This window comes from Nocardioides sp. Z43_10, assembly GCF_059766615.1.
Genome location: NZ_JCBAJY010000003.1, coordinates 330,849 through 431,503, shown reverse-complemented (window position 1 = coordinate 431,503; position 100,655 = coordinate 330,849). Strand labels below are relative to the sequence as shown.

The following is a 100,655-nucleotide window of genomic DNA, read 5'->3' as shown; positions in this document are numbered from 1 at the left end:
AAGGCGACTTGATCCTCGGCACCGCGAACGGCTCCGCGGTCGGGACCCTGGTCGAACGCTCCACCCGGTTCGTGATCTTGCTGCACCTGCCCGGACGTCACGACGCCGAGTCGGTGGCTGAGGCGATGATTCGCGAGATGACCAAGCTCCCCGAGCATCTGCGTCGCTCATTGACCTGGGACCGCGGCACCGAGCTGGCCGGCTACCGAGAGATCCAGATCGCCCTCGACATGCCGGTCTACTTCTGCGACCCGCACTCGCCCTGGCAACGCGGCACGAACGAGAACACCAACCGCCTCCTACGGTTCTGGCTCGCGAAGGGCACCGACCTCTCAACCCACACCGCCGACGACCTCGCCCGGATCGCCGCGACCCTCAACAAGCGACCACGACCTACCCTCGAGCTACGGACCCCAGCCCAAGCGCTGGCCGCGCTGCTGACAACAACGCCAGCAGCCTGACCCGTTGCTTCCACCGATAGACCCAGCCAGCGTTATTTCGCTGGGGTAGTGGTGATAACCCCGCGTTACAAGCGGGCGTGGGCTGCGGGGCGGGGCGGCGCGGGGCGGGCGTGGGGCGGTCAGAGGGCGGTCATCGCCCCGACCTGCTCGGGCTGGAAGCCGGGGAAGACCTGGGCGGTGGAGGCGCCGAAGCGGGAGACGACGACCTCGCTGAGCACGCTGCGGTAGTCGGTGGTGACCAGCAGGTCGGCGTCGGCGGTATTGGCCAGCCCCGGCCAGGTGCCGTAGTAGCGCCCGCCCTTCACCCCGGCGCCGATCAGGAACATCACGTTGCCGTGCCCGTGGTCCAGGCCCTGGTTCGCGTTCTCCACGACGCGCCGGCCGAACTCGCTGACCGTCACCAGCGTGACCCGGTCGGCCAGCGGCCCGAGGTCGGTGAAGAACGCCGCCACGGAGCCGGCGAGCTGGTCGGCCATGTTCTTCAGGTTGCCGCTGGTCGGGGTGCCGATCCAGGTGTGGTGGTCCCACGAGCCGTGGTCGACGGTGATGATCTCCGCCCCCACGTCGGCGCGGATGGTGCGGGCGGTGGCGCGCAGCGCGTCGGTCAGGTCGCCGCCCGGGTACGCCGCGCCGTGGGCGGGCACGTCGGCGGTGGCCCGCACCCGCGCGAAGTCGGCGACCACGTCGAGGGCCGCGCGGGCCCCGTCGGCGAGAGCGCCGGGGGTGTCGGCCCACGCCGTGGCCAACGCCTTGCGGCGCGCCGCCTGGTCGGCGGCGCCGTTGGAGCCGGCGAGGCGCACCTTGTCCACCCCGGAGGTGACCAGGACCGGCTGAGGACCTGAGATCGCCATCGACGGCACCCCGCCGCCCATCTGGATCGCCTCGATCGGCGAGCCCGTCCCATCGCGCCCGACCAGCCGGTTGAGCCAGCCGACCCGGGCCTCGGAGCCGGGGTCGGCGTCCTCGAGCTCCTCCATCGCCGAGAAGTGCGAGCGGTTCGGAGCGGGCAGGCCGGTGGCGTGCACGGCGGCCATCTTGCCGGCCTTCCACAGCGGGAGCAGCGGAGCGAGGCTGGGGTGCAGCCCGAACATGGCGTCCTTGGCCAGCAGCCGGTCGGAGGCGACGCTGATCGCGGGCCGCGCGGCGTAGTAGACCGGGTCGGCGTGCGGGACGACCAGGCTCAGCCCGTCCGCGGCGCCCCGCAGGGAGAGCACCACGATCACCCGGTCGGCGCTGCCGGCCGCGGCGTACGACGTGTGGGTGGCGACGCTGCCGTGGAGCGCCGCCGCGCCACCCAACGTCAGGGCGCCGCGCAGGAACCCGCGCCGGGAGGCGCCGCGGTAGTCCTCGCAGCAGTCGTGGGTCGGGTTCTCGCTCATCGCTGGCCTCATCGGTGCATGTGCTCGGGGCTGTCGAGCACGGTCGTCAGCAGGATCGGCATCCGCCACCGCACGAGCGGATGGCTGGCGGTGATGGTCTCGCCGCGGGGAAGCGACAGCGCCTCGCAGCACGAGCGCACCATCCGGGCCGAGGCGGGGCGCCCGAGCAGCGTGCGCGAGAGGTGCTCGATCAGCGCGTCGAAGCGCAGGCTCTTCGCCGGCAGGCGCGAGAGGTGCGTCGGGTAGGCGATCTCCTTGCTGGGCCACCACTGCCCCGACATCGAGTAGTGCACGTCGAAGGAGGCCAGCAGCCGCGAGGCCGAGGACCAGGACCGGTTGGTCTGCGGCTGGCCGTCGGCTCGCGGCCAGTCGAAGGGCATCTGCCCGATCGAGGAGGTCTGCCACAGGATCTGGTTGGCCGCGGAGCTGCTGGAGACGGGCCGCTTCACGCTCGTGCCCAGCGCCCGGTACGTCGCGACCACGTCGTCGGTGGGCGTGCGCACCTTCATCCCGGCCGAGGCGCGGAACTCCTTGCTGGCCACCAGGGCGCGCAGCACCGGCTTGATCGCGGTGCCGGCGTCGAGGTAGACGCGCGCCAGCTCGGTGACCAGCGCCGCGGACGGCTCGTCGGCCACGAAGCGCACCGCGAGCTTGCGGGCCAGCCGCTCGGCGGTGCGCGGATGACGCGCCAGGTAGGTCAGGTAGGCCGCGGCGACGGGGCGGCCGTCGGCGGCGGTGTTGGCGTGGCTGAAGCCGAGGACCTTCACCGCGCCGGTCCAGTGGCTGGGTGCGTCGTACCAGGAGCGCCAGGTGCGCCAGGTGTCGACGCGGTAGCCGGTGAGGATGCGCGCGGAGGCCTTCACGTCGTTCTCGGTGTGGTGGCCCCGACCGACGGTGTGCAGCTCGAGCAGCTCGCGGCCCAGGTTCTCGTTGGGCGCCCGCTTGGTCGACGAGGAGTTGTCCAGCGACACCCCCATCGCCGGGTGGGTGATCGCGGCGACCAGCATCTCGTCGAAGCGGCCCAGCGCGTGGGCGCGGATGGTCTTGCCGTAGTCGGCGCGGAACGGGAAGACCGCGTCGTCGTGGATCGGGACGTGCAGGTGGTGCTCGAAGAACTCCGTCATCACCTCGAGCACCTGCCGCTCGGAGCGGATGCGGCGCAGCAGACACCAGCGGGCGTAGTTCGCCGTCGCCTCCCAGGCCGCCTCGACCTCGTCGACGTTGCGCTGCGCGATCGTGGTGGCGTCCAGGTCGATCGAGGTCCACCAGCGCTGCATCTCCTGGGCCGGGTCGCTGATCCGGGCCGGGTCGAGCTGAGCCTCGAACCACGCCGCGGGGCCGCCGGCGGCTCGGACCCGGGCGTGCAGTGCCGGGGTGAAGCCGTAGGAGAACCGGTTGATCAGGTGCAGCGCCTCGGCGGTGGGGAGCGTGGACCCGGCACCCGGTGCCGGCGCGGGCGCGGGCGCTGGGGTGGCGGGCGCCGCCGGTGCCGCGCGGTGGTGCTGGTGCTTGCAGCGGTGCCGGTGCCGGCAGGTGTGCCGGGGGTGGCGGGGGCAGCGGTGGAAGTGCCGGCAGCGTTTGCGGTGGCCGCTCGCACGCCGGGCGTCCTCGGCCGCACCGGCCGCCGGCGCGGGCAGCAGCGGCGTCGTGGCCGCCGCGGCCAGCCCGGCCAGCGCGCCGCGCTGCAGCAGGCGCCGGGCCAGCGGCGCGTCCGGGGCGGCGAGCGCGCCGGTGGGGCTGGAGGCGGGGCTTGAGGCGGGGGTGGCAGGTGGCACGGCGATGCTCCCGGGTGCGTTCGTCGGCTGGCCCTGAGGCCATCGGTACCGCGGTGCCGGATCTTGAGGCCCACCCGAACCGGAGGCCTGGTCCGGTGGGGGCCCGTTTTGCCTGATCAGATCGCGAAGCAGCACACTTTGTACTGGTCGAATAGATTTCTCCTTGCCTGCCGGGGGGTATCGATTCGATCCTGGACCCGTTGACAGGGAGACACAGTTGTCCGACACGCCGCCTTCGAGCCCCGACCCGTCGCCTTCGGACGAGCCGGGCGGCGCGAGGCGGCGCCTGGAACCGGGCCGGCGCGCTGAGCGCCGCAAGCGGCACACGGTCCTGCGCGTGCTGGGCTCCACCGTCGTGGTGCTGTCGCTGATCACCGGCCTCGCCGTGGTCTACGCCTGGCGTCACCTGGAGGGCAACCTCGAGACCCTCAGTGACGACGTGTTGACCAACCGGCCCGAGAAGGTCGAGGTCGAGGGTCCCAAGGACCCGCTCAACATCTTGGTGATGGGCTCGGACTCCCGCGAGGGCGCCAACAACATCGACGGGCTGGCCGGTGGCGGCGAGCGCTCGGACACCACGATCCTGATGCACGTCTCGGCCGACCGGGAGACGGCGTACGGCGTGAGCCTGCCGCGCGACGCGATCGTCGACCGCCCGGAGTGCCAGGTCAAGGGCAAGGGCAAGGACCCGGTGCCGGCCGAGGACGACGTCATGTTCAACACCGCCTTCCAGCTGGGCGGTGCGCTGTGCACCGTGCAGATGGTGGAGCAGCTGACCGACATCCGCATCGACCACTTCGTCGTCGTCGACTTCAACGGCTTCAAGGACATGGTCGACGCCGTCGACGGGGTCGAGGTGTGCATCCCCAAGACCGTGGACGACCCGGCGCACGGCATCTACCTCAAGGAGGGCACCCGGGAGATCTCGGGTCAGGAGGCGCTCAACTACGTGCGTGAGCGCACCGTGCTCTCCAAGAACTCCGACATCGGCCGGATGAAGCGCCAGCAGGCCTTCATCGCCTCGATGATCAACAAGGTCGTCTCCGCCGACACGCTGGCGCGGCCCGACCGGCTGTTCAAGTTCCTGGACGCGGCGACGAAGTCGATCGTCCTCGACGAGGACCTGGCCAGCCTGACCAACCTCGCGGACCTCGGCATGCAGTTCAAGAACACCGGGCTCGACAAGATCAAGTTCATCACCGTGCCGTGGGAGTTCTGGGAGGTCGACCCCAACCGCCTGGTGTGGACCGAGGACGCAGAGCTGCTCTGGCAGAAGATCCGCAAGGACCAGCCGTTGGGCCGCCAGCTCAGCGACGGGGTGATCTCGGCCGCCAAGCCGCCGGGCAAGAGCGAGTCCCCGGGCTCGGGCCCGTCCGGTTCGCCCAGCAAGCCGCCCACCGAGGGCGGCGAGGGTAACGGCGGCGAGGGCAGCACCACCGCCGACGAGCTGGCCGAGGCCGAGGCCCTCGAGAACGGGCTGTGCGCCTAGTGGTGGCTCCGGCTGGGGACGGGTCGCGCGGCGAGCAGCCGCGCGAGGAGACCGCCTGGCAGCGTCGTCGACGCCTCGCCGAGGTGTTCGGCGAGGTCCTCCCGCAGACCACGAGCGACGAGCGCGAGCCATCCTCGGAGGTCACCCGCGAGGGCGGCAACGACGCCTGGCTGCGCTCCCAGGTCCCGCCCCACCACGGCACCTGACCCCCGAGTCGGCGTGAACTCACGTCGTACGGCGCCCGAGTCGGCGTGAACTCACGTCGTACGGCGCCCGAGTCGGCGTGAATTCCCGAATTCGCGCCGACTCGGCGGGTCTGGGGTGCGAGTTCGCGCCGACTCGCGCTATCGGGGGGTCAGAGGTGCTTGGCGTCGGGGTGGGGAGCGGTGGGGCCGCCGGCGAGGATGTCGCGGATCTCCTGCAGGAGCATGACGTCCTCGGGGGTGCCGGGCTCCTCGGAGGGGAAGAACCGCTCCTTGGCGACCGTGTAGGGCTTGACGATGAAGAAGTAGACGACCGCGGCGAGGATCAGGAACGACACGACGGCGGTGATCCAGGCGCCGACGTGCACGCCCCCGGGCTCGTAGTTGGAGAAGTCGGGCGTGCCCCCGATCTTCCCGACCACGTCCATGATGATGGCGACGGTGGCGGTGACCACCGTGGCGAAGGCGCCGCCCATGATGAAGGCGACGGCGAGCTCGACGAGATTGCCGCGCAGGATGAAGTTCTTGAAGCCGGTCATGTGGTGCTCCTCTGTCGGAGATCCGGGCCGCGCCCCGATGACGTCGCGGACCCCAGCACGCTAGCGACTGAACGCCAGGGTCAGAAAGTGTCGCACCGCGGCATCGGAGACCGTCGTCGCCTCCAGTGAGGACACGCCGATCACCACCAGCCGCCCCGGCAGGGCGTCACCCTCCTCGCCCGGCGCCGGCACCGCCAGCACCGGCACGTCGTGGGCCACCACCCGCGCCCCCTCGCCACCCGGGTCGGCGGCGAGCACGTCGATGCGGTCGCCGACCTGCACGAGCCCGACCATGCCGGCGTCCGGCAGACGCACCGGCAGCGCGCTCAGGCCCGGGTAGCCCGCGAGCAGCGACGGCGCCACCAGACGTACGTCGGTCAACGGCTCGCCGCGCGTCAGCGGGGAGGCCAGCGTGCGGCCCTCCGGGTTCTCGGAGCGGCCCGCCGGCACGCTCTCGGGGGTGAACGGCTCCTCGACCAGGTCAGCCGGGCCGAGCACCTCCCCGGCGGGCAGGTCGCGCGCGGCCACCAGCACGCCGACCCGGGCCGGCTCCGGCGCGGCCGCGGCCTGCACCCCGGCGGCCACGGCGACCGCGGCGAAGAGCGCAGCGAGCAGCCGGCGTCGGATCAGCACCGCGCGCCGCATCCGCAGCCGCAGCCTCCTCAGCCGGCCGCGGGCGGCTGAGGGGGCGGGTGGAACGGGGGAGTGCGTCATCCCCCGACGCTAGGCGAGAGCGGCCGATGCCCGCGGCGTCCCTCCACAGCCCCCCGAAGACCCGGGGCGTGCCCGCGCGCGCGTGGGTCAGGAAGCGGCGGCAGGGGTGGCGGAGCTCGAGGAGCTGGAGCCCTCCGACTTCGCCGCCGTGCCAGACGTGCCGGACGTGCCGGAGGTGGACGAGCCAGTCGAGCTCGACGAGGCGGGCTCGGAGCTCGAGGACGCCGAGCGGCTGTCGGTGCGGTAGAAGCCGGAACCCTTGAACACCACGCCGACGGCGTTGAAGAGCTTGCGCAGGCGACCCTGGCACTCGGGGCACTCGGTCAGCGCGTCGTCGCTGAAGCTCTGGAACTGCTCGAAGCCGTGGCCGCACTCGGTGCAGGCGTACTGGTAGGTCGGCACGCTGGGTCCTCCGGATGTCACTTTGTCAGGGATCGGGCCGGACGACTGGCACTCGCCGCGGCCGACTGCCAATGGTACGGCACAATGGGCGGGCGATGACTGATCAGTCCGCTGCCCTCGGCAGCACCTCACCGGACACCGCCAGGCCCGCTCCGGCGCCCGTGCGGTGGTGGCGCGCGGTGCGGCGCTGGCCGGTCGCGGCCCGATGGGCGCTGTGGGTGGCGCTGCTCCTGGTGCTCGTGCTGCTGGCCACCGCCGCGACCGGCGTGGTGCTGGTGCGCCGTCCGTTCCCGCAGACCACCGGCGAGGCCGACCTGCCCGGGCTGGACGCCCCGGTCGAGGTCGTGCGCGACGAGCACGGGGTCCCGCAGATCTACGGCGACACGGTCGCCGACCTGCTGCGCGCCCAGGGCTACGTGCACGCCCAGGAGCGCTTCTTCGAGATGGACGTGCGCCGCCACCTCACCGCCGGGCGGCTCAGCGAGCTGTTCGGCGAGGCCGGGCTCGCCTCGGACAAGTTCACCCGCACCATGGGCTGGCGCCGGGTCGCCGAGCAGGAGGTCGCCCTGGTCGAGCCGGAGACCCGGGCCGCGCTCACGGCGTACGCCGGGGGTGTGAACGCCTACCTCGAGAGTCGCGGCACCAGCCAGATCGCCGTCGAGTACACGCTGTTGCGCGCCGACGGGCTGGACTACGACCCCGAGCCCTGGACCCCGGTCGACTCGCTGGCCTGGCTCAAGGCGATGGCCTGGGACCTGCGCGGCAACATGGGCGACGAGATCGCGCGGACCCTGCTCGCCGTGGACCACGGACCCGAGCAGGTCGCCGAGCTCTACCCCGAGTACCCCTACGACCAGCACGCGCCGATCGTGGAGTCCGGCCGGGTGGTGGACGGTGTCTTCGAGCAGCACGCCGAGGAGGGCGGCACCCGCAAGCCGCAGCGTCCCTCCTTCCTCGAGCGCAGTCCGCGCGGCGCCGCCCAACGCGACGCACTGGCCCGCCTGGGCGGTCTCCTCGACGGGCTGCCGGCCCTGCTCGGTCGCGGCGACGGGCTGGGCAGCAACAGCTGGGTCGTCGATGGCGACCACTCCGCCACCGGCGAGCCGCTGCTCGCCAACGACCCGCACCTCGGCGTCGGCCTGCCGGGGGTGTGGATGCAGACGGGGCTGCACTGCCGTGAGGTCTCCGAGGCCTGCCCCCTCGACGTCTCCGGCTTCACGTTCTCCGGGCTGCCCGGCGTCGTGATCGGGCACAACGCCGACATCGCCTGGGGCTTCACCAACCTCGGCCCCGACGTCACCGACCTCTTCCTCGAGCGCCTCAGCGGCGACCGCTGGCGCTACGACGGCGGCTGGCGGCAACTGAAGGTGCGCACCGAGACGATCCGGGTCCGCGACGGCGAGGACTTCGAGCTCACCGTCCGCGAGACCGCGCACGGCCCGCTGCTCTCCGACGTCTCCGCCGAGCTCAGCACGGTGGGGGCCAACGCGCAGGCGCGGGGGGACAACGGCGAGGCGGGCGAGGCGGACAGCGGCTACGCGGTCGCGCTGGCCTGGACGGCGCTGGAGCCGACGACCACCGCCGACGCGATCCTCGCGCTGAACACCGCCGAGGACTGGGGCGACTTCCGTGCCGCTGCCGAGGACTTCGCGGTGCCCGCGCAGAACCTCGTCTACGCCGACCGCCAGGGCCACATCGGCTACCAGGCGCCGGGCCGGATCCCGATCCGCAAGTCCGGCAACGACGGCTCGCTGCCCGCCGAGGGCTGGGAGCCCGAGAACGACTGGACCGGCGACCACGTCCCCTTCGACGCGCTGCCGAGCGTGCTCGACCCCGAGGAGGGGTTCGTGGTGAGCGCGAACCAGGCGGTGGCGGGGGAGGACTACCCCTACTTCCTCACCGACGACTGGGACCGCGGCTACCGCTCCCAGCGGATCCGGGACCTGCTCGAGGCCGAGGACCGGCTCTCGGTGGACGACATGCTCGACCTGCAGCGCGACGACCACAACCCGATGGCGCCGGTGCTGGTCCCGCGGCTGCTCGACGTCGACCTGCCGGGCGGCTACTACCGCGCCGGGCGCCGGCTGCTGTCCTCCTGGGACTTCTCCCAGCCGGCAGACAGCGCCGCGGCGGCCTACTACAACGTCGTCTGGGACAACCTGCTCGAGCTGACCTTCCACGACGAGATGCGCCCCTCGCTGTGGCCCGACGGCGGCCAGCGCTGGTTCGCGGTCGTCCAGCGGCTGCTCGAGGACCCGCACAACGACTGGTGGGACGACCGCGAGACCGAGGGCATCGTCGAGTCGCGCGACGACATCCTGGCGGCGGCGATGATCGCGGCGCGCGACGAGCTCACCCGCCGCCAGTCCCTGCACCCCGAGGAGTGGGAGTGGGGCCGGCTGCACTCCCTCGACCTGCGCAGCCAGACGCTCGGGGCCTCGGGCAATCCCCTCGCCGAGCGGGTGGTCAACCGGGACGGCTTCCGGGTCGGCGGTGGGTCCAGCGTGGTGGACGCGACCGCCTGGAACGCCGCGGAGGGCTATGCGGTGACCAGTGCGCCCTCGATGCGGATGGTCGTCTCGCTGGCCGATCTCGACGCGTCGCGCTGGATCAACCTGAGCGGCGTCTCCGGGCATCCCTTCCACGCCCACCACACCGACCAGACCGAGCTATGGGTGGACGGCGAGACGCTGGCCTGGCCGTTCAGCCGCGAGGCGGTCGACGCCGCGGCCGCCGACCGACTGACGCTGCGCCCGGTCACCGAAGACGAGTGAGGCCCGACGGCGTCACCACCGCGCCCACCGCGCGGTCGTGCGCCTCGACGGGCACGGCGAGGCCGACCTCCTCGTCGTAGAGCAGGACGCAGCTGAACGTGCCCGCCGGCACCCGCCCCAGCGCCCGGTCGTAGGAGCCCCCGCCGCGCCCCAGCCGCACCCCGCTGCGCGACACCGCGAGGCCGGGGACCAGCACCGCGTCGGCGCCGGCGACGGCCTCCACCCCCAGGCGCGGCCCGGCCGGCTCGAGCAGCCCGCGGCGGGCCGGCACCAGCGTGCCCGGTCCCCGGTACGGCGCCCAGTCCAGGTCGCCGTCGGGCAGCAGCACGGGCAGCAGCACCCGGCGCCCCTCGCCGTGCAGCCGGTCCAGGAGCAGTCCGGTGCCCGGCTCGGTGCCGAGCGCGACGTACGCCGAGACGGTGGCGGCGCGGCGTACCTCCTCGGCGGCCAGCAGGTGCTTCGCGATCGCCGCGGCCGCCGCACCCACCGCGGTCAACGACCGGCGGCGACGCGCGGTCAGCAGCCTGTCTCGCAGAGCGGTCTTCGCCGCGGACAGGTCCGCCGGGGCGCCGTCCGAGGGGCGGGATTCGAAGGGGGATTGCGGTGCGGCCACGCGGCCAGCCTACGATCGGCAGCATGGGTAGTGCAGCGTTGAAGCGAGCCGTGGAGAAGATGCGCGGCGCAGGGGTGGACGAGGTCGCCGTCGAGGTGTTCGCCCATTATTTCCGGCTGCTCGAGCACGGGGAGACCGGGATGGTTCCCGAGTCGACGATCGACCCGCTCGACATGGAGTCGCTGGCGGACGTCGAGGTGTCGGACGCGGTCGCCGCGAAGGCGATCGGTGAGACCGCGGTGATCAAGCTCAACGGCGGGCTCGGCACGTCGATGGGGATGGACCGCGCCAAGTCGCTGCTGTGCGTGCGCCGCGGGCTGTCGTTCCTGGACATCATCGCCCGCCAGGTGCTCCACCTGCGCAAGGAGTACGGCGCGACGCTGCCGCTGATCTTCATGAACAGCTTCCGCACCTCCGCCGACACGATGGCGGCCCTCGAGCGCTACGAGGACCTCCCCGTCGAGGGCCTGCCGCTGGAGTTCTGGCAGAACAAGGAGCCGAAGCTGCTGGCCAGCGACCTGTCGCCGGTGAGCTACCCCAAGGACCCCGACCTCGAGTGGTGCCCGCCCGGCCACGGCGACCTGTACACCGCCCTGCGCGGCAGCGGGCTGCTCGACCAGCTCATCGACGCCGGCTACCGCTACGCCTTCGTCTCCAACTCCGACAACCTCGGCGCGGTCCCCGACGCCCGGGTCGCCGGCTGGTTCGCGGCCTCCGGCTCGCCGTTCGCGATCGAGGCGACGCGCCGTACCCCCAGCGACCGCAAGGGCGGCCACTTCGCCCGCCGCAAGAGCGACGGCCGGATCGTGCTGCGCGAGACCGCGCAGACGCTCGAGGCAGACAAGCCGGCGCTGGCCGACCTCGAGCGGCACAAGTTCACCTCCACCAACAACCTGTGGTTCGACCTCGTCGCGATGCGCGAGGCGCTGGTCGAGCGGGAGGGGATCCTCGGGCTGCCGCTGATCCGCAACGTCAAGACCGTCGACCCCTCCGACAAGTCGACGCCCGAGGTGATCCAGATCGAGACCGCGATGGGCGCGGCGATCGAGGTCTTCGACGACGCCCGCACCATCGCGGTGGGGCGCGAGCGGTTCATCCCGGTGAAGACCACCAACGACCTGCTGGTGCTCCGCTCGGACATCTACGACCTCGGTCAGGACTTCACCCTGGACCCGGTCGCGCCGGTGCCCTATGTCGACCTCGACAGCGACCACTACAAGCTGGTCAGCAACTTCGACCAGCGCTTCCCCGAGGGGGCGCCGTCGATGCGCGAGGCGACCGCGCTGCGCGTCGCGGGCGACTGGACCTTCGGCAAGGGCGTCAAGGTGGTCGGCGACGTCGAGCTCGCCAAGCCGCCGTCCGCGCAGCGGGTGGAGGCCGGCGCCGTGCTGGCCGGGGAAGGGGCCGACGGGGCGCAGCATGGCTGAGCGCCACGACGCCGGCCCGCTCACGCCCGTCGACGAGCACGTCGCGCGGATCCTGGACGCGGTCTCCCCGCTGCCGGACTACCCGCAGCCGCTGATGGAGGCCCTCGGCCTCGCCGTGGCCGAGGACGTCGTCTCCCCGATCGCGCTGCCCAGCTTCGACAACTCCGCGATGGACGGCTACGCGGTCGTGGCCGCCGACGTCGCCAGCGCCTCGCCGGAGTCGCCGGTGCACCTGCCGGTGGTCGGCGAGATCGGCGCCGGCCAGGCGCGGATCCTGGCGCTCTCCCCGGGCACGGCGGTCAAGATCATGACCGGCGCGCCGGTCCCCGCCGGCTGCGACGCGGTCGTGCCCTACGAGTGGACCGACCGTGGTGTCGCCCAGGTCCGCGTCACCGCGGCACCCGCGCCCGGCCAGCACATCCGCCGGGCGGGGGAGGACGTCGCGAAGGGCGACCTGCTCGTCACCCACGGGACCGTGCTGGGCCCGCGCCACCTGGGCCTGCTCGCCTCGGTCGGACGGGACCGGGTCCGCTCGCGCCCGCGTCCGCGCGTGGTCATCCTCTCCACCGGCTCCGAGCTGCGCGAGCCCGGCACCGCGCTCGGCCACGACACCATCTACGACGGCAACTCGTGGCTGCTGGCCGCCTCGGCGCGGGCCGCCGGCGCCATCGCCTACCGGGTCGGGATCGTGCCCGACGACCCGCGCCGGTTCCTGGAGTCGCTCAACGACCAGCTGGTCCGCGCCGACCTGGTGGTGACCAGCGGCGGCGTCAGCCAGGGCGACTTCGACGTGGTCAAGGAGGCGCTCTCCGAGCTCGGGACCGTCTGGTTCGGCGGCGTGGGGATGCAGCCCGGCAAGCCGCAGGGCTTCGGCACCGTGGGCGAGGACGAGACCCCGATCTTCACGCTGCCCGGCAACCCGGTCTCGGCGTACATCTCCTTCCAGACCTTCGTGCTGCCCGCGCTGCGCAAGATGATGGGCAAGCTGCCCTACGAGCGGCCCACCCGCCGCGCGCTGCTCACCCAGGCGGTGAGCTCGCCGGCGGGCAAGCGGCAGTTCGTGCGCGGCGCGTACGCCGTGGACGGCGGTGGCGGGCACGTCGCGCCGGTCGGTGGGCACGGCTCGCACCTGATCGGCGACCTCGCCACCTCGAACGCACTGATCGTGGTGCCCGAGGACGTGACGTCCCTCGCGGCCGGCGAGCAGGTGCAGGTGCTGCTGCTCGATGAGGACTTCTAGCCCGATGACTTCTTGCCCGATGACTTCTGCACCGTTGGGGGACCCATGGACCGGCTGACCCATGTCGACGAGACGGGCGCGGCCCGGATGGTCGATGTCTCCGCCAAGGACGTCACCGCACGTACCGCCTCGGCGTCGGGACGGGTCCTGGTCTCGCCGGTCGTCGTCGCGCTGCTGCGGGGGGAGGGCGTGCCCAAGGGCGACGCGCTCGGGGTGGCCCGGGTCGCCGGGATCATGGGCGCCAAGCAGACGCCTTCGCTGATCCCGCTGTGCCACCCGCTGGCCGTCTCCGGGGTCACCGTCGACCTCACCGTCGCCGACGACGCGGTGGAGATCCTGGCCACCGTGCGCACCACCGACCGGACCGGCGTCGAGATGGAGGCGCTGACCGCGGTCTCCGTGGCCGCGCTGACCGTGGTCGACATGGTCAAGGCCGTCGACAAGGGCGCGGTGATCACCGACGTCCGGGTGGAGACCAAGACCGGGGGCAAGAGCGGGGACTGGGCCCGATGAGCGCGCAGGGCGGCACCGGGCCGGCCGCCGGGCCGGCTGCCGGTCTGTCGGCGGCGGTGGTGGTGGCGTCCAACCGTGCCGCGGCCGGGGTCTACGAGGACACCACCGGTCCGCTGATCGTGGCGGCGCTCGCCCGTCTCGGCTTCGCCGTGGACGCCCCCCGGGTGGTGCCGGACGGCGCGCCGGTCGGGGAGGCGATCCGGGCCGCCGTCGACGCCGGGGCACGCGTCGTACTGACCACGGGTGGGACGGGCCTGACGCCCACCGACCGCACCCCGGAGGCGACCGCCGGGCTGCTGGACCGGCAGGTGCCCGGCATCGCCGAGGCGATCCGAGCCGCCGGGGTGGCCAAGGGGGTGCCTACCGCGATGCTCTCGCGCGGCCTGGCGGGGATCGCCGGGAACTGCCTGGTCGTCAACCTGCCCGGGTCGCGCGGCGGGGTGAAGGACGCGCTGACCGTGCTCGAGGGAGTGCTCGTGCACGCCGCCGAGCAGGTCGTCGGGAGCGACCATTGAGCCAGGGCCCGGGGGGCGGGCAGCACTCCTGGCCGGTGCGCCTGGCGCACGGCTCGGTGGTCCTGCGCCCACTGGTCCAGGGCGACGCCGACGCCTGGCGTGAGGCGCGCCGGCGCAACGCCGACTGGCTGCGCCCCTGGGACGCCACCGTCCCGCCGGGCACCAGCACCCGGCCGACCACGTTCCGCCAGCTCGTCCGCCGGTTGCGGCGGATGGCCAGGTCGGGCACGACGCTGCCGTTCGCGATCGAGGTCGAGGGCCGCTTCGCCGGCCAGGTCACCGTCAACAACATCGTCCGCGGCTCCGCGCAGTTCGCCTCGATCGGCTACTGGATCGACCGGCAGTACGCCGGGCGCGGGGTGGTGCCGCTCGCGGTCGCGCTGGTCATCGACCACTGCTTCACCACCGCCGGCCTGCACCGCATCGAGATCGCGATCCGCCCCGAGAACACCAACTCCCTACGCGTCGTGGAGAAGCTCGGGGTGCGCGAGGTCGGCTACGCCCCGAGGTACCTGCACATCGACGGCGCCTGGCGCGACCACCGGCTCTACGCCGTCACCGTGGAGGAGTGCCCCGAGGGGATGCTGGCTCGGCTGGGCTGAGGCCGGGTGCGGCGCCCTGTCGGTTTCCCCGGTCGGCCGGGGATCGCTGAACTTGTCGGCCGAATTTTCGCCCGACAACATCAGCGATTGACGGTTCAACGACCCTTGGCGACCGGATTCGGCGACCCCGATCACGCCTCAGTCACACCAGTCACATCAGTTGTTTTGCGACACACCTATGGACATGGGCCTCAAAAATCGCTAGGCCTCCTAATCTCTGAGCGTGGACCTGAGCGCTGTCATCTTCGTAGCCCTAGCCGTGGCGTGGGCTGTGTACCTCGTGCCCAAGGCCCTCAAGCACCATGACGAGGCGGTGCGTGGCGGGTCGGTCGACCGGTTCTCGCACACGATGCGGGTGCTGGCGCGCCGAGAGCCTGCCGCCACGACGCCCGGGCGGGTCCCCTCCGCCCCGGTCGTCGAGACGCCGGCGGCCCGCCCCACGCCCGCCCAGCTCAGGGCACGCCGCGAGGCCTCGCGCCGCGCCACCCAGCGCCGTCGCCGCGTGCTGAGCGTCATCCTCGCCCTCAACCTGGTCGTGGTCGCGCTCGCCGCCACCGTGTCGATCAGCTGGTGGTACGTCGCGATCCCGGCCACGCTGCTGGTGGCCTGGCTGGTCGCCTGCCGGGTGATGGTCAAGAGCGAGCGCCGTCCGTTCGAGGTGCGGGTCACCGCGCCGGTCGCGGAGATGAACGAGGAGACCGGCGAGATGGAGCTGGTCCCGGCGAGCTTCCAGGTCGCCCGCAACGAGCAGGGCTTCGACGAGGTCGCCGCCGAGGCCGAGACCTCGATCTCGATGGCGGCCGCGACCGTGGACCCGACCCTGTGGGACCCGCTGCCGGTGACCCTGCCGACGTACGTCACCAAGGCGCCGGCCGCGCGTCGCAGCGTGCGCACCATCGACCTGGACTCGACCGGGGTGTGGTCCTCGGGCCACGCCGAGGGCGACTCCCGCATCGCCCGCGAGGCCGACGAGGCCGCGCAGGCGGCTCGCGCCACGCGTGGCGACGAGGACGGACGGCGCGCCGTCGGGTCCTGACCGGACCTGATTCGGTCGCCGCCGCAACGGGTGCTAACGTTTCCTCTCGCGTCGGCCTGGCCGGCGCACTGGGGCTGTGGCGCAGTTGGTAGCGCGTCTCGTTCGCAATGAGAAGGTCAGGGGTTCGAATCCCCTCAGCTCCACCAGTGCACACGAAGCGGTAGGTCTGCGGACCTGCCGCTTCGTGCATTTCACGGGTCGGGGCCAGCCGGCATCGGCTGGCGGCGCCGACCCGTCATCGACGCCGGGACACGCCGACGAACACGTCGAGGCAGTGACGGGTCGCGAGGTCCGGGGGTCAGATCCAGCCTCGTGCCAGGGCGGTGCGGGCGGCTTCGGCCCGGGTGGCCGCTCCGGTCTTGCCGATCGCGGCGGAGAGGTGGTTGCGCACCGTGCCCTGGCTGAGGTGGGCGGAGCGCGCGATGGCCGCGACCGGGGAGCCGTCCACGCTCAGCCGCAGGATCTCCGCCTCCCGGTCGGTGAGCGGCGAGGGGCCGGTGATCAGCGACTCCGCGGCCAGCGCGGGGTCGACGACGCGCAGCCCCGCGTGCACCCGGCGTACGGCGTCGGCGAGCTCGCGGGCCGGGGTGTCCTTGACGACGAACCCGGCCGCGCCGGCGTCCAGCGCCCGGCGCACGTAGCCGGGCCGTCCGAACGTCGTCACGATCAGCGAGCGCACCTCGGGCAGGTCCTGGCGCAGTCGCTCGAGCACCTCGAGCCCGGTCAGCCCGGGCATCTCGATGTCGACCAGGCAGACCTGCGCCGCCGAGGCCCGCGCCGCCTCGACGACCTCGTCGCCGCGGCCGACCTGGGCGACGACCTGCAGGTCCGACTCCAGGTCGAGCAGGGCGGCGAGGGCGCCGCGGACCAGGGCCTGGTCGTCGGCCAGCAGCAGCCGGATCATCCGAGCACCACCTCGACGCGGGTGCCGGGAGCCGCGTCGGCCACCGACAGCGCTCCGCCGGCGTCCCGGACCCGCTCGCGCATCCCGCGCAGCCCGTTGCCCTCGGGGCCGCGCAGCCCGTCGCCGTCGTCGGTGACCGTGACGCCACGCGCCGTGAGCTCGACGACCACGTGCCGGGCGCCGGCATGGCGCACCACGTTGGTGACCGCCTCGCGCAGCACCCAGGCCAGCAGGGTGCGGTGGCGCGGGTCGGTGTCGGCCACCGAGCCGACCACCCGGGTCTCGATGCCGGCATCGGCCAGCACCAGCGGCGCGGCCGCCAGCTCGGCCTCGAGGTTCCCGGCGCGCAGCCCGCCGACGGTGGCGCGGATCTCGGCGAGCGCCTGACGAGCCGTCACCTGGATCGAGTCCAGCTCGGCCCGGGCGCGCTCGGCATCGACGTCGATCAGCCGCCCGGCCAGCTCGGCCTTGATGCTGAGCGCGGTGAGCGAGTGGCCGAGCACGTCGTGGACGTCGCGCGCGACCCGCTCGCGCTCCGCGGCCAACGCCAGCATCGAGCGCGTCTGGTCGAAGCGCCGCTCGCCCTGGATGAAGAGCCGCAGCAGCACCATCGCGACGATGATCGGCCACACCATCAGGAAGAAGAACGTCGGGAACCCGCTGTCGGTGAGCGCCGGGATCAGCGGCAGCAGCGCGACGGCGAAGGTCACCCGCGGCCACCAGGGAGCCGGCAGCAGCAGCGCCGCGGCGGCGCCCAGGTACGGCGTCAGGTCGATCGCCCGCATCCCGATGATCGGGGTCGTCGCGGCGGCGAGGGCCACCAGCGTCGCGAACACCGGCCACGGCCGGTCGTCGAGCGCTCCGAAGCCGACCATGTACACGGCCCCGAACGCCGCGAGGAGCCCGAGACCGATGCCGATGACGAGCGGCGAGTGCCCGCTCTCGAGCGTCGCGAAGACCGGGTAGACCAGGAAGACCAGCCAGATCCCGGCGAAGACCCAGGTGAAGCGCTCCCAGGGCGAGACCGGCGAGACCGGCGAGGCGGGCGAGGCCGGAGCACCTGACGAGACCGAGGCGGGGGAGCGCGGCGGGAGGCTGGCGGTGCTCACGCCCGCTCCCGGCTGCGTCGTACGCCCCACAGCGCCAGGCCCACCAAGATCACCGTCCACACGAGCACGTTAGCGACCGGGAGCCACACCGTCTCGTGCGAGCCGTCGCTGAGCCGTCCCTCGGTGATCGGATAGCGCGCCAGGGCCGCGTAGCCGTAGAGCGGGGAGAAGCGGCCCACCTCGAGGATCAGCCCGGACATCGGGGTGAACACGTTGCCCAGGAAGGCCATGATCACGATCAGCCCCGAGGCGATCGAGACGGCGTTCTCGCTGCGGAAGAACAGGCACACCGCCAGGCCGTAGACCGCGAACAGCGCCGATCCCGCCCACACCACGAGCGCGGACAGCACCCAGTCGGAGGCCGAGCCCTCCGCACCGGTGAGCGCGCCGAGCGCGTAGATCGCCGCGATCGGGACCGCGGCGACGACCATCGCCAGCGCGGCCTTGAGGGAGACGAACGAGAGGGGCCGCAGCGGGGTGAGCGCGAGCTGGCGGCCCCAGCCCATGGTCCGCTCGGTGGCGGCGCCGCCGGCGACGTGGGTCGTCGCGGTCACCGCGCCGTACGCCGCCATCGACACCATCACGTACATCGAGACGTTGCCGCTGCCCACGGAGTCCTCCGAGCCGAGCCCGAACACCACGTACATGAACGTCGGCAGGCCGACGACGAAGAACATCGAGACCCGGTCGCGTAGCTGGCGGCGCAGGTCGAGCAGCGCGTAGCCGGTGAGCGCGCCGGACGTCCGGGGGGAGGGGAGGGCGACGGTACTGGTCATCGGACGGCTCCGGTCAGGTCGTGGGCGGGGCTGGGGGTGCCGGTGGTGGGCGGGTCACCGGCGGTCAGGCTGAGGAACGCCGCCTCCAGGCTGGCGCTCGACACGGTCACCTCGTCGACGCCCAACGGGCCCAGGGCCTCCCGGACCCGGGCCAGCCAGGCAGGAGCCACGCCGTCCCGGTCGAGGGCGGCGGGCGGCGGAGTGAAGGTGATCGTTCTGCTGCCGAACGCCGCCCGGACGTCGGCGGTCGGCCCGTCCTCGACGATCCGGCCGGCCCGCATCAGCACCGTCCGCTCGGCGAACTCGTCGGCCTCGGCGAGGTAGTGGGTGGCGAAGACGATCGTGCGCCCGCCGGCGGCGTCGGCGCGCATCGCCTCCCAGAACGACTGGCGGGCGTGGACGTCCATGCCGGTGGTGGGCTCGTCGAGCAGGATCAGGTCGGGGTCGGGCAGCAGGGCGAGGGCGAACCGCAGCCGCTGCTGCTCGCCACCGGAGCAGGCGCCCACCCGGCGGCCCGTGAGCGCGCCGAGCCCGGCCCGCTCGACGGCGTCGTCGACCCGGTCGCGGCGTCGGTGCAGCGCGGCGATGGCGCGCACGGTCTCCAGCACGGTGAAGTCGGGCAGCAGGCCGCCGCTCTGCATCACCGCGCTGACCCGCCCCTCGGCCACCGCACGCCGCGGCGCCACGCCGTACATCTCGACGCTGCCGGAGGTGGGCGAGGTGAGCCCGAGCAGCATGTCGACGGTGGTGGTCTTGCCGGCGCCGTTCGGGCCGAGGAAGGCCACGATCTCACCGGGCTGGACGGTCAGGTCGACGGAGTGGACGGCGGTCACGGTGGAGCCGTCGGCGAGGGAGAAGGCCTTGCTCAGGCCACAGGTGCGGATCGCTGGGATCGTCATGCATCCAGCATCGGCCGACGAGCGCGGCCGGCCCTGGCTCACCTGTCACGACCTGGCCATGACGGGTGTCATGCCTGGCTCACCCGTTGCTGGTCGACCCGTCAGTGGCGCCGCGACACCCCGTCTAGACGGTCGAGGCATTGACGGGTCGCGAGGTTTGTGGGGGGAGGGGGCGTGGAAGGTTCAGCCGGGAGATCGGCGAGTTCTCGACGCCGTCGGGGCGGCGATCTCAGCTTTCTCAGAGGGGGAATGCACTTCATGCGCTCGACTCGTTCCGTCCGGATGGCCGTCGCGGCCGTCGCCACCGTCAGCCTGCTGGGGCTCAGCGCCTGCTCGGACGACTCCGAGGAGCCGAAGGCGGAGAACAGCTCCGCCGCCGAGGAGTCGCCGTCCGCAGACGAGGCAGCCGAGTCCGAGGCGCCCGAGGAGCCCGAGGAGTCCGAGGAGTCCGAGGAGTCCGAGTCGATGTCCGGGGGAGGACAGCCGGACTGGGCGTACCCGGTCGTCACCGACGGCGAGCTGATCTCCACCATCGAGGCCGGCGACGTCACCGTCGAGGTCTACCAGGTCGGCACCGCGAAGGCGACGAGGGACGGCCAGTTCGCGGACCCGAAGACCAACAAGCCGCTGCTGGCCAAGGGCGACGAGATCGTCTTCGTCAACTACGTCGTCACCAACAACGGCGACCCCATCGACCTCAGCATCAGCCTGGTCAGCATCTCCGCCCGCTACGACGACTGGGAGTGGATGCAGGGCATGGACGCCGTCGTCGACGAAGCGCTCTTCGAGGAGAAGGGGCTGAACGACGACGCCACGGTGCCGGGCTCCTTCCGGGAGCCCGGGGTGTACACGCTCGGCTCCGGCCAGCAGTACTCCTACGCCGAGAACTTCAAGCACCAGCCGAACTCGCCGATCACCTTCGACGTGTCGATCACCCCGGTCGACGCCGAGGGCGAGCTGCTCCATGACGACCGGGTCGAGGCCGAGGGCACCGGCACCATCGCCTGACCCGATCACCTGTCCCGCTCCATCCCGAGAGCCCCGAGCGCCCCGTGCCTCGGGGCTCTCGCCGTTGAGGCCGTTCGGCCCTACTTCGCCGGCGCCCTCGCCCGGGACCCTGGGCTGGTGGAGTCCGACGAGCTACGCACCCGCGCCCGCGCCCTGATCGACGACGAGACGCTGACCTACCACCAGCGTGTGCAGCGGCTGGCCGCCCTGGCCGAGAGCGCGCTGGCGCCGCCGCCGGTCTCCGCGGCGTGTGCGCGGGCGCTGGACAAGCGCGTCATCTGCGACATGTACGAGGGCAACGCGCCCTTCCGTCCGCGCTACGTGCTGCCCGACTACGCCAAGCTGCTGCGCGACGGCTCGGCGTTCCTCGAGCTCGGCCCGGCCACCGACCTGGACGAGGCGCTCAGCACGCTGCTCATCGCCTACTCCCAGGTGCCCTCCATCACCGGCTACCCGGTCTGGCTCGGGGACCTCGATGCGCTCCTGGAGCCCTTCGCCGCAGGTGTCGAGGACGAGCGGCTGTACCGGAGCCTGCGGCTGTTCTGGATCTCGCTGGACCGGATGTTCCCCGACGCCTTCACCCACGCCAACCTCGGCCCGGCCGAGACCCGGGTCGGCCGGACGGCCCTGCGCCTGGAGCGCGAGCTGCTGCAGGTGGTCCCCAACCTCACCCTGAAGGTCGACCCCGAGCAGACCCCGGACGACTACGTGCGCGATGCCGTGGAGACCGTGTTCGCGTGCGCGAAGCCGCACTTCGTCAACCATCCGATGATGGTCGCCGACCTGGGCCCGGCGTACGGCGTGGCGTCGTGCTACAACTCGCTGCGCGCCGGCGGGGGCGCCCACACGCTCGTGCGGCTGAACCTGCGCGAGGCGGCGCTGCGCCACCGGGGCTCGCGCGAGTCGTTCCTCGCCGAGGTGCTGCCCCGCTACGTCGAGCTGACCGCGGAGCTGATCGAGGCCCGCACCCGCCACCTGGTCGAGCAGGCGCGCTTCTTCGAGCACTCCTGGCTGGTCGCCGAGGGGCTGGTCCACCTGGACCGGTTCTCGGCGATGTTCGGCATCTACGGCCTGGCCGAGGCGGTCGGGTTGGTGCTCGAGCACGAGGGGTCCGCGGGACGCTACGGCCACGACGCCGCCGCCGACGAGCTGGCGCTGCAGATCCTGCAGACCGTGCACCGCCTCGTCGCCGAGCGCCCGCTGCCCTACTGCGAGGGGTTCGGTGCCCGGGCGATGCTGCACAGCCAGTCGGGCATCGACAGCGACGTCGACGTCACCGCGGGGGCTCGGATCCCGATCGGGGAGGAGCCCGGGCTGCTGCGCCACCTGCGGACCGTGACCCCCGGCCACCGGCTCTTCGCCGCGGGCGTCAGCGACATCCTCGCCTTCGACGAGACCGCCCGGCGCAACCCCGCGGCCGTCGTCGACGTGATCCGCGGCGCCTTCCGCACCGGCATGCGCGACATCACCTTCAACCTCGACAGCAACGACTTCATCCGGATCACCGGCTACCTGGTGCGCAAGTCCGACCTGGCGCGCATCGAGGAAGGCGCCCGGCACGCGAGCACGTTCCTCGGCGCGGGCTCGGTGGAGCAGTCCCATGTCGAGCGGCGCGCGCCCAAGCGGGTGCTCGCCCGGGAGCTCGGCGAGGGGTGAGCCGATGCTGACCACGACCGGGCGGCTCGCGGACGTGATCGACTTCTCCTGGGTCGACGGCCCGGGCAACCGCTACGTGGTCTTCGTGCAGGGTTGCTCCTTCGACTGCATCGCCTGCCACAACCCCGAGACGATCCCGCGCCGGTGCCCCACCGCCCGCCGGGCGAGCGTGGCGGAGCTGCTCGCCGAGATCCGGGTGGCGGCGCCCTACCTGAGCGGGGTGACGGTCTCCGGTGGCGAGGTGACCACGCAGTACCCGTTCGTCCGCGCGCTGTTCGCCGCCGTGCGTGCCGACCCCGCGTGCGCGCGGCTGACCACGTTCGTCGACTCCAACGGCTTCGCGGTGCGCAACGTGTGGGACCGGCTGCTGCCGGTGCTGGACGGGGCGATGATCGACCTCAAGGCACTGGACCCCGAGGTCCACCAGCGGCTCACCGGGCGCCGCAACGACCTGGTCCTGGACTCCATCCGGCACCTGCATGCCCACGGGCGGCTGCACGAGGTGCGGCTGCTGCTGGTGCCCGGGCTCAACGACAGCGCCGAGCAGCTGGAGCGCACCGCGCAGTGGCTCGCGGCGCTGGACCCGGCGCTGCGGGTGGTCGTCCTCGGCTTCCGTCGCCACGGGGTGCGCCCCGAGCACCAGCACCTTCCCGAGGCGACCCCCGAGCTGCTGGCCGGTGCCCGCGAGCTGCTCGAGCGGGGCGGGCTGCGGGAGGTGAGCACCGTCTGAGGTAACCCTTACTGGAATGGTTCCAGAAAAGGTGGCATGGTTGCCCGAAGCGCCTACAGGAGGAGAAGAACCATGACCGAGACGACCCAGAGCACCACCCAGCACGTCGCCCGCCCGCCGTTCCAGGCCTCCGAGCAGCTGGCGTCCCACCTCCAGCAGCTCCACGTGGACCTGGTCGACCTGCACGTGCAGGGCAAGCAGGCCCACTGGAACGTGGTCGGCCTCAACTTCCGCGACCTCCACCTGCAGCTCGACGAGGTCGTCGACGCCGCGCGCGAGTTCTCCGACCAGGTCGCCGAGCGGATGCGCGCCATCTACATCACCCCCGACGGGCGCGCCCAGGCCGTCGCGGAGCAGAGCAGCCTGCCGCAGTTCCCGGCCGGCGAGGTCAACACCGCCGAGTGCGTCGACCTGATCACCGCCGCGCTGTACGCCGTGTGCGGCACCGCGCGCCGCATCCACGACGAGGTGGACGCCGAGGACCCGACCACGGCCGACATCCTGCACACCATCCTCGAGCGCCTCGAGCAGCTCGCCTGGATGATCGACTCCGAGAACCGGGTCGCCAACAAGAGCCTGCCGCGCCCGATCCACCGCTGAGCCGACCGGCCGGCCCGGCCTCGCCCGGCCCTCAGCCGAGCAGGCTCGGCGAGGCCAGGAACCTGTCCACGTCGACCCGCAGCGCCACGCGCTGCGGGTTGACGCGCGGGGCCCGGTAGCGCGCGGCGTACATCTGCTCGGCGCGACGCACCGACGCCGGGTCGTCGAGCAGCACCGCGCGTCCCTCCAGCGTCGACCACCGTCGCCCGTCCACCTGGCAGGCGGCGACCACCGCCCCGCCGGCTCCGGCGGCGCGCACCTGGCGGGCCTTGTGCGAGGTCGCCGAGGTGATCACCCACCCGCAGCGCCGCTCGGGGTCGAGCGCCACCCCGACCGGCACCACGTGCGGGGTGCCGTCGGCGCGCAGCGTGGTCAGCGTGCACAGGTGCCGCTCGGCCCAGAAGTCCAGCAGCGCCGCCGGGAAGGCCTCCCAGCCGGGCCGGAAGCCGCTCATGCCCGGACCGGCCAGGGGGCCACGCACACCCAGCCCAGGGAGACCAGCGACCAGATCGAGAACGCCCGCCCGGCCGGGGCCAGGAGCGTGGAGTCGGAGTCGAGCGGCACGGTGATCTGGCGGGCGCGGTCCGCGGCGGGGGCAGTCACCCGACCGAGCGTAGCCAGCGCGGCAGCGCCGGGCTCAGATCCAGCGGGAGAACCAGATCCGGTCGATCCACTCGGAGTGGGTGAGCAGCTCGTCGGTCCAGATCGGCCAGAACCACGCGAAGTTCACCAGCACCAGCATGAAGAACGACCCGGCCGCGACCACTCCCGCCGTACGCCGCGGGGTCGCGGCCGCCGCGCCGCCGGCGGGGCGTGAGCCGATCAGCCTGCCCATCGTCAGGGTGAGCGCGAGCACCAGGAAGGGCAGCGTCGCGATCGCGTAGAAGAAGAAGATCGGCCGGTCCGCGTTGGGCACCCACGGCAGCCAGGTGGACAGCGTGCCGACCACGCACAGGCCGAAGCGCCAGTCGCGCTGGCCGACCCACACCACCGCCGAGAAGATCAGCGCGAGCACCCCGCCCCACCACAGCACCGGCGTGCCGAGCAGCAGCACCTGGCGCAGGCAGTCGCTGCCCTCGGGGGCGTCGCAGCCCTGGTCACCGGGCTGGATGTCGAGCTGGGCGTCGACGCCGACGGGCCGGTTGAGCAGCAGCCAGCCCCACGGCGAGGAGGCGTAGGTGTGCTCGCTGTCGTCGAGGAACTGGGTGTGGAAGATGAAGACGTCGCGGTGGTAGTAGGCCAGCGAGCGCAGCGACTGGACGACCTCGCCGAGGCCCTCGGCGTCGGGCTCGGTGGCGGTCGGCCACTGCTCGCCGCCGTCGTGGGTCGTGTACTGGGTCTGCGAGAGCGCCTGCTCGTACTCCTCGGCGTGCACCAGCCAGCCGGTCCAGGTGGCCACGTAGACCACGAAGGCCACGCCGACCAGCTGCAGGAAGGCCGGCACGCCGTCGACCAGCGCCGAGCGCAGGATCGGCAGCCGGACCCCGAAGGAGCGGCGCGCCCCGGCGCTCCACAGCCAGACCAGCAGCCCGAAGGCGGCCATCGGGAACAGCGCGGTCCACTTGGTGCCGACGGCGAGCCCGAAGCACACCCCGCCGGCGACCAGCCAGGGCCGCCAGAGCATCGCCCGCACCGGCCCCCAGCCGCCGCTCACCTGGCCCGGCACCAGCCGCGCCAGCCGGGCCCGTGAGGACTGCCGGTCGGCCACCAGGCAGTGCACGGCGCAGAGCAGGAAGAAGGCCAGGAAGATGTCGAGCAGGGCGAGCCGGGAGAGCACCAGCTGCAGCCCGTCGAAGCACAGCAGCAACCCGGCCAGCAGGCCGAGCGCCGTGGAGCCGGTGAGGCGCCGTGCGAGGCGCACCATCACCACGACCATCAGCGCGCCGACCACCGCCGAGGCGATGCGCCAGCCGAACGGGTCCATCCCGAACGCCTTCTCGCCCAGCGCGATCAGCCACTTGCCCACGTCGGGGTGGACGATCATCGACGGGTCCTGGAGCCAGTGGCCCCCGGTGTCGCCGGCGAGGATCGCCTCGTCGGCGCCGTCGTCGTACTCGCGGACGTAGCCGTGCTTGAGCAGCGACCAGGCGTCCTTGGCGTAGTAGGTCTCGTCAAAGGAGAACTGGTGCGGCGTGTCGAGGCGCCAGACCCGCAGGAACAGCGCGAGCACCCCCGCGCCGAGTGCGGCCACCCAGCCCATCAGCCGCTCGCGGGGGCCGCCGCGCAGCGCCCGCAGCGGCGCTTGCGCCCGCTCCTGGGCGGTCGGGACGACGTCGCCGGTGGCGGTGCGGGAGAGGCCGGTCGTCGTCACGGTCGGAACTGTACTGAGTGCGCCTGCGATGATCGGGCCATGACAGAAGACGCGACCGCTCCCGGTGTCCTGGTCCTGGCGGGCACTCCGATCGGCCGGGTCGAGGACGCTCCGCCGCGCCTGGCCAGCGAGCTGGCCGGCGCCGACGTGGTCGCCGCCGAGGACACTCGCCGGCTCAGGCGGCTGACCTCCGAGCTGGGCGTGAGCGTGTCCGGGCGGGTGGTGTCCTACTTCGAGGGCAACGAGGCGGCGCGGACCCCGGTGCTGCTCGAGGCGCTGCTCGAGGGCAAGCGGGTGCTGCTGGTCACCGACGCCGGGATGCCGAGCGTCTCGGACCCCGGCTACCGGCTGGTCGCCGCCGCCGTCGAGCACGACGTCACCGTCACCTCGGTCCCCGGGCCCTCGGCGGTGCTCACCGCGCTGGCCGTCTCCGGGCTGCCGGTGGACCGCTTCTGCTTCGAGGGGTTCCTGCCCCGCAAGGCCGGCGAGCGCGGCCGGCGGCTCGCCGCGCTGGCCGGGGAGGAGCGGACGATGGTGTTCTTCGAGGCGCCGCACCGCACCGAGGCGGCCCTGGCCGCGATGCGCGACGCGTTCGGCGCGGACCGCGCGGGCGCGGTCTGCCGCGAGCTGACCAAGACCCACGAGGAAGTACGCCGCGGCGCGCTCGCCGAGCTGGTCGAGTGGGCCGGGGAGGGGGTGCGCGGGGAGGTGACGATCGTGGTCCGCGGCGCCGAGGTCGGGCACGACGTCGCCTCGGACCCTGACAGCCTGCGCGCCGCGGTGCTGGAGCTGGAGCAGGTGGGTACCTCCCGCAAGGACGCGATCGTCGAGGTGGCCCGGCGCGCCGGTGTCCCCAAGCGCGAGGTCTACAACGAGGTGCACAGATCCTGACCCGTCAGCCCGGAACGACCCCCCACGGAGGACACATGCCCATCAGCGACCGACTCACGACGTACACCCGCGACGGGCTGACCTTCGACGTCACCGACTCCGGACCGCTGCCCGCGGACAGGACCGCCGCCGGCTCCGGCGAGATCGCGGTGCTCCTGCACGGCTTCCCCGAGCGCGCCAGCTCCTGGGCGCAGGTCTCCGCGGCCCTCAACGCGGCCGGGGTGCGCACCTTCGCCCCCGACCAGCGCGGCTACTCCCCGGGCGCCCGCCCGCGTGGGCGCGCGGCGTACCGGCTGAGCAACCTGGTCGCCGACGTCGAGGCGCTGATCGAGGAGATCCGGCTGCTGACCGGCACCGAGCGGGTCCACCTCGTCGGCCACGACTGGGGGGCGATGGTCGCCTGGGGCCTGGCCGCCACCCGGCCCGAGCTGTGCCGCTCGCTGGTGACGGTCTCGGTGCCGCACCCGGCGGCGTTCCTCGGCTCGATGGTGCGCTCCACCCAGGCGCTGCGCTCGTTGTACATGGGCCTGTTCCAGACTCCGATCCTGCCCGAGGTGCTGGCCCGGACCAGTCCGGGTCGCGTCGAGGACGCGCTGCGCGCGGCGGGCATGGACGCCGACGGCGTGGCCCGGTTCCGCCGCGAGATCCTCGAGTACGGCGCGCTGCCGGGCGGGCTGGCCTGGTACCGGGCGCTGCCCTTCGGCCTGGCCGGTGGATCGGTCCTGCGCCGCCCGGTCACGGTGCCGACCACGCACGTGTGGAGCGACGGCGACGTGGCGCTGGCCCGCAAGGGCGCGGAGCTGACCGAGGCGTGCGTGAAGGCGCCCTACGAGCTGCGGGTGCTCGAGGGCGTCTCGCACTGGATCCCGGCGCAGGCACCCGAGCTGTTGGCCCCGATCGTCCTGGAGCGCATCGCCTCCGTCGGTACGCGGGCCGCCAGCTAGCCTCGCGGGCCGCGGGTTAGCCTCGGTGGCGTGACCGAGCAGCCCACCCGAGCCCGCGCCGAGACAGACGAGCAGGGCAGCCGACGCGACCGGACCCGCCCGCCCGCGCCCGAGCCGCTGCCGCACCCGGTGGTGGACAACCACTGCCACCTCGACATCGCGGACGGACCCGAGGGCGAGCACTGGCTCGGCACCGACCGGGCGCTGGCCGCGGCGGCCGAGGTGAACGTGACCCGGATCGTGCAGATCGGCTGCGACCTGCCCGGAGCCCGCTGGGCGGTGGAGGCGGCCGAGCGCTACGACGCGCTGGTGGCGGGCGTCGCGCTGCACCCCAACGAGGCTCCCCGGCTGGCGGCCGAGGGGCGGTTGGAGGAGGCGCTCGCCGAGATCGAGCGGCTCGCCGGCGCCCACGACAAGGTGCGCGCGGTGGGGGAGACCGGCCTCGACCACTTCCGCACCGGCGAGGAGGGCCGCGCGGCGCAGGTCGAGAGCTTCCGGCGCCACATCGACCTGGCCAAGCGGCTGGACAAGACCCTGGTCATCCACGACCGCGACTCCCACGCGCAGGTGCTGGAGGTGATCGACAGCGAGGGCGCCCCACAGCGGTGGGTGATGCACTGCTTCTCCGGCGACGCCGACTTCGCCCGGGCCTGCCTGGACCGCGGCGCGCACCTGAGCTTCTCCGGGACGGTCACCTTCAAGAACGCCCAACCGCTGCGCGACGCCCTGGTGGTGGCGCCGCAGGACAGGGTGCTGGTGGAGACCGACGCGCCGTACCTCACGCCCCACCCGTACCGGGGCCGACCCAACGCGTCGTACCTGATCCCGCTCACGATGCGGGTGATGGCCGAGACCCGGGGCGAGGACCTGGAGGCGCTGTGCGCAGCCGTGGACGCCACCACGACGGCCGTCTTCGGGGGCGCCTGGTAGCCGTCGGCGGGGCTCGGGAGCCGGGTGAATCGCGTCACCACCCCGATGTGCGGGTCCCGGCGGAGTTTGATATGGCGGGATCCGCCGTTACTGTCGTGTGACTGACAGCCGGAATCGGGACTCCCGACCGGAGCAACAGGTGGCCCCCAACGGGCAGCCGTCCGCAGCTGAGCGGGCGAAGCGGACGTCTTCCCCTGGCGTCCAGGCCGCCGAGACCCACGCACGCAGCTCGACGTCACCAGCGCCATCGGTGTCACGTGCGGGGATGCCCCGGCACCCGAGAACCGGACAGGACGACGTTCGGAGAATCGTGCAGAGCACGCTGACTAGCAAGCTGGCCCGCCTGGGTCGGAACAGAGCCATTCTGGTGACCGTGGCGACCCTGGTGGTGCTGGCTGTGGCCGGCAGCACGGTCGGATACTCCATGCTGACCAAGAAGGTCACCCTCTCCCTGGACGGCGAGGCTCGCAGCGTCTCCGCCATGGCCGGGACCGTCGGCGAGGTCCTCGAGGACGAGGGCATCGAGGTGGGCGAGCACGACATCGTCGCCCCCGACCCCGACCAGAAGGTGAGCGACGGGGACCGGATCACCGTCCGCTTCGGCCGGCCGCTCGAGCTGAGCGTCGACGGCGAGACGAAGACCCACTGGGTCAACTCCACCGACGTGCAGGGCGCGCTCGACGAGATCGGGCGCCGCTTCGGCGGCGCCGACCTCTCGGTGAGCCGTAGCGCCGACATCAGCCGCGAGGGCCTGGCCCTCGAGGTGGTCACGGCGAAGAAGCTCACGGTCCTGGTCGCCGGCAAGAAGGTCAAGGCCGACAAGGTCCACGCGCTCACCGTGCAGGAGGCTCTCGAGGAGCTCGGCGTCAAGCACGACGACGACGACGAGGTGAAGCCGCGGCTCAAGGCCCAGGTGGAGAGCGGCGACAAGATCGTCGTCACCAAGGTCAGGGTCGTCACCAAGCAGGCGCGCGGCGAGAGCATCGACTTCGACACCGTGAAGAAGAAGGACCCCTCGATGTACGAGGACGAGGACGAGGTCCAGCGCGAGGGCGTCCCCGGCAAGCGCGACGTCACCTACCGGCTGACCTACCGCGACGGTGAGCTGGTGCGCACCGAGGTGGTGCGCTCCAAGGTCGTCAAGCGTCCGGTCGACGAGATCGTGCGGGTCGGTACCAAGGAGCGTCCCGCCGAGCCGGCGGCGCCGAGCACCAACTACGCCTCCGGCAACAGCGTGTGGGACCGGCTCGCGCAGTGCGAGTCCGGCGGCAACTGGGCCATCAACACCGGCAACGGCTACTACGGCGGACTGCAGTTCTCGCTGTCCACCTGGCAGGCCTACGGCGGCACCGGGCTGCCCAGCTCGCACAGCCGCGAGACCCAGATCGCCGTCGCCACGAAGCTGCGCGACGCCTCCGGTGGCTACGGCGCCTGGCCGCACTGCTCCGCGCAGCTGGGTCTGCCCCGCTGACCACGCAGCGCGCCGACTACGCTGGTGGAATGCCTGACCAGGGCCCACCGGCCGCCTCCACCTCCGCCGGGCCGAGACTTCTCGGCCCGGCGGAGGTGCGTTCGCTCGCCGCGCGACTCGACGTGCGCCCCACCAAGCAGCGCGGGCAGAACTTCGTCATCGACCCCAACACGGTGCGCCGCATCGTGCGCGACTCCGGGATCGGCCCCGACGACGTGGTCATCGAGATCGGCCCCGGGCTCGGCTCGCTGACGCTGGCCCTGCTCGCGGTCGCGCGGCGGGTGGTGGCCGTCGAGCTCGACGAACGGCTCGCCGACGAGCTGCCCGCGACGATCGCGACCTACGCCCCCGACCACGTGGACGCCTTCGAGGTGGTCCACGCGGACGCGCTGCGGGTGCGCGAGATCCCGGGCCCGGCGCCCACCGCGCTGGTGGCCAACCTGCCCTACAACGTGTCGGTCCCGGTGCTGCTGCACATGCTGGAGCTGCTGCCCTCGCTCGAGCGCGGGCTGGTGATGGTGCAGGCCGAGGTGGCCGACCGGCTCGCCGCCGGTCCCGGCTCCAAGGTGTACGGCGTGCCGTCGGTGAAGGCCGCCTGGTACGCCGAGGTGCGCCGCGCCGGGGCCGTGGGACGCAACGTGTTCTGGCCCGCGCCCAACGTCGACTCCGGCCTGGTCGCCTGGACCCGGCGCGAGCCGCCGGCGACCACCGCCACCCGCGAGCAGGTCTTCGCGGTGGTGGACGCGGCGTTCGCGCAGCGGCGCAAGACCCTGCGCGCGGCGCTGCGTGGCCTGGCGGGCTCGGCCGAGATCGCCGGGGCCGCGCTGGCCGCGGCGGGCGTCGAGCCGAACACCCGCGGCGAGCAGATCGGGGTCGTCGAGTTCGCGCGGATCGCCGAGGGCCTGGCGCTGGCCCAGGCCGCCTGTGCCGAGGACGCCGGTGCCGAGGACGGCGTGACGCCGGCCGGGGAGGGCGCCCGGTGACCGCAGCGGTCCACGTCCCCGCCCCTGTCACCGTCCGAGCCCCCGCCAAGATCAACCTCCACCTGGGCGTCGGTGCGCCACGGCCCGACGGCTTCCACCCGCTGGTCACCGTCTACCAGGCGGTCGGGCTGCACGACGACCTGAGCGCCGCGCCGGGCCAGGGGCTGAGCATCGCCGTCGAGCCCGCGCCGTACGTCGACGCGGGCGCGGTCCCGCTGGACGGGTCGAACATCGCGTGGAAGGCGGCCCGGCTGCTGGCCGCGCACCACGGCATCGAGCCGCACGCCGCACTCAGCGTCACCAAGGCCATCCCGGTGGCCGGCGGGATGGCCGGCGGCTCGGCCGACGCGGCCGCGGCGCTGGTCGCCCTGGACCGGCTGTGGGACCTCGGCACCTCCGACGCCGACCTGCTGCGGATCGCGGCCGAGCTGGGCAGCGACGTCCCGTTCGCGCTGGTGGGCGGCACCGCGCTGGGCACCGGGCGCGGCGAGGTGGTGGAGCCGCTCGCCGACGAGGGGCCCTGGTGGTGGGTGGTCGTGCCCTCGGACCGGGGCCTGTCCACCCCCGAGGTCTACCGGCACTACGACCGGCTCTTCCCCGACGCCGGCCCCACCCCGGCTCCGGCGCGGGCGCTGCTCGGGGCGCTCGCGGCCCGGGACCCGGCCCTGCTGGCGGCCACGCTGCACAACGACCTGCAGGCCCCCGCGATCGACCTGCGCCCCGACCTGGGCGAGGTGATCGCCCGCGGCGAGGAGGCCGGGGCCCTGCGCGGCATGGTCTCCGGGTCCGGGCCCACCGTCGTCTTCCTCTGCTCCTCCGGTCCCCACGCCCGCGCGGTCGCGGGCGAGCTGGAGACCGTCTCCCCTGTCGTCCTCGTCGCCAACGGCCCTGTCGCCGGCGCACACCTCGTGAGGTACTCCTGATGTCCAACCTGATCAACCTCGAGAAGGTCTCGAAGTCCTACGGCATCCGGCCGTTGCTGACCGACGTCTCGCTCGGCATCGCCGCCGGCGAGCGGATCGGCATCGTCGGGCGCAACGGCGACGGCAAGACCACGCTGCTGGAGGTGATGGCCGGCCTGGAGGAGCCCGACAGCGGCCGGGTCTCCCGCTCGCGCGGGCTGCACATCGGCTACCTGCACCAGGGCGACGAGCTGGTCGACACCCACACCGTGCGCGAGGCCGTCCTCGGCGGTCGCGAGGACCACGAGTGGGCGGCCGACTACGCGATGCGCGAGGTCGTCGAGGTGCTGCTCGCGGGCGTCTCGCTGGACCGCCCGGTGCTCGGGCTCTCCGGTGGCGAGCGCCGACGCTGCTCGCTCGCGGCGCTGCTGCTGGGCGACCACGACCTGATCATCCTCGACGAGCCGACCAACCACCTGGACGTGGAGGCGGTCGCGTGGCTGGCCCAGCACCTGGTGAACCGCCCCTCGGCGATGGTCGTGGTCACCCACGACCGGTGGTTCCTCGACGAGGTCTGCCAGTGGACCTGGGAGGTGCACGACGGGGTCGTGGACGCCTACGAGGGCGGCTACGCGGCGTACGTGCTGGCCAAGGCGGAGCGCACCCGGCAGGCCTCGGCCAGCGAGACGCGCCGCCAGAACCTCGCCCGCAAGGAGCTCGCCTGGCTGCGCCGCGGCGCCCCGGCGCGGACCGCGAAGCCGAAGTTCCGCATCGACGCCGCCAACGCGCTGATCGCCGACGTGCCCCCGCCGCGCGACCGCCTGGAGCTGCAGAAGTTCGCCACCCAGCGCCTCGGCAAGGACGTCATCGACCTCGAGGACGTCGACCTGGTGCGCGGCGAGCGCACGCTGCTGCACCACGCCACCTGGCGGCTGGGTCCCGGCGACCGGGTGGGCATCGTCGGGGTGAACGGGGCCGGCAAGACCTCGGTGCTGTCGCTGATCGGCGGCCTGCTCGAGCCGGCCTCGGGGCGGGTGAAGACCGGCAAGACCGTCTCCCTGCAGCACCTCACCCAGCAGCTCGACGACCTCGACCCCACCGAGCGGGTGCTGCCGTCGGTGGAGCGGATCCGCCGGGTCACCAAGACCGCCGACGGCGAGATCACCGCGATGTCGCTGCTGGAGCGGTTCGGGTTCACCGGCGACCGGCTCACGGCGCGCATCGGCGACCTCTCCGGTGGCGAGCGGCGCCGCTTCCAGCTGCTGCGCCTGCTGCTGCTCGAGCCGAACGTGCTGCTGCTCGACGAGCCCACCAACGACCTGGACATCGACACCCTCAACGTCCTCGAGGACTTCCTCGACGGCTGGCCGGGCACCCTGATCGTGGTCTCCCACGACCGGTACTTCCTGGAGCGGGTCACCGACTCGGTCTGGGCGCTGCTGGGCGATGGCCAGATCGCGATGCTGCCGCGCGGCGTCGACGAGTACCTGGAGCGCCGCGCGGCCGACCTGGCCGCCGAGGACGCCGCGCTGGCGGCAGCGGCCGCCGTACCGGCGTCGGGCACGGTCGGGGCGTCTTCGACCGCGGGCGCTGCGGGCGGGAACGCTCCAGGGTCGAAGAAGGCCAAGGCCGGCAGCGCCGAGGAGCGGGCCGCGCGCAAGACCGTCGCCCGCCTCGACAAGCAGCTGGCCAAGCTCACCGCCCGCGAGGCCGAGATCAACGCCGAGCTCGCCACGCACTCCGAGGACTACGAGCGGATGGCGAAGCTCACCAAGGAGCTGGGCGAGCTGGCCGGCACCCGCGCGGACATCGAGCTGGAGTGGCTGCAGGCGGCAGAGCTGCTGGAGTGACGGGTGGGGCGGCCGGCAGCCTCAGCTGAACGACGACAGCAGCGCCCGCAGGCTGTCGGCCAGCTCCTGGCGCTGCGCCTCGGGGAGTACGGCGAGCAGGTCGCGCTCGGCGGCGACCAGGGCCTCGAAGGCGGCGTCGACGCGGGTCTTGCCCTCGGCGGTGAGGCGGACCAGGACCCCGCGGCGATCGCGCGGGTCGGGCAGCCGCTCGACGAGCCCGCGGGCGGCGAGCCGGTCGACCCGGTTGGTCATCGTGCCGCTGGTCACCAGGGTCTCGCGCAGCAGTCGGCCGGGGGAGAGCTCGTAGGGGGTCCCGGCGCGGCGCAGCGCGGCCAGCACGTCGAACTCCCACAGCTCGATCGCCTGGGCGGTGAACGCCGCGCGGCGGGCCAGCTCCAGCTGGCGCGCGAGACGGCTGATCCGGCTGAAGACCTCCACCGGACCCAGGTCGAGGTCGCCGCGCTCACGCGCCCACGCCTCGACGAGCTCGTCCACCTCGTCGCGCATGCGCCCATGCTAGCGCCCCGGTCGAGAATCTTGACATCGAGATAAGTCCGCCTGCAAACTGTCTTGACGTCGAGACAATTGGAGGCGACATGCAGAGCTGGGACCCCGGGCAGTACCTGACCTACGCCGATGAGCGCGGTCGGCCCTTCGTCGAGCTGCTCCAGCGGGTGGGCGCGCAGGCCCCGGACCGGGTCCTCGACCTGGGCTGCGGCCCCGGGAACCTGACCCGGCTGCTGGCCGAGCGCTGGCCGGGCGCGCAGGTGCGCGGCCTCGACAGCTCCACCGAGATGATCACCCGAGCCCGACGCGACGCGCCCGGCATCGAGTTCGTCGTCGCGGACCTGCGCGACTGGCTCGCGCAGGAGGAGGAGCCGGCGCTGGACGTGCTGGTCTCGAACGCCACGCTGCAGTGGGTGCCCGGTCACCTCGAGCTGCTGCCCGCGCTGGTGAGCCGGGTGGCGCCCGGCGGCTGGCTGGCGCTCCAGGTGCCCGGCAACTTCGAGGAGCCCAGCCACACCATCCGCCGTGACCTGGCCGCCGACCCGCGGTTCGCGCCGTACACCGCGGACGTGGCGACGCCGCAGGCGCACGACGCCGCGACCTACCTGGAGGCGCTGAGCGGGCTGGGCTGCCGCGTCGACGCCTGGGAGACCACCTACCTGCACGTGCTGGCGGGGGAGGACCCGGTCTTCGCGTGGGTCGCGGCCACCGGGGCCCGGCCCACGCTGCAGGCGCTGCCCGAGCGGCTGCGCGGGGAGTTCGAGGGCGAGTTCAAGGAGCGTCTGCGGGCGGCGTACCCGGCGCGAGCAGGGCGCGTCGTGCTGCCGTTCCGTCGGGTCTTCGCGGTGGCGCAGGTGGCCGGCGGCGCGGAGGCGGGCCGATGAGGCTGCACCACGTCCAGGTGGCGTGCCCCCAGGGCGGGGAGCCGCTGGCGCGCCGCTTCTACGCAGAGGGGCTGGGCCTGAGCGAGGTGGCCAAGCCCGAGGAGCTGGCCGCGCGCGGCGGCGCCTGGTTCCGGGCCTACGACGCGCGCGGCGCGGTCGCCGCGGAGATCCACGTCGGCGTGGAGGCGCCGTTCGCCCCCGCCCGCAAGGCGCACCCGGCGCTCGTCGTGGACGGGGTCGCCGAGCTGGAGGAGGTGGGGGAGCGGCTGCGCCGGCTGGGCTTCGAGGTCGACTGGACGCAGCGGCACAGCTTCACCGGCTACCAGCGCCTCCACAGCTTCGACGGACACGGCAACCGGGTCGAGGTGCTGGCCGCGCAGCCGGCCGGGTGAATCAGGTGACGCGCAGGGCGCGCGGTGCCGCCTCCAGCGTGGACAGGCCGTTCCAGGCCAGGTTGACCAGGTGCGCGGCCACCTCACGCTTCTCGGGGGCGCCGAAGTCGAGCCACCACTGGCCGGTCGAGGCGACCATGCCGACCAGCATCCGCGCGTACATCGGCGCCAGCGCCGCATCCAGCCCCAGCCGGGCGAACTCGTTGACGAGGATGCCCTCGACCCGCCCCACGACGTCGCCGATGATCGTCTGGAACGTCGAGGACCCGATCGGGCTGTCGCGGGTGATGATCCGGAAGCCGTCGGGCGAGGACTCGATGTAGTCGAGCAGCGCCATCGTCGCGCCCTCCAGGATCTGGCGCGGGCCCCCCACCAGCGAGGCCTGCATCACCGTCAGCAGTTGGGTGACCTCGCGGTCCACGACGACCGCGTAGACGCCCTCCTTGCCACCGAAGTGCTCGTAGACCACCGGCTTGGACACCCCGGCCCGGGCCGCGATCTCCTCGATCGACGTGCCGTCGAAGCCGCGCTCGGCGAACAGCGCCCGGGCCACCCCGAGCAGCTGCGCGCGGCGCTCCCCGCTGGTCATCCGGCTGCGGGTCCTGGGCGTGCTCACGCCAGCATCCTCGCAGACGCCCCGAGCAGGTGATGCCGGCGTTCGCTCCGCTCCGGCCGCCGTTTGGTCCCCACCGGAGAGAAATCCGGGCATCGCGCTGCCGTCTCTGCCCAATCGGCGACCCCGCACGCACGGCGGACGACGTCAACGGCGCGGTGCCCCGGCAGACGGGCGGCCGCGGACGCCGATTGGTCAGAGACGGAGGGCCACGGGCGGAAATCCTCGCCGTTGGGGACCAAACGGCGCGTCAGGGAGACCGCCGAGGCGGCCCCACAGCGTTCAGACCGCCCGGCCGTCGGTGTTCCCGGCGCCCGGCACGACCAGCTTCTTCTCGCCCACGTACTTCTTCTGGACCCAGGTCGCGGCGCCGGTCAGGATCAGGTTGACCGTGACGTAGATCGCGGTGACGACCAGCGCGGCCTGGACCTGGTTGGCGAACTCGCCGTAGATCTGCTTGCCGACGAAGGTGAGGCCGGGCGCGCTGATGGCGTAGCCGAGGCTGGTGTCCTTGAGGGCCACGACGCACTGGCTGATGATCGAGGGCAGCATGATCTTCACGGCCTGCGGCATCAGCACGATCCGCATCACCTGCGACTTGCGCATCCCGATCGCATAGGCGGCCTCGGCCTGTCCGGCGGGAACGGCGAGCACCCCGGCGCGGAAGATCTCGGCGAGCACCGAGCCGTTGTAGAGCGTCAGCGCGATCACGACGCTCCAGTAGGCGCCGATGCCGCCCTCGCCGACGCCGTAGGCGAAGAACAGGAAGATCATCAGCAGCAGCACCGGGACGGCCCGGAAGAACTCGACGACCAGCCAGCACGGCCAGCGCACCCACGCGTGGTCGGAGAGCTTGCCGATCCCGAAGAAGGCGCCGAAGACCACGGCGAAGAGGATCGACAGACCTGCCATCTGCAGGGTCTTGAGCAGCCCGTCCACGAGGAGCGCTTGAACGTACTGCGGAGTCACGAAGGGCTCCCACAGGGAGTACTCGAGCTGCCCGTAGTCGTAGAAGCGCTTGATCACCAACGCCGCCGCGGCCAGCACCAGCAGGGTGCCCGCGATCGTGTAGATCCGGTGCCGGGCCTTGGTGCGGGGTCCCGGCGCATCGAAGAGGACGCTGTGGCTCATCGCGCGGCCACCGCCCATCGCTTCTCGAGTCGGTTGGCCGCCAAGGAGACGACCTCCACGATGACGATGTAGCCGATCGCGAACATGATGAAGACAAGCTCCCGTTCGTCGGCGTTGCGGTTGGAGAAGTACTTCATCCGGGCGGTGGCCTCCAGGATCCCGAAGACCCCGGCGATGGAGGTGTTCTTGATCAGGGCGATCTGGACACTGGCCAGCGGCGGCAGCGTCGCGCGCAGCGCCTGCGGCAGCACGACGTGGCGCATGGAGCCCAGGAAGGTGAGGCCGATGGCCCGCGACGCCTCGGCCTGGCCGAGGGGGACCGAGTTGATGCCCGAGCGGAAGGCCTCGCACACGAACGCCGCGGTGTAGAGACTCAGGGCCAGGCATGAGCGGAAGAAGAAGCCGGAGACGTACCAGTCGCCGGGGGTCAGCCGGTCGGTGATCTCCTCCACGGAGTTGAACGTCAGGCCCAGCTTGGGTGCCGCGATCGCCATGAAGATGAAGATCATCAGCAGCGGGGTGTTGCGCACCACGGTCACGTAGACCCCGGCCGCGCGGGCGAGCACCTTGACCGGTCCCACCCGCATCGCCGCGAGCGCGACGCCGAGGATCAGCGAGGCGATCCCGGAGATGACGAACAGGGCGATGACCATGCCGAACGCGCGCAGGTAAAGATCGAAGTTGGAGAGGATGTCGTCCACTCAGCTCACCGCCTTCCGTTCGTAGGGGACATGAGCGTGGGCCGGGCGCTCGCCCGGCCCACGCTCATGCAGGGGTCGTGATCAGGCCTGGCACTCGTCCAGGGTGGGCGGCTCGGGGGCCTCGGCGCCGGACTTGCCCAGCGTCGCGTCCCACGCGGCCTCCCAGTCGCCGTTCTCGAAGGACTCCTCGAGCACGCCGTTGATCCACTCGCACATCTCGGGGGTGGTCTTGGAGTAGCCGACGCCGATGCGCTCCTCGGAGAACTCCTCGCCGACGACCTCGAGCTCCTCGGGGTTGATGGCGGCGTATCCGAGCAGGATCGAGCCGTCCGTGGTCATCGCGTCGACGGTGCCGTTGAGGACCTGGTCGCGGCACTCGGAGTAGGTGTCGAAGCCGCGCGGCTTGGCGCCCTCGGCCTCGACGTTCTCCAGCGAGGTGGAGCCGGTCACCGAGCAGACTTCGGTGCCCTTGATGTCCTCGACGCCCTGGATGTCGCCGCCCTTCTTCACCAGCAGCTGCTGGCCGGTGATCATGTACGGCCCGGTCTGGCCGACCACCTGGCGGCGCTCGTCGGTCATCGAGTACGACGCGAGCACGAGGTCGACCTCGCCGGCCTCGAGGAAGGGCTCGCGGTTGTCGGAGATGGTCTCCTTCCAGGTCACCTTGCTGGTGTCGCTGGGGTCGATCCCGAGGTCGGCGACCAGGAGCTTGGCGATCTCGATGTCGAAGCCCGACGGCATGTCGTCGGTGGCGCCCTTGAAGCCGAGGCCGGGCTGGTCGTACTTGACGCCGACGGTGATCTTGCCGGCCTCGGCCAGCTCCTTCATCCGGGTGCCGGCGTCGAAGTTCTCCGCGGCGTTCTCCTTGGCATCGACCTTCGGCGCGTCGCTCTCCTCGTCGCCGGCGTTGCCGCACGCGGCGAGGGAGAGGGCGAGTCCGGCTGCCGCCAGCACCGCCTTCGTCTTGATGAGTCGCATGAACTGTCTCCTTCTGTCGCGAGCCGGTCGGCCCCGTGGTGCTGGTGGTCGGTGCGGGTCAGTGCAGGGGGGTGGTGCGCGCGGCTCAGTGCTTGAGGATCTTGCCGAGGAAGTCCTTGGCCCGCTCCGAGCGCGGGTTCGTGAAGAACTCCTCGGGGGTGTTCTCCTCCACGATCGCCCCGTCGGACATGAAGATCACCCGGTCCGCGGCGGTGCGGGCGAAGCCCATCTCGTGGGTGACCACGACCATGGTCATCCCGCGCTTGGCGAGATCGACCATCACGTCGAGGACCTCCTTGATCATCTCCGGGTCCAGCGCGGAGGTGGGCTCGTCGAAGAGCATCACCTTGGGGTCCATCGCCAGCGCACGGGCGATCGCCACGCGCTGCTGCTGGCCGCCGGAGAGCTGGGCGGGGTACTTCTCGGCCTGGTGGGCGATGCCGACGCGCTCGAGCAGCTCGCGGCCCCGCTTCTCGGCGTCGGCCTTCTTCTGGCCGCGCACCTTGATCGGGCCGAGCGTGACGTTCTCGAGGATCGTCTTGTGCGCGAAGAGGTTGAAGCTCTGGAAGACCATGCCGACCTCGGCACGGAGCTTGGCCAGGGCCTTGCCCTCCTGCGGCAGCGGCTTGCCGTCGAGGGTGATCGTGCCCTTCTCGATCGTCTCGAGGCGGTTGATGGCCCGGCACAGGGTGGACTTGCCCGACCCGGAGGGGCCGATGACCACGACGACCTCGCCGCGGTGGACGGTCAGGTCGATGTCCTGCAGGACGTGCAGGTCGCCGAACCACTTGTTCACACCGTCGAGCACGACGAGCGGCTCTCCCTGGCCCGTCGGGGCAGGGTTCTTCTCCAGCGCTGTCATGGCGAGAAAGGTAGCGGCATGCGGGCTCTCCGGCCATCTCTGATGCTGGACAGAGGTCAACCGGAACCGTCTCGTGACCTTCTCGGGTCGCCGAACCGCCCGGCTCAGGTGGGTCCGGGCAGGTCGCTTCCCTGCTGGGAGCCGCCGGCGGAGATGCTCTCCAGGTAGCCCGCCATCTTCTCCTGCGCCGACGCGTTCTCGCGGCCGTGCGTCTTGGCCCAGTCCTCCGCTGCGGCCGTCATCGTGTCGCCGCGCTGTTCGTCGGCCATGCTTCCGTGCAGCTGGGTGGTCTCGTCGCCGGTGAGTGCCTCGTCGCTCATGGTGGAGCCCGTACCCGTTATCGCCGCGCGGCGAACGGGTACTCCCGCGCCATGGACACCTCGCCGCGACCTCCCTCGAAGGCCGCGGGCCTGCTCTACGGCCTCGGTCTGGGCGGCTTCGTCGACGGCATCGTGCTGCACCAGATCTTCCAGTGGCACCACATGATCAGCCACACCGAGGAAGCGCCGATGAACACCCTGGCCGGGCTGGAGCTGAACACCGTGGCCGACGGCTTCTTCCACCTGGCCACCTGGTTCCTGGTCCTGGCGGCGTCGATCACGACGCTGGCGATGTGGCGCCAGGGGCGCCTGGCGCCGTCCTGGGGCTTCCACTTCAGCCTGGTCCTCGCCGGCTGGGGGATCTTCAACCTGGTCGAGGGCCTGATCGACCACCAGATCCTGGGCATCCACCACGTCCGCGACGACCTGGGCGGCCCGCTGTCGTGGGACCTCGGCTTCCTGGCCCTGGGGGCGCTACAGCTGGGCGTCGGCTGGTGGTGGCACAAGCGGGCGGCGCGTGCGCTCGAGGAGCGACACCCGGCGCGCGCGCTCGCTTAGGAGCCGCGCCGCCGCGCCGTCAGCGCGCGACCACCCGGTAGTCGTCGCCGAGGACCTGCTGCAGCTCCCGGGCGATGGCGAAGCCCTCGTCCTCCCACGCGAAGATCGCTGCGTTGTTCTCTGCGGTTGCCAGCTGGTACCTCCCGGCATCCGCAACCCAGGCAAGGACCCTGTTTTTCAACGCGTCGGGCGTCGTGGGGAGCGCCTTCGGTTGGCCGGCATCGCCCGCATGCTCGTCGGACAAGACCAGGTCGCCGCTCGTGGCATCGGCGTTCAGCCTGCTCAGCTGGACCAGCGTGCGCGGTTCGCGACGCGGTGCCTCGACCTCGATGCCGGGGTGGACCTCACTCGAGAGGCGCCGCAGGAGGTCCTGCTGTCGCTCGAAGTGTCGGCGCTTCCAGTCGTCACTGGGCTCGGCTCTCAGCGAGGCTGATTCCTCGCACCAGGCGGTCGCGTCATCGAAGAGCTCTCGCGAGATGCCGATCCACTCATGGAGCTCGTCGAAGTCGTCGCTGATGAAGACGCCGCCCTCCCAGAAGGGGCCGATCTCCGGGGCGCCGTCCCAAAGCCTCACCGAGCGCACCGGGTCGTCGGTGTCGTCACCCTCGGCAAACCCCGCAGGCGGGTGCGCATACCAGCCGAACCGCTCGCCCTCGTCACTCATGACCTCACTCTTCCAGACCGAGCCGGCGCGCATGGGCCACTTTGCTGCGCCACGGCGGGAACCTCCGAGTTCTCCGATGAGCCTCCACGCTCGTACTCTTGACCGGTCATGACTGCCACGCCACGCACCTACGAGGTCCGCACCTACGGGTGCCAGATGAACGTCCACGACTCCGAGCGCCTGACCGGGCTGCTGGAGGACGCCGGCTACGCCCCGGCCGACGACGGCGAGCAGGCCGACGTGGTCGTCTTCAACACCTGCGCGGTGCGGGAGAACGCCGACAACAAGCTCTACGGCAACCTCAGCCACCTGGCGCCGGTCAAGGCGGCCCGGCCCGGCATGCAGATCGCGGTCGGCGGCTGCCTGGCGCAGAAGGACCGCGCCACGATCACCAGCAAGGCGCCCTACGTCGACGTCGTCTTCGGCACCCACAACATCGGCTCGCTGCCGGTGCTGCTGGAGCGGGCCCGGGTCCAGGAGGAGGCGCAGGTCGAGATCCTCGAGTCGCTCGAGGTCTTCCCCTCCACGCTGCCCACCAAGCGCGACTCGGCGTACGCCGCGTGGGTGTCGATCTCGGTCGGGTGCAACAACACCTGCACGTTCTGCATCGTCCCCGCGCTGCGCGGCAAGGAGAAGGACCGCCGCCCCGGCGACATCCTGGCCGAGGTCCGCGCGCTGGTCGACGAGGGCGTCACCGAGGTGACCCTGCTGGGCCAGAACGTGAACGCCTACGGCGTGGAGTTCGGCGACCGACAGGCGTTCAGCAAGCTGCTGCGCGCCTGCGGGGAGATCGAGGGCCTCGAGCGGGTCCGGTTCACCTCGCCGCACCCCGCGGAGTTCACCGACGACGTGATCGAGGCGATGGCGCAGACGCCCAACGTGATGCCCAGCCTGCACATGCCGCTGCAGTCGGGCTCGGACAAGGTGCTGCGCGACATGCGCCGCTCCTACCGCCAGTCGAAGTTCCTCGGCATCATCGAGCGGGTCCGCGCCGCGATGCCGGAGGCGGCGATCACCACCGACATCATCGTCGGCTTCCCCGGCGAGACCGAGGAGGACTTCCAGGCCACCCTCGACGTGGTCCGGGCCGCCCGGTTCTCCAGCGCCTTCACCTTCCAGTACTCCAAGCGCCCCGGTACCCCCGCGGCGATCCTGGAGGACCAGATCTCCCCGGAGGTCGTCAAGGACCGCTACCAGCGCCTGGTCGACGTGGTCACCGAGGTCGCCTGGAACGAGAACAAGCGCCAGGTCGGGCGCCGCGTCGAGCTGATGGTCGCCGAGGGGGAGGGGCGCAAGGACGCCGCCACCCACCGGCTCACCGGCCGGGCCCCGGACAACCGCCTGGTGCACTTCGAGGCCGACTTCTCCGCGCTCGGTGCCGACGCGCCCGCGGTCCGGCCCGGGGACATGGTCACCGTCCAGATCACCTACGCGGCCCCGCACCACCTGGTCGCCGACGGCCCCGTCCTCGCCGTACGCCGCACCCGCTCCGGCGACGCCTGGGAGTCGCGCCACGCCGCCCCGCCCGCCCCCAGCGGCGTCTCGCTGGGCATGCCGGGCCTGGGCGTCCCCGCCCCGCTGCCCCAGGCGCCCGCCTGCGGCTGAGGTTCGCCCCGGAGACGACAGTGCGGTCGATCCGGAGCACTGGGTGCGTGCGATCGACCGCATTCCGCGCCTCGCTCATCCACAGGACCCCGAAGTCCCCTGGATCGCGTCGGCCGTGGCCGCCAGGATCGGCCGATGACCGACTCCGTGACCGGCCTGCTGGCGGACCAGGACGGAGTCGTGGCGCGCCGCCAGGTGAGAGAGCTCGGTCTGACCCAGGCGGACGTGGATCGCTTGCTCAGACGCCGGCAGTGGGCACGGGTGCACCCCGGCGTGTACGTCGAGCACACCGGTCCGCTGACCTGGCAGCAGCGCGCATGGGCGGCCGTCCTCTTCTCGTGGCCCGCGGCCTTGTGTCACTCCTCGGCGTTGCGAGCCGCCGAGGGACCCTCCGGCGTCGGTGCCCGGGGTCTCGGATCGCCGGAGCGGATCGTCCACGTCGGAGTCGACCGTCAGCGTCACCTGGTCGCCCCTCCCGGGGTCCGCGTCCATCGGATCACCGGGCTGACTGAGCGGGCGCTGTGGAGCCTCGGCCCACCCCGGCTGCGCTATGAGGATGCGGTCCTGGACGTGGCATGTGGCGAGCCCGGCGAGCTGGACGCGCTCGGAGTACTCGCCGGGGCGTGCGGCTCGCGTCGCACGACCGCGCCCCGGCTTCTCGAATGCCTCGCCGGGCGGTCGCGGATTCCGCGCCGGGCCTGGTTGGAGGCCGTTCTCACCGACGTGGCCCAGGGGACCAGCTCGGTGCTCGAGCACGGCTACCTCACCCGGGTGGAGCGCCCGCACGGCCTGCCGCGGGCGAAGCGACAGTCGCGCGAGGTCACGGCGTTCGGCGTCGTCTACCGCGACGTGACGTACCACCAGGGCGTCGTCGTCGAGCTCGACGGACGGCTCTTCCACGACGGGGTGCATCAGCGAGACGCCGACCACCAGCGCGATCTCGTGGCCGCGCTGGACGGCCGGGTCACCGTGCGGCTGTCCTACGGGCAGGTCTTCGACCGTCCTTGCCACACGGCCCGCGCCGTGGCGCACCTGCTGCAGCAGCGGGGCTGGCGCGGCTCACCGAGGCGGTGTGCGCCCGCCTGCGGCTGAGCCCACCCGGAGACGACAGTGCGGTCGATCCGAAGCACCACGTGCTTCCGATCGACCGCACTAATCCGATTGATGCCTGCTGAGCCGAGGGCTCAGACCTCGTCGTCCTCGGAGACGACCTCGTCCTCGGGCGTCGCCTCAGGCTCGCCGTCGGGGGCGTAGCGGGTGCCGGTGTCGTCGGAAACCGTCGTCTCGTCGGCCTCGTAGTCACCGGCGGGGCCGGCGCCGCCCTCCTGCTCGATCGGGTCGTCGGTCCCCGGCTGTACGTCGAACTCGCTCACTCGCGTCCACCTCCCGCGCTGTCGTCCTCGCCCGTGCCCGGCATCGTGTTGAACTCCGGACCGCCGGTCGCCTGCTCGGGCGGCGCCTCGCCGGCAGCGGGGTCGTCCGGGGTCAGCGTGGGCCGGGTGCCGTCGGTGTGCGCGGGCTGCCCGGGGCCGGCATGGCCCTGGCGCTCGCTGCTCACCCCCATGTCCCCGGCGAGACCGTCGCGGCCTCCGGCGTTGGGCAGTGACTCGCGTGCTTCCTCGTCGGGCTCGAAGGGCTTCGGTTCACTCATGCCCTCCCGGGTTCCCCGGCGCCGCCGGGCCAAACCGGTCAGGCCGGCGGCTCGTCGGGCTGGTGCGCCTCGGCGGTGTCGTCGTCGGTCTCGGTGCCGGAGTCGACGTCGGGCTCCTGCTGCTTGTCGTCGGCCTCGGTGACGCCCGCCGGGGCCTTGTCCTCCAGAGCGGGGTTGCTCGCCGGCGACGGGTCGGGGATCACCGGGGCATCGGGGATCACGCCGTACTTCTCCTGGTCCTGCACCGAGTCGGCGCCGCCCGGGTACAGCTCCGGCTCCTCGGTGAAGCCGGCCGGCTTCGGGCCCAGCTTGGCCTCCACCGGGTCGGTGCTGGTCTGCTGGTCGGTGTCCTGCTCGGTCATCGCGTTCCCTCCGGGTGGATTCCTCTGCCGCCGAGTCGGTTCCCCACATCGGCGCCGGCCAATCAGCCGGGCCGACTCAGAACCCGTGCGTCAGGTACCGCTCGTGGCCGAAGAGCGCGCCCAGCGCCTTGCGCTCGTGCGGAACCACCGGCTCGGGCAGCGCGTCGAGGGCGTCCAGGCGCACCCAGCGCAGGGCGGCGCACTTCTCCGGCTCGATGATCCGCGGCTCGCCGTGCCAGGAGCGGGCGGTGAAGAAGAAGTCGACCCGCTCGTCGATGGGCTCGCCGCTGGCCGTGCGCTGCATGGTGAACTCGAAGTGCAGGTCCACGTCGGTGACGCCGAGCTCCTCCAGCGCCTCGCGATGCGCCGCGTCGTACGCCGTCTCGCCGCGCTCGACGTGCCCCGCGGCGGCCGCCGCCCAGTGGCCGTCCATGTAACCGGTGCCCTGCCGCAGCTGCAGCAGCACCTCGGGTCCGGCGACCCCGTCGCGCAGCAGGAACACGTAGGACGCGGGCACGACGACGAAGCGTCCGTGATCGGGGGAGTTCACGTTTGGGACACTATCGGCCATGCCCCCCACCCCCGACGCCCCGCCCACGACCCGGGTGCCGATCGTGGCGATCGTCGGGCCGACCGCCTCCGGCAAGACCGAGCTCTCCCTCGACCTCGCCGAGCGGCTGGGCGGCGAGATCGTCAACACCGACGCCATGCAGCTCTACCGCGGGATGGACGTCGGCACCGCCAAGCTCGCCCCGCAGGAGCGCCGGGGGATCGCCCACCACCTGCTCGACCGGCTCTCGGTGCGCGAGCCGGCGAGCGTCGCGGAGTTCCAGCAGTGGGCACGCGAGCTGATCGGCGTGCTGCGCGCGCGCGACACCACGCCGGTGCTGGTGGGCGGCTCGGCCCTCTACACCCGCGCCATCCTGGACCGCTTCGAGTTCCCCGGCACCGACCCCGAGGTACGACGCGCGCTCGAGGCCGACCTGGCCGAGCACGGGTCCGGCGTGATGCACCACCGGCTGCGCGAGGCCGACCCGGAGGCGGCCGAGCGGATCCTGGTGGAGAACGGGCGCCGGATCGTCCGCGCCCTGGAGGTGGTCACGATCACCGGGCGGCCCTACAGCGCCTCGCTGCCCGAGCTCGCCTACGCCGACCCGGCCACCGTGCAGATCGGGGTGGAGATCGACCGGCCCACCCTCGACGCGCGCATCGAGCGACGCGTCGAGGCGATGTTCGAGGCCGGCTTCGTGGCGGAGGTGGAGCGGCTGCTCGACGAGGGGCTGGCCGAGGGCCGTACCGCCGGGCGCGCGATCGGCTACCGCGAGGTGGCCGCGCACCTGGCCGGGGAGATCAGCCTCGACGAGGCGCGCGAGCGCACCGTGGTCGCGACCCGGCGCTTCGCGCGCCGCCAGGACTCCTGGTTCAAGAAGGACCCGAGGATCGTCTGGGTCCGCTTCGACGACCCCGAGCGGGTGCAGACTGCTCTGAGAGCAGTGAAGGAGCACACGTGACCCGCACCCTCTACTACACGGCCAGCTCGATCGACGGCTTCATCGCCGACCCCGACAACTCGCTGTCGTGGCTGCTGTCGCGCGACGTCGACGAGCACGGTCCGATGGGCTACGCCGACTTCATCTCCCGGATCGGGGCGCTGGTGATGGGCGCCACGACCTACCAGTGGCTGCTGGACCACCACGCCGAGGCCGGCACCACCACCTGGGACTACGAGGTGCCGTGCTGGGTGCTCACCCACCGCGACCTGGCGCCGTTCGGGGACGGCGACACCCGCTTCGCCCACGGTGAGGTGGCTCGGCTGCACCCCGACCTGGTGGCGTCCGCGCAGGGCCGCGACGTGTGGGTGGTCGGCGGCGGGGACCTGGCCGGGCAGTTCGCCGACGCCGGCCTGCTCGACGAGGTCTGGGTGCAGTACGCCCCGGTCACCCTCGGCGCGGGCGCGCCGCTGCTGCCGCGTCGCCTCGAGCTGAGCCTGGCCGAGGTCGGCCGGAACCGGGAGCTGGCCTGCGCGCGCTACGACGTGGTGAGCGGCGGCTGAGGGTCCTCTCGGACTGCCCCTCGACAACGGGCTCCCCGGCAGAGCAGGCTGTCCCTCACTTTCCCTCCGCCTGATCTCGGGAGCATCGACATGCGCGCTTCTCGTCCCCTCGCCGCACTGGTTCTGAGCACGTCGCTGGCCACCGCGGCGACCGCGACGCTGGCCCCCGGCGCGGCCACCGCAGCCACCGCGGCCACCACCACCTCCGCGAGCACCGCCGCCGCGGCGCCCACCCGGGAGGCCAGGCCGACGCTGCCCCCGCGCAGCGCCGTACGCCGCGGCTTCGGCGGCGCGGTCAGCACCGTCGACCCCGAGGCCTCCCGGGCCGCGTTGCGGGTGCTGCGCCGCGGCGGCAACGCCACCGACGCCGCGGTGGCCGCGGCCGCCGCCCTGGGCGTGACCGAGCCCTACAGCGCCGGGATCGGCGGGGGCGGCTACTTCGTCCACTACAACGCCAAGACCGGCAAGGTGCAGACCATCGACGGCCGCGAGACCGCGCCGGCGGGGATCCGCTCCGACGCCTTCGTGGACCCCAGCACCGGCGAGCCCTACCGGTTCACCCCCGAGCTGGTCACCAGCGGCGTCGCGGTCGGCGTGCCCGGCACCCCCGCCACCTGGCAGCGGGCGCTGAAGCGCTGGGGGAGCATGCCGCTGCGCGACGCGCTGGAGCCCGCCATCGGGCTGGCCGAGGACGGCTTCGTCGTGGACGGCACGTTCCGCGAGCAGACGCTGGACAACAAGGAGCGCTTCGCCGCGTTCCGCTCCACCCGGCGGCTGTTCCTGCCCAAGGGCGACGCGCCGCGGGTCGGCTCGGTGTTCCGCAACCCGGGACTGGCCCGCACCTACCGGCTGCTGGCCCGCAAGGGGGTGAGCGCCTTCTACCGCGGCGACCTCGCCGGCGACATCGTCCGCACCGTGCGAAAGCCCCCGAAGACGAAGGGCACCACGCTCCCGGTGCCCCCGGGGTCGATGACCCGGCGCGACCTGGCGCGCTTCCAGGTCCGCGACCAGGCGCCGACCAAGATGCGCTACCGCGGCTACGACGTGTACGGGATGGCGCCCTCCTCCTCCGGCGGGACGACCGTCGGCGAGGCGCTGAACATCCTCGAGGCGGCCGTGCCGGCGCCGCGCAGCACCGAGCTGCCGGACCTGCTGCACCGCTACCTCGAGGCCAGTGCGCTGGCCTTCGCCGACCGCGCCGCCCACCTGGGCGACCCCCGGTTCGTCGACGTGCCGGTCGGTGACCTGCTCAGCGACCGCTGGGGAGCCGAGCGCGCCTGCCTGATCGACCCGGACACGGCGATGACCAAGCCCACCGCCGCCGGCGACATCACCTCCTACGACGGGAAGTGCGCGGCCGGGCCGACCGCCGGGCAGCGGGCCGAGGACACCGAGAACGTCTCCACCACCCACCTGACCGTGGCCGACCGCTGGGGCAACGTGGTGGCCTACACGCTCACCATCGAGCAGACCGGCGGCTCGGGGATCGTGGTCCCCGGGCGCGGGTTCCTGCTCAACAACGAGCTGACCGACTTCTCCACCGTCTACGACCCGGCGGACCCCAACCGGATCCAGCCCGGCAAGCGCCCCCGCTCGTCGATGTCGCCGACGATCGTGCTGCGCAACGGCAAGCCGTACGTCGCGCTCGGCTCACCCGGCGGCTCCACGATCATCACCACCGTCCTGCAGATCCTGGTCAACCACCTCGACCGCCGGATGGGGCTGCCCGCGGCGCTCGCGGCGCCGCGCGCCTCGCAGCGCAACACCGCGGCGGTGACCGCGGAGCCGGAGTTCATCGAGGCCTACGGCGACCTGCTCGAGGCCTACGGCCACGTCCTCACTCCGGCCGGCGACGCGTTCACCAGCCAGGCGCAGATCGGCGCGGCGACCGGGATCTCCTTCGGCCCGCGCAGGCTGATGACGGCGGTGGCCGAGCCCACCCGGCGCGGCGGCGGGGCCGCGATGGTGGTGCGGCCCCAGGGCACGCGGGGCAGGTGACGGACGCGACGGGGGTCGGGACGGAGTAATCTCCGCGCATGAGCGAGACCGTCCTGACCTCCGTCGACGACCTCGTCGCGCTGCTCGGGGAGCCCCTCCCGCGGGTGCGCGACAAGGTGCGTGGGGCGCTGGTGGACCTCGACCGGGACTGGCTCGCGGCCTCGCCGCTCTGCGTGCTGGCGACCTCGTCGTCGGACGGCACGTGCGACGCCTCGCCCAAGGGGGACCCGGCCGGTGGCCTGGTCCATGTCATCGACGACCGCACGATCGCGCTCGCCGAGCGCCCCGGCAACCGGCGTGCCGACGGCTACCGCAACATCCTCGAGAACCCCCACGTCGGCCTGCTCTTCGTCATCCCCGGCCGCGGCGACACGCTGAGGATCAACGGCCGGGCCCGGCTGGTGACCGACGCGCCGTTCTTCGACGAGATGGTCGTGCGCGGGCACCGCCCGGTGCTGGCCGTGGTCGTCGACATCGACGAGGTGTACCACCACTGCGCCAAGGCGTTCCTGCGTGCGCAGCTGTGGGACCCTGAGACCTGGGACCCGAACGGCTCCGTGCCGCCCCGCGCCGTCCTCGCGCACCGCCTCGACGTGCCCGACCGGAGCATCGAGGAGCTCGAGGCCTACTACGGTCCCGCCTACGCCGAAGGGATCTACGGCTGATGAGCTACCCCTTCCTCAAGGGCCACGGCACCGAGAACGACTTCGTGCTGCTCCCGGACCACGACGGCACCGTGCACGGCGACCTGCCCGCCGAGCGGGTGGTCGCCCTGTGCGACCGGCGCGCCGGCCTCGGCGCGGACGGCGTGATCCGGGTGATCCGCACCGCCGCGATGCCCGCGCCGTACCGCGAGCGCGCCGACGAGGCCGAGTGGTTCATGGACTACCGCAACTCCGACGGCTCGCTCTCGGAGATGTGCGGCAACGGCGTGCGCGTGCTCGCCCGGCACCTGATCGACGAGGGGCTCGTCGACGCACGCGCCCCGTTCGCGATCGCGACCCGGGACGGGATCAAGGGGCTCTCGGTCGACGCGTCGGGCCTGCTCACCGTCGACATGGGCACGCCGCGGGTGCTGGGGGAGTCGAAGGTGGCCGTGGGGGAGCGCTCCTGGGCCGCCCGCAACGTCGACATGGGCAACCCGCACGCGGTCGCCTTCGTCGACGACCTCGCCGACGCCGGCCGACTGCTCGACGAGCCCGTCTACGACGCGAGCGTGTACCCGCGCGGGGTCAACGTCGAGTTCGTGGTCCGCCGCGGTGAGCGCCACGTCGCGATGCGGGTCCACGAGCGCGGCTCGGGGGAGACCCGCTCGTGTGGGACCGGAGCCTGCGCGGTGATGGTCGCCGCGGCCCTGGCCGACGGCGCGCAGGAGCCGCCGCGTCACGACACCCGCTACCGCGTCGACGTGCCCGGCGGCGAGCTCGCAGTGACCTGGACCTCGACGGACCGGGTGCTGCTCACCGGTCCCGCCGTGATCGTGGCCCGAGGCACCAGCGTGCTGTGAGTCCGCTGGTCCAGTCCGCAGGTTTGGAACTGGCCCGCACAGAGCAGAAGGCCCCCGCAACCACCTGAGCAAGGAGCAGCATGTCCGACGACCAGTCCCGTGGGGACGACAACCTGGGCGAGAACCCGAGCCCCCAGGCGCCCCCGCCCTGGATCCCCTCCGCAGACGAGGCACCGACGCGACGTCCCGGGATGGGAGGCGCGCCCGGCAACCCCGGCGCCGCCGACCCCGGGATCCCCGGGATCCCCGGGATCCCCGGGCAGCCGGCACAGCCGTCCTTCGGCAAGCCCGCCTACGGCCAGCCCTCCTACGACCAGCCGCAGGCGCCGTACGGCCAGCAGCAGCCCCCCGCCTACGGCCAGCAGGCGCCCTACGGCGCCCAGCCGCCGTACGGCCAGCCGGGCCAGCCGGGCCAGCCCGGTCAGCCCGGCTACCCCCAGCAGCCCTACGGCCAGCAGGGGCAGCCGCCGTACGGCCAGCCCGGATACGGCGGCGGCTACCCCGGTGCCCCGTCGGGCCCCGGCGGGTACGGCGGCGGACCCGGCGGTGGCGGCCCCAAGAAGAACCGGACCGTCCTCTACGTCGCGGTCGCGGTGCTCGTGGTCCTGCTCGGGGTGGGCGGCACGGCGCTCGCCGTCGCGATGAGCGGCGACGACAAGGACACCAAGGCCAAGGGCGGCGACACCAGCGAGAAGGCCGACCCCAGCGAGGACGCCTCGGCCGACGAGCCGAGCGAGGACGCCTCTGAGGACGCCGAGGGCGAGGGCGAGGGTGCCGGCGCGGAGGGCACCGACGGCGAGCCGGCGTTCACGGTGACGCCGAACGGCGACAAGTTCACCGCCGAGGAGAGCTACGAGGTCCCCGAGGTGTGCAACGGCGACGCGATGAACAACGCGGCCGCCTACGACGCCGCCAGCCCGAAGGTGTGGGTCTTCCAGTACAACGAGACGGCCGACTACTGGCGCGCCACCGGAGCCAACTCCAACTACCGCAACGACTGGGCGCCCGAGTACGACAAGTTCAAGGAACTGAGCGTCATCGGGTGCATGAAGGTCATCGAGGGCACCCAGGAGACGATCAAGCAGTGCACGGCCGAGGACTACGAGGGCGAGAAGTTCACCTACGACTACCAGTCGGCGAAGTTCCAGCTGGTGTTCGTGGAGGCCAAGACCGCCGAGCAGATCCACGACGGCGGGGTGGTCACCGCGACGGCCGGCAACTGCCCCAGCTACGTCGCCTCGGACACCAAGACCGAGATCGCGCTGCCTGACGACGGCGAGATCGAGGCACTGGTCGACGAGTTCGTCGAAGCGGGTTCCTGACCCAGCGGCGCACGCACAGCCATCGGGGCTGGGTGCAGGTGGCACTAGACCATCGGCACCCAGCCCCTATGCTTCGGCCCATGATGGACATCACAGGAGCCAGCGCAATCGTCACCGGCGGAGCCTCGGGGATCGGCGCAGCCGCCGCCCGTCAGCTCGCCGCCCGGGGAGCCAAGGTCGTCGTCGCCGACCTGCAGGCCGACAAGGGCGAGGCACTCGCCGCCGAGATCGGGGGCGAGTTCGCCAAGGTCGACGTCACCGACACCGCCCAGATCCAGGCCGCGGTGGAGAAGGCCGTCGAGCTCGGCCCGCTGCGCGCGGTGGTCAACTCGGCCGGGATCGGCTGGGCCCAGCGCACCATCGGCCGCGACGGCCAGTTCTCCTCCGCTCACGACCTCGCGGCGTTCAGCAAGGTCATCGCGATCAACCTGATCGGCACCTTCGACTGCGTGCGGCTGGCCGCCACCGCGATGGGCCGCAACGAGCCGACCGCCACCGGTGAGCGCGGCGCCATCGTCAACCTCGCCAGCGTCGCGGCCTTCGACGGCCAGATCGGGCAGGCCGCGTACTCCGCCTCCAAGGGCGGCGTCGTCGGGATGACCCTGCCCGTCGCCCGCGACCTGGCCGCGGCCGGGATCCGCCTCAACACCGTGGCGCCGGGCCTGATCGACACCCCCATCTACGGCGAGGGACCCGACTCCGAGGCGTTCAAGGCCAAGCTGGGGGAGAGCGTGCTGTTCCCCAAGCGGCTCGGTGACGCCGACGAGCTGGCCAGCATGGTCGTGGAGTGCCTGCTCAACACCTACATGAACGGCGAGACCGTCCGCGTGGACGGCGGGATCCGGATGCCTCCGAAGTGAGGCGTCACAGCCCCCGCAGGTGAGCCAGCGCCCCCCGCTCGAAGGTGCGCACCTCGGCGAGCTCCAGGTGGGGCAGCCGGGGGGCGAGCTCGGCCCAGAGCTCGTCCATCTGGGCCGAGCTGCCGAGCTGGAGCACGGCGTGCCCGCCGGGGGCCAGGTGGGTGTCGGCGACAGCCAGACAGGAGCGGGCGAGGTCGAGGCCGAGGTCGCCGCCGTCGATCGCGAGCACCGGGTCCCCGGGGAAGTCGGTGACCTCCGCGCGTCGTACCCACGGCGGGTCGGCCAGGATCAGCGCGAACCTCTCCTCGGGGGCGAGCGCCTCCTGCATCGGCGCGCAGCGCAGGTCGACGGCGATGCCGGCGTCCGCGGCGTTCTCGCGGGCGAAGGCGCAGGCCACCGGGTCCACGTCGACCTGGACGAGATCGCGGCCCGTCAGCCTGGCCAGCGCCAGCCCCATGTGCCCGGCGCCGCTGCAGATCTCCAGCGCCGGGCCGGCCGGGGCGCTCGCGGACAGCTCGGCGAGCCACTGCGGCTGGGCCAGGGTCCAGGGCCTCGGCTCGAGGATCCGCTGGTCCCACCGGATCCGCAGCCCACCGAACTCGAGCTCGCGGGTGTCCGGACGGGTGCTCTGCTGCATCGACGCTCCTAGCTGGAATGGCGTCCGGTACGTCGGGTACCGGACCCCGGTGACTGTCCCCGTGTCTGCCCTCGGCGAAACCGCGTCGCTTTCCGGCGCGCGCCGATCTACCCTGGTGAGCGTATGACTAACGCACACGACTTCAACCTTGACGCCGAGCTCGCCGCCACCCAAGCGTGGGAGCGCGAGGACCACGACGACGACACTGGCCCCGACGACTTCGAGTCCGGGTACGCCGACCCGGACGAGACCGACGAGAACACCGACGAGGACCGTGTCTCCCTCGACGGCCCCGACCCCGAGGAGCTCACCCTCGGCGCCCAGGAGCTGGCCGAGCGCCACGCCCTGCGCCGGGTGGCCACGCTGCGCACCGAGCTGGAGGACATCAGCGAGGTCGAGTACCGCCAGCTGCGCCTGGAGCGCGTGGTGCTGGTCGGCGTGTGGACCGACGGCAGCGTCGAGGACGCCGAGAACTCGATGGCCGAGCTCGCGCTGCTCGCCGAGACCGCCGGCTCGGAGGTCCTCGACGCGATCTATCAGCGCCGTCAGCGCCCCGACCCGGCCACCTACATCGGCCGCGGCAAGGTCGACGGACTGCGCGAGATCGTGCAGGCCAACGGCGCCGACACCGTCATCCTCGACGGCGACCTGGCGCCCAGCCAGCTGAGGAACCTCGAGGACAAGCTCAAGGTCAAGTGCGTCGACCGGACCGCGCTGATCCTCGACATCTTCGCCCAGCACGCGAAGTCGCGCGAGGGCCAGGCACAGGTCGAGCTCGCCCAGCTGCAGTACATGAAGCAGCGGCTGCGCGGCTGGGGTGGCAACCTCTCGCGCCAGGCCGGCGGCCGCGCCGCCGGCGGCGAGGGCATCGGTGGCCGTGGCCCCGGTGAGACCAAGATCGAGACCGACCGGCGTCGGATCAACACCAAGATCGCCAAGCTGCGCCGCGACCTGCGCGACATGAAGGGCACCCGCGACACCAAGCGCGCCGAGCGGGTGCGCCACTCGGTCCCCAGCGTCGCCATCGCGGGCTACACCAACGCCGGCAAGTCGAGCCTGCTCAACCGGCTCACCGACGCGGGCGTGCTGGTCGAGGACTCGCTGTTCGCCACCCTCGACCCCACCACCCGTCGTACGACGACCTCGGACGGGCGCATCTACACGATGTCCGACACCGTCGGCTTCGTGCGCCACCTGCCCCACCAGCTCGTGGAGGCGTTCCGCTCGACGCTGGAGGAGGTCGCCCAGTCCGACCTCGTGCTCCACGTCGTCGACGGCTCGCACCCCGACCCGGAGGGCCAGATCGCTGCGGTGCGCGAGGTGCTGGCCGAGATCGGCGCCGACAAGGTGCCCGAGCTGATCGTGGTCAACAAGGCCGACGCCGCCGACCCGATGGTCATCGCGCGCCTGCGTCAGCGTGAGCCGCACTCGGTCGTGGTCAGCGCCCGCACCGGCGAGGGCATCGCCGAGGCGCTCGCGGTGATCGAGTCCGAGCTTCCCCGACCCGAGGTGGAGTTCTCCGTGCTGCTGCCCTACGAGCGCGGCGACCTGGTGAACCGGATCCACCAGCAGGGTGAGATCGGCTCCCTGGAGCACACCGCCGACGGCACCCGGGTCACCGGGCGCGCCCACGAGGATCTGGCCGGTGAGCTGGCGGCTTACGCGCTCTAGCCTCCGGCCGGGGTCAGGCGCCCCGGCGTGTCGGACCCGGATTCGGTGACTCAGGGCACGTCAGGGAAGATGGCGCACATGTCACGTGGTGTTGTCGTACGTCTGCTGCTTGTCCTCGGCCTGTTGGCCGGCTGTGCGGCCATCGCCATCAAGGTCGAGCCCCGTCTGGGCCTCGACCTGCGTGGCGGTGCGCAGTACATCCTCCAGGTGGAGGACTCCGACAAGGCCGAGGCCAACGAGGAGAACGTCGACAAGGTCATCGAGGTGCTGCGCGGGCGCGTCGACGCGCTCGGTGTCGCCGAGCCGACCCTGGTCCGTCAGGGCGAGGACCGGATCCTGGTGGAGATGCCCGGCATCTCCAAGGAGGACGCCACCTCGGCCGAGGAGGTGCTCGGCCAGACCGCCCAGCTGACCATCAACCCGGTGATCGCCACGGTGGCCCCGGCGGCGGAGGGCCAGCCCGCGCCCAAGCCCAAGAAGGGCAACTTCATCTACCCCGAGGCCGACACCGAGGGCGCCTCGCTGCTCGAGGTCGGTCCGGCCGCGCTGCAGGGCGACGAGATCAAGAACGCCGAGGCGGCGATGCGCGAGATCCAGTGGGTGGTGAACATCGACTTCACCAGCCAGGGCTCCAAGGCCTTCGGCGAGCTCAGCGCCGCGGCCGCCTGCGCCACCGGCGACCCGAACCGGATCGCGATCGTCCTGGACGGTCAGGTCATCTCCTCCCCGACGGTCAACGTGAACTGCGGCAGCCGGATCACCGGCAGCACCGAGATCAGCGGCAACTTCGACGCCGAGAGCGCCAAGGAGCTCGCGATCCTGATCGAGGGCGGCTCGCTGCCGCTGCCGGTCGAGTTCATCTCCGAGCGCCAGGTCGGCCCCACCCTGGGTGACGCCGCCATCGACGCCTCCATCGAGGCGGGCATCATCGGCCTGATCCTGACCGGGCTCTTCATCATCATCGTCTACCGCCTCGTCGGCTTCCTGGCCACGCTCGCGCTGACCACCTACGCGCTGCTCTCCTTCGCGCTCCTGCTCGCCTTCGGCGCCACGCTCACCCTGCCCGGCCTGGCCGGCTTCGTGCTGGCCATCGGCATGGCGATCGACGCCAACGTGCTCGTCTTCGAGCGCGCCCGCGAGGAGTACGCCGCCAACCGGGCCGCCGGGATGCGCAAGGCGCTCAAGGTCGGCTTCGACAAGGCGTGGAGCGCGATCATCGACTCCAACGTCACCACGCTGCTCGCCGCCGGGCTGCTGTTCTTCCTGGCCTCGGGCCCGGTCAGGGGCTTCGGGGTGACGCTGTCCATCGGCGTCGTGGCCTCGATGGTCTCCGCGCTGATCATCGCCCGGGTGCTTACCGAGGTCGGCGTGAGCGTCCCCTTCGTCCGCAAGCGCCCGGCGATCACCGGGCTCGCCGACACCGGTCGCGCCCGCAAGTGGCTCGAGCGCAAGAACCCCGACCTGATGTCGCGCAGCAAGCTGTGGCTGGGCATCTCCGGCGCGGCGCTGGTGTTCGCCCTCGCCGGCATCGTCACCCAGGGGCTGAACCTCGGCGTGGAGTTCACCGGCGGGCGCACCATCGACTACTCGCTGAGCCAGGAGGTCTCGGTCGACGAGGCCCGCAGCGCCGTCGCCGACGCGGGCTTCCCCGAGGCGGTCGTCCAGGGCGCCGACACCGGCGACATCACCGTGCGCACCGGCAAGATCACCGACGCCGAGGCCGACTCGATCCAGGCGGCCCTCGCCGAGATCGGCGGCGAGGTCACCGTCGAGGACAGCCAGGAGATCGGGGCCAGCCTCGGCAACGAGCTGCGCGACAAGGCGCTGATCGCCTTCGGCATCGCCCTGCTGGCCCAGATGCTCTACCTGGCGATCCGGTTCAAGTGGACGATCGGTCTCTCCGCGGTGGCCGCGATGGCCCACGACGTGCTGATCGTGGTCGGCGTCTTCGCCTGGCTCGGCAAGCCCATCGACGGGGTCTTCCTGGCCGCCGCGATGACGATCATCGGCCTCTCGGTCAACGACACCGTGGTGGTCTTCGACCGCATCCGCGAGCGCTGGTACGCCTCGCGCGACGAGAAGTACGAGACCGTCGCCAACACCGCCTGCCTGGAGACCATGCCGCGCACGATCAACACCGGCCTCGGCACGATGTTCATCCTCGCCGCCCTGGCCGTGCTCGGCGGCGACTCGCTGCGCGACTTCTCCATCGCGCTGCTGCTGGGTCTGATCATCGGCACCTACTCGTCGGTGTTCACCGCGACGCCGCTGTCGATCATGCTGCAGCGCAAGTGGCCGATGTCGCGGGCCGCGAAGGTCAAGGTCGTGCGCGCCCCCGAGGACTCCGGAGCGGTCGTCTGAGCCGTCCGTCCCCAGCCCGCCGACGGCCGTGTCCGGCTGTCGGCGGGCGCGGTTAGGGTTCTTGGGTGCCCGCAGCGACCTCCCCGTCCGATCCGAGCCCGCACGCCCCCGAGCGGCCCGCGGCGTCGGCGGGCGCCCAGCGGGTCCGTGAGCTGCTCGCCTCGGCCGTCTCGGCCCTCGGCGGCAGCGAACGCACCGGCCAGATCCAGATGGCCGAGGCCGTCGCCGACGCGATGGAGCAGGGCCAGCACCTGCTCGTCCAGGCCGGCACCGGCACCGGCAAGTCGCTGGGCTACCTGGTGCCCAGCCTGCTGCACGAGAGCCGCGTGGTCGTCGCGACCGCCACCCTGGCCCTGCAGCACCAGCTCGTCGAGCGCGACCTGCCGCGGCTGATGGAGGCGGTCGGCGACCTCGTCGACGACACGTCGTACGCCGTGCTCAAGGGCCGCTCCAACTACGCCTGCCTGCACCGCATCCGCGAGGGCGTGCCCGACGACCAGGGGGCGCTGGTCGACCTCCCCGAGTCCTCCCAGGGCGCCGAGGTGCTCCGGCTGCGGGCCTGGGCCGAGGAGGAGGCGGAACGGGCCGGCACCGGCGAGCGCGACGCCGCGCCCCGGCACACCGAGCGGATCTGGCGCCAGGTCAGCGTCAGCGCCCGGGAGTGTCTCGGCGCCACCCGGTGCGCGTACGGCGCGGAGTGCTTCGCCGAGCGGGCCAAGGAGCGGGCGGCCAAGTCCCAGCTGATCATCACCAACCACTCGCTGCTCGCCATCGACGCCATCGAGGGCGTGCCGATGATCCCCGACTACGACGTCGTGGTCATCGACGAGGCCCACGAGCTGACCGCGCGGGTGACGCAGGCCGCCACCGACGAGATCACCGTCAGCGAGATCGAGCGGGCCTCGCGGCGCGCCCAGCGCCACGTGGACGGCGACCAGGCCGACGAGCTCGGCGACGCCGGCGAGGCCCTGGCCGACGCGCTGGCCGGCATCGACGCCGGGCGGATCCAGCGGATGCCCGAGGCGCTCTCCGACGCCCTCGTCCTGGTCCGCGACGCCGCCCGCGCCTGCATCTCGGCCTTCCCCAAGGACGGCGAGGGGGAGGCCGACGCCGGTAGGACCCAGGCCAAGGGGATGGTCCAGGAGCTGTTCACCCACGCCGAGCGGATGGCGGCCGACCTCGAGTCCGACGTGCTGTGGCTCTCCGAGGCCCGCGACCGGATCCCCGCCCGGCTCTGCGTGGCCCCGCTGCAGGTGTGGGGCCAGATGCGCGACAAGCTGCTGCGCGAGAAGACGGTGGTGTTCACCAGCGCCACCCTGATGCTGGGCGGCGACTTCAACTCGGTGGCCACCAGCGTCGGGCTCAAGCCCTCCGAGCGCGACACGGTGCTCGGCGAGCGGGCCGCGTCACCGCCCGAGGGGGTGCTCCCGTGGCGCGGGCTCGACGTCGGCTCGCCCTTCGACTACGGCCGCCAGGGCATCCTCTACGTCGCGCGCCACCTGCCGCCCCCGGGTCGCGACGGGCTGGGCGAGCGTCAGCTCGACGAGATCGTGGAGCTCATCGACGCCTCCGACGGGCGCGCGCTGGGGCTGTTCTCCTCGCGCCGCGCCGCCGAGGCGGCCGCGGAGGCGGTCCGGGCCCGGCTGCCACACCTGACCACGCTGGCCCAGGGCGACGCCCAGCTGCCGGAGCTGGCCAAGCAGTTCGTCGAGGACCCGCACACCTGCCTGTTCGGCACGCTCAGCCTGTGGCAGGGCCTCGACGTGCCCGGCGACACCTGTCAGCTGGTGCTGATCGACCGGATCCCGTTCCCGCGCCCCGACGACCCGCTGATGTCGGCGCGCCAGCAGGCGGTCGACAAGTCCGGCGGCAACGGCTTCATGCAGGTGGCCGCCACCCACGCCGCGCTGCTGCTGGCCCAGGGGGCCGGCCGGCTGATCCGGACCACCTCCGACAAGGGCGTCGTCGCGATCCTGGACCCACGGCTGGCCACGGCCCGCTACGGCGGCTTCCTCAAGGCGAGCCTGCCGGCGATGTGGCCGACCACCGACCCGGCCGTGGTCCGCAAGGCGCTCAAGCGCCTCTCCGAGAGCGAGTGAGCCCGGGCCTCAGATGAACGCCGAGGCCACCACGAACGCCACCAGCGAGATCACCAGGATCAGCGCCGTCAGCCGCGCCCAGGCCGGGGGACCGGACGGGCGGAGGTGGGTGGTCGGCAGGTCGGCCCCACGCAGCTCCGGAGGCAGGCTCGGGTCCTGTCCCGGCGACGCGGGCCTGCCCCGCTGGCGGCTGCGCAGGTAGTGGAGCATCGAGGCGACCCAGTCGTCGACCTGGGCCATGTCGTAGGACGCCTCCTGGCGGCGCACCGTGAAGCGGACGTCGAGGAGGTCGTCGGTCGACACGGCCGGTGGCGACTGCGCGATCGCGGCCTGCACCCGGGCGATGAACGCGTCGACCTCCGCGGGGTCGTAGCCCTCGCGGAACCTGCGAGCGGTGAAGCGGGGCGCGAGATCCATGTGCAGACGCTAGCGCGCCGTGCGGTGCCCTCGTCGGGCGCTCCAGCGATCCCCGACCCAGAAGCCGATCAGCACCACCAGCCAGCCGACGACCACGTCGAGGACCCAGTGGTTGCCGGTGCCCACGATGACGACCGCGGTGACCAGCGCGTAGGCCCAGCCCAACGACCTGATCCACACTCCGCGGACCTCACGGTGCACCGCGAGCGCCACCCAGAGCGCCCAGCCGGCGTGCAGCGACGGGAAGGCGGCCAGCTGGTTGGTGAGGTCGCCGAACCCCTTGGGTGCCGAGGCCTCGCCACCCCACCAGCCGTCGGCGGCGTGCAGGTGCAGGACGTCGACGTAGCCGTCCACCAGCCGCGGGGGAGCGGTGGGGAGCAGCAGGTACATCGCCAGGCCCAGGACGGTGGCGACGAGCAGCGCCGTACGCGCCGGGACGTAGGCGGCGCGGCCCCGTAAGTAGAGCCAGACCAGGGCGACGAGCGTGACGACGTAGTGGGTGGTGGCGTACCAGTAGGAGGCGGCCAGGCCCACCCAGGAGACCGCGACGAACCACTGGTTGAGGCCGGCCTCGACGTCGAGGCCGACCAGGCTCTCCAGGTGCAGCAGCTGGACCGCGCGCTCTCGCGCCGGCTCGAAGGAGTCGTCGGCCACCAGGCGACTGGCGCTGTAGGCGACGTAGAGGCTGGCCAGCACCGCGAGCTCGAGGAGCCCGCGCCGCAGACGCGGCCGGGTCGCGAGGGTGGAGCGCCCTGCCGTCCGGTGGGCGGCGGCGGTCGGGGGCTGTCTCGCGATCGTCACTTCCCCATTCTCCCGCGAGCTCGTCGGATCCGCATCAGGAATGACCCTGAGCGGGCCCGTGCCCGATCCGAGGGTCACATGCGGCGCAGGACCGCCGTGACCTTACCGAGGATCGTCGCATGGGTCCCGTCAATAGGGTCGTACGCCGTGTTGTGCGGGAGCAGCCACACCTGGCCGTCCTTGCGCTGGAACGTCTTCACCGTGGCCTCGCCGTCGATCATCGCCGCCACGATCTCCCCGTTGTTGGCGGTCGGCTGCTGGCGGATCACGACGTAGTCCCCGTTGCAGATGGCCGCGTCGATCATCGAGTCACCGGCCACCTCGAGCAGGAACAGCGTGCCGTCGCCGACGAGCTGCTTGGGCAGCGGGAACACGTCCTCGACGCGCTCCTCGGCCAGGATCGGCCCGCCGGCGGCGATCCGGCCGACCATCGGCACGTTGATCGCCGCGGGCATCGCGTCGCCGATGCCGGTCGGGTCGAAGTCCTCCTCGGCGACCGGGTCCGGCGCCGACATGGAACGGCGTGCGGCCATCACCTCGGGCAGGAAGACCTCGATGGCCCGGGGGCGGTTGGGGTCGCGCTTGAGGAAGCCCTTCTCCTCGAGCACCTTCAGCTGGTGCGCCACCGACGAGGAGCTGGTCAGCCCGACCTTCTCGCCGATCTCGCGCATGCTCGGCGGGTAGCCGCGCATCTCGATGGAGTCGCGGATGACGTTGAGGACCCGCTGCTGGCGCGGGGTCAGGCCGGTGGCGTCGGGGGGCCCGTCCGGCAGCACCGCGACCTTGGCGCCGCCCTTGCCGGCGCCCTTGGCGCGCGCCTTGGCGGGAGTGGACGCGCTGGTGCGGCCCCCGTCGTCCGAGCCCGTTCCTCTGGCCATCTGTGTGCCTCTCTGCTTCGGGGCGGTGTGAGCGCCGGCCGCGCCGTCGCGTCCGCCGATGCTCCCTACCGTAGACCGCCGACACCGGCAGGTTCAAACATCTGTTCGAAGGGGCGTGTCGCCCTCGCCAGGCCGGTGAACTCGAACGCATGTTCGGCGTTTCTCTTGCCCTATTCGAACACATGCTCTAAGTTCGCTCGTATGTTCGATCGAACGCCTGATCGAACGGATGCCTTTCAAGCGACATGCCCGATCAGGTGACTCGGAGACGCTTCCTCACGCGGCCGGCGACAGCGGCTCGCACCGGGACTGTCGGTGGTCGCTTGTAGACACAGACCGACACGGCAGCACTGCCGGGCAACCGCCCGGCCCTGACGCCGCCTTCCCCTGGAGGTCCCCATGAGCAGCACCGCAGTCCACCCGGCCGCACCGTCGTTGGCCGCACAGTCACTGGCCGCACAGCCCGTTGCCCGCCCCGTCTCGCGTCCCGCCCGCCCCGTGGCCGGGCCGGTGCGGCTGACCCGTCGCGGGAGGGCGGTGATCCTGGGCGGCGCCGTCTCGCTGCTGCTGGCGGTAGGGGTGGTGCTCGGTGACGGCTCCGTCGCCACGCAGAGCGCCGGGCAGGCACCGGACACCCGGATCGTCGCGGTCGGGCCCGGTGACACGCTGTGGGGGATCGCCAGCGAGATCGCCTCGCCGGGGGATACCCGCGAGGTGGTCGACGAGATCCAGCGGCTCAACGCCCTCGACTCGGCCGCGGTGATGTCCGGTCAGCGGTTGCGCGTGCCCGTGCGCGACTGAGCGATCAGCGCGCTGCCCGTCGGCCCCCGGTGGGGCGCGGCGCCTCGTCGGGGCGTCGCGTGACGCCGAGCTCGCGCAGGGCGTGGCTGCCGAGCAGCAGGGCGGCGAAGAGACAGGCGATGGCGCCGAGGCAGGCCAGTGCCAGGAAGCCCCAGGCGGCGGAGTCGCCGGCCCGTGCCGTGCTGCCGAAGTCGATGGCAGCGCTGACGAGGTAGCCCCACGCCACCACCGTCACCGTGATCCCCAGTGCCAGCGCCATGAGCAGGCCGCGCCGCCTGCGCGGCGCGGCCATCGCACGACGGGCCCCTGCTCGCTTGCCGCCACTGCCCGTGCTCACGCTCACGATTCTCCTCTGAGTTCCGCTGGCAAGGGTAAGGCTCCTCCCTGTGGGCCCAGCGGTCAGCCGTCCGGGGAGGTCCGATGGCTACTGCGTGACGAGGTTGTAGCTGACCAGCTCGGTGCCGTTGCCGTCGATCGACTCGATGATCGCGGTGTCGGGGCCCTTGACCAGGACGTGCGCCGAGCTGCCCGGCGTGGTGTTGTCCTGCCAGCCCTTCTCCACGAACCGCGCCACCGCCTCGCCGGCGGCGTCGGCGCCCTCGCTGTCGGGGGCGACGAGGATGCTGAAGCTGGTTCCGTCGTCGGCCTTCTCCGAGTTCGTCGAGACCAGCTCGCCCTCGATCAGCGGCGCGTCCTGCTCCGGGTAGCCCTCCGGCAGTGCGTCCGGGTCCGGCACCTCTCCGGTGCCGCTGGGGGACTCCAGGCTCGAGGGCTCCTGCTCGGAGTCTCCCTCGGAGCTGCAGGCGGCCAGGCTCAGGCCGGGGATCAGCAGCAGGGACAGGGCCAGGGCTCCGGTGCGCGACGTACGACGACTCATAGGGTCACCTTCGGGTTAGGGATCGGTGTCGGGAGTCAGTCAAGCAGGTCGCCGCGCCGGGGCCGGAGTCTCTGGCCCGCGGGGCACGCAACCCCGCTGACCTGCGCTTTCGCGCCTGGTGATTCGCGGCCCGGAGACTGGTCCGGACGACACGCCGGGCCCGCTTGCCTTAACTCCGGCCCGGGCGTACGGTTCCACTACATCTAGTAGTTACACCGTTGTGCTTATCCACATCTAGTTCACAGTCGGCTAGGGGATGGTCCACAGGTAACCGCTTGTTGTCCACAGAAGAAGCCGATTTCTCCACAGCCATGACCACACCCTCCGGGTGCCTCGTGGCATGCCCACGAGAGGAGCACCCGCGATGCACTGTCCCTACTGCCGGAACACCGACACCAAGGTGCTCGACTCCCGGGTCGCAGATGACGGCGGCTCGATCCGCCGTCGCCGTACCTGCTCGGCATGCAAGAAGCGGTTCACGACCGTGGAGCAGATGCAGCTGACCGTGCTCAAGCGGTCGGGTGCCACCGAGCCGTTCACCCGGGAGAAGGCGATCTCCGGTGTCCGCAAGGCCTGCAAGGGCCGGCCGGTCACCGCGGACCAGCTCGACTGTCTGGGACAGACGGTGGAGGACACCCTGCGCAGCGACGGCTGGGCCGAGGTGCCCGCACACGAGGTCGGCCTGGCCATCCTCGGGCCCCTGCGCGAGCTGGACGAGGTCGCCTATCTCCGCTTCGCGAGCGTCTACCGGGCCTTCGAGTCCGCCGACGACTTCGTCGCCGAGATCGAGCGGCTGCGCACGGAGCGGGAGCCGCTCAGCGACGCCACTGTCGGTGGCGTGCGCGATCCTCAGCCCACGGGCTGACCACAGACCGCCCGGCACGTAGTGGGGAAGCTGCGTGCCGGGCGCACCACTCAGTACCACCCCTCGCGGGGACCACCAGGCCCGCGAGGACGACGAAGAAGTCACCAGGAACAAGGAGAGCCCCATGACGGAGACTGTCAGCGGATCCAGGCGCAAGGCCGGAGCAGCATTGAAGATCGAGCGAGTCTTCAGCACCAAGGGCGTGCACCCCTACGACGAGATCACCTGGGAGCGGCGCGACGTCGTCCAGACCAACTGGAAGACCGGCGCGGCCGTCTTCGAGCAGCGCGGGGTCGAGTTCCCCGACTTCTGGAGCGTCAACGCCTCCACGATCGTCACCACCAAGTACTTCCGCGGCGCCGTCGGCACCGACGCCCGCGAGACCAGCCTCAAGCAGCTCGTCGACCGGGTGGTGAAGACCTACACCAAGGCCGGCCTCGAGCACGGCTACTTCGCCTCCGCCGCGGACGCCGAGATCTTCGAGCACGAGCTGACCTGGCTGCTCGTGCACCAGTACTTCTCCTTCAACTCTCCTGTCTGGTTCAACGTCGGCACCCCCTCCCCGCAGCAGGTCAGCGCGTGCTTCATCCTCTCGGTCGACGACTCGATGGACTCGATCCTGAACTGGTACAAGGAAGAGGGCTTCATCTTCAAGGGCGGCTCCGGCGCCGGCCTCAACCTCTCCCGGATCCGCTCCTCCAAGGAGCTGCTCTCCTCGGGCGGTACGGCGAGCGGCCCGGTCTCCTTCATGCGCGGCGCCGACGCCTCCGCCGGCACCATCAAGTCCGGTGGCGCGACCCGCCGCGCGGCCAAGATGGTCGTGCTCGACGTGGACCACCCCGACATCGTGGAGTTCGTCGAGACCAAGGCGCGCGAGGAGGACAAGATCCGCGCGCTGCGCGACGCCGGGTTCGACATGGACCTCGGTGGCAAGGACATCACCTCGGTGCAGTACCAGAACGCCAACAACTCGGTGCGGGTCAGCGACGAGTTCATGCGCGCGGTCGAGGAGGGCACCGAGTTCGGCCTGCGCTCGCGTGGCACCGGCGAGGTCATCGAGACCGTCGACGCCCGCGAGCTGTTCTCGAAGATCTCGACGGCCGCCTGGGAGTGCGCCGACCCGGGTCTGCAGTACGACGACACGATCAACGACTGGCACACCAACCCCGAGACGGGCCGGATCACCGCGTCCAACCCGTGCTCGGAGTACATGTCGCTGGACAACTCCTCGTGCAACCTCGCCTCGCTGAACCTGCTGAAGTTCCTCAAGGACGACGACACCTTCGACGGTGAGCTGTTCGGCAAGGCGGTCGAGCTGATCATCACCGCGATGGACATCTCGATCTGCTTCGCGGACTTCCCGACCGAGTCGATCGGCGCCACCACCCGCGACTACCGCCAGCTCGGCATCGGCTACGCCAACCTCGGCGCGCTGCTGATGGCGATGGGGCTGGGCTACGACTCCGACGGCGGGCGCGCGATGGCCGCGGCGATCACCTCGCTGATGACCGGCACGTCGTACAAGCGCTCGGCCGAGCTGGCCGGGATCGTCGGCCCCTACAACGGCTACGCCCGCAACGCCGAGGCCCACAAGCGCGTGATGCGCAAGCACCAGGCCGCCAACGACACGCTGCGTCCGCTGCACCTCGCCGACGAGCAGGTGCACAAGCTGGCGACGAAGGCCTGGGACGCGGTCATCAAGTCGGGCGAGAAGCTCGGCTTCCGCAACGCGCAGGCCTCGGTGCTCGCGCCGACCGGCACCATCGGCTTCATGATGGACTGCGACACCACCGGCATCGAGCCGGACTTCTCGCTGGTGAAGTTCAAGAAGCTCGTCGGTGGCGGCTCGATGCAGATCGTCAACCAGACGGTGCCGCGGGCGCTGCGCAAGATGGGCTACCAGCCCGAGCAGGTCGAGGCAATCGTCGCCTACATCGCCGAGCACGGTCACGTCGTCGACGCGCCGAGCCTCAAGGCCGAGCACTACGAGGTCTTCGACTGCGCGATGGGCGCCCGCGCCCTCAAGCCGATGGGCCACGTCCGGATGATGGCGGCCTGCCAGCCGTTCCTCTCCGGGGCCATCTCCAAGACCGTGAACCTGCCCGAGTCGGCCACCGTCGAGGAGGTCGAGGACATCTACCTGCAGTCCTGGAAGCTGGGGCTGAAGGCGACCGCGATCTACCGCGACAACGCCAAGGTCGGCCAGCCGCTGTCGGGCGGCAAGGGCGACAACAAGGGCGAGGACTCCAACAAGTCCGCGGTCGTGGAGACCAAGGTCGTGGAGAAGGTCGTCTACGCGCCGACCCGCAAGCGCCTGCCGAAGTCGCGCGCCTCGCGCACCACGTCGTTCACCGTCGGCGGCGCCGAGGGCTACATGACCTCGGGTGCCCACGACGACGGCGAGCTCGGCGAGGTCTTCCTCAAGCTCGGCAAGCAGGGCTCGACCCTGGCCGGCGTGATGGACGCGTTCTCGATCGCGGTCAGCATCGGCCTGCAGTACGGCGTGCCGCTGGAGACCTACGTCTCGAAGTTCACCAACCTGCGCTTCGAGCCGGCCGGTCTGACCGACGACCCGGACGTGCGGATGGCGCAGTCGATCATGGACTACATCTTCCGTCGCCTGGCGCTGGACTACATGACCTTCGAGGACCGCTCCGCGCTCGGCATCTACTCCGCCGAGGAGCGTCAGCGCCACCTCGAGACCGGCTCCTACGAGCCGATCGTGGAGACCGGCTCCGCCGCCGAGCTCGTCGACGAGCCCGCCACCGGCCTGCCCGAGGTGCCCGTCGAGACCAAGGACACCCACGGCGGCGAGCAGCGCGAGATCCCGGCGCAGCCCGCCCAGGAGGCGCACACCTCCACCGAGCTGATGGAGAAGATCACCGGCACCGCCATCGACAGCCCGCTGTGCTTCACCTGCGGGACCAAGATGCGCCCGGCCGGCTCCTGCTACGTGTGCGAGGGCTGCGGCAGCACCAGCGGCTGCAGCTGACCCGAGACACACAGACACGCACGAGGGCTGCCATCCCGACCGGGGTGGCAGCCCTCGTGCGTGGTGGTGGGACTTCCTAGGATTCCACTTTCCGTCGGCGACCTGCGGGAGGAGCCTCCTTGCCGTGCAGGTGCCGTGGCAACAGCAGCGCAGGGAGGATGATGAGCACCGTCAGGCCGAAGGCCACCCAGAAGGCGTACCCGTAGGAGTCGGCCATCAGCGGCCCGACGATCGGCATCTCCCGGCTCGGGATGGAGTGCAGCTCGGTGGCGCCGCCACCACTGCCCTTACTGGCGGAGTCGAGGCCCCGCGAGGTGAGCTGGCCGGTGAGGTGGTGGGTCAGGACGGTGACCAGGATGGCGCTGCCGAAGGACGCGCCGACCTGCTGGATGGCGGACAGCGTGGGGGCTCCCTTCGTCGCCTGGGCCTTGCTGAGCGTGCTGTACGCCGAGGAGATGGTCGGCATCATCACCGAGCCGATGCCGATGCCGCGCACGAAGAGGGCGACCGAGAGCCACGTGTAGGAGGTGTCGACGCCGACCTGGGTGAACGGGTAGGTGCCGGCGAGGGCGAGCACCACGCCGACCGGGACGACGTACCCGGCCCCGATCCGGTCCGTGAGGCGACCGGTGAGGAGCACCGCCACGATCGCGCCGAGGCCCTGCGGGGCGAGCAGCAGGCCGGCGCCGAGCGCGCCCTCGCCGCGGACGGTCTGGTAGTACAGCGGCAGCAGGATCATCCCGCCGAACATGGCGACCGCCACCAGGAACACCGCTGCCGTGCTGCTGGCGAAGACGCGGTTGCCCAGCAGGCGGACGTCGATGAGGGAGTCCGCCCCGCGGTGGAGGCTGTGCGCGACGTAGAGCGCCATGCCGACGCCGCCGGCGATGAGCCAGCCCAGGACCCCCCGCTCCGCGAACCCGCCGCGGGAGCTGGCCTCGGACAGGCCGTAGAGCAGCATGGCGAGGCCGCCCGAGAGCAGGACCAGGCCGAGCACGTCCAGTCGTCCGGGCGCCTCGGCAGCGCCGCCGGAGGGCAGCTTCCAGAGCGCCAGGGCGATCGCGATGATGCCGACCGGCACGTTGACCACGAAGATCCAGTGCCAGGTCGTGTACTCCACCAGCAGGCCGCCCAGCACCGGCCCGAACACCGGTCCCAGCAGCATCGGCACGCCGAGGATGGACATGGCCCGCCCCATCCGGTCGGACCCGGCGGCCGTGGCGATCATCGCCTGTCCGGCCGGCGTCAGCATGCCGCCGCCGAGGCCCTGGAGGATCCGGAAGCCGATCAGGCTCTCCATGTTCCAGGCGGTCGCGCACAGGGCGGAGCCGAGCATGAACATGGTCACCGCGGTGATCCAGATCCGCTTCGATCCGAAGCGGTCCATGGCCCAGCCGGTGATCGGGATGACGATGGCGACGGCGAGCAGGTAGCCGGTGACGACCCACTGGGTCTTGGCCAGCGACGCGTCGAGGTCGGAGCTCAGTGTGTCGAGCGCGACGTTCACGATCGTGCTGTCGAGGACCGCCATGATCATGCCGGAGACGACGACCAGGCCGGTGACGATCACCTTGCGCTCGAGTCGGTCGTTGGGGGTGGTTGCCATCTGTCTGACTCCAACCGTGGGGAGTTCCGAGAACGACGCAGACGGACCGAGACCGGCCTTGGGGACGCGCAGAGATCTCTCCACGCTAACCCCAACCGGCTCAGAACACCGCCACCCGCGGTGGGAGCGTCACTGGCGGCGCCCGGTGAGCAGCAGGTACTCCCAGTCCATGGCGCCCTCGCCCAGGTCGTGGCGCTGCATGAGCTCGGCCAGCTCGCGATCCAGTGCCTCCACCTTCTCCGGGTCCTCGGCGATGGCGCGGTAGACCGCGATGGTGGGGCCGTAGGTGGCCTTGAAGAAGTCGCGGAACTGCGCGCCGTCGGCGAACCGGTCGACGCGCAGGCTCTCGGTGCTCGCCTCGACGTCGCCGACCCGCTCGCCGAACAGCGAGCGGACGTGCTGCTCGTCGCCCCACAGCGGGGGCGGCTGCGCGCCGGCCGGCGGCGGCGGGGCGTACGGCTTCATCGTCGCGAACATCTGCCCGATGAACCCGGCCGGCGTCCAGCTGAGCAGCCCGATGGTGCCGCCGGGGCGACACACCCGGGCCAGCTCATCGGCGGCCACCTGGTGGAACGGCGCGAACATCGCGCCCACGCACGACATCACGGTGTCGAACGAGGCGTCCTCATAGGGCAGGGCCTCGGCGTCGCCCTCGTGCCAGTCGAGCTGGACTCCGCGGGACTCGGCGTCGCGGCGCCCCGCCGCCAGCAGCTCCGGGGTCAGGTCCGAGGCGACCACGTCGGCGCCCGCCTCGGCCGCGGGGATGGCGGCGTTGCCGGACCCGGCGGCCACGTCGAGGACGCGTTGGCCCGGACGGACCCCGCACGCCTGCACCAGGCGCGGTCCCAGGGTGGGGATCACGTCGGTGGCCACCGAGGGGTAGTCGCCCAGTGCCCACATGGCGCGGTGCTTGGCCTTGATGTCGGGTGCGGCGGTGCTCTGGTCGGTCATGGTTCCTCCCGAAGGTCGAGTCTTCCCTCGAGACTGGCCCCGCCGGGCAGCTGAGGGCCAGTGCCGGATCTGTACCACCCAGTTCGCGCCGGGCACTGGTGCGGCGGGTCTGGGACGCGCTCTACTGGAAGATCCGCATCCAGGAGGAGCCATGTCGTCCTACGGCCAGTTCTGCCCGGTGGCGAAGGCCATGGAGCTGCTCGACGAGCGGTGGACGCTGCTCGTCGTACGCGAGCTGCTCGCCGGGAGCACCCACTTCAACGACCTGCGCCGGGGGAACCCGAAGATGTCGCCGGCCCTGCTGTCCAAGCGTCTGCGCACCCTCGAGCGCGCCGGCGTCGTACGCCGCGAGGTGCGGCACGGGCGCAGCGGCTACCTGCTGACCCCCGCCGGCGAGGAGCTGCGCCCCGTCGTCGAGCAGCTCGGCGCCTGGGGGGTGCGCTGGATCGGCCGACTGGGCGAGGAGGACCTCGACCCGCACCTGCTGATGTGGGACCTGCGCCGCACGGTGCCGGTCGCGCTCTGGCCGCCCGGGCGCACGGTGGTCTCGTTCGCGTTCCACGACGTCCTCGCCGCCCGGTGGTGGCTGTGCGTCAACGCCGGCGAGGCCGACGTGTGCGACGTCGACCCCGGCCACGAGGTGGCCGCACGCGTCGCCACCGGCCTGCGCACGCTCACCGAGATCTGGCTCGGCGACCGCACCTGGGGCCGGGCGCTGCGAGCTGGGCTGGTCGAGATCACCGGCCCCTGCGCCCGTGAGGTGCCCGGCTGGCTCGGGCAGGCCACGCTCGCGGCGGTGCCCCGACCCGCCTGAGGCCGGCCCCCACCGATCGCACGCTCGTCAATCAGAAGGCTCGTGGCCCTCGCGGCGCTCCTGCAGCCGGCGCTGGGCCTCGGGCAGGAACTCCAGGCACGGCGCCTCGGCGCCCGGGTGCTTCTCGGCGAGATGGAAGATCCAGCGGTCCATCGCGGCCATGAACCCGTTGTCGGCGCCGGGCCGGTACGCCGACCACTTGCGCTCGCCCTTCGCGACGCACTGCGAGCAGCTGATCTTGTAGACGAACTGCTGCTGCGCGTCGAGGTCGATCTTCACTCTCGCGAGGGGGCCGGCCTGGGCGGCGGCCTTCCGCTCGCGAGCCGAGCGGCTCGCCGTCATGTCACACACCTCTGCGGGGGAAGGGGAGGCCCGAGCATACCGGCCGGGACCCCGAGGACGGCGGTCCGCGTTGCCGCACTCACCGAGACTGCCCACCCGCTCGGGGGTGGCGAGCGGGCACACTCCGGGCGTGACGACTTCGCCTGTGCCTCGTTCCCCGCGGTGAGCGAGGAGCTCCTCCTCGGCGTGGTCCTGCTCGGCGTCCTCACCGGCGCGCTCGCCCAGGCAGCCACCGGCATGGGCTTCTCGCTGGTGGCCGCGCCCGTCCTGGTGCTCGCCCTGGGCCCCCGCGAGGGCGTCGCCGCCACGCTGGGCCTCGCCACGCTGGCCTCGGCGATCCCGCTGGCGCGCGAGGTGCGCCAGGTGCAGCCCGGCGCCGTGCTGCGGCTGCTGGTCCCCACCCTGCTGTGCACGCCGCTGGTGGCCTGGGCCGTGGCCGGGGCCGACACCCGGTGGCTGGCCCTCACTGGCGGGGTCGGGGTCATCGCGGCCGTGCTGCTATTGGCCGGCGGCCTGCGGTCGCTGTGGTTCCGCACCCCGCAGGCCGTCGTCCTCACCGGCGCGACCAGTGCGCTACTGAACGTCGTCGGCGGTGTCGGCGGGCCCCCGATCGGGCTCTACGCGGCGAACACCGACTGGGAGCCCCGCGTGCTGCGCGCCAACCTGCATGCCTTCTTCGTCGTCCAGAACGCCGTCACGGCCCTGCTGCTGGGTCTGCGCCTGCCCGGCCCGGGGGAGCTGGCGGCCCTGGCCGCCGGCACAGTCGGGGGACTCTGGCTCACCGCCCGGATCGCGCCGGCGGCCGCGCGCGCCGGTGTGCTCGTGGTCTCCCTGGTCGGCGGGATCGGCCTCGTCGCGGGAGCGGCGCTGAGCGGCTGAGGTCGCTCAGCCCGTCTCCGCCAGCCACTCGTGGCACAGCCACCAGGCGTCCACGGCGGCGAAGGTGTCGAGCGGGTCGAGACCGGTGACCTGGGTGAAGCGCTGCACCCGGTTGCGCACGGTGTTGGCATGCACGAACAGCTCGCCGGCGGCTCGGGCCGTGTCCCGGTCGCACTCCAGCCAGCTACGCACCGCCCGCGCCACCGGTACGACGTGCTCGCCGAGCCGGGCACGGGCGTCGCGGTGACGCGCGACGAGACCGGTCGCCAGGTCGCGCCGCGCGAGCACGGCGGCGACGCTCGCCACCTCGGCCACGTGCACCAGCCCGCGCCGTCCGATGGCCTCGGCGGCGGCCACCGCCGCGGTGGCGAACCGGTGCCCCGCGCCCACCTCCTCGGGCTCGACCGGGCCGGCCAGCCCGACCACGCTCGTCTCGGCGGCGCGCCCGGCCGGACGACGGGCCACCACAGCGACGACCACGTCGCCGACCCGGGCCGCGCAGGCGGGGGAGTGCTCGCGGGCCAGCCGCTCGAGCGCCGCGGTGGCCGCCTGGTCGCTGCCCCGGGCCACCAGCACCCACAGCGCCCCGCCGGTGGGCAGGCCCGCCTCGGCCGCGGCCAGCGCCGCGGCCGACCCGCCCTCCAACAGCCGGCGCAGCAGCTCGGCGTCCCGGGTGCGCTGCGGCCCGCCCCAGCCGCCCGGGTCGCGGTCGCTGCGGTCCCGGGCGTCGCGCGCCTCCCGGTGGGCCCGGATCAGCCGTCCGCGCACGGCCTCGGCCCAGTCGTCGTACAGCTCGCGGGCATCGAGCAGCCGCACCGGATCCAGGCCGCGCGCCTGGGCGAGCTCCCGGGCGCGCGCCCAGATCGCCCGCTCCGCGACGTGGATCGCGCCCAGGACCCCCTCGATCGGGATGCCCTGGCCGGCCCGGGTCACCGCGAGCTCCTCGACGAAGGCGAGCTCGGCCTCGGTGGGGCCGCGGCGCCCGGCGAGCGCTCGGGTAGCGGCGGTGAGCAGCGCCCGAGTGTGCCCGGCGATGTCGGCCGACGGCAGCGACGACACATCCTGCACGGCCGTGCGCACCCCGGCCACCACCGACGTCATCAGGTCGTCCTCGACAAGGACCTGCTCGATCAGGTCGACGACGCCGGACCAGTCCGCGGACGAGGTGGGGTGCATGGCGACATCGTGACAGCCGCCGGTTGTGGCGCGCCACAATGCGACGCCCCCAGGCGGTGCCTCGGGCCATGTTCAGTGCCGCGACGGGCCTCTACGGTTGTGCGGCCGGACAGCCCCGTGTCCACGGACAGCTCTCGCCCCACCCGGCGCCATCCCCCAAGGAGGACGCATGCCCTCGCCCGCGCGCGTGGCGGTGATCGGTGCCGGAGCCGCCGGCCTGGCCGCCACGAAGGCCCTGCTCGACGTCGGCGCCGACGTGGTGGCCTACGAGAAGGGCGACCGGCCGGGCGGGCTCTGGGTCCGCGACAACAGCAGCGGCCTCTCGCCGGCGTACGCCTCGCTGCACCTGAACACCAGCCGGGGCCGCACCGAGTTCGCCGACCTCCCGATGCCGGCGCAGTGGAGCGACTACCCCTCCGCGGACCTCGTCGCCGGCTACCTCGCCGACTACGCCCGCACCTTCGGCGTGCTCGAGCGCATCCGCTTCCACACCACGGTGACCTCCGTCAGCCGCGAGGACGGCGGCTGGCAGGTCGCGGTGGACGGCGCGCGGACCGAGCGCTTCGACGCGGTCGTCGTCGCCAACGGCCACAACTGGGACCCGCGCTGGCCCTCGCCGTCGTACCCGGGCACCTTCGCCGGCGCCCAGCTGCACGCCCACGACTACCGCGAGGCCGACGTGTTCGCCGACAAGCGGGTGCTCGTCGTCGGGATGGGCAACTCCGCGATGGACATCGCCGTCGACGCCTCGCACGTCGGCAGCGGACCGGTGCTGCTCTCGGCCCGGCACGGCGTCCACATCGTGCCCAAGTACCTCTTCGGTCGCCCCTCGGACGCCACCGGAGCCGCGCTGTCCGCCCTGCCCTGGCGGGTGCGCCAGGTCGTCGCGCAGACCATGCTGCGCCTGGCCGTCGGCACCCCGCAGCGCTACGGCCTGCCGGCGCCGGCCGGCGGGCTCTTCCAGAACCACCCGACGATCAGCGACACGATCCTGCACCGGCTCACCCACGGCGAGGTCGTGGCCCGCCCCGGCATCGAGCGCCTCGACGGCTCCCGGGTGGTGTTCACCGACGGGAGCAGCGACGAGGTCGACGTGATCGTCTGGGCCACCGGCTACCGCGTCACGATCCCCTTCCTGTCCGCGCAGTGGCTCGGCGAGGACCCGGAGTCGCTGCTGCTGCACGAGCGTGTCTTCCACCTCGACGAGCCGACCCTCGGCTTCGTCGGGCTGATGCAGTCCACCGGAGCCGCGCTGCCCGTCGTCGAGGCGCAGGCCAAGCTCTTCGCCGCCCACGTCGGCGGCGACTACGCCCTGCCCGATCCGGCCGCCCGGCGCCGCGCGGCCGAGCGGGCCCTGGCCGCGGCCCGCGGGCGCTGGGGCGACAAGCGCCCGGCGATGCGCATCGACTTCGACGAGTACGTCGCCCGGATCCCGCGCGAGATCGAGGCCGGCCGGCGCCGCCTCGCCGAGGGCGCCCCCGGATTCGCGGACGGGAAGGTGCCCGCATGAGCCGCCGAGACGCCACCGGCCTGCGGGTCCTGGTCACCGGCGCGTCCGGGACCTTCGGGCGCGCGATCTGCGCCGAGCTGAGCGCCCTGGGGGCCGAGGTCGTCGGCCTCGACGTCGCGCCTCGCCCCGACGACCCGGTCCGGGTGCTGGCCTGCGACCTCACCGATGACGACGCGGTGCCCGTCGCGGTCGCCGAGGCCATCGCCACGCTGGGCGGCCTCGACATCCTGATCAACAACGCCGGCATCGGCGGGCCGGCGCCCGCCGAGCTCGCCCCCGGCGCCGAGGTACGTCGCCAGCTCGACATCAACCTGCTCGGCACCTGGCGGGTCAGCGCCGCCTGCGTCGAGGCGCTGGTGGCCTCGCGCGGGCGGGTGGTGATGCTGACCTCGCGGATGGCGGTCATGCAGCTGCCGCTCGCCGCGGCGTACGGCGCCTCGAAGCGCGCGCTGGTGGCCTACGCCGACGCGCTGCGCCTCGAGCTCGGCACCCACGTGGGCGTGACCTGCGTCTACCCCTCTGCGGTGCGCAGCCCGATCCACGACTCCACCGCGTCGGCCGGGCTGTCGCTGGAGGGGATGAGCAGCTACGAGCCGCTCGAGGGCGTCGTCGACGCGGTGCTGCACGCCGCGCTGTCGCGCCGGCCCCGCCGCGACCTGCCCACCACCCGGCGCGGTGCGGTCGAGTTCTTCCTGGCCCGCCACCTGCCGGCGCTCACCGACCGGATCGTCGCGCGCACCTTCGCCGCCCGGATCGGCTCCGGCGCCTTCGCCGGCGCCGAGTTGGCCGCCCGCGCGGTCTCCCGGCACACCGAGCGGGACGGGGCCCGCAGATGAGCACCGCCCACGAGCCGGTCGCTGTCACCGGCGAGAGCCACGACAACCGCGCCCGGACCCCGCACCTGCTGGCCTACGGCTCCGGCTCACTGGGGATGGGCGTGTGGGTCACCGTGCCCGGGCTGCTGCTGCTCTACTTCCTGACCCACACCCTGGGCGTGTCGCCGCTGCTGGCCGGGCTCACGCTGCTGGTGCCCAAGGTGATCGACGCCGTGGTGCACCCGGTGCTGGGCACCTGGTCGGACCGCGGGGCACGCCGCGTCGGCCACCGGCGCCAGATGCTGCGCGTCGGCCTGTTCCTCGCCCTGGCGATGGCCGCGATGTTCACGGTGCCCGACGGCGTCTCGGGCGGCTGGGCGGCACTGTGGGTGGGCGGCTTCTACATCGTCGGCAACCTGCTCTTCGCCTGCTTCCAGGTGCCCTACCTGACCACCCCGTCGGACCTGCGCGTCGGCTACCACGAGCGCACCCGCGTGTTCATGGTCCGGATGCTGCTGCTGACCGTCGGCCTGCTGCTCGCCGGCGTGCTGGCACCGGCGCTGGTCGAGGACGGCGAGCGCGGCAGCTATGCCCGGATGGCGCTGCTGCTCGGCGCCCTGATGGTGCTCAGCGGCCTGGTGGCCATCCGGGGCGTGCGCCGGCTCACCGAGACCTGCGGCTTCCGGATGCCCGACGAGCGGGCCCACTCCACGCGCGCCGACCTGGTGCTCGCCTGGAGGGACCGGGACTTCCGGCTGCTCGCGCTGTCCTACCTGTTCACCGGCACCACCACCCACCTCGTGCTGGCGGCGGTCCCGTTCTACGCCGAGTACGTCCTCGCCGACAGCGGTCTCACCGCCGTCCTGATGGGCGCCTTCCTCGGCCCCGCCGTGGTCGCCGGACCGGTCTGGATGTCGGCCTCGCGGGTGCTCGGCAAGCAGCGCGGCCTGCTCCTGGCCCAGGTGCTCTTCATCCTCGGCAGCGTGCTGCTGCTGTTCGGGGAGGGGCTCGGCGTCCCGGCGACCGTCGCGATCGTGGTCTGCTCGGCATCTCCTTCGCCGGACTGCAGCTGCTCGCCTTCTCGATGGTCCCCGACGCGGTCGCCGCCGCGGAGGAGCGCGGCACGTCGCGCGCCGGCGCCTATACCGGCGTGTGGACCGCGACCGAGGCGGTCGGCACCGCGATCGGGCCCTACGTCTACTCCGCCGTGCTGGCCATCGGCGGCTTCGTCTCGGCGGTCGACGGCGACAGCGTGGCTCAGAGCGACGGGGCGCTCGACGCCCTGCTGATCGGGTTCACCCTGGTGCCGGCGGTGCTGATGGCGGTGGCGGTGGCCTTCCAGCGGCTTTGCGCGCTGGACCACGCCGCGGTGCCGCGCGGCTGAGGGCGAGTTCTCCACAGGTTCGAAACTGGCTCTGGTGGCAACACCGGGGCGGGTCTTTGCTGGGGGCATGTCGAGATCACGACCTCCCCGGCGCCGCGCCCGCCCCGCATCGGACACTCCCTTCCCGGCGGATGACCCTCTGGCGAAGCTCTGGCGGATCCTGGTCGCCGCGGACCGGGCCGAGGTGGCCGGCGACGCGGCCTTCGCCTGTCAGCTGATGCGGGCCCACCCCGTCGGTCCCGATGGCAGGCCGTTCTGGCGCCCGTGGCGGGTGCTCGCGCTCGAGCAGCTCGTCGAGCTCGGCCCGGCTCGGCCGGCCTGGGTGACCTCGCGCTGGATGCTGGCGCAGGCCCTGCAGCACGCGGACGCGACGAGCCGCGAGCGGTGCAGCGCGGCCCTCGACCTGGCGCTCGACCTGCTTGAGGACTCCGCGGACCCACCGGGGGCCGACCGGGTGGACAGGATCAGCCAGGTGATGGACCACGACTGGGTCTACCGCCAGCTGCACCTCTACGAGCTCGGGGGCCTGGCGGACTTCGTGCACCGGGTCGCCTCCCGGGAGCTGCGGCGCGCCGGGGAGGACATGGTCCTGTGGCTGCGTGCCGCCATGGGCGGCTACCGGCTCCAGGGAGCCGACCGGGGCAGCCTCAGCTGGGAGGACCTCGCCACCCACGACACCGTCACCACGCTCGACACCGGTGCGGCAGCGCTCGTGCTCCCGGGGGAGACCGTGCTCGGACGACTGGTCCCGGCCGGTGACGACACGATCTTCGAGGGCGTGCCGCTGCTCGTGTCGCCCGAGCTCGCCGGTGCGGTGGCGGCGTCCCCGGGGGACTGGCTGCAGCTGCTGCGCCAGGCCGAGGACAGGCCGGACACGTACCTCGCGCCCGGGTGCGGCTTCGCCTCGGACGTGCGCGTCGACGTCCTGGACGCGATGGGTGGGGGCCTCGACCTGGTGCTCGAGGCGCTGGAGATCGTCGAGCACGGCGAGGTCGAGAGCGTGCCGGGCGACGTCGACATCTGGCCCTACTGCGCCGCGGTCCTGCTCCGGCCCGGGCGGCTCGACGCGATCGCCGGGCTGCTGGGCCCCGAGGACGCCGAGATGGTGGCCGCGCTGGCGGGGCGACTGGCCGAGCCGGCGGCGTCCGCGTGCCATCGGCTGGCGGCCCGGCTGCAGGCCGCGGCCTGAGCGGCCACAGGCCGTGTGACCTGGGCAGATGCCGTTCGAGAAGTTCTCCACAGATTGGTCCGCGGGGGTTACCGGGGGGACCTCTCTTGACTACAATCGATTTTATGTTTGAACTCTCGGGTTATGGGCTGAACGGCAGCGACGACGCTGCCGATGCACCCGTGCCCGAGACGCCCGAGCGCCCGGGTGAGTTCTGGGTCGAGGTCCTCGCGGCGGTCGAGCCCGCGGGCCTCAGCGATGCCGGACTGGTCGACGAGCTGGCCGGGTTGGAGCGGCTCACCTCCGCGGCGGCCGCGGCCAAGGCCCGGCTGACCGCGGATCTCGCGGCACGGCGCCGCGCCGAGGACACCGCCCGCGGCGTCCCGGCCCAGCGGTGCGGGCGCGGTGTCGCCCACGAGGTCGCGCTGGCACGCCGGGAGTCCCCGCACGCGGGCCGTGAGCACGTCACGCTCGCGGTGGCGCTGGTCGAGGACCTGCCCCACGCCCTGGCCGCGCTGGCCCGCGGCGACCTCAACGAGCACCGCGCGCAGATCCTGGCCCGCGAGAGCGCCGACCTGTCGCGCGAGGACCGGGCTTGCGTGGACGCCACACTCGCACCGCAGCTGAGCTAGATGGGTAACCGCGAGCTCACCCTGGCCACCCGCCGCCTGGCCTACGCCCTCGACGCCGAGGGCGCCGCCCAGCGCGCCACCCGCGCCCGGTCCCGGCGCCGCGTCACCCACCGCGGACTGGGCGACGGCATGGTCCGCATCAGCGCCGACGTGCCGGCCTGGGACGCGATCGTGGCGATGCAGGCCCTGGCCGAGCATGCCGACCACCTCAAGGCGTGCGGGGACACCCGCACCCGCGACCAGATCGTCGCCGACGAGTTCCTCACCCGCCTCGACCAGCCCGCCACCGCGCGTGGGCGGCGCATCGAGATCCAGTTGGTGATGAACGCCGAGATGCTGCTCGACCCCGACCACACCACGCCGCCGCACCTGGTCGGCTACGGCCCCGTGCCCGCCAAGGTGGTCGCCACCCTGCTGGGCGACCCCGACGCCGAGATCGCGATCCGACGGCTCTACACCAACCCCGCCGACGGGGCGCTGGTCGCGATGGACTCCCGCGCCCAGCTGTTCACCGGCGGCCTGCGCCGGCTGCTGTTCGCCCGCGACGGCGAGACCTGCCGCACGCCGTACTGCGACGCGCCCGTGCGGCACGGCGACCACGTCACCCCCCGCTCCCGCGGCGGGGCCACCACCCTGGACCAGGGCCAGGGACTGTGCGCGGCCTGCAACTACGCCAAAGAGGCCCCCGGCTGGCGCCACCGCACCACCAGCGAGCGCCACACCCGCCACGCCGTCGAGGTCACCACCCCCACCGGCCACACCCACCACTCCAAGGCCCCGCCACCACCAGTGCCCCCCACCAGCGCCGCCCACGGACTCGACGTCCGCATCCACCACCGCCCCACCAGCCTCGAGATCGACTGGGTCCTCGGCGCCTAGGGCTGCCCGGGGCTCAGAGGCCGCGACGCATCCGGGCCGCGCGCTGGCCGGGCGTCTCGCCGTACTCCTTGGTGAACGCCGCCACGAACGCGGACGCGCTGGAGTAGCCCACCCGGTGGGCGGTCTCGGTCACCGGGTGCAGGCCGAGCAGGGCCAGCGAGGCCTGCAGCCGCAGCCGGGTGCGCCACGCGGTGAAGGAGAGTGCGTACTCCCGGATGAAGTCGCGCTGCAGGCTCTTCACGCTGGTGTGCAGGCGGGTCGCCCACGCCTCCAGGCTGGTCTCGTCGGCCGGGTCGGTGGACAGCGCGGCGGCGACCACTCGGGCTGCGACAGGCCGGGGCCACCGAGGCGTCGGATCGCGCCGGCGGCGGCGCCGTCCATGGTCAGGGTGCCGGCCGGGACCTCCTGGACCGCCGGCGGCACCTCGCGCAGGCACACCCGGTAGACCGTCTGGCGGTCGCAGCCGCGGGCCGCGAACACCGCACCGCGGCGTACCCACAGTGCCTCGTCGGGCCCAGGAAGCGGTGACTCCCGCCGCGCGCGACCGCGAGCATCCCGTCCGGGGACCACACGACCTGGTGCAGGTAGTCGTCGCGGCTCTCGGCCGAGCTCGTCGAGGAGGTCTTCGGGCTGCCCTGCCTGATCGTGGAGGACCCGGTGGCCGGCACCCCGATGATCGTGCCGACGCTGGTGTGAGGCTGTGGCGAAGTTGTGGCGAAGTTGTGGTGCACATCGCCACCCCCCAAGGATTGCCCTTCGGTGGCCGATGGTGGCACCATCGATTTTCTGTCCGGGCTACTCGCGCCCGCGCAGACGAAATGCTCCGCACTCCGCCGGAGCCGCCTGGACCGCGCCGAGGCCCGTCACGTCGCCAGGTTGAACACGACCCAAGGAAGTGCAGAGACGGGCGCGGGAGACCCAAGCAGCACGCCTGAGCGGTGAGACCACCGTGAGGGCTCGGGGTGAAGTCGAGCAGCGCTCGACCGGGCACGGCGTCCGAATCCGACAGGACTCCTTCCGCAGGCGGTGCCGAGGAACCACTGTGAACAACGCCCGTATCGGCGTGCTGTCGCGCGCCCGCTCCCTTGCCCTGCTCCTGGTCGTCGCCTTCATGCTGGCCGGCACCCTCGTCGTCGCCGGCGGAGCCTCCGCCCCGGCCGACGCGATCGGCGCCAAAGCCCTGAAGAAGCGCGGCGAGAGGGTCGTCGCGGTCGCCCGCAACCAGGCCGGCGACCCCTACCGCTACGGCGCCACCGGCCCCAACGCCTTCGACTGCTCCGGCCTGACGCAGTACGTCTACCGCAAGGCCACCGGCAAGCAGCTGCCGCGCACCTCCGACGCCCAGGCCCGGGCCGCCAAGCGGATCAAGCGCTCCAGCGCCCGCCGCGGCGACCTGGTCTTCTTCCACAGCGGCGGCAACGTCTACCACGCCGCGATCTACGCCGGGAACAACAAGATCTGGCACTCGCCGAACTCCGGCTCGCGGGTGCACAAGGCGAAGATCTGGTCCAGCAGCGTCTTCTTCGGCCGGGTCCGCTGAGGCACTGCCGGATCGTCACCCAGGGGGCAACCGCGCCCGTGGGGGCCGACTAGAGTGTCCGCGATGAGTGCGTCAGCCGAGGACTACTGCGATCTGTGTGACCTTCCGAGGTCTCAGTGCCCCCACGGGCGTCCACCCACGCCGGTGGTCGAGCCGCCCGTCGCCGCGAAGCCGGTCCGCCGCTCGACCGTGCGCCGGACGCCGGGTGCGCCGATCAAGCGCGTCCAGCACCGATGGACCCCCGTCGAGACCCTGGAGCCGCACATCGTCGCGGTCCTGCAGGGGGCCGGGGGAGAGCTCGACACCGACGACGTGATGCGCGAGCTGGCGACCCGGCTGGAGGGCCGGCTGCTCCCCGGGGACGAGGAGACCACCCCCGAGGGCGAGCTGCGCTGGCGCTACGCGGCCCGCAAGGCGCGTCAGTCGCTGGCCCGCCAGGGTCTGATGGTCACCGGGCGTCCCGGGGTGTGGCAGCTGACCGACGCGGGTCTTCACTCCCCGGGCTGAGCCAGCACCCGGACGGCGTCCCCGGGCCGGATCGTGCCCGGCACCGTCACCTCGGCGTCGACGCCGAAGCACAGCTCGCCGGTCGTGAAGCGCGGCCGGTAGTCGGCCAGCGCCCGGAGGACGCCGGCGTCGCGACGCCCGGTGCGCGGGTCGAGGTCGACGACGGCGCAGCGCGGGACACGCTGGCGCACCCGCACCCGGGCGTCACCGAGCGCGACCTCCCTGCCGAGCCAGTCGTCCTCCTGGTGCGCGCTCAGGCCCTCGAGGAGCGCGGTGGCGCGGAAGCGGGCGCTCTGCGCGGCCACCTCCGGGCGTCCGAGCCGCCTGGAGAGCTCGCGCATCGAGGCGCTCGAGACCAGCGTGACGGCCGCGCCGTAGACCACCTGGCCGCGGGCGACGGCGGCGAGACGGACCGGTGCGCCGAGGTACGACGCGAGCAGCGCGGCGTGCGGCCCGTCCAGGAGCTCCAGCTCGGCCGGGCGACCCCAGTAGTCGCAGGTCAACCGCTCCCCGGTGGGGCGCGGTGCCCCGCTCGCGGACTCGCCGCCGGGCAGCACCACCTCCAGGTGCCCCTGGCCGTAGCGGGCGGTGACCGCGATCAGCGAGGGGTGCTGCACGGTGCGCAGCACCCGGGCGGCGTCGGGGTCGACCAGGCACAGCGCGCGGTCGCCCACGGGTCCGTGCGCGTCCAGCACGACCTCGTCGTACGCCGTGTGCGCGGTGCCCTTGACCGGCGCGAACCCGACCCGCTCGATGTGCATGCGCCGAGCCTGCCACGCCCGACCTCGCCGGGCCCTGTGGAGGACCGGGACCGAGCCCTGCCCCGGCGGTGAATAATCGGCCACGTGCACCCTCTGCTGGCTCCGCTCGACGACGCGGCGCTCCACGTGACCTTCGGCAGCGCCACGCTGCAGCGGGCGCGCGCCTACGCCCGCGAGGAGCGCGTGCGCCGGGTCGAGGTGGTCGAGGAGGCCCCCCACGAGCTGGTGGTCTCCGCGACGGTGGCCGGAAGCCACGCGATGGTCTACGAGGTGGGGGTGATCGTCGTCCGCTCGCGGGGCCGGGTGCTCGCGCACGGCGACTGCACCTGCCCGGTGATGGTCAACTGCAAGCACGCGGCGGCGGCGATCATCGCCCTGCGCGGGCGTCCCGAGAGCCCCCGGCACCTGCACGCGGTCCCGCGCTGGGGCGTGCAGCTGGAGGCGGTGCTCGACGAGCTCGACGGCTCGCGGGCCGCCGAGGCGGCCCAGCCGCTGGGCCTGCAGTTCGACCTGCGAGCGGCGCGCTCGGGCCAGCTCCCGGGGATCCGGATGCGACCCGTCCAGCGCGGCGCCCGGGAGCGGTGGATCAAGTCGGGCATCGGCTGGGCCGACGTCGGCCGGGCGGGCTACTCCTCGACCCGCGACCGGGCCCAGATGGCGGTGCTGGCGGAGCTGGCGCGTGCCTCGCGCGGAGACGCGTACTACTACTCCGCCGCCGCGCAGCCCGAGCTCGGCGACTTCGGTCCCGCCCTGTGGCTGCTGCTGCGCCGGGCCCGGGAGGCGGGGATCGTCTTCGTCGGCGCGGGGACGATCGCGAGCGTGGAGCTGCTGGATGAGCCCGTCGCGGTGCTCGCCGACGTCGTCGACGCCGGTGGCCAGACGCGGCTCGAGGTGGGCGTACGCCAGGGCGAGACCTGGTGGCCGGCCGAGCGGGTGGTGCCGGTCGGGGGTCACGGGGTCGCCCTGCTCGGTCCCGGCCCCGGCGGGCACCGGCTGCTGCTGGCCCCCACCGACAGGTTCCTGCCCGACCCGATGCGCCGCCTGCTGAGCGGCGGCGAGGCGGTGCTGGTGCCGCCCGGCGAGCGGGAGCGCTTCACCACCGACTACCTGCCGCGGCTGGGTCGGCACCTCGAGGTGGTCTCCTCCGACGGGTCGGTGCCCGTCCCCGAGGAGCACCCGCCGGTCCTCACCGTGGCCGTGACCTGGCACGGCGCGTTCCGCGTCGCGCTGGAGTGGGGCTGGCGCTACCAGGTCGGCGACGAGCGCCGGGTCTTCGCCCTCGACAGCGAGGACGGGCTGCGCGACGTACGGCGGGTGCGGGCCGAGCGCGCCCACCTGGACCGGCTGCGACTGGCCCCGGCGGTGGCCGAGCTGCTGGCCGGCGCCGACGGGGAGCCGCTGGCGCGCCGCGAGCTGGTCGACGTCGAGGTGCTGGCCTTCGTCGACACGGTGCTGCCCGCGCTGCGCGCCGAGCCCCTCGTCGAGGTCGTCGAGCACGGCGTCGAGCCCGAGCACCGCGAGGCCCAGGGCGACCTCGACATCCGCTTCGACCTGGTCGACGACGGCGGTGGCGCCGACGACGCGGGGCCCACCGACTGGCTCGACCTGGCGGTGGCCATCACCATCGACGGCGAGTCGGTCCCGCTCGCCGACGTGCTGGCCGCCCTGACCCTGGGCCAGGAGCGGATCTTCCTGCCCAGCGGGACGCACCTGTCGGCCGCGCACCCCGAGCTCACCCGGCTCGCCGACCTGGTCCGCGCGGCCGGTGAGCTGGTCGACCAGGACGGCGAGGGCGTGCGGGTCGGGCGCCACGACCTCGGGCTGTGGGGCGAGCTGGCCGACCTCGGGATCGTGGATGCCCAGGCCGCGCGCTGGGTGCGCTCGGCGCAGGCGCTGCGCGACCTGACCGGTCTGCCCGAGGTCGAGCCCGAGGGCATCGTCAGCGAGCTGCGCGGCTACCAGCTCGACGGGTTCCGCTGGCTGGCGTTCCTCTGGCAGGCCGGCCTGGGCGGGATCCTGGCCGACGACATGGGACTCGGCAAGACCCTGCAGACGCTGGCCCTGATCAGCCACGCCCGCGGCAACGGGGCCGGTCCGTTCCTGGTCGTCGCGCCTTCCAGCGTGGTCTCCGGCTGGGCGCACGAGGCCGCCCGGCACGCCCCGAAGCTCGACGTCCGCACGGTGACCTCCTCGGGGCGCAAGCGCGGCGTCGCGCTGGGCGACGTGGTGGCCGGCGCCGACGTGGTGGTCACCTCCTACACGCTGCTGCGCCTGGAGGCCGAGGAGTACGCCGCGCTGGGCTGGGGCGGTCTGGTGCTCGACGAGGCCCATCAGGTCAAGAACCACCAGGGCAAGACCTACCAGGCCGTCCGCCGTCTCGACGTGCCGTTCCGCCTCGCCCTCACCGGCACGCCGTTCGAGAACCGGCTGATGGAGCTGTGGTCGCTGCTCTCGATCGTCGCGCCGGGGCTCTACCCGTGGCCCAAGAAGTTCACCCAGCACGTCGTGGTGCCGGTCGAGAAGCAGGGCGATCAGGCGGCGCTCACGCGCTTCCAGCGACGGATCCGCCCGTTCCTGCTGCGCCGGACCAAGGAGCTGGTGGCCTCCGACCTGCCACCCAAGCAGGAGCAGGTGCTGGAGGTGACGCTCGGCGCCAAGCACCGCAAGGTCTACGAGACCCACCTGCAGCGCGAGCGCCAGGCGGTGCTCGGCCTGGTCGAGGACTTCGACCGCAACCGGGTCGCGATCTTCCGCTCGCTGACCCGGCTGCGCCAGCTCAGCCTGGACGCCGCGCTGCTCGACCCGGCGCACGAGGGGATCGGCTCCGCGAAGCTCGACGTGCTCGTCGAGCACCTCGTCGAGCTGGTCGCCGAGGGCCACCGGGCACTGGTCTTCAGCCAGTTCACCAGCTTCCTGAGCCGGGTGCGCGCCCGGCTCGACGCCGAGGGGATCGACACCGTCTACCTCGACGGCCGGACCCGCGACCGGGGCCGGGTGATCGCCGACTTCAAGGGCGGGGACGCGCCGGTCTTCCTGATCAGCCTCAAGGCCGGTGGGGTGGGGCTGACCCTGACCGAGGCCGACTACGTGTTCGTGCTCGACCCGTGGTGGAACCCCGCCGCCGAGGCACAGGCGGTCGACCGCGCGCACCGGATCGGCCAGGACCGGCCGGTGATGGTCTACCGCCTGGTCGCCACCGACACCATCGAGGAGAAGGTGATGGCGCTCAAGGAGCGCAAGGCGGCCCTGTTTGGCCAGGTGCTCGACGGCGGCGCCGCGATGACCACGGGCATCGACGCCGACGACGTGCGCGAGCTGTTCGGGCCGTGAGGCCGCCACCTCAGCCCAGCGGGTCCACCTCGTGGTGCTCGCCGACCGTGGCCGCCAGGCGGGCCAGGTGGTGGTTGCCGTCGCCCAGCAGGTGGTCGAGCGCGGTCAGGTGGCTGGTGTAGCTGCCCACGCTGTACTCGGCGGTCATCGCGATGCCGCCGTGCAGCTGGATCGCCTCCTGGCCGACGTGCCGCCCGGCCCGGCTGACCTGGAGCGCCGCCCGCGACGCCGCCTCCGCCACCTCCTGCGGGCTGCCGGAGACCAGCACCATCGACGCCCACAGCGCGACGCTGCGGGCCAGCTCGAGGGAGACGTACATGTCCGCGGCCCGGAAGTTCAACGCCTGGAAGGTGTTGAGGGTGACGCCGAACTGCTTGCGGCTCTTGAGGTAGTCGGTGGTGGCGGCCAGGGCGAACTCCATCGCCCCGATCGCCTCGTTGCAGGCCGCGATGCGCGCCGCGTCGAGGGCGCGGGCGATCACGTCGCCGCGGTCGCCGCCCTCGCCGAGGACGGTGGCCGCGGCGCCGTCGAAGGTGATCCGTGCGGCCCGCCCGCCGTCGTGGGTGCGGTAGCCCGTGCGGGTCACGGCGTCGGCGTCCGCGTCGAGCAGGAACAGTCCGGTGCCGCCCTCAGGCAGCGCCGCGCTCACCACCAGCTGATCGGCGCGGGCACCGTGCGGCACCGGCTCCTTGACGCCGCTGAGCACCCAGCCGGTCCCCGTCTGGGTGGCGGTGACCGCGACGGCCGAGGCCGACCAGCGGCTGCCCGGCTCGGCGTGGGCGAAGGCCAGCAGACGCTCCCCGGAGGCGAGCGCGCCCAGCACCTCGCCGCGCTGCTCGGCGCTGCCGGCCGCGGCCACCACGCCGCCGGCCAGCACGACCGACGTCAGGAACGGCTCGGGGGCCAGGCACCGGCCGATCTCGCCCGCCACGATGCCGACCTCCACGGGGCCGGCGCCCATCCCGCCGTCCTCCTCGGCGAAGGGCAGCCCGAGTACCCCCATCTCGGCCAGCCGCGCCCACAGCGCCTCGTCGAAGCCGGGCTCCTGGGCGACCGTGCGGCGGCGCTCCTCGAAGTCGGCGTACGTCTTGGTGACCAGCCCGCGCACCGCGTCGCGCAGTGCGAGCTGCTCCTCGTCGTACTCGAAGTCCATCTCGTCGCCCCTCAGAGTCCCAGGATCGTCTTTGCGATGATCTGTCGCTGGATCTCGTTGGATCCGCCGTAGATCGACGCCTTGCGAAGGTTCAGGTAGACCGGTGTGGACCGTCGGGCCCACTCGGGCAGGTCGGAGTCGTCGCCCGCGCCGGAGGCCAGCGAGGCCGGACCGGCGAGGTCGACGACCAGCTCGCTGACCGCCTGCTGGAGCTCGGTGCCCTTCAGCTTCAGCACCGACGAGGCGGGGTGGGCCTTGCCGTCGGCGGAGTCGGCGACCACACGCAGCGCGGTCAGCTCGAGCGCCAGCAGCTCGTTCTCGAGCTCGGCGACCCGGGCGGCCAGCAGCGGGTCCTCGGTGAGCAGCGGACCGGCCCACTGCTTGGCCTGGGCCAGCACCCGCTTGCTGGCCCCGACCGGGGCGACGCCGACGCGCTCGTTGCCGAGCAGGAACTTGGCGTAGTCCCAGCCGTGGTTCTCCTCCCCGACCAGGTTCCCCGCGGGCACCCGCACGTCCTCGAACCACACCTCGTTGACCTCGTGGCCGCCGTCGATCAGCTCAATGGGGCGCACCGTCAGACCGGGGCTGGTCATGTCGATGAGCAGGAACGAGATGCCGCGCTGCTTCTTGGCCTCGGGGTCGGTGCGCACCAGGCAGAAGATCCAGTCGCCGTACTGCCCGAGCGTGGTCCAGGTCTTCTGGCCGTTGACCACGTACTCGTCGCCGTCGCGCACCGCGCTGGTGCGCAGCGAGGCGAGGTCGGAGCCGGCGTCGGGCTCGGAGAACCCCTGCGACCACCAGATGTCGAGATTGGCGGTGCCGGGCAGGAAGCGCTCCTTGAGCTCCTGGGAGGCGAACGCGGCGATCACCGGGCCGACCATGGTGGCGTTGAAGGCCAGCGGCGCGGGCACGAACGCCCGCTGCATCTCCTCGTGCCAGATGTGGCGGCGCAGCTCGCTCCAGTCGCGCCCGCCCCACTCGACCGGCCAGTGCGGTACGGCGAGGCCGTGCGCGTTGAGGATGCGCTGGGTCTCGACGAACTGCTCCCGGGTCAGCTCACGGCGGTGCGCGACGGCGTCGCGGATCTCCTGGGGGACCTGGGTGGTGAAGAAGGTGCGCATCTCCTCGCGGAACGCGGCGTCCTCGGCGGACAGCTCCAGCTGCATCGGCAAGCCTCCTGGGTCGTGGTGCCGGCCCCATCATGGCCCGGGTCACCAACTCCCGCACCCGCACTGTGCAGGTCGTCCAACGGGCCGGCTCGGGAGCCGGGCGCAGTGCACGGGAGCCGGGCGTAGTGCACGGGAGAGAACATCTGCCGGTCCCAGGACACGTCTTTGCCACGTCCGGGACACATCGCTGCCTCTGGCCCTCGCCGGCCCGACTTCGCGCTTACCGTCGGCCGGGCCACGGACCTCTTTCGTGGCGCAATTGGGTGGGGGATGCAAGTGAGAAGAATCGTGACGACGGCGCTGTCCGTCTGTCTGGCCGTGCTCGGATCGGTGCTGTTCGCCGGGCCGGCCTCGGCGCACCACGTCAATGTCATGGGAACCGTGGTGTGTGGGGACACGCCGGGCACCTGGGACGTCACCTGGACCGTACGCAACTGGCAGGACCCCGACGCGAGCAACACCGCGACGGTGAGCTCCAGCTCCCGCGCCGTCGTCCCGGTCGGGACCACCTTCGCGCCGGACCAGGCGCGGACGTTCTCCGAGACGGTGAGCGCGACGACCCCGCTCACCCTCGAGGTCGGCCTGCGCTGGGCCAACGCCAACACCGGCTCCGCCCGCGCCGGCGTGACCACCTTCCCCGCCTGCGACCCGGTGCTCGTGGACGTGACGGCCGCAGCGCCGAGCGTCACCCCGGCGACCTGCGAGAGCGACGGGACCCTCGTGGTGCCCGCCGACACCGACAAGGTCCGCTACACCCGTCAGCCCGCCGGAGCCGGCCCCGGGACCTACCTGGTCACCGCCACCGCGACTCCCGGCCACCGGCTGGTCGGCACCTCGACCTGGAAGCTCACCGTGGCTGAGCGCTCGTCGGTGCTGGACTGCCTCGTGCAGGTCAAGCCCGTGGCGCCGCAGGTGAAGGCCGAGGCCGACTGCGACACGGCCGGCTCGCTGAGCATGGCGGTCACCGAGGGCGTGCGCTACGTCCTGACCCGCGGCGACGGAGCCACCGGGAAGTGGGAGGTCACCGCCTTCGCGAAGCCCGGTTACGTCATCGCCGCCGGCGCCCGCACCGTCTTCACCGGCGACCTGGGCACGCCCGAGGACTGCGAGCCGGTAGAGGGCAACCCCGGCACCCCCGTCGTGAACGTGCCGGGGAAGCCCCCGGTCGAGCAGCCCCCGACGCCCACCGCGGACACGCCGGCCACGCCTGACGCTCCGGTGAGCTCCACGCCCGAGCTGCCGGCCACCGGCGCGGACGCGAACCTGGCGGCCCTCTCGGGCGCCGGTCTCGGCCTGCTCGTGCTCGGTGCGGCCATGGTCGCGATGGCCCGTCGCCGGACCACCCGACGCGGACTCGCCGGCTAGACCCAGCGGGCGACGACGAGGCCGGCGACCACGAGAAGGAAGCCGGCCAGCTCGATCAGCCCGATCCGGGCCGGACGCATCGGGCGCCGGCCCACGACGAACGAGCGGACCGCCAGCACGACGAACGCGGGCACCAGCCACAGCCCCGCCGGCAGCCCCCAGAGCGCGCCGAGCGCCAGGACCACCGGCACCGAGGCCACGGCGAAGGCCCGGGAGACGTGGGCGAAGCGAGGATCGCGACGCTCGCGGATCAGGGACTTCACGTGCAGCGTGGAGCCGAGCAGGACCAGCACGCACAGTGCGGTGACCACCGCGAGCCGGACGGTGGCCAGCTCCTCGAGCGGGGGCAGCCAGGTCCGCTCGCCGACGGCGAGGGCGCGCACGACCGGCACCATCAGCGCGCACTCGGCCACCAGCACCAGGTCGTTGCCCAGCGCGCGCTCCCGGTTGCGACTCGCGTAGTGCAGGTTGACCGCGAGGCCGACGAGGTAGAGGGCGCCGACCCAGACCAGCCACGGCCGGGCGAGGAGCAGCAGCAGAGCCGGGGGCGTGGCGAGCGCGAGCCAGAGGACGAAGGGCCGGCGGAACCGCTGGGAGCGGCGCGCCCGGACCAGGCCCGAGGCCGCCCACGACATCGGGTACGCCGCGACCCAGGCGAGCCCGAGCACCAGCAGCAGCGGGGTCCAGGGGGAGACGAGGGCGCCCAGCACCAGCGGCAGCACGAGGAAGGCCCAGGCGCCGTGCTGCTCGGGGAAGAGGCTGGCGATGCGGCGCGATCCTCGCGGTCGGGTCGTGGCACTGGTCACGGCGGTACTCATCGCGCCCCATTGAAGAGCCCGTTCTCCGGGGTAGGTAGAGACCATGGTCCCGCCGTGCACCGGCCAGGATGCCCGGTCGAGGGCCGGCGCACTCTAATCTGAGGGCATGCTGAATTTCTCCTCCCTCACTCGCGAGCACGTCGAACGTGCCATGGACGAGTACGACCAGCGCGGTGAGGACGGGTTCCTGTCCCGCCACGGCTTCGGCAAGACGCGTGAGTACTTCCTGTGGCACAACGCGAAGGCCTACGACGCGATGGCGATCGTCGGGGTCGCCTACGGCTTCGCCACCGGTACGCCGGCCAAGGCCGCGCAGTTCCCCGAGGGGCGCGAGGGCGCCGCGACGGTGCTGCACGAGCTCGGCTACGAGGTGTTCTCGACCAGCGCGTCCTCCAAGGACCTGGCCGAGCCCCCGAACGGTGCCTGGCGTGACGCCGCCGAGATCGGGATCGACGTCGCTCGCAAGGAGTGGGCCGAGGCCGCGCGCGCCGTGCTCATCGAGACGGCCGGCCGCTACGGCGCCATCGTCACCTACAAGCAGCTCGGCGGGCTGGTCCGTGAGCGCACCGGGATCCGCACCGGACAGCTGATGCACTACTGGATCGGCGACGTGCTCACCCGGGTCGCCCTGGACTGCGCCGAGCGCGGCGAGCCGATCCTCTCGGCGCTGTGCGTGAACGCCTCGGGCAGCGTCGGGAACGGCTACGCCCAGGCGCTCTCGCAGATCCACGGCCAGGCGCCCGACAACCACGACGACCACGCCGCCGAGGAGCGCCTCGCCTGCCACCACCACTTCGGCGCCGAGATGCCCGACCACGGCGGCGTCGCCACGCTGACGCCCCAGGTCGTCACGCTGCGTGACCGGCTGCGCAAGCAGCGCATCGCCGAGAAGGCCGTGCCGCTGTGCCCCAACTGCCACATGGCGCTGCCGGCCACCGGGGAGTGCGACTACTGCGCGTGAGCCCCGACTGACGTCGTGCGGCGGTCGTCCGGCAGCCGGCGGGTCAGCCCGCGGGCGTCGAGGTGCTCGAGCAGGGGGAGCGCCACCCGCCGGCTGGTGCCCAACCGGACCCGGGCCTCGCTGGTCGTGAACGGCTGCGGCAGCTGTGCCAGGTGCCCGGCCGCGCGCTCGGCGGCGTCGGGAAGCAGCACGATCCCCGGTGCCAGCCGTAGCAGCAGACCGGCCCTCGCGGCCGCGGCGACGCGCTTGGTGTCCAGGCCCAGGGCGGCCAGCCGCTCCGCGGTCGGCGCCGCGAAGGGGGCCTCGGCGAGCTCGGCCTCCAGCGCCGCGACGGCGCTCACCAGCTCGCTGGGCGGGCCATCCGCGGTGGGCGCGACGACCCGGCCGCGCAGCACGCGCAGCGGCGCCCGGACCACGGCGGCCACCAGCTCCGCGGTGGGCAGCCCGACCCGCTCGGCGAGCGCGGTCAGCGCGACGCCGGGGTCCAGCGGGTGGGCGAGGTCGTGCTCACGCACCGCCCGGGCCACCTCGGCGGCTGCCTGATCGGCGCGCTCGGGGCTGATCAGCCACCCCGGCTCGGGGGTGGGGACCCCGATCCGGCGCAGCACGTCGGCGTGGACCACTCCGCGCCGCTCGAGCTCGGAGGCGGGGTCCGGCTGGCCGCTCAGCGCGGCGAGGACCTCGGCGCGCTCGGCAGCTGCGCCCCGGCGGCGCAGCGCGGGGGGCATCGGGTCGAGGACCAGCACCCCCCACACCCGGCGACTGCCGGGATCGCGCAGCAGCGCCCGGTCACCGACCCGCAGCGGCAGCGGCCGGTCGAGGGTGATCCGCAGGTGCCCGGCCCCGAGCGGGCGACCGCGCACCGCGACCGCGGCGGCCCCGACGTGCAGCATCGGCTCGGTCGGGACGTCGCCGGCGTCCCCGTTCACGCGGACGTCGAGCTGGGTGGTCTCGTGCCACGCGCCGGGAGTGACCAGGGCCGACCCGCGCTCGAGGGAGCCGACCTGCTCGCCGGCGAGGTTGAGCGCGACCCGGGCGACGCCGCTCGCCTCGGGGACCGCCTCGCTCAGCGACTGCAGCGCACGCACCCGCAGCGTCCCGGCGGCGTGCGCCAGCGCGTCGCCTCGCCGGATCGTGCCCGCGGGCAGGGTGCCGGTGACCACGGTGCCGGCCCCCTTGACCGTGAAGCGCCGGTCGACCCAGAGGCGGACGTCGGCCTCGGGGCGGCTGGCGGGGACCGCCCGCAGCATCTCGCCCAACGCCGCGCGCAGCTCGTCGAGACCCTGCCCGGTGCGCCCGCTGACGGCGACCACGGGTGACCCGGCGAGCGTCGTAGCGGAGATCTCGGCGGCCGCCCGGGCACACATCGGTGCCGGATCGGCGAGGTCGCCGCGGGTGACGGCGACGACCCCGTGGCGCACGCCGAGGGCGTCGAGCGCGGCGAGGTGCTCGGCGGCCTGGGGCATCCAGGGGTCGTCGGCGGCGACGACGAGCAGCGCCGCGGGCACCGGGCCGATCCCCGACAGCATGGTCGAGATGAACCGCTCGTGCCCCGGCACGTCGACGAACGCCACGTCGCCCACCGCGGGCAGCGTCGTCCAGCAGTAGCCGAGCTCGATGGACAGCCCGCGCCGGCGCTCCTCCTCGAGCCGGTCGGGGTCGGTGCCGGTGAGCGCCTCGACCAGCGTCGACTTGCCGTGGTCGACGTGGCCGGCGGTTGCGATGACGTGCACGGGCTCAGCGTGTCAGCACCGGTCAAGACAGCACCGATCAAGACAGCACCGGTCAAGAGCGAGCGCGGAACACGGCCTCGACGAGTACGGCGTCGTCGGCGGGCGCCACGGCGATCAGGTCCAGCAGCAGGCGGCCCTTCTCGACCCGGCCCACCACCGGCAGCTCGCCGTGGCGCAGCGGCCCGGCGAGGTCCGCGTCCAGGGCCACCGCGGCGCTGGGCAGCTCGACCTCCGGGGCGCCGCCCCCGCCGACCGCGGCGCGGGACTCGACGGCGCAGGCATCCACCTCGGGGGCGAGGGCGGCGGCGATCCGCTGGGCGCGGGCCAACAGCCCTTCTGGGGTGGTCGACAGCGCCTGCGCGACCGGGGGCGGCGGCCCGGTCAGCGTGGCCTCCAGCGCGGCCAGGGTGAGCTTGTCGACGCGGACGGCGCGGGCGAACGGGTGGCGGCGCAGCGACTCGACCAGCGCTGCGTCGCCGAGCATCAGCCCGCACTGGGGCCCGCCGAGCAGCTTGTCGCCCGACGCCGTGACCAGCGTGGCGCCCGCGCGCAGCGCGGCGGCCGCGCTCGGCTCGTCGGGGAGTCGCGGGTGGGGCCGCAGCAGCCCCGAGCCGATGTCGGCGACCACCGGCACGCCGAGCCCGGCGAGCTCGCGGATCCCGACCGAGGAGGTGAACCCCGAGACCAGGAAGTTGCTGGGATGGACCTTGAGCACGAATGCGGTGTCGTCGTCGATCGCCTCGGCGTAGTCGCCGAGCCGGACCCGGTTGGTGGTGCCCACCTCGCGCAGCACGCCGCCGACGGACTCGATCAGCTCGGGGATCCGGAACCCGTCACCGATCTCGACGAGCTCGCCGCGCGAGACCACGATCGTGCGGCCGGCGGCCAGCGCGAGGGTGACCAGCGCCAGCGCGGCGGCCCCGTTGTTGACGACGTGCACGCCGCCCGCGGCCGGGACCGCCTCGGTCAGCGCCGCCAGCGCGGAGCGGCCCCGACGCCCCCGGCGGCCGGTGGCGAGATCGAGCTCGACGTCGGTGGCGCCGGCCGCCACCCCCAGCGCCTCGACGGCGGCCGGCGACAGCGGCGCGCGACCCAGGTTGGTGTGCACGACCACGCCGGTGGCGTTGACGACCCGGCGCAGCGCGGTCGCGGCGAGCGGCAGCGACTCCACGGCGTACGACGCGACGTCGGCCGCGTCGACCTCCCCGGCCCGACACGCGGCGAGGGCGGCGGCGACGGCGGACTTGACCAACCGCTCGCCGAGCCGGTCCGTGGCCGCTCGCAGACGGGGGTCGGCCAGGACGTGGTCGGTGCGGGGCGTCTCCCGCCGCGGGTCGGACACGGCCGCAGCCTATGCGGGATCGAGGTTTCGGCAAGCTGGCGGAGGCGGACGGGAATCGAACCCGCCGGACCCGGATACCGGGCCCCTACGGTTTTGAGGACCGCGCCCATCACCAGACGAGGTACGCCTCCGCGGCCACCCTAGGGCACACCTGGGCGGGGTTACCGTGGGTGCCATGACCGACGTGACCAGCCCGCTCCGTCTCACCCAGTACGCCGCGGGCGGCGGTTGCGCCTGCAAGATCCCGCCCGGTGAGCTCGAACGGGTGCTCGCCGACCTGCCCGGCAGCCGGGCCCCCGGCCCGGGCACGAGCTACGGCGACCTGATCGTCGGGCTCGAGAACGGCGACGACGCGGCCGCCGTGCGCATCGAGGACGGTCGGGCGGTGATCGCCACCGCGGACTTCTTCACCCCGGTCGTCGACGACCCCTACGACTGGGGGCGGATCGCGGCCGCCAATGCCCTCTCCGACGTCTACGCGATGGGCGGCGAGCCGCTGCTCGCGGTCAACCTGCTGGCCTGGCCGCGCGACAAGGTGCCCTTCGAGGTGGCCGCCGAGGTGCTGCGCGGCGGTGCCGAGGTGTGCCGCCAGGCGGGCACGCACCTGGCCGGCGGGCACAGCATCGACGACCCCGAGCCCAAGTACGGGCTGGCCGTCACCGGGTTCGCCGACGCGAGCCGGCTGCTGCGCAACGACGGCGCCACCGCGGGCAGCGCCCTGACGCTGACCAAGCCGCTCGGGCTGGGCGTGCTCAACAACCGCCACAAGAGCACCGGCGAGCGCTTCGAGCAGGCGGTCGCGACGATGACCGCGCTCAACCGCGACGCCTCCCGCGCGGCGGTGGCGGCCGGGCTGCGCGCGGCCACGGACGTGACCGGCTTCGGGCTGCTGGGCCACCTCTACAAGCTGGCCCGCGCCAGCGGCGTCACGGCGGTGGTGGACGCCGCGGCGGTGCCCTACCTCGACGGCGCCCGCGCCTCGCTCGCCGACGGCTTCGTGCCCGGCGGCAGCCTGCGCAACCTGGACTGGGTGCGCCCGCACCTCGACGCGTCGGTGGGCGAGGACGAGCTGGTGCTGCTGGCCGACGCGCAGACCTCCGGCGGGCTGCTGGTCGCCGGGGAGCTGCCCGGCCACCCGGTGGTGGGCGAGCTGGTCGAGGCCGGGGAGTTCCCGCTCGTCGTCCGGTGAGCGCCGAGCCGGTGCCCGCGGATGGTGGCGTGAAGCGGCCGGTGCGGGGTACTTTCGCAGTCTCGGGCTCTTGTCTCGAGGGGAGAGGGGAAGCGTCATGGTGAGGACGCCGCTGTCCTGGCCGGTGCTGCGTCAGCTGACCGGCACCGACCTGCTGGGTCGCGGCAAGGCCGTGCGCTCGCCGAAGACCGAGGAGATCACCTCCCGCACCGTCTCCGCCGACCGGGTGGCCCGCAGCGTGTGCCCCTACTGCGCCGTCGGCTGCGGGCAGAAGGTGTTCGTCAAGGACGAGCAGGTCATCTCCATCGAGGGCGACCCCGACAGCCCCATCTCCCGGGGCCGGCTGTGCCCCAAGGGCTCGGCCAGCAAGAACCTGGTCACCAGCTCGATGCGCGAGACCAAGGTGAAGTACCGCCGGGCCTACGGCACCGAGTGGGAGGAGCTCGAGCTCGGCACCGCGATGAGCATGATCGCCGACCGGGTGGTCAAGGCCCGCAACGACACCTGGCAGGAGCTCGACGAGCACGGTCGCCGGGTCAACCGCACCCTCGGCATCGCCAGCCTCGGAGGGGCGACCCTCGACAACGAGGAGAACTACCTGATCAAGAAGCTGTTCACGGCGATGGGCGCGATCCAGATCGAGAACCAGGCCCGTATTTGACACTCCGCCACTGTCCCCGGTCTGGGGACCAGCTTCGGGCGCGGCGGCGCCACCGGGTTCCAGCAGGACCTCGCAGGCGCTGACTGCATCATCATCCAGGGCTCCAACATGGCCGAGGCCCACCCGGTGGGCTTCCAATGGGTGATGGAGGCGAAGGCCCGTGGGGCCAAGGTGATCCACGTCGACCCGCGCTTCACCCGCACCAGCGCGCTCGCCCACACCTACGTGCCGCTGCGGGTGGGCACCGACATCGCGTTCCTCGGCGGCATCGTCAACCACGTGCTGAGCAACGAGCTCGACTTCCGCGAGTACGTCGTGGCCTACACCAACGCGGCCACCATCGTCAGCGACGACTTCGCCGACACCGAGGACCTGGACGGGCTCTTCTCCGGGTTCGACGACGAGTCGCGCACCTACGACCCCTCCAGCTGGCAGTACGCCACCCAGGAGGGCGAGGGCGGCGACCGCCAGGACCAGGCGATGCAGCGCGAGACCGCCAGCGCGATGCAGCACGAGACGCACGGCGTCCAGGTGGACGGCGTGGTGCAGCGCGACGAGACGCTGCAGCACCCGCGCTGCGTCTACCAGGTCCTCAAGCGTCACTTCGCGCGCTACACCCCCGAGATGGTCGCCCGGACCTGCGGCGTCTCCGAGGAGGCCTTCCTCGAGGTGGCCGACGCCTGGGTCAGCAACTCCGGGCGGGAGCGGACCACCGCGCTGGTCTACAGCGTCGGCTGGACCCAGCACAGCGTCGGCGTGCAGTACATCCGCACCGGCGCGATCCTGCAGCTGCTGCTGGGCAACATGGGCCGGCCCGGGGGAGGGATCATGGCGCTGCGCGGACACGCCAGCATCCAGGGCTCCACCGACATCCCGACCCTGTTCAACCTGCTCCCCGGCTACCTGCCGATGCCCAACGCCGAGGATCACACCTCGCTGGATGCCTGGATCGACAGCGTGCGCAACCCCGGGGCGAAGGGCTTCTGGTCCAACGCGGGGGCCTACGGCATCAACCTGCTCAAGGCCTACTGGGGCGAGCACGCGACGACCGAGAACGGCTTCTGCTTCGACCACCTGCCCCGGATCACCGGCGACCACGGCACCTACCGCACCGTCCTGGACATGATCGACGGCAAGGTCAAGGGCTACTTCCTGCTCGGCCAGAACCCGGCGGTCGGCTCCGCGCACGGCAAGGCGCAGCGCCTCGGGATGGCCAACCTCGACTGGCTGGTGGTGCGCGACCTGTTCGAGATCGAGTCGGCGTCGTTCTGGAAGAACAGCCCCGAGGTCGAGACCGGCGAGATCGTCACCGAGGAGTGCCGCACCGAGGTGTTCCTGATGCCGGCCGCCACCCACGTGGAGAAGGAGGGCACCTTCACCCAGACCCAGCGGATGCTGCAGTGGCGCGAGAAGGCGCTCGACCCGCCGGGCGACTGCCGATCCGAGCTGTGGTTCTTCTACCACCTCGGCCGGATGGTGCGCGAGCGGCTGGCCGACTCAGGCGACCCCCGGGACCTGCCGGTGCAGCAGCTGGCCTGGGACTACCCGGTGCACGGCGAGTACGACGAGCCGAGTGCGGAGGCGGTGCTCAAGGAGATCAACGGCTACGAGGTCGCCACCGGTCGGCCGCTGTCGACGTTCCTCGAGATGAAGGACGACGGCTCGACGCTCGGCGGCTGCTGGATCTACACCGGCGTCTTCGCCGACGGCGTCAACCAGGCCGCGCGGCGCAAGCCCGGCTCCGAGCAGAGCTGGGTCGCCCCGGAGTGGGGCTGGGCCTGGCCGGCGAACCGTCGCACGCTCTACAACCGCGCCTCGGCCGACCCCGAGGGCCGGCCGTGGAGCGAGCGCAAGGCCTACGTGTGGTGGGACCCCGAGCTGGGGGAGGCCGGCGAGTGGACCGGTCACGACGTCCCCGACTTCGAGAAGACCAAGCCGCCGTCGTACCGCCCGCCCGAGGGCACCGACGGCGTCGCGGGCATCGCCGGCGACGACCCGTTCATCATGCAGGGCGACGGGAAGGGCAGCCTCTACGTCCCCCAGGGGTTGATAGACGGTCCGATGCCGACCCACTACGAGCCGGTCGAGTCGCCGTTCCGCAACCCGATCTACGGCCAGCAGGCGAACCCGACCCGCAAGGAGTACGCCCGCGAGGACAACCGGATCAACCCGAGCCCGCCCGAGGAGCACAGCGAGGTCTTCCCGTTCGTGTTCACCACCAGCCGGCTGACCGAGCACCACACGGCCGGCGGGATGAGCCGCTACGTCGCCCGGCTGGCCGAGCTGCAGCCGGAGATGTTCGTCGAGGTCTCACCCGAGCTCGCCGAGCGCCAGGGCCTGGAGAACGGCGGCTGGTGCCACGTGGTGACCGCGCGCGCCGCGGTGGAGGGGCGGGTGCTGGTCACCGACCGGCTCACCCCGCTGCGGGTGGAGGGGCGCACCGTGCACCAGGTGTGGCTGCCCTACCACTGGGGCACGGGGGGCATGGTCACCGGCGACTCCGCCAACGACCTGTTCGGGATCTCGCTCGACCCCAACGTGTTGATCCAGGAGAGCAAGGTGGGCACCTGTGACGTCCGAGCCGGCCGACGACCGACGGGGCCGGCGCTGCTGGAGCTGGTGGCCGACTACCAGCTCCGCTCGGGCGTGTACGACGACCACACGGTGCCGATCGTGACCGCGTCCGGCCGGGGCGCCCGGCAGCAGCAGGACGGCGACCAGACGCCCGACCCCAGCACCGACTCACCCGACTCCTCGCAGTTCGGAGATGGCCCATGATCGGCAAGAACAGCCTGTGGGGACCGCTCGACCCGGCCCCCGACGCCGGCTACGACGGCGAGCACAAGCGCAAGGGCTTCTTCACCGACACCTCGATCTGCATCGGCTGCAAGGCCTGCGAGGTGGCCTGCAAGGAGTGGAACGACGTCCCCGCCGACCACTTCGACCTGCTCGGCTCCTCCTACGACAACTCGATGTCGCTGAACTCGAACCAGTGGCGCCACGTGGCGTTCATCGAGCAGCCCGCCCGCCCCGCGAAGCCGGACCGGGCCTCGGTCGACCTGGGCATGCCGGCGATGCCCGGCGCCGAGCAGAGCGAGCGTCCGGACTTCCGCTGGCTGATGTCCTCGGACGTGTGCAAGCACTGCACCCACGCCGCCTGCCTCGACGTGTGCCCGACCGGGTCGCTGATGCGCAGCGAGTTCGGCACGGTGGTGGTCCAGAACGACATCTGCAACGGCTGCGGCTACTGCGTGCCGGCCTGCCCCTACGGTGTGATCGAGCGCCGCCAGGGCCCCGAGGGCGCCAAGAACGTCGGCATCGCCCAGAAGTGCACGCTGTGCTATGACCGGCTCGACGCGGGTCAGCAGCCGGCCTGCTCGCAGGCCTGCCCCACCGAGTCGATCCAGTTCGGCGACGTCGAGGAGCTGCGCGAACGGGCCAGCAAGCGGGTCGAGCGGCTGCACGAGGCCGGGATCATGGACGCCCGCCTCTACGGCAACGACCCCAACGACGGCGTCGGGGGCACCGGCGCGTTCTTCCTGCTGCTCGACGAGCCGGAGGTCTACGGCTTCCCGCCGGACCCGGTGGTGACCACCAAGGACCTGCCGCACATGTTCAACCGGGCCTCCACGGCCGCCGGCGTGATGCTGCTCGGCGCGGTCGTGTCCTTCCTGGGGAGGCGCACGTGAACGAGGTGACCTCGAGGCGCTCGCGGCGCCGCGGCGGTGGACGCCGACGCGAGGACGTGGTGGTGCCCGAGGCGGCGTTCACCTCCTACTACGGGCGCCCCATCGTCAAGGCGTCGCCGTGGAAGGCAGAGATCCCGCTCTACCTGTTCACCGGGGGCCTGGCGGCGGGCTCGTCGCTGGTGGCCGCCGGCGCCCAGTCCACCGGACGCGACGCGCTGCGCCGCTCGAGCCGGTTCGGGGCGCTCGCGGCGCTGGGGCTCTCGATGTTCGCGCTGGTCCACGACCTCGGCCGGCCCTCCCGGTTCGTGAACATGCTGCGGGTGGTGAAGCTGACCTCGCCGATGTCGATCGGCACCTGGATCCTCACCATCTACGCGCCGTTCGCCGGTGCCGCGGCCGCGGCGGAGGTGGCCTCGATGCTGCCCCGGCGGATCCGCCGCAAGCCGCTGGTGCGGCTGCTGGAGTTCGCCGGCCGACCGGCCGGGCTGCTCGCCGGTCTCTTCGCTCCACCCGTCGCGGCGTACACCGCCGTGCTGCTCTCCGACACCGCGACGCCGTCGTGGCACGCCGCCTACAAGGAGCTGCCGTTCGTCTTCGTCGGCTCGGGAGCGGCCGCCGCCGGTGGGCTGGCGATGGTGAGCGCCCCTACCGCGCAGACGCTGCCGGCCCGGCGCTACGCCATCGGCGGTGCGCTGCTCGAGCTGGTGATGGAGCACCGCATGGAGCAGTCGATGGGCATCACCGTCGAGCCGCTGCACACCGGCCGGGCGGGGCTGCTGATGAACACCGCCAAGGCGCTCACCGTCGCCGGTGCCGCGGGCACGCTGCTGGCCGGCCGCAGCCGGGCGGTCGCGGTGGCCTCGGGGGCGGCGCTGATGGCGGGCGCGGCCTGCACGCGCTTCGCCATCTTCGAGGCCGGCCAGGCCTCGGCCAGGGACCCGCGCTACACGGTGGTGCCCCAGCGTGAGCGGGTCGATCGTGGGGAACCGGTGCGGCACCAGGACTAGCGAGTCAGACACGGACGAGGAGAGACCGATGGCTCAGGACGCGACCAAGGGACGCTGGCTCCTCGTCGGGGGCGGCCTGCTGCTGCAGTTCTCCATCGGCGCCGTCTACGCCTGGAGCGTCTTCGGCACCGCGCTCGAGAAGTCCGCCGACTTCGAGCTGACCAAGTTCCAGGCCTCGCTGCCGTTCAGCGTGACGATCGGGATGATCTTCGTCGGCACCTACCTCGGCGGCCGGGTCCAGGACAAGCAGGGGCCGCGGGT

99 protein-coding genes, 2 tRNA genes and 2 pseudogenes (1 of these 103 only partly in view) are annotated in these 100,655 nt (G+C 72.7%); 60 read left to right on the top strand and 43 right to left on the bottom strand.

The window, feature by feature from the left end:
* On the top strand, nt 1-461 hold a 461-nt coding region (locus AC6EI4_RS08300; protein ID WP_498451169.1), incomplete at its 5' end, for an IS30 family transposase.
* 119 nt (nt 462-580) lie between these two features.
* On the opposite strand, the gene AC6EI4_RS08295 is transcribed toward AC6EI4_RS08300, so the two are convergent.
* Nucleotides 581-1,840, bottom strand: a complete 1,260-nt coding sequence (locus AC6EI4_RS08295; RefSeq protein WP_498420909.1) for a DUF1501 domain-containing protein — start codon at nt 1,838-1,840, stop codon at nt 581-583.
* Nucleotides 1,841-1,848: 8 nt separating this feature from the next.
* Nucleotides 1,849-3,615 carry a DUF1800 domain-containing protein gene (locus AC6EI4_RS08290; protein ID WP_498420911.1) on the bottom strand — a complete coding sequence of 589 codons (1,767 nt, stop codon included), beginning with the start codon at nt 3,613-3,615 and terminating at the stop codon, nt 1,849-1,851.
* A 337-nt stretch (nt 3,616-3,952) separates the two neighbouring features.
* Between AC6EI4_RS08290 and AC6EI4_RS08285 the strand changes: the two genes are divergently transcribed.
* Both AC6EI4_RS08285 and AC6EI4_RS08280 read left to right on the top strand, forming a co-directional pair.
* Nucleotides 3,953-5,104 carry an LCP family protein gene (locus AC6EI4_RS08285; RefSeq protein ID WP_498420913.1) on the top strand — a complete coding sequence of 384 codons (1,152 nt, stop codon included), beginning with the start codon at nt 3,953-3,955 and terminating at the stop codon, nt 5,102-5,104.
* A gap of 2 nt (nt 5,105-5,106) precedes the next feature.
* Entirely contained in the window at nt 5,107-5,310 is a 204-nt protein-coding gene (locus tag AC6EI4_RS08280; RefSeq protein ID WP_498451168.1) for a hypothetical protein, read from the top strand.
* A gap of 149 nt (nt 5,311-5,459) precedes the next feature.
* Here AC6EI4_RS08280 and AC6EI4_RS08275 read toward each other — a convergent pair whose 3' ends face one another.
* The 3 genes from AC6EI4_RS08275 to AC6EI4_RS08265 all read right to left on the bottom strand — a co-directional run bounded on the left by AC6EI4_RS08275 (nt 5,460) and on the right by AC6EI4_RS08265 (nt 6,962).
* Nucleotides 5,460-5,846 (bottom strand): MscL family protein, encoded by a 387-nt coding sequence (locus AC6EI4_RS08275; RefSeq protein WP_498451167.1) that lies wholly within the window; start codon nt 5,844-5,846, stop codon nt 5,460-5,462.
* Between the two features lie 60 nt (nt 5,847-5,906).
* Complete coding sequence (locus AC6EI4_RS08270; RefSeq protein WP_498420918.1) at nt 5,907-6,560, bottom strand: SAF domain-containing protein; 654 nt, start codon at nt 6,558-6,560, stop codon at nt 5,907-5,909.
* 87 nt (nt 6,561-6,647) lie between these two features.
* Nucleotides 6,648-6,962 carry an FmdB family zinc ribbon protein gene (locus tag AC6EI4_RS08265; protein ID WP_498451166.1) on the bottom strand — a complete coding sequence of 105 codons (315 nt, stop codon included), beginning with the start codon at nt 6,960-6,962 and terminating at the stop codon, nt 6,648-6,650.
* Nucleotides 6,963-7,057: 95 nt separating this feature from the next.
* On the opposite strand from AC6EI4_RS08265, the gene AC6EI4_RS08260 reads away from it, so the two are divergent.
* Nucleotides 7,058-9,736: a penicillin acylase family protein gene (locus AC6EI4_RS08260; RefSeq protein WP_498451165.1), complete on the top strand. Its 2,679-nt coding sequence runs from the start codon at nt 7,058-7,060 to the stop codon at nt 9,734-9,736.
* On the opposite strand, the gene AC6EI4_RS08255 is transcribed toward AC6EI4_RS08260, so the two are convergent.
* Nucleotides 9,720-10,349, bottom strand: a complete 630-nt coding sequence (locus tag AC6EI4_RS08255; RefSeq protein WP_498451164.1) for a 5-formyltetrahydrofolate cyclo-ligase — start codon at nt 10,347-10,349, stop codon at nt 9,720-9,722. The two genes, AC6EI4_RS08260 and AC6EI4_RS08255, sit on opposite strands and share 17 nt — an antisense overlap.
* 23 nt (nt 10,350-10,372) lie before the next feature.
* Between AC6EI4_RS08255 and AC6EI4_RS08250 the strand changes: the two genes are divergently transcribed.
* The 7 genes from AC6EI4_RS08250 to AC6EI4_RS08220 all read left to right on the top strand — a co-directional run bounded on the left by AC6EI4_RS08250 (nt 10,373) and on the right by AC6EI4_RS08220 (nt 15,828).
* Nucleotides 10,373-11,776: a UTP--glucose-1-phosphate uridylyltransferase gene (locus AC6EI4_RS08250; protein ID WP_498451163.1), complete on the top strand. Its 1,404-nt coding sequence runs from the start codon at nt 10,373-10,375 to the stop codon at nt 11,774-11,776.
* The gene (gene glp / locus AC6EI4_RS08245) at nt 11,769-13,016 is read left to right on the top strand and encodes a molybdotransferase-like divisome protein Glp (protein WP_498451162.1); all 1,248 of its coding nucleotides are present in this window, start codon (nt 11,769-11,771) and stop codon (nt 13,014-13,016) included. Before AC6EI4_RS08250 ends, glp begins: the two co-directional genes overlap by 8 nt.
* A 45-nt stretch (nt 13,017-13,061) precedes the next feature.
* Nucleotides 13,062-13,529, top strand: coding sequence for a cyclic pyranopterin monophosphate synthase MoaC (gene moaC, locus AC6EI4_RS08240; RefSeq protein WP_498420933.1), 468 nt, complete (start codon nt 13,062-13,064; stop codon nt 13,527-13,529).
* The gene (locus AC6EI4_RS08235; RefSeq protein ID WP_498420934.1) at nt 13,526-14,044 is read left to right on the top strand and encodes a MogA/MoaB family molybdenum cofactor biosynthesis protein; all 519 of its coding nucleotides are present in this window, start codon (nt 13,526-13,528) and stop codon (nt 14,042-14,044) included. Before moaC ends, AC6EI4_RS08235 begins: the two co-directional genes overlap by 4 nt.
* Entirely contained in the window at nt 14,041-14,646 is a 606-nt protein-coding gene (locus AC6EI4_RS08230) for a GNAT family N-acetyltransferase (RefSeq protein WP_498451161.1), read from the top strand. The genes AC6EI4_RS08235 and AC6EI4_RS08230 overlap by 4 nt, the downstream gene beginning before the upstream one ends.
* Nucleotides 14,647-14,869: 223 nt before the next feature.
* Nucleotides 14,870-15,682, top strand: coding sequence for a divisome protein SepX/GlpR (gene sepX, locus AC6EI4_RS08225; protein ID WP_498451160.1), 813 nt, complete (start codon nt 14,870-14,872; stop codon nt 15,680-15,682).
* 70 nt (nt 15,683-15,752) lie between these two features.
* Nucleotides 15,753-15,828: transfer RNA gene (locus AC6EI4_RS08220), tRNA-Ala, on the top strand.
* Between the two features lie 152 nt (nt 15,829-15,980).
* Here AC6EI4_RS08220 and AC6EI4_RS08215 read toward each other — a convergent pair.
* Genes AC6EI4_RS08215 through AC6EI4_RS08200 form a run of 4 tightly spaced genes read right to left on the bottom strand, consistent with a single transcriptional unit; the run spans nt 15,981 to nt 19,370 of the window.
* Nucleotides 15,981-16,586, bottom strand: a complete 606-nt coding sequence (locus AC6EI4_RS08215) for a response regulator transcription factor (protein ID WP_498451159.1) — start codon at nt 16,584-16,586, stop codon at nt 15,981-15,983.
* A complete protein-coding gene (locus AC6EI4_RS08210; protein WP_498451158.1) occupies nt 16,583-17,695 on the bottom strand; it encodes a sensor histidine kinase in 1,113 nt (370 codons plus the stop codon). Before AC6EI4_RS08210 ends, AC6EI4_RS08215 begins: the two co-directional genes overlap by 4 nt.
* Entirely contained in the window at nt 17,692-18,471 is a 780-nt protein-coding gene (locus AC6EI4_RS08205; protein WP_498420944.1) for an ABC transporter permease, read from the bottom strand. The genes AC6EI4_RS08210 and AC6EI4_RS08205 overlap by 4 nt, the downstream gene beginning before the upstream one ends.
* The gene (locus AC6EI4_RS08200; RefSeq protein WP_498451157.1) at nt 18,468-19,370 is read right to left on the bottom strand and encodes an ABC transporter ATP-binding protein; all 903 of its coding nucleotides are present in this window, start codon (nt 19,368-19,370) and stop codon (nt 18,468-18,470) included. Before AC6EI4_RS08200 ends, AC6EI4_RS08205 begins: the two co-directional genes overlap by 4 nt.
* A 258-nt stretch (nt 19,371-19,628) precedes the next feature.
* On the opposite strand from AC6EI4_RS08200, the gene AC6EI4_RS08195 reads away from it, so the two are divergent.
* From AC6EI4_RS08195 to AC6EI4_RS08180, 4 genes are all read left to right on the top strand, one after another.
* Nucleotides 19,629-20,378 carry a hypothetical protein gene (locus AC6EI4_RS08195; protein WP_498451156.1) on the top strand — a complete coding sequence of 250 codons (750 nt, stop codon included), beginning with the start codon at nt 19,629-19,631 and terminating at the stop codon, nt 20,376-20,378.
* 117 nt (nt 20,379-20,495) lie between these two features.
* Nucleotides 20,496-22,034, top strand: coding sequence for a YjjI family glycine radical enzyme (locus AC6EI4_RS08190; protein ID WP_498451155.1), 1,539 nt, complete (start codon nt 20,496-20,498; stop codon nt 22,032-22,034).
* A 4-nt stretch (nt 22,035-22,038) separates the two neighbouring features.
* Nucleotides 22,039-22,764, top strand: coding sequence for a radical SAM protein (locus AC6EI4_RS08185; protein WP_498451154.1), 726 nt, complete (start codon nt 22,039-22,041; stop codon nt 22,762-22,764).
* Between the two features lie 72 nt (nt 22,765-22,836).
* Nucleotides 22,837-23,364 (top strand): Dps family protein, encoded by a 528-nt coding sequence (locus AC6EI4_RS08180; protein ID WP_498420952.1) that lies wholly within the window; start codon nt 22,837-22,839, stop codon nt 23,362-23,364.
* 31 nt (nt 23,365-23,395) lie between these two features.
* Here the strand turns inward: AC6EI4_RS08180 and AC6EI4_RS08175 are convergent, their stop codons facing one another.
* From AC6EI4_RS08175 to AC6EI4_RS08165, 3 genes are read right to left on the bottom strand one after another with little or no spacing between them, the layout of a single operon-like run.
* A complete protein-coding gene (locus AC6EI4_RS08175) occupies nt 23,396-23,818 on the bottom strand; it encodes a pyridoxamine 5'-phosphate oxidase family protein (RefSeq protein ID WP_498451153.1) in 423 nt (140 codons plus the stop codon).
* Nucleotides 23,815-23,967 carry a hypothetical protein gene (locus tag AC6EI4_RS08170; protein WP_498451152.1) on the bottom strand — a complete coding sequence of 51 codons (153 nt, stop codon included), beginning with the start codon at nt 23,965-23,967 and terminating at the stop codon, nt 23,815-23,817. Before AC6EI4_RS08170 ends, AC6EI4_RS08175 begins: the two co-directional genes overlap by 4 nt.
* A 34-nt stretch (nt 23,968-24,001) precedes the next feature.
* Nucleotides 24,002-25,675: a dolichyl-phosphate-mannose--protein mannosyltransferase gene (locus AC6EI4_RS08165; RefSeq protein WP_498451151.1), complete on the bottom strand. Its 1,674-nt coding sequence runs from the start codon at nt 25,673-25,675 to the stop codon at nt 24,002-24,004.
* Nucleotides 25,676-25,714: 39 nt separating this feature from the next.
* Between AC6EI4_RS08165 and rsmI the strand changes: the two genes are divergently transcribed.
* The 7 genes from rsmI (at nt 25,715) to AC6EI4_RS08130 (ending at nt 33,646) form a co-directional block, all read left to right on the top strand.
* Nucleotides 25,715-26,566: a 16S rRNA (cytidine(1402)-2'-O)-methyltransferase gene (gene rsmI / locus AC6EI4_RS08160; protein ID WP_498451150.1), complete on the top strand. Its 852-nt coding sequence runs from the start codon at nt 25,715-25,717 to the stop codon at nt 26,564-26,566.
* Between the two features lie 35 nt (nt 26,567-26,601).
* Nucleotides 26,602-27,510 (top strand): alpha/beta fold hydrolase, encoded by a 909-nt coding sequence (locus AC6EI4_RS08155; RefSeq protein ID WP_498451149.1) that lies wholly within the window; start codon nt 26,602-26,604, stop codon nt 27,508-27,510.
* A gap of 30 nt (nt 27,511-27,540) precedes the next feature.
* Nucleotides 27,541-28,440, top strand: a complete 900-nt coding sequence (locus AC6EI4_RS08150; protein WP_498451148.1) for a TatD family hydrolase — start codon at nt 27,541-27,543, stop codon at nt 28,438-28,440.
* 367 nt (nt 28,441-28,807) lie between these two features.
* Nucleotides 28,808-29,911, top strand: a complete 1,104-nt coding sequence (locus AC6EI4_RS08145; RefSeq protein ID WP_498420964.1) for a resuscitation-promoting factor — start codon at nt 28,808-28,810, stop codon at nt 29,909-29,911.
* A gap of 29 nt (nt 29,912-29,940) precedes the next feature.
* Nucleotides 29,941-30,894: a 16S rRNA (adenine(1518)-N(6)/adenine(1519)-N(6))-dimethyltransferase RsmA gene (rsmA, locus tag AC6EI4_RS08140; RefSeq protein WP_498451147.1), complete on the top strand. Its 954-nt coding sequence runs from the start codon at nt 29,941-29,943 to the stop codon at nt 30,892-30,894.
* Complete coding sequence (locus AC6EI4_RS08135; RefSeq protein ID WP_498420967.1) at nt 30,891-31,817, top strand: 4-(cytidine 5'-diphospho)-2-C-methyl-D-erythritol kinase; 927 nt, start codon at nt 30,891-30,893, stop codon at nt 31,815-31,817. The genes rsmA and AC6EI4_RS08135 overlap by 4 nt, the downstream gene beginning before the upstream one ends.
* Nucleotides 31,817-33,646, top strand: a complete 1,830-nt coding sequence (locus tag AC6EI4_RS08130) for an ABC-F family ATP-binding cassette domain-containing protein (RefSeq protein WP_498451146.1) — start codon at nt 31,817-31,819, stop codon at nt 33,644-33,646. Before AC6EI4_RS08135 ends, AC6EI4_RS08130 begins: the two co-directional genes overlap by 1 nt.
* 21 nt (nt 33,647-33,667) lie before the next feature.
* On the opposite strand, the gene AC6EI4_RS08125 is transcribed toward AC6EI4_RS08130, so the two are convergent.
* Nucleotides 33,668-34,153 (bottom strand): MarR family winged helix-turn-helix transcriptional regulator, encoded by a 486-nt coding sequence (locus AC6EI4_RS08125; protein WP_498420972.1) that lies wholly within the window; start codon nt 34,151-34,153, stop codon nt 33,668-33,670.
* 89 nt (nt 34,154-34,242) lie between these two features.
* Here AC6EI4_RS08125 and AC6EI4_RS08120 point away from each other — a divergent pair, with 89 nt between their 5' ends.
* Nucleotides 34,243-35,037: a methyltransferase domain-containing protein gene (locus AC6EI4_RS08120; RefSeq protein ID WP_498451145.1), complete on the top strand. Its 795-nt coding sequence runs from the start codon at nt 34,243-34,245 to the stop codon at nt 35,035-35,037.
* Nucleotides 35,034-35,429, top strand: coding sequence for a VOC family protein (locus AC6EI4_RS08115; RefSeq protein WP_498451144.1), 396 nt, complete (start codon nt 35,034-35,036; stop codon nt 35,427-35,429). Before AC6EI4_RS08120 ends, AC6EI4_RS08115 begins: the two co-directional genes overlap by 4 nt.
* Nucleotide 35,430: 1 nt before the next feature.
* Here AC6EI4_RS08115 and AC6EI4_RS08110 read toward each other — a convergent pair whose 3' ends face one another.
* From AC6EI4_RS08110 to AC6EI4_RS08085, 6 genes are all read right to left on the bottom strand, one after another.
* Nucleotides 35,431-36,018 (bottom strand): TetR/AcrR family transcriptional regulator, encoded by a 588-nt coding sequence (locus tag AC6EI4_RS08110; RefSeq protein ID WP_498421683.1) that lies wholly within the window; start codon nt 36,016-36,018, stop codon nt 35,431-35,433.
* A gap of 306 nt (nt 36,019-36,324) precedes the next feature.
* Complete coding sequence (locus AC6EI4_RS08105) at nt 36,325-37,173, bottom strand: amino acid ABC transporter permease (protein WP_498451143.1); 849 nt, start codon at nt 37,171-37,173, stop codon at nt 36,325-36,327.
* Nucleotides 37,170-37,874, bottom strand: coding sequence for an amino acid ABC transporter permease (locus AC6EI4_RS08100; RefSeq protein ID WP_498420980.1), 705 nt, complete (start codon nt 37,872-37,874; stop codon nt 37,170-37,172). Before AC6EI4_RS08100 ends, AC6EI4_RS08105 begins: the two co-directional genes overlap by 4 nt.
* 81 nt (nt 37,875-37,955) lie before the next feature.
* On the bottom strand, nt 37,956-38,852 hold the full coding sequence (locus AC6EI4_RS08095) for a glutamate ABC transporter substrate-binding protein (protein ID WP_498451142.1): 897 nt from the start codon (nt 38,850-38,852) through the stop codon (nt 37,956-37,958).
* Between the two features lie 85 nt (nt 38,853-38,937).
* Nucleotides 38,938-39,714: an amino acid ABC transporter ATP-binding protein gene (locus AC6EI4_RS08090; protein ID WP_498420984.1), complete on the bottom strand. Its 777-nt coding sequence runs from the start codon at nt 39,712-39,714 to the stop codon at nt 38,938-38,940.
* A 104-nt stretch (nt 39,715-39,818) separates the two neighbouring features.
* Nucleotides 39,819-40,034, bottom strand: a complete 216-nt coding sequence (locus tag AC6EI4_RS08085) for a hypothetical protein (protein WP_498420986.1) — start codon at nt 40,032-40,034, stop codon at nt 39,819-39,821.
* 51 nt (nt 40,035-40,085) lie between these two features.
* Between AC6EI4_RS08085 and AC6EI4_RS08080 the strand changes: the two genes are divergently transcribed.
* On the top strand, nt 40,086-40,592 hold the full coding sequence (locus AC6EI4_RS08080) for a DUF2243 domain-containing protein (protein WP_498420988.1): 507 nt from the start codon (nt 40,086-40,088) through the stop codon (nt 40,590-40,592).
* A 19-nt stretch (nt 40,593-40,611) separates the two neighbouring features.
* Here the strand turns inward: AC6EI4_RS08080 and AC6EI4_RS08075 are convergent, their stop codons facing one another.
* Nucleotides 40,612-41,256: a hypothetical protein gene (locus tag AC6EI4_RS08075; protein WP_498451141.1), complete on the bottom strand. Its 645-nt coding sequence runs from the start codon at nt 41,254-41,256 to the stop codon at nt 40,612-40,614.
* A gap of 108 nt (nt 41,257-41,364) precedes the next feature.
* Here AC6EI4_RS08075 and miaB point away from each other — a divergent pair, with 108 nt between their 5' ends.
* Nucleotides 41,365-42,861, top strand: coding sequence for a tRNA (N6-isopentenyl adenosine(37)-C2)-methylthiotransferase MiaB (miaB, locus tag AC6EI4_RS08070; protein ID WP_498451140.1), 1,497 nt, complete (start codon nt 41,365-41,367; stop codon nt 42,859-42,861).
* A gap of 135 nt (nt 42,862-42,996) precedes the next feature.
* Nucleotides 42,997-43,953 carry a hypothetical protein gene (locus tag AC6EI4_RS08065; RefSeq protein ID WP_498451139.1) on the top strand — a complete coding sequence of 319 codons (957 nt, stop codon included), beginning with the start codon at nt 42,997-42,999 and terminating at the stop codon, nt 43,951-43,953.
* 92 nt (nt 43,954-44,045) lie between these two features.
* Here AC6EI4_RS08065 and AC6EI4_RS08060 read toward each other — a convergent pair whose 3' ends face one another.
* The 4 genes from AC6EI4_RS08060 to AC6EI4_RS08045 form a co-directional block, all read right to left on the bottom strand.
* Nucleotides 44,046-44,234, bottom strand: coding sequence for a hypothetical protein (locus AC6EI4_RS08060; RefSeq protein ID WP_498451138.1), 189 nt, complete (start codon nt 44,232-44,234; stop codon nt 44,046-44,048).
* Entirely contained in the window at nt 44,231-44,512 is a 282-nt protein-coding gene (locus AC6EI4_RS08055) for a hypothetical protein (RefSeq protein ID WP_498420995.1), read from the bottom strand. Before AC6EI4_RS08055 ends, AC6EI4_RS08060 begins: the two co-directional genes overlap by 4 nt.
* A gap of 38 nt (nt 44,513-44,550) precedes the next feature.
* Nucleotides 44,551-44,874, bottom strand: coding sequence for a hypothetical protein (locus tag AC6EI4_RS08050; RefSeq protein ID WP_498420997.1), 324 nt, complete (start codon nt 44,872-44,874; stop codon nt 44,551-44,553).
* 76 nt (nt 44,875-44,950) lie between these two features.
* Nucleotides 44,951-45,424 (bottom strand): NUDIX domain-containing protein, encoded by a 474-nt coding sequence (locus tag AC6EI4_RS08045; protein ID WP_498420999.1) that lies wholly within the window; start codon nt 45,422-45,424, stop codon nt 44,951-44,953.
* Nucleotides 45,425-45,443: 19 nt separating this feature from the next.
* Here AC6EI4_RS08045 and miaA point away from each other — a divergent pair, with 19 nt between their 5' ends.
* The 7 genes from miaA (at nt 45,444) to AC6EI4_RS08010 (ending at nt 52,614) form a co-directional block, all read left to right on the top strand.
* Nucleotides 45,444-46,385 (top strand): tRNA (adenosine(37)-N6)-dimethylallyltransferase MiaA, encoded by a 942-nt coding sequence (gene miaA / locus AC6EI4_RS08040; protein WP_498451137.1) that lies wholly within the window; start codon nt 45,444-45,446, stop codon nt 46,383-46,385.
* Complete coding sequence (locus AC6EI4_RS08035) at nt 46,382-46,927, top strand: dihydrofolate reductase family protein (protein WP_498451136.1); 546 nt, start codon at nt 46,382-46,384, stop codon at nt 46,925-46,927. Before miaA ends, AC6EI4_RS08035 begins: the two co-directional genes overlap by 4 nt.
* Before the next feature lie 90 nt (nt 46,928-47,017).
* Nucleotides 47,018-48,925 carry a gamma-glutamyltransferase gene (gene ggt, locus AC6EI4_RS08030; RefSeq protein ID WP_498451135.1) on the top strand — a complete coding sequence of 636 codons (1,908 nt, stop codon included), beginning with the start codon at nt 47,018-47,020 and terminating at the stop codon, nt 48,923-48,925.
* 38 nt (nt 48,926-48,963) lie between these two features.
* Complete coding sequence (locus AC6EI4_RS08025) at nt 48,964-49,590, top strand: MSMEG_1061 family FMN-dependent PPOX-type flavoprotein (protein WP_498421004.1); 627 nt, start codon at nt 48,964-48,966, stop codon at nt 49,588-49,590.
* Nucleotides 49,590-50,432 (top strand): diaminopimelate epimerase, encoded by an 843-nt coding sequence (gene dapF, locus AC6EI4_RS08020; protein ID WP_498451134.1) that lies wholly within the window; start codon nt 49,590-49,592, stop codon nt 50,430-50,432. Before AC6EI4_RS08025 ends, dapF begins: the two co-directional genes overlap by 1 nt.
* Nucleotides 50,433-50,512: 80 nt before the next feature.
* Entirely contained in the window at nt 50,513-51,754 is a 1,242-nt protein-coding gene (locus tag AC6EI4_RS08015; RefSeq protein WP_498421006.1) for a hypothetical protein, read from the top strand.
* A gap of 83 nt (nt 51,755-51,837) precedes the next feature.
* On the top strand, nt 51,838-52,614 hold the full coding sequence (locus tag AC6EI4_RS08010) for an SDR family NAD(P)-dependent oxidoreductase (RefSeq protein ID WP_498421684.1): 777 nt from the start codon (nt 51,838-51,840) through the stop codon (nt 52,612-52,614).
* Nucleotides 52,615-52,618: 4 nt separating this feature from the next.
* Here AC6EI4_RS08010 and AC6EI4_RS08005 read toward each other — a convergent pair whose 3' ends face one another.
* Nucleotides 52,619-53,251 carry a methyltransferase domain-containing protein gene (locus tag AC6EI4_RS08005; RefSeq protein ID WP_498451133.1) on the bottom strand — a complete coding sequence of 211 codons (633 nt, stop codon included), beginning with the start codon at nt 53,249-53,251 and terminating at the stop codon, nt 52,619-52,621.
* 123 nt (nt 53,252-53,374) lie between these two features.
* Between AC6EI4_RS08005 and hflX the strand changes: the two genes are divergently transcribed.
* The 3 genes from hflX (at nt 53,375) to AC6EI4_RS07990 (ending at nt 59,382) form a co-directional block, all read left to right on the top strand.
* Nucleotides 53,375-54,922: a GTPase HflX gene (hflX, locus tag AC6EI4_RS08000; RefSeq protein ID WP_498451132.1), complete on the top strand. Its 1,548-nt coding sequence runs from the start codon at nt 53,375-53,377 to the stop codon at nt 54,920-54,922.
* Between the two features lie 78 nt (nt 54,923-55,000).
* Nucleotides 55,001-57,283 (top strand): protein translocase subunit SecD, encoded by a 2,283-nt coding sequence (secD, locus tag AC6EI4_RS07995; protein ID WP_498451131.1) that lies wholly within the window; start codon nt 55,001-55,003, stop codon nt 57,281-57,283.
* Between the two features lie 65 nt (nt 57,284-57,348).
* Nucleotides 57,349-59,382: an ATP-dependent DNA helicase gene (locus AC6EI4_RS07990; RefSeq protein ID WP_498421014.1), complete on the top strand. Its 2,034-nt coding sequence runs from the start codon at nt 57,349-57,351 to the stop codon at nt 59,380-59,382.
* Nucleotides 59,383-59,391: 9 nt separating this feature from the next.
* Here AC6EI4_RS07990 and AC6EI4_RS07985 read toward each other — a convergent pair whose 3' ends face one another.
* The 3 genes from AC6EI4_RS07985 to lexA form a co-directional block, all read right to left on the bottom strand.
* Entirely contained in the window at nt 59,392-59,799 is a 408-nt protein-coding gene (locus tag AC6EI4_RS07985) for a DivIVA domain-containing protein (protein WP_498421015.1), read from the bottom strand.
* A 9-nt stretch (nt 59,800-59,808) separates the two neighbouring features.
* On the bottom strand, nt 59,809-60,600 hold the full coding sequence (locus AC6EI4_RS07980; protein ID WP_498421018.1) for a phosphatase PAP2 family protein: 792 nt from the start codon (nt 60,598-60,600) through the stop codon (nt 59,809-59,811).
* Nucleotides 60,601-60,674: 74 nt separating this feature from the next.
* The gene (gene lexA / locus AC6EI4_RS07975) at nt 60,675-61,478 is read right to left on the bottom strand and encodes a transcriptional repressor LexA (RefSeq protein WP_498451130.1); all 804 of its coding nucleotides are present in this window, start codon (nt 61,476-61,478) and stop codon (nt 60,675-60,677) included.
* A 399-nt stretch (nt 61,479-61,877) separates the two neighbouring features.
* On the opposite strand from lexA, the gene AC6EI4_RS07970 reads away from it, so the two are divergent.
* Nucleotides 61,878-62,279, top strand: coding sequence for a LysM peptidoglycan-binding domain-containing protein (locus AC6EI4_RS07970; protein ID WP_498451129.1), 402 nt, complete (start codon nt 61,878-61,880; stop codon nt 62,277-62,279).
* Nucleotides 62,280-62,283: 4 nt separating this feature from the next.
* Here AC6EI4_RS07970 and AC6EI4_RS07965 read toward each other — a convergent pair whose 3' ends face one another.
* Both AC6EI4_RS07965 and AC6EI4_RS07960 read right to left on the bottom strand, forming a co-directional pair.
* Complete coding sequence (locus AC6EI4_RS07965; RefSeq protein ID WP_498421023.1) at nt 62,284-62,616, bottom strand: hypothetical protein; 333 nt, start codon at nt 62,614-62,616, stop codon at nt 62,284-62,286.
* Nucleotides 62,617-62,703: 87 nt separating this feature from the next.
* The gene (locus AC6EI4_RS07960; RefSeq protein WP_498451128.1) at nt 62,704-63,156 is read right to left on the bottom strand and encodes a hypothetical protein; all 453 of its coding nucleotides are present in this window, start codon (nt 63,154-63,156) and stop codon (nt 62,704-62,706) included.
* Between the two features lie 364 nt (nt 63,157-63,520).
* On the opposite strand from AC6EI4_RS07960, the gene nrdR reads away from it, so the two are divergent.
* Together nrdR and AC6EI4_RS07950 are read left to right on the top strand one after the other, a co-directional pair.
* Entirely contained in the window at nt 63,521-64,021 is a 501-nt protein-coding gene (nrdR, locus tag AC6EI4_RS07955; protein ID WP_498421028.1) for a transcriptional regulator NrdR, read from the top strand.
* 124 nt (nt 64,022-64,145) lie between these two features.
* Complete coding sequence (locus AC6EI4_RS07950) at nt 64,146-67,013, top strand: vitamin B12-dependent ribonucleotide reductase (protein ID WP_498421030.1); 2,868 nt, start codon at nt 64,146-64,148, stop codon at nt 67,011-67,013.
* 76 nt (nt 67,014-67,089) lie between these two features.
* Here AC6EI4_RS07950 and AC6EI4_RS07945 read toward each other — a convergent pair whose 3' ends face one another.
* Nucleotides 67,090-68,619, bottom strand: coding sequence for an MDR family MFS transporter (locus AC6EI4_RS07945; RefSeq protein WP_498421032.1), 1,530 nt, complete (start codon nt 68,617-68,619; stop codon nt 67,090-67,092).
* Between the two features lie 129 nt (nt 68,620-68,748).
* The gene (locus tag AC6EI4_RS07940; protein ID WP_498451127.1) at nt 68,749-69,570 is read right to left on the bottom strand and encodes a class I SAM-dependent methyltransferase; all 822 of its coding nucleotides are present in this window, start codon (nt 69,568-69,570) and stop codon (nt 68,749-68,751) included.
* A 151-nt stretch (nt 69,571-69,721) separates the two neighbouring features.
* On the opposite strand from AC6EI4_RS07940, the gene AC6EI4_RS07935 reads away from it, so the two are divergent.
* On the top strand, nt 69,722-70,384 hold the full coding sequence (locus tag AC6EI4_RS07935) for a winged helix-turn-helix transcriptional regulator (RefSeq protein ID WP_498451126.1): 663 nt from the start codon (nt 69,722-69,724) through the stop codon (nt 70,382-70,384).
* A 27-nt stretch (nt 70,385-70,411) separates the two neighbouring features.
* Here AC6EI4_RS07935 and AC6EI4_RS07930 read toward each other — a convergent pair whose 3' ends face one another.
* On the bottom strand, nt 70,412-70,726 hold the full coding sequence (locus AC6EI4_RS07930) for a hypothetical protein (RefSeq protein WP_498421040.1): 315 nt from the start codon (nt 70,724-70,726) through the stop codon (nt 70,412-70,414).
* 162 nt (nt 70,727-70,888) lie between these two features.
* On the opposite strand from AC6EI4_RS07930, the gene AC6EI4_RS07925 reads away from it, so the two are divergent.
* The gene (locus tag AC6EI4_RS07925; RefSeq protein ID WP_498451125.1) at nt 70,889-71,605 is read left to right on the top strand and encodes a TSUP family transporter; all 717 of its coding nucleotides are present in this window, start codon (nt 70,889-70,891) and stop codon (nt 71,603-71,605) included.
* A gap of 6 nt (nt 71,606-71,611) precedes the next feature.
* On the opposite strand, the gene AC6EI4_RS07920 is transcribed toward AC6EI4_RS07925, so the two are convergent.
* On the bottom strand, nt 71,612-72,781 hold the full coding sequence (locus tag AC6EI4_RS07920; RefSeq protein ID WP_498451124.1) for a helix-turn-helix domain-containing protein: 1,170 nt from the start codon (nt 72,779-72,781) through the stop codon (nt 71,612-71,614).
* Nucleotides 72,782-72,950: 169 nt separating this feature from the next.
* Here AC6EI4_RS07920 and AC6EI4_RS07915 point away from each other — a divergent pair, with 169 nt between their 5' ends.
* The 7 genes and pseudogenes from AC6EI4_RS07915 to AC6EI4_RS07885 all read left to right on the top strand — a co-directional run bounded on the left by AC6EI4_RS07915 (nt 72,951) and on the right by AC6EI4_RS07885 (nt 79,169).
* Entirely contained in the window at nt 72,951-74,291 is a 1,341-nt protein-coding gene (locus AC6EI4_RS07915; RefSeq protein WP_498451123.1) for a flavin-containing monooxygenase, read from the top strand.
* Nucleotides 74,288-75,127, top strand: a complete 840-nt coding sequence (locus AC6EI4_RS07910) for an SDR family NAD(P)-dependent oxidoreductase (protein ID WP_498451122.1) — start codon at nt 74,288-74,290, stop codon at nt 75,125-75,127. The genes AC6EI4_RS07915 and AC6EI4_RS07910 overlap by 4 nt, the downstream gene beginning before the upstream one ends.
* Nucleotides 75,124-76,128: pseudogene (locus tag AC6EI4_RS07905) on the top strand (MFS transporter); the annotation flags it as partial. The gene AC6EI4_RS07910 and the pseudogene AC6EI4_RS07905, both read left to right, overlap by 4 nt.
* Before the next feature lie 62 nt (nt 76,129-76,190).
* Nucleotides 76,191-76,490, top strand: coding sequence for an MFS transporter (locus AC6EI4_RS07900; protein WP_498451121.1), 300 nt, complete (start codon nt 76,191-76,193; stop codon nt 76,488-76,490).
* A gap of 67 nt (nt 76,491-76,557) precedes the next feature.
* Nucleotides 76,558-77,679, top strand: coding sequence for a hypothetical protein (locus tag AC6EI4_RS07895; RefSeq protein WP_498451120.1), 1,122 nt, complete (start codon nt 76,558-76,560; stop codon nt 77,677-77,679).
* Nucleotides 77,680-77,783: 104 nt separating this feature from the next.
* Nucleotides 77,784-78,290: a hypothetical protein gene (locus tag AC6EI4_RS07890; protein WP_498451119.1), complete on the top strand. Its 507-nt coding sequence runs from the start codon at nt 77,784-77,786 to the stop codon at nt 78,288-78,290.
* Complete coding sequence (locus tag AC6EI4_RS07885; protein ID WP_498451118.1) at nt 78,291-79,169, top strand: HNH endonuclease; 879 nt, start codon at nt 78,291-78,293, stop codon at nt 79,167-79,169.
* A gap of 13 nt (nt 79,170-79,182) precedes the next feature.
* On the opposite strand, the gene AC6EI4_RS07880 is transcribed toward AC6EI4_RS07885, so the two are convergent.
* Complete coding sequence (locus tag AC6EI4_RS07880; RefSeq protein WP_498421056.1) at nt 79,183-79,488, bottom strand: helix-turn-helix transcriptional regulator; 306 nt, start codon at nt 79,486-79,488, stop codon at nt 79,183-79,185.
* A 723-nt stretch (nt 79,489-80,211) separates the two neighbouring features.
* Here AC6EI4_RS07880 and AC6EI4_RS07875 point away from each other — a divergent pair.
* A complete protein-coding gene (locus tag AC6EI4_RS07875; protein WP_498421058.1) occupies nt 80,212-80,709 on the top strand; it encodes a C40 family peptidase in 498 nt (165 codons plus the stop codon).
* A 144-nt stretch (nt 80,710-80,853) separates the two neighbouring features.
* On the top strand, nt 80,854-81,216 hold the full coding sequence (locus tag AC6EI4_RS07870) for a hypothetical protein (protein WP_498421060.1): 363 nt from the start codon (nt 80,854-80,856) through the stop codon (nt 81,214-81,216).
* Here the strand turns inward: AC6EI4_RS07870 and AC6EI4_RS07865 are convergent.
* Nucleotides 81,201-81,977: an MOSC domain-containing protein gene (locus tag AC6EI4_RS07865; RefSeq protein WP_498421062.1), complete on the bottom strand. Its 777-nt coding sequence runs from the start codon at nt 81,975-81,977 to the stop codon at nt 81,201-81,203. The genes AC6EI4_RS07870 and AC6EI4_RS07865 overlap by 16 nt on opposite strands.
* Nucleotides 81,978-82,061: 84 nt before the next feature.
* On the opposite strand from AC6EI4_RS07865, the gene AC6EI4_RS07860 reads away from it, so the two are divergent.
* Nucleotides 82,062-85,307 carry a DEAD/DEAH box helicase gene (locus AC6EI4_RS07860; RefSeq protein WP_498421064.1) on the top strand — a complete coding sequence of 1,082 codons (3,246 nt, stop codon included), beginning with the start codon at nt 82,062-82,064 and terminating at the stop codon, nt 85,305-85,307.
* A 10-nt stretch (nt 85,308-85,317) separates the two neighbouring features.
* Here AC6EI4_RS07860 and AC6EI4_RS07855 read toward each other — a convergent pair whose 3' ends face one another.
* Together AC6EI4_RS07855 and AC6EI4_RS07850 are read right to left on the bottom strand one after the other, a co-directional pair.
* Nucleotides 85,318-86,460, bottom strand: a complete 1,143-nt coding sequence (locus AC6EI4_RS07855; protein ID WP_498451117.1) for an acyl-CoA dehydrogenase family protein — start codon at nt 86,458-86,460, stop codon at nt 85,318-85,320.
* Between the two features lie 11 nt (nt 86,461-86,471).
* Nucleotides 86,472-87,626, bottom strand: coding sequence for an acyl-CoA dehydrogenase family protein (locus AC6EI4_RS07850; RefSeq protein WP_498421068.1), 1,155 nt, complete (start codon nt 87,624-87,626; stop codon nt 86,472-86,474).
* Between the two features lie 291 nt (nt 87,627-87,917).
* On the opposite strand from AC6EI4_RS07850, the gene AC6EI4_RS07845 reads away from it, so the two are divergent.
* Entirely contained in the window at nt 87,918-88,994 is a 1,077-nt protein-coding gene (locus AC6EI4_RS07845; RefSeq protein WP_498451116.1) for an LPXTG cell wall anchor domain-containing protein, read from the top strand.
* Here the strand turns inward: AC6EI4_RS07845 and AC6EI4_RS07840 are convergent.
* Complete coding sequence (locus AC6EI4_RS07840) at nt 88,991-89,800, bottom strand: YwiC-like family protein (protein ID WP_498451115.1); 810 nt, start codon at nt 89,798-89,800, stop codon at nt 88,991-88,993. The two genes, AC6EI4_RS07845 and AC6EI4_RS07840, sit on opposite strands and share 4 nt — an antisense overlap.
* Nucleotides 89,801-89,918: 118 nt before the next feature.
* On the opposite strand from AC6EI4_RS07840, the gene AC6EI4_RS07835 reads away from it, so the two are divergent.
* A complete protein-coding gene (locus tag AC6EI4_RS07835; protein WP_498421075.1) occupies nt 89,919-90,773 on the top strand; it encodes a ScoMcrA-related endonuclease in 855 nt (284 codons plus the stop codon).
* On the opposite strand, the gene AC6EI4_RS07830 is transcribed toward AC6EI4_RS07835, so the two are convergent.
* The 3 genes from AC6EI4_RS07830 to AC6EI4_RS07820 all read right to left on the bottom strand — a co-directional run bounded on the left by AC6EI4_RS07830 (nt 90,761) and on the right by AC6EI4_RS07820 (nt 93,979).
* The gene (locus tag AC6EI4_RS07830) at nt 90,761-92,506 is read right to left on the bottom strand and encodes a SelB domain-containing protein (protein WP_498451114.1); all 1,746 of its coding nucleotides are present in this window, start codon (nt 92,504-92,506) and stop codon (nt 90,761-90,763) included. The genes AC6EI4_RS07835 and AC6EI4_RS07830 overlap by 13 nt on opposite strands.
* Before the next feature lie 52 nt (nt 92,507-92,558).
* Nucleotides 92,559-93,848 carry an L-seryl-tRNA(Sec) selenium transferase gene (gene selA, locus AC6EI4_RS07825; RefSeq protein WP_498451113.1) on the bottom strand — a complete coding sequence of 430 codons (1,290 nt, stop codon included), beginning with the start codon at nt 93,846-93,848 and terminating at the stop codon, nt 92,559-92,561.
* Between the two features lie 36 nt (nt 93,849-93,884).
* A tRNA-Sec gene (locus AC6EI4_RS07820) sits at nt 93,885-93,979 on the bottom strand.
* 44 nt (nt 93,980-94,023) lie between these two features.
* Here AC6EI4_RS07820 and selD point away from each other — a divergent pair.
* From selD to AC6EI4_RS07790, 6 genes and pseudogenes are all read left to right on the top strand, one after another.
* Complete coding sequence (selD, locus tag AC6EI4_RS07815) at nt 94,024-95,037, top strand: selenide, water dikinase SelD (protein ID WP_498451112.1); 1,014 nt, start codon at nt 94,024-94,026, stop codon at nt 95,035-95,037.
* A 97-nt stretch (nt 95,038-95,134) separates the two neighbouring features.
* A complete protein-coding gene (locus tag AC6EI4_RS07810) occupies nt 95,135-95,698 on the top strand; it encodes a hypothetical protein (protein ID WP_498421083.1) in 564 nt (187 codons plus the stop codon).
* Nucleotides 95,699-95,710: 12 nt separating this feature from the next.
* Nucleotides 95,711-98,476, top strand: a pseudogene (gene fdh / locus AC6EI4_RS07805) (formate dehydrogenase); the annotation flags it as partial.
* Nucleotides 98,473-99,387, top strand: coding sequence for a 4Fe-4S dicluster domain-containing protein (locus tag AC6EI4_RS07800; RefSeq protein ID WP_498421085.1), 915 nt, complete (start codon nt 98,473-98,475; stop codon nt 99,385-99,387). The pseudogene fdh and the gene AC6EI4_RS07800, both read left to right, overlap by 4 nt.
* Nucleotides 99,384-100,394 carry an NrfD/PsrC family molybdoenzyme membrane anchor subunit gene (gene nrfD, locus AC6EI4_RS07795; protein WP_498421087.1) on the top strand — a complete coding sequence of 337 codons (1,011 nt, stop codon included), beginning with the start codon at nt 99,384-99,386 and terminating at the stop codon, nt 100,392-100,394. Before AC6EI4_RS07800 ends, nrfD begins: the two co-directional genes overlap by 4 nt.
* A 28-nt stretch (nt 100,395-100,422) precedes the next feature.
* A protein-coding gene (locus AC6EI4_RS07790; RefSeq protein ID WP_498421088.1) for an L-lactate MFS transporter crosses the window boundary here: on the top strand, nt 100,423-100,655 show its 5' end (the start). The gene runs 1,027 nt beyond the window's last position; the window shows 233 of its 1,260 coding nt (coding positions 1-233); its start codon is at nt 100,423-100,425; its stop codon lies beyond the right edge, outside the window.

Coding starts and splice junctions, on each gene's coding strand:
- AC6EI4_RS08295 (WP_498420909.1), bottom strand. CDS start 1,840: ATGAGCGAGAACCCGACCCACGACTGCTGCGAGGACTACCGCGGCGCC.
- AC6EI4_RS08275 (WP_498451167.1), bottom strand. CDS start 5,846: ATGACCGGCTTCAAGAACTTCATCCTGCGCGGCAATCTCGTCGAGCTC.
- AC6EI4_RS08270 (WP_498420918.1), bottom strand. CDS start 6,560: ATGACGCACTCCCCCGTTCCACCCGCCCCCTCAGCCGCCCGCGGCCGG.
- AC6EI4_RS08260 (WP_498451165.1), top strand. CDS start 7,058: ATGACTGATCAGTCCGCTGCCCTCGGCAGCACCTCACCGGACACCGCC.
- AC6EI4_RS08250 (WP_498451163.1), top strand. CDS start 10,373: ATGGGTAGTGCAGCGTTGAAGCGAGCCGTGGAGAAGATGCGCGGCGCA.
- glp (WP_498451162.1), top strand. CDS start 11,769: ATGGCTGAGCGCCACGACGCCGGCCCGCTCACGCCCGTCGACGAGCAC.
- moaC (WP_498420933.1), top strand. CDS start 13,062: ATGGACCGGCTGACCCATGTCGACGAGACGGGCGCGGCCCGGATGGTC.
- AC6EI4_RS08235 (WP_498420934.1), top strand. CDS start 13,526: ATGAGCGCGCAGGGCGGCACCGGGCCGGCCGCCGGGCCGGCTGCCGGT.
- AC6EI4_RS08215 (WP_498451159.1), bottom strand. CDS start 16,586: ATGATCCGGCTGCTGCTGGCCGACGACCAGGCCCTGGTCCGCGGCGCC.
- AC6EI4_RS08205 (WP_498420944.1), bottom strand. CDS start 18,471: ATGACCAGTACCGTCGCCCTCCCCTCCCCCCGGACGTCCGGCGCGCTC.
- AC6EI4_RS08200 (WP_498451157.1), bottom strand. CDS start 19,370: ATGACGATCCCAGCGATCCGCACCTGTGGCCTGAGCAAGGCCTTCTCC.
- AC6EI4_RS08195 (WP_498451156.1), top strand. CDS start 19,629: ATGCGCTCGACTCGTTCCGTCCGGATGGCCGTCGCGGCCGTCGCCACC.
- AC6EI4_RS08185 (WP_498451154.1), top strand. CDS start 22,039: ATGCTGACCACGACCGGGCGGCTCGCGGACGTGATCGACTTCTCCTGG.
- AC6EI4_RS08180 (WP_498420952.1), top strand. CDS start 22,837: ATGACCGAGACGACCCAGAGCACCACCCAGCACGTCGCCCGCCCGCCG.
- AC6EI4_RS08175 (WP_498451153.1), bottom strand. CDS start 23,818: ATGAGCGGCTTCCGGCCCGGCTGGGAGGCCTTCCCGGCGGCGCTGCTG.
- rsmI (WP_498451150.1), top strand. CDS start 25,715: ATGACAGAAGACGCGACCGCTCCCGGTGTCCTGGTCCTGGCGGGCACT.
- AC6EI4_RS08155 (WP_498451149.1), top strand. CDS start 26,602: ATGCCCATCAGCGACCGACTCACGACGTACACCCGCGACGGGCTGACC.
- rsmA (WP_498451147.1), top strand. CDS start 29,941: ATGCCTGACCAGGGCCCACCGGCCGCCTCCACCTCCGCCGGGCCGAGA.
- AC6EI4_RS08130 (WP_498451146.1), top strand. CDS start 31,817: ATGTCCAACCTGATCAACCTCGAGAAGGTCTCGAAGTCCTACGGCATC.
- AC6EI4_RS08125 (WP_498420972.1), bottom strand. CDS start 34,153: ATGCGCGACGAGGTGGACGAGCTCGTCGAGGCGTGGGCGCGTGAGCGC.
- AC6EI4_RS08120 (WP_498451145.1), top strand. CDS start 34,243: ATGCAGAGCTGGGACCCCGGGCAGTACCTGACCTACGCCGATGAGCGC.
- AC6EI4_RS08115 (WP_498451144.1), top strand. CDS start 35,034: ATGAGGCTGCACCACGTCCAGGTGGCGTGCCCCCAGGGCGGGGAGCCG.
- AC6EI4_RS08110 (WP_498421683.1), bottom strand. CDS start 36,018: ATGACCAGCGGGGAGCGCCGCGCGCAGCTGCTCGGGGTGGCCCGGGCG.
- AC6EI4_RS08105 (WP_498451143.1), bottom strand. CDS start 37,173: ATGAGCCACAGCGTCCTCTTCGATGCGCCGGGACCCCGCACCAAGGCC.
- AC6EI4_RS08095 (WP_498451142.1), bottom strand. CDS start 38,852: ATGCGACTCATCAAGACGAAGGCGGTGCTGGCGGCAGCCGGACTCGCC.
- AC6EI4_RS08090 (WP_498420984.1), bottom strand. CDS start 39,714: ATGACAGCGCTGGAGAAGAACCCTGCCCCGACGGGCCAGGGAGAGCCG.
- AC6EI4_RS08085 (WP_498420986.1), bottom strand. CDS start 40,034: ATGAGCGACGAGGCACTCACCGGCGACGAGACCACCCAGCTGCACGGA.
- AC6EI4_RS08080 (WP_498420988.1), top strand. CDS start 40,086: ATGGACACCTCGCCGCGACCTCCCTCGAAGGCCGCGGGCCTGCTCTAC.
- AC6EI4_RS08075 (WP_498451141.1), bottom strand. CDS start 41,256: ATGAGTGACGAGGGCGAGCGGTTCGGCTGGTATGCGCACCCGCCTGCG.
- miaB (WP_498451140.1), top strand. CDS start 41,365: ATGACTGCCACGCCACGCACCTACGAGGTCCGCACCTACGGGTGCCAG.
- AC6EI4_RS08065 (WP_498451139.1), top strand. CDS start 42,997: ATGACCGACTCCGTGACCGGCCTGCTGGCGGACCAGGACGGAGTCGTG.
- AC6EI4_RS08055 (WP_498420995.1), bottom strand. CDS start 44,512: ATGAGTGAACCGAAGCCCTTCGAGCCCGACGAGGAAGCACGCGAGTCA.
- AC6EI4_RS08050 (WP_498420997.1), bottom strand. CDS start 44,874: ATGACCGAGCAGGACACCGACCAGCAGACCAGCACCGACCCGGTGGAG.
- miaA (WP_498451137.1), top strand. CDS start 45,444: ATGCCCCCCACCCCCGACGCCCCGCCCACGACCCGGGTGCCGATCGTG.
- ggt (WP_498451135.1), top strand. CDS start 47,018: ATGCGCGCTTCTCGTCCCCTCGCCGCACTGGTTCTGAGCACGTCGCTG.
- AC6EI4_RS08025 (WP_498421004.1), top strand. CDS start 48,964: ATGAGCGAGACCGTCCTGACCTCCGTCGACGACCTCGTCGCGCTGCTC.
- dapF (WP_498451134.1), top strand. CDS start 49,590: ATGAGCTACCCCTTCCTCAAGGGCCACGGCACCGAGAACGACTTCGTG.
- AC6EI4_RS08015 (WP_498421006.1), top strand. CDS start 50,513: ATGTCCGACGACCAGTCCCGTGGGGACGACAACCTGGGCGAGAACCCG.
- AC6EI4_RS08010 (WP_498421684.1), top strand. CDS start 51,838: ATGGACATCACAGGAGCCAGCGCAATCGTCACCGGCGGAGCCTCGGGG.
- AC6EI4_RS08005 (WP_498451133.1), bottom strand. CDS start 53,251: ATGCAGCAGAGCACCCGTCCGGACACCCGCGAGCTCGAGTTCGGTGGG.
- hflX (WP_498451132.1), top strand. CDS start 53,375: ATGACTAACGCACACGACTTCAACCTTGACGCCGAGCTCGCCGCCACC.
- secD (WP_498451131.1), top strand. CDS start 55,001: ATGTCACGTGGTGTTGTCGTACGTCTGCTGCTTGTCCTCGGCCTGTTG.
- AC6EI4_RS07985 (WP_498421015.1), bottom strand. CDS start 59,799: ATGGATCTCGCGCCCCGCTTCACCGCTCGCAGGTTCCGCGAGGGCTAC.
- lexA (WP_498451130.1), bottom strand. CDS start 61,478: ATGGCCAGAGGAACGGGCTCGGACGACGGGGGCCGCACCAGCGCGTCC.
- AC6EI4_RS07970 (WP_498451129.1), top strand. CDS start 61,878: ATGAGCAGCACCGCAGTCCACCCGGCCGCACCGTCGTTGGCCGCACAG.
- AC6EI4_RS07960 (WP_498451128.1), bottom strand. CDS start 63,156: ATGAGTCGTCGTACGTCGCGCACCGGAGCCCTGGCCCTGTCCCTGCTG.
- nrdR (WP_498421028.1), top strand. CDS start 63,521: ATGCACTGTCCCTACTGCCGGAACACCGACACCAAGGTGCTCGACTCC.
- AC6EI4_RS07950 (WP_498421030.1), top strand. CDS start 64,146: ATGACGGAGACTGTCAGCGGATCCAGGCGCAAGGCCGGAGCAGCATTG.
- AC6EI4_RS07945 (WP_498421032.1), bottom strand. CDS start 68,619: ATGGCAACCACCCCCAACGACCGACTCGAGCGCAAGGTGATCGTCACC.
- AC6EI4_RS07940 (WP_498451127.1), bottom strand. CDS start 69,570: ATGACCGACCAGAGCACCGCCGCACCCGACATCAAGGCCAAGCACCGC.
- AC6EI4_RS07935 (WP_498451126.1), top strand. CDS start 69,722: ATGTCGTCCTACGGCCAGTTCTGCCCGGTGGCGAAGGCCATGGAGCTG.
- AC6EI4_RS07930 (WP_498421040.1), bottom strand. CDS start 70,726: ATGACGGCGAGCCGCTCGGCTCGCGAGCGGAAGGCCGCCGCCCAGGCC.
- AC6EI4_RS07920 (WP_498451124.1), bottom strand. CDS start 72,781: ATGCACCCCACCTCGTCCGCGGACTGGTCCGGCGTCGTCGACCTGATC.
- AC6EI4_RS07915 (WP_498451123.1), top strand. CDS start 72,951: ATGCCCTCGCCCGCGCGCGTGGCGGTGATCGGTGCCGGAGCCGCCGGC.
- AC6EI4_RS07910 (WP_498451122.1), top strand. CDS start 74,288: ATGAGCCGCCGAGACGCCACCGGCCTGCGGGTCCTGGTCACCGGCGCG.
- AC6EI4_RS07900 (WP_498451121.1), top strand. CDS start 76,191: ATGGTCCCCGACGCGGTCGCCGCCGCGGAGGAGCGCGGCACGTCGCGC.
- AC6EI4_RS07895 (WP_498451120.1), top strand. CDS start 76,558: ATGTCGAGATCACGACCTCCCCGGCGCCGCGCCCGCCCCGCATCGGAC.
- AC6EI4_RS07890 (WP_498451119.1), top strand. CDS start 77,784: ATGTTTGAACTCTCGGGTTATGGGCTGAACGGCAGCGACGACGCTGCC.
- AC6EI4_RS07885 (WP_498451118.1), top strand. CDS start 78,291: ATGGGTAACCGCGAGCTCACCCTGGCCACCCGCCGCCTGGCCTACGCC.
- AC6EI4_RS07865 (WP_498421062.1), bottom strand. CDS start 81,977: ATGCACATCGAGCGGGTCGGGTTCGCGCCGGTCAAGGGCACCGCGCAC.
- AC6EI4_RS07855 (WP_498451117.1), bottom strand. CDS start 86,460: ATGGACTTCGAGTACGACGAGGAGCAGCTCGCACTGCGCGACGCGGTG.
- AC6EI4_RS07850 (WP_498421068.1), bottom strand. CDS start 87,626: ATGCAGCTGGAGCTGTCCGCCGAGGACGCCGCGTTCCGCGAGGAGATG.
- AC6EI4_RS07835 (WP_498421075.1), top strand. CDS start 89,919: ATGCTGAATTTCTCCTCCCTCACTCGCGAGCACGTCGAACGTGCCATG.
- selD (WP_498451112.1), top strand. CDS start 94,024: ATGACCGACGTGACCAGCCCGCTCCGTCTCACCCAGTACGCCGCGGGC.
- AC6EI4_RS07810 (WP_498421083.1), top strand. CDS start 95,135: ATGGTGAGGACGCCGCTGTCCTGGCCGGTGCTGCGTCAGCTGACCGGC.
- AC6EI4_RS07800 (WP_498421085.1), top strand. CDS start 98,473: ATGATCGGCAAGAACAGCCTGTGGGGACCGCTCGACCCGGCCCCCGAC.